This window comes from Vreelandella sp. L-15 (assembly GCF_056857635.1).
Window position 1 is genome coordinate 1 of sequence record NZ_JBSXNN010000068.1, and the last position, 114,922, is coordinate 114,922.

Here is a 114,922-nt window from a genome sequence, read left to right on the forward strand (position 1 = left end):
GTGGCTGGTGGGGGTGCGGCAACTGGCGCGGAACTTTATGTTAGGCATGGCACTGTCTGGGTGAATGGCGATAATGGCTATATTGCCATGCAGGTCAGTGGGTTAGAAGTGCTTCCGGGGGCCGGTCTCACGGATTCAGGTGGACACTTAACGACTGTCTCGGTTGGGTGTAACTCGTCATGTACTGGACAGAGCAACATACTGTATACTTAAACACATACTGATTAAGCCGACATGTAGCTACTGTCTTTTCACTGTTTTGGAGTTTGGTATGTCGCGTCCACTCACAGCACGTCAGCAGCACGTATTTGATTTTATCGTTAAGACCATGGGTGAGCTTGGCTACCCCCCTACCCGCGCCGAAATTGCCAAAGCGCTGGGATTCCGCTCGCCTAACGCAGCAGAAGAGCATTTGCGTGCGCTCGAGCGCAAAGGCGCTATTCGTATAATTCGCAATACATCACGAGGCATCCGCTTACCTAACCAGGAGCCGCAGGAGCTTACTGAAACGCCAGCGGCTGCAGCACCTGCTACTAATGAGCCGCTGCCCAATGGGCTTCCTGTGATTGGTGAGGTCGCCGCTGGCAGCCCTATCCTTGCGGCTGAACATATTGACCGTTACTGCCCGCTGCCCGCTGAGTACTTCACGCCTAAAGCAGATTACCTGCTACGGGTGCGCGGCCTATCCATGAAAGATGTAGGCATTCTTGAAGGCGACCTTCTGGCCGTGCATCGCACTGACCGCGTTCGCGATGGGCAAATTGTCGTGGCACGATTAGAAGACGAAGTAACAGTCAAGCGTTTTAAACGCCAAGGGCATCAAGTAACACTGATTGCCGAGAACGCAGATTTCGCACCAATTGAGATCGACCTACGCACTCAGCAGCTTGATATTGAAGGCGTGGGTGTTGGTGTTATTCGCGGTGGTAATGGGCAAGCGCTTGGCTAGTTGCCCAACCTGTAAGGCAGGCTACTGCAAGTCGATATAGCGGTGGTCATTAAAGGTGGCCACCCAGCTTGGGTGGTACACTAGTAAAATACTCAGCAGCATACCGGTTATAAATGCCTCTGACGGCATCAGTAACGGTAAAAAGCGGGCATACTCTTGGGCGAGATAGACGGCCTCGGGATCAGTGCCCGCTACGATAATCAGCGCAACAGTAGATAGCCCTCCCCCTAAGGTCGCCAAGGCCGTTCCAAAAAAGCCACAAGCAAATAAAAACACCATCAAATTATCAGGCAACCGACGGTCAACGATTCGCCATACAAAACCGGTCACGGTCGCAGGCACAATACCTGTCACCAGCACATTTGCCCCCATTAGCGACCAATCGTTTCTGCCAATAGCCACCATGGCGACATTAATCATCACATTGCTGATCAACGCCAGCGGCATTTTAAAGACTAGCGTCATCAGCACCGTAAACACCAAGTGAAGCGTTAACCAGTCCACCGCTTGCGCACGCAATTGCCACATCAACATGATGGCCAACGTAGCTGCCATCCAGCGGTGCTGAAGCGCTGTATCCTCAAGTAGTGGCCGCCAGGGGCGCAGGCATAAGCACCAGACGATGACACCCAACGATAAAAGCCACGTCATCACGAGTGCCCACGGTGCCAATACGCTTTGTGCAAACGACATAGCGCCCCCTTCTGCCGATTAGCTAAAAACGACCGTTTTGTTGCCGTGAATTAGCACGCGATCTTCTAGGTGCCAACGCAGCCCCCGCGCCAATACCGCTTTTTCCACATCGCGACCAAAACGTACCAAATCAGTAGGCGTGTGACAGTGGCTGACCCGGTGAATGTCCTGCTCAATTATGGGGCCTGCATCCAGCTCTTCTGTCACATAGTGGCAAGTTGCCCCAATCAGTTTCACGCCCCGCTCATAGGCTTGATGATACGGCTTGGCACCCGCAAAGGAAGGCAAGAAGCTGTGATGAATGTTAATCACGCGTCCTGCATACCGTTCGCAAAGCGAAGGCGGCAGAATTTGCATATAGCGTGCCAGCACTATGCAGTCAGCGCGGGCAGCATCAATCTGCTCCTGCACCTGTTCAAAAGCCGTTTGTTTATTAGCCGGGTCAACTGGTACATGATGATAAGGGATGCCATACCATTCAGTCAGCGAGCGCATATCATCGTGATTAGAGATAACGCCGACAATATCGCAATCCAACTCACCTGCCTGCCAGCGGTAGAGAAGGTCCACCAAACAGTGGGATTCCCGAGACACCATCAACACCACACGGCGGCGCTTTTGGGTATCCACCAGCGACCACTGCATATCAAATTCAGCCGCCACCGGCTCAAACGACGTGCGCAGTGCTTCCGCCGACATACCCAGAGAATCCGCCAGAATCTCGTAACGCATAAAAAAGCGGCCAGTCTCTAAGTCAGAGTGCTGGCTGGCTTCGGTAATTGAGCCACCTTGTTGAGCAATGAAACTTGAGACACGCGCCACGATGCCCACTTGATCTGGGCAGGAAACAACTAAACGATAGTAATGAGACATAACAAACACTCTTAACGTATTTAACGGCACGCTCGCCAAGCACCTGCCTACCAGCAGGTAAACCACATTAGCGGCGGTAGTGTACCGTAAGCACGATGAGGAAGCACCGTGGTCAGGTGCCGCGATGATTGTTACCCGCCCCCCGCTTCCCGTATAGTTAAGGAATTACTTTCTAGGCTTTTCATAACTGATGCATCCATCCCGCGTTCAACTTCGTCCCCGTCGTCGCCCGCCCCTGCGCCTACTCCCGCTAGGTGGATGTGGTGAAATTGGAATGAATCTTACGCTGTATGGATACGACGACCAGTGGATCGCCGTAGATTGCGGCATGATGATTCGCCAAGACCTGCCCAACTCGCCGCTGCAAGTACCTAATACCGATACCCTAGAGGCACTGAAGATCACACCTAAGGCGCTGTTTATCACCCATGGTCATGAAGATCATATTGGTGCGGTGGCGTGGCTATGGCCCAAATGGGGTTGCCCTATCTTTGCCACTCCTCTCGCGGCAGGGCTATTGCGTTACAAATTCGCCGAACACCACCTCAGCAGCGCCTCCATTGAAGTGATCGAACCAGGCGATGCGGTGGAGAGCGGGCCATTTACACTACGCTACTTGAGTGTTACCCACTCCATCCCCGAAAGCTGCTCCATCATGATGCAGGCGGGTGATTACCGCATACTGCACACCGGCGACTGGAAACTCGACCCCAACCCACTGATTGGCGCCCCCGTGAACGCTGCCCAGTTTAGAGCACTGGCGCCGGTGGATCTTCTGGTAGGTGACTCGACCAATGCGCCAATGCCAGGGCAGTCGGGCAGCGAGGGGGATGTTGCCAAGGCGCTTTCCACCACATTGAAAGCGTGTAAAGGCCGCGTGGTAGTATCCTGTTTTGCTAGCAACCTAGCGCGCGTACTGGCCATTGGCTTAGCGGCCCAAGCGTGTGGCCGTCGCGTTAGTTTGATGGGCCGCTCAATGGAGCGCATGGTCAGTGTTGCTAGAGGCCTTGGTTATCTGGATAACTTCCCCCCCCTGGTGCCACCCCATGATTTGGGCTATCTACCACCGGAGGAGGTCGTGATTATTGCCACCGGTAGCCAAGGCGAGCCTCGCGCTGCCTTGCAGCGTTTAGCGCAGCGTCGACACCCCTTTGTGGACTTGGAACCCGGCGGTAGCGTGATTTTTTCCGCCAAAACAATTCCAGGCAATGAGCGCCCTATCGAGCAGCTTAAAAAACGTTTACTGCAACTCGGTGTCACGCTGTTCGACGAAATGAACCACCCCGAGCTTCATGCAACCGGCCACCCCGCTCAGGAAGAGCTGAAAAAGCTCTACCAGTGGGTGAGGCCCAAAATGCTACTGCCGGTACATGGTGAAGCGCGCCATCAGGAGGCGCACCAAGCGCTTGCTGAGGAGCTAGGTATCAGAGCGCCGTTAGCACCGGTGAATGGCGATATGATTGTGCTTGACCACCAAGGGCTGCGCTGCGAAACGCGCTACCCACAGCCGCCTTGCATTGTTAACCAAAATAGCGTCGTGCCTCACCCAGGCCTTGAGAGCAGCCATCCCACTACCCGTCGTGGCAGTCTGTTTCTAGCGCTACCGGTAGCAGCAACAGAAACGGGATGGTGTCGTATTGGTCGTCTGATGCTTGACGCCAACGGCGCAAGCCCTATGGATGAAGATAGCTTCAGCGAGTGGCTGGATGAGCAGCTAGAAGAGATTGAGGCAGACACCTTGGCTGATTTGCGCCATGCGCTGCAGCCAAGGCTGGTGCACTGGCTGGCTAACCACTTGCAACATATGCCAGACGTGCACCTGCAGATCATGGCCGCTGAAATGCCGACCATCGAAGAGTTAAACGACGAGCCTTAAACACAGGTGTTACCAGCGTTCAGCATCCTGCTGATCGGTGTGGCGCTCTTTAACCCAGTACGCCCCCTGCTTGGAGTGCTCTTTCTTCCAAAACGGCGCCTGGGTTTTTAAATAATCCATAATGAAATCGCAGGCCTCAAACGCATCGCGGCGGTGCGCGCTTGCCACCAGCACTCTAACGATAGGGTCGCCCGGGGATAAGTCGCCCACCCGATGAATAACACGCACCGCCTGCAGCGCCCAGCGCTGCCAGGCTTGCTCAGCAATTTGCGTTAAGGTGCGCTCGGTCATTCCTGGATAGTGCTCAAGGGTTAACCCCGTTACGTCGGGCGTCTCGTTAAAATCTCGCACTAACCCAGTGAACGTCACAATCGCACCAATGTCGGTGCGCTGGCGCAGCGCGCTCTCATAGCCGTACGCCATTGAAAACGGAGCGGACTGCACTTCTACCGCGATGTCTGGCAATGTCGGCTCGCTAACAGACACGGCTTAGCCTCCCGTTACCGGTGGAAAAAAGGCCACTTCGTCATCATCAGTGATACGAGCGCTATCATTTGCCATCACTTGGTTAATGGCACATAGAGTGCGCTGATCAGCCAGCACGGAAAAGCGTGCATCCTGGGCACTAAGCGCAGCTTTTAGCCCGGCCACATCGCGACTTGGCAGCTTATCAAGCCCAATGGCCAGATCACTCTCACCGACCCGCTCACGCAGCTCTGCCAAAAACTTGACGCGCACACAGGGCGAGGCACAGCGCTCACCTAAGCTTACCTCTCCCACTGCGCCTTCACCGGTGACAATAGGCGTGACCATCTCACGCTCCCGCTGATAGTCACCACGCAATCCGCCTCGCTTGCTGTCGAGCTGCACAGCTTCAATGCGCATCTCTTTATCAACGGCTTTACACATATCGTAAAGCGTCAGGCAAGCAACCGAAACGGCCGTCAACGCTTCCATCTCGACGCCCGTGCGCCCGTTCAAGCGACACATGGCCGATACATTCACCCAGCCATTTGCATGGTCAATATCGAAATCCACCGCTACTTTGGAGAGCGCCAGCGAGTGGCAGAGCGGAATCAGTTCATGAGTTCGCTTCGCTGCTTGAATACCCGCAATACGCGCTGTTGCGAGTACATCCCCTTTGGGCAGCGCCCCATCGCTTAATAGCTGCAGAGTATTGGGCTGCATCACGATTCGCCCAGAGGCAACAGCCTCACGACGGGTCTCGCGCTTATCGCCGACATCAACCATATTCGCTTCGCCGTGCGCGTTCAGGTGGGTTAACTGCATGGTGTCACCTTTTCATCATCAAGCCAGAGTGCGGCGTTGTTGGTCGGCCCACTCACTTACCCAGCGAGCAATCTCTTCACAATTATTTAAATCCAAGCGGGCCACCGATGGCCTAAGAGCCACCGGCGGCTCAGCAGTAAGCGCAGCCGCCTGCACCCACTCATCGCATAAAATAGCCGGATCGCCTATTCCGTCTCGGTAAAGCACCAGCTTGGGAATAGGCCATGCTTTGAAGCCTTCCACAATCACCAGATCAGGGTGATGCGGCGCCATTAGGGTAAGCAAATAGGCTAAATTAGGCTCCTCCTGCCCTGGCGTCTCCTGCATCAGTGCAAAACGTTGGCGCGATGCAATCAGCATAGGAGTGGCCCCGGCGCTACGCAGCTTGTAGCTGTCTTTACCCGGCTGATCCACATCAAACTGGTGGTGGGCATGTTTAATCACCGCTACCGAAAGGTCCTTTTCGCGCAGTAGAGGTAACAGCTGCTCTAGCAGCGTGGTTTTACCGGTCCCACTCCAGGCTGCCACCCCTAATACGGGAAACGAGCATCGTAGGGCATCACTCATAAGTCACCATTCGCGCCACGGGTTACTCATCCTCTTTTTCTGCGGGCAATAACCAGTTTAACGCAATGCCTACCAAAGCGGCTAAGCTAACGCCCTGCAAAGTGAATTGCCCGCCACCAAACTGCATACCACCGATACCAAACACCAAAATAAGTGACACCACCACTAGGTTACGCGCCGCCGTAAGCGACTGACCTGCGCGCACCAGGGTATTCATCCCCACTACGGCAATAGAGCCGAATAGCAGCGTCATAATCCCACCCATGACCGGCCCAGGAATTGTCTGCAGCAGCGCCCCCAATTTGCCAACAAAGGCAAGGATGATGGCAATAACGGCAGCCACAATCATATATTTTGGATTGAATGCCTTGGTTAGCGTCACAGCACCGGTAACTTCTGAATAAGTCGTGTTAGGCGGCCCACCGAACAGGGCTGCTGCCGTCGTTGCCAAGCCATCGCCCAGTAACGTGCGGTGCAAGCCAGGTTTTTCAAGATAGTTTTTACGTGTCACCGAGCCAATCGCCACCATATCGCCAATATGCTCAACGGCGGGAGCGATGGCCACTGGAATCATAAACAGGATGGCCGCCCAGTGAAAACTCGGCGCGGTAAAGTTGGGAATAGAGAGCCAAGCCGCTTCACGCACCGGAGTAAAATCAACCACCCCCATAATCAGCGCCAACGCATACCCCGTTGCAATGCCGCCCATAATCGGCACTAAACGCAGCAGCCCACGGCCAAACACCGCGAGCAATAAGGTTACTAACAGACTGGCCATGGAGAGAAAAATAGCTTGCCCATAGCTAATATTATCGCTGGTTTCACCGGTTGCCATACTGACCGCGACTGGCGCTAGCGCTAAACCGATCACCATAATCACTGGGCCCACCACGACAGCAGGTAGCAAACGATGCAACCAGGCGGTGCCCTTCAAGCGCACCGCCTGGGAAATGGCAACATAGACAAGGCCCGCGGCCATCAGGCCGCCCAGCGTGGCAGAAACACCAAAACTGGCGATTGAGCCTTGAATAGGAGCAATAAATGCAAAGGAAGAAGCTAGAAACACCGGCACCGTTTGTTTGGTCACGCCATGAAACACCAACGTGCCAATCCCGGCGGTAAAGAGTGCCACGCTGGGGTCTAGCCCGGTTAATAGCGGAACCAACACAAGCGCACCAAAGGCCACGAACAGCATTTGCGCGCCGGTAAGCAGCATTTTAGGCCACGACTCTTGACCAGCACTGTTTGTCATCACACCACTCCTGGGGGTCGGTTATTAGTAACGGAGGCAAAAAAATGCCCCCAACGCGAAGCGTAAGGGGCCTTTTGAGGCGGAGCGCTTAACGCGTTCCGAAAATCTTATCGCCGGCATCTCCCAAGCCGGGGACGATGTAGCCATTCTCATCGAGTCGGTCATCCACCGACGCCGTGTAAATCTCTACATCAGGATAAGCATCTTGCACCCGTTTAATCCCTTCAGGGGCAGCAACTAAGACAATCACTTTCATATGTTCACAGCCACGCTCACGCAGCATATCCAACGTGGCCACCATCGAACCACCAGTCGCCAGCATCGGATCAATCACAATCGCCATGCGCTCTTCGATGTCGTTGGCGAATTTAGCGAAGTAAGGTACCGGTTGAAGCGTCTCTTCATCCCGGTAAAGGCCAACAACGCTTACCCGTGCGCTAGGGATTAAATCCGTTACGCCCTCCAACATGCCTAGCCCGGCACGCAGGATCGGCACGATAGTGACTTTCTTACCTTTCAAACGACGGGTCGCAATGGGCTCGCCGTTCCAGCCCTGAATCTCATGGTCTTCCAGCTCCAGACCTTTGGTTGCTTCATAGGTCAAAAGCTTAGCCACTTCACCTGCCAGTTCACGAAAGCTCTTAGTGCTCAAATCAGCTTCGCGCATCAATCCCAGCTTATGTTGAACAAGCGGATGGTTAATGGCGTAGACACTCATGGGGCTTCCTCACTGCAGGGGATTCAGGATAGCGACCTAGGTCGCATCGACATGCTTACAAAATTGCGCGCCATTCTACCCGCAACTGACCATCAGGTTAAGGGGTTTCGGGCAATTGCCACTCAATTGGCGTCCGCCCTTGCTCCTGCAAGAATTGATTCGCCCGCGAAAAGTGGTGATTACCAAAGAAACCACGGTGCGCCGACAGGGGCGACGGGTGTGGTGACTCAAGTACCAAATGGCGAGAGGTATCGATGAGCGCTTTTTTCTGGCGAGCATGGCTACCCCACAGCAAAAAAACGCAGGACTCTGCATGCTGACTCACGGTTTCAATCGCTCGGTCAGTAAAATGCTCCCAACCTTTTCCCCGATGCGACGCGGCGTTGCCCTGTTCAACGGTAAGCGCTGTGTTCAGCAGCAGCACCCCCTGCTTCGCCCACGACTCTAAAAAGCCATGACGCACTGGGGTAAAACCGACATCGCTTGCCAACTCTTTGTAGATATTGACCAGCGACGGCGGCACTTGCACGCCCGGCTGTACCGAAAAACAGAGCCCATGGGCCTGATTAGGCCCGTGGTAAGGATCCTGCCCTAGAATTACCACTTTCACCGAGGAGAGCGGCGTTAATTCAAAGGCGCGAAACCAGTTTGAGGAGTGAGGGTAGATCACTTTCTTAGCCGCTTTCTCTGCGGCCAAAAATGCTTTCAGGGCGGACATATAGTCAGCCTGAAAATCCTGCCCCAGCCACTGGCTCCAGTCTTCGGGTAGCGGGTTAGCCATATTACTTCTTCATTTGGTCAGCGAGAGGCTCTACGTAGGCAATGCCCATATCCCAAGGGAACTGAATCCAGCACTGCTGAGCCACTTCGGTCAGGTATTGATCCACCAAAGGGCGACCCTCTGGCTTAGCGTAAATCGTGACAAAGTGCGCTTTTGGGAGCATTTCGCGTACGGCGCGTGCCGTTTTTCCCGTATCGACGAGGTCATCAACCAGCAGCCAGCCGTCACCGTCGTGATCCACCCCTTTCATAATATCCAGACCACCTTGATCCATATGGTCGTAACTTTTGATGCACACGGTATCAATCAAACGGATATTCAGTTCGCGAGCAATCAGCGCCGCCGGAATCAAGCCACCGCGAGTAATCGCAACAATGCCCTTAAAATCACGTTCGATTAAAAGATGGCAAAGTTGGCGCACGTCGCGGTGAATTTGGTCCCAAGAGACGGTGAAATGTTGATGGTAGCGTTCGCTGCTCATGGGGAGTTACTCGTCTTCGTTAAAGGAACAGACCGCGAATACGCTATAGCCCGCATCGCGAATTTTCTGAGAACCACCCAGCTCAGGTAGATCAATGATAGTGGCTGTTTCCACCACCTGCCCACCGCAGCGCTGAATCAAATTCGCGGCTGCCAGCATCGTGCCACCAGTGGCAATCAAGTCGTCCATTAACAGGATCCGGTCGCCTTCCTGGAACGCATCAGCATGCAGCTCTACTTCTGAATGGCCATACTCCAGCGTGTAGGTTTCGCTGATGGTTTTAAACGGAAGCTTGCCTTTTTTGCGCACCGGCACAAAGCTGCAGCCCAACTCATACGCCAGCGGCGCACCGATAATAAAGCCACGGGCGTCAATGGCCGCGATGGCATCCAAGTTCATCTCCTGGTAGCGGTGCACGAAGCTATCGATCAGCTTGCGAAAGGCAGCGCTGTTTTGCAGCAGCGGAGTGATGTCACGGAAGTTCACTCCTTGCTCTGGCCAGTCAGGAACCGTGCGAATAACGGACTTAATATAATCGCCGTAGATGCTCATCGCGTCTCTCATTGATTAGTCAAAATGCGGGCAGTTAGCCCAGGAACAGGAACTTTGCTGCAAACAGCAGCGCCAGCACGACCACTGCCGGATTCAGGTCGCTGAATCGACCTGACAGGGTCTTGATGGCAACGTAGCTGATAAAGCCCAGGGCAATACCCTCGGCAATCGAGAAGGTCAGCGGCATGGCCAGCGCAGCGATCAGCACCGGCGCGGCGTCTGTGGGGTCTTCCCAGTTGGCATGTGCAAGACTACCCGCCATCAGTACCGCTACATACAGTAGCGCACCCGCCGTTGCATAAGCCGGAATAGAACCTGCCAGCGGCGCGAAAAATAGGCTGATCAAGAACAGTACGCCCACCACAACGGCCGTTAAGCCAGTACGCCCACCAGATACAATACCTGCGGTTGATTCGATATAGCTGGTCGTGGTGGAGGTACCCAGCGCGGCGCCCGCCATCGAAGCGGTACTATCTGCCATCATGGCACGACCAATACGCGGTAGCTTGCCGTCTTCATCCAATAGTTTGCCACGGTGAGCAACACCTACCAGCGTACCGGACGTATCAAACAGATCGACAAACAAAAAAGCGAAGATAACGCTGAGCATGGCTACATCTAGCGCGCCCACCAGATCCATCGCCATGAACGTCGGTGCAATCGAAGGAGGCATCGACATAATGCCACCGTACTGATTGTGACCCAGCACCATGGCCAGCACGGTGACACCAATAATGCCGATCATAACGGCGCCAGTAACACGCAGGTAAGCCAATGCGGTAATCACGAAGAAGCCCAGCAGCGCGTAAAGCGGCGCAGGCTCTGATAGGTCACCAAGGGCAACAAAGGTTGCCGGGTTTGCCACGACAATACCGGCATTCTTCAGTGCAATCATTGCCAGGAAAAGGCCGATACCCGCCGCGATGCCCAAACGTAAAGAGAGCGGAATAGAATTAATGATCCATTCGCGAATTTTAAAAATACTCAGCAGGAAAAAGGTCAAACCAGAGAAGAAGACGGCCCCTAACGCCGCTTCCCAGGTGTAGCCCATACCCAGCACCACGCCGTAGGTAAAGAAGGCATTCAACCCCATACCCGGCGCTTGAGCGATCGGATAATTGGCCCATAGGCCCATCACGAAACAGCCAATCGCCGCGGCCAAACAGGTGGCTACGAACACAGCGCCGTAATCCATTCCCGCTTCCGAGAGAATGCTTGGGTTAACGAAGATGATATACGCCATGGTAAGAAACGTTGTAATCCCAGCGATCACTTCCGTTTTTACATTGGTCTTCTGCTCTGTGAGCTTGAAGTAGTTGTCCAGTGATTTCATTTAGTTTTTATCCTTCGCGCTTACGCTGAATGCGTCCCTTGATGCGAGAAAAGCCGCACATACTACCGAAAGGCACCACGCGATGCGAGCACCTCAAGTGCGGCTAGCTAAGTTGAGGAGAAGCCTCATACCTAATTTATTAGCAAACTTCAGGCCATGAGCTAACCGATTGGTCAACAAAGAGCCAAGATTTTCCACTATTGGCGGCTCGCCAGAACCCGCTCCACCGTCTCAACAATCACTTGAGTCTGCGGGTCAATTTCAATATTGACCCAGTCATTCATCAAACGGCTACCTAACATCGTGCGTGACAATGTTTCAGGGATGAGATTAACACTGAACTCCACCCCTACCCCATCGGCAGATGGGCGTACATCGCCAACGGTGAGGCTGATACCGTCGACACCAATATAGCCTTTTTCAAACACAAACTTGGCCGCTTTATCAGGCAACGCAAACCAGAGCCGACGGTTATTAGGAGCTTCTTCAATAGCTACTACCTTCGCCATACAAATAATGTGGCCTGACATGGAGTGCCCGCCAATTTCATCCCCAAAACGAGCTGCGCGCTCTATATTGACGCATTGGCCTGGCGTAATTGCACCAAGATTGGTCAATCTCAGCGTTTCGCGCATCAGGTCAAAGCTAACGCGCTCACCATCTATCGCCGTTACCGTCAGGCAAACGCCGTTATGTGCCACTGATGCACCAATCTCTAACCCGCTACGCATACTCTCTGGCAGAGCAACCACATGGGTGCGGAACTCCTCTAGTTCATGCACCTCAACGACCTCAGCGATACCTTGAACAATGCCAGTAAACATTGGCCCTTCCTTTCAATCTCAGGTTAGTAGGATGGCGTAGACCATAAAAACTCGCGCAAGCTTACTACTAATGACCCAACCTTGTGCAGCCAGTGGTTAGCAGACGCCTATTGATCATGGCTTTTTTGCTGTTAGCAAGCAGTTCAATCACCTCGAAACAGCAACAAAAACCAAAAACTATCAACTAAAAAGAAAATAAACCTGTATATGAACTTAAAAACATGAAATAGAACGGATTTAATTGACAACCCATTCGCCACTCTTTAGACTTTCGCCGCAAATGTAATGACGCCGATTTGTACCCAGATTGCGGGCGTCCACCTGGCCTTTGGCGGGGTGAAGTGCAGCTAAAAGGGTGTGTCCAGCATTGATGGCCACCCGCAAGGGTGGCCTTTTTTTGTTCCCCGCCCTACGCTTGCCCCCTCGCACTCCGTCTTCGGCCTACCATTAAGGCAGACGCTATGATTGAACTTAGCAACGTTAGTAAAACCTATGGCAGCGGCGACAGCGCCGTCCATGCTCTTCAGAATGTTAATTTAACGATTCCCAAAGGCACGATACACGGCGTGATTGGTCTGTCCGGTGCGGGCAAATCGACGCTCATTCGCTGCGTCAATCTGCTAGAACGCCCCACTAGTGGTAGCGTTTTGGTGGATGGTCAAGAAATGACCGGTCTACGCCGTCGTGAGCTCAACCATGCTCGCCATCGTATTGGTATGATTTTTCAGCACTTTAACCTGCTCACCACGCGGACCGTGTTTGATAATGTCGCCCTTCCCCTGGAGCTGATGGGCGAAAAGCGCAGCGCTATCAAAAATCGTGTTTTACCGCTATTGGAGATGGTGGGCTTAGCCGATAAAGCGAAGCAGTACCCTGCCCAGCTTTCCGGCGGCCAAAAACAGCGCGTGGCCATTGCCCGCGCCCTGGCCAGCAAGCCCAACGTGCTGCTATGCGACGAAGCGACTTCAGCCCTCGACCCGCAAACGACCAGTTCAATCCTTGAACTCCTCAGGGATATCAACCATCAGCTGGGGATTACCATTCTGCTGATTACCCACGAAATGGAAGTGGTGAAATCGATTTGCCATCGGGTAAGCCTGATCTCTGACGGCAAGCTGGTAGAAGACGCGGAAGTCGGCGACTTCTTTACTGCGCCAGCCACCCAGCTTGGCCGCGACTTTTTGAACGACTTTCTACAGCTCAGTCCTCCTAAAGAGCTTTTGGAACGCCTGGAAGAGAGCCCCAGCGAACATACACATCCGGTGGTGCGGCTGACTTTCTCAGGCGATGCCGTCTCCACGCCGCTCATTTCTCGCTTGGCGCGTGAGTGCAGCGTCGATGTCAGCATTTTGCAGGCCAAAGTCGAGTCCATTCAGGACCGCACTCTTGGCCTAATGATTGCCGAATTACTGGGCAGCCATGAGCAAACCCAGCAAGCCATGTCCTATTTAGCAGCGCATCAACTACAGGTGGAGGTACTCGGCCATGTCCAGCGCAATGTTTGATCTTATTTTACAGGCCACGCTGGATACCCTTTATATGGTGGCAGTGTCCGGCGTCATCGCCACACTGCTTGGCCTGCCACTGGGCGTAATGCTTTATGTCACCCGCCCGCGACAAATTCTGGCGATGCCGGTGCTTAACCAAGTGTTGGGTATCATTACCAATATTGGCCGCTCAATTCCCTTCATCATTTTGATGGTGGCCATCATCCCCTTCACCCGCATGCTGGTAGGTACGTCTATCGGCATCAACGCCGCCTCCGTACCGCTGACCATTGCAGCAATTCCGTTTGTGGCTCGCCTCATTGAAGGCGCGCTCAACGAGATTTCTCCAGGGTTAATTGAATCGGCACAATCCATGGGTGCGACGCCTTGGCAAATTATTACCAAGGTGCTGATTCCCGAAGCTCGCGGCGGCATTATTACTGGCCTCACCATTACGCTCGTCACCCTGGTGAGCTACTCAGCCATGGCAGGCGCAGTAGGCGGCGGCGGCCTTGGCGACCTTGGCATTCGCTATGGCTACAACCGCTTCAACCCAACCATTATGCTAATCACTGTGGTGATTCTAGTGGTGCTGGTACAAGGATTCCAAAGCCTAGGCGACTATTTAGTGCGCAAAAGCGACCGTAAATAGTCATAGCCAGCGCCTTTCATCGACACAGCTAAATATAACAAAAACGCATTAGACTTGCGTTTCTTATTCCCCCATCATTGTACCACGATGCATAACGACACTGGAGTAACGCCATGCAAAAAGTCATTATCGGCAGCCTGACCGCGCTTGCACTTGCCATCAACGTTGCCAATGCGGAAACCCGTACCATTAAAATGGGCACCGTAGCTGGTCCTGAAACCGAAGTGATGGAAGTCGCCGCTCGCATTGCCAAAGAAGAGTACGACCTGAACGTCGAAATCATCGAGTTCACTGACTACGTGACGCCGAACGCCGCACTGGCCGATGGCAGCCTAGATGCCAACGCCTACCAGCACGAACCCTACATGCAGGCGATGGTCAATGACCGTGGCTACGACTTTGCCATTGCAGGCTACACCTTCGTGTATCCCATCGGTGCCTACTCAGAAAAGTATGACAGCATTGATGAACTGCCGGACGGCGCGCAAATCGCACTGCCCAACGACCCCTCTAACGAAGGTCGTGCGCTGATTCTGATGCACAATGAAGGCCTGATCACCCTAAACGATCCGACCTTCCTGGAAGCGACGCCGATTGATATCGCCGAAAACCCGCGTAACTTCCGCTTCCGTGAAATCGAAGCAGCCCAGCTTCCCCGCGTGCTTCCCGACGTGGATATGGCCTTCATTAATAACACCTTTGCTCAGCCGGCCGGCTTAAGCCTTGACGACGCGCTGATCAAAGAAGGCCCAGAGTCTCCCTACGTGAACCTGATTGCCGTGCGCGGTGGCGATGAAGAGCGTGAAGAGATTCGCCAACTGGTAGACGCCTACCAGCGTGACGAAGTCATTGAAAAAGCCGAAGAGCTGTTCAAAGGCGCAGCGGTACCGGGCTGGATTGAAGAGTAATCTTCCCCACCGCTCGTTCAAGCACGCTCTTAAGCTAGTACTATCAGGCCAGCCGAGAGGCTGGCCTGATGCGTTTTCACCAAAGGAGAGGGTATGTCGACCACCGATTACACGCTGTTAAACCGCCAGTTAGAGGCTCTACTGGATACCCGCGACTGGCTAACCAATAGCGCTCAAACCTGCGCCTTCATTCAGCAAACGCTAGAAGCGCTGAACTGGGTTGGCTTTTATTTGCAGCGCGAACCGCAGCTACTGTGCCTTGGGCCATTCCAGGGCAAACCCGCCTGCCACCCCATCCCTTTTAGCAAAGGCGTTTGTGGGGCTGCGGCCCGTGAACAGGCAACGCAACGGGTCGATGACGTTCACGCGGTGGCTGACCACATCGCTTGCGACGCCGATTCACGTTCCGAGCTGGTCGTCCCCATCGTACACGACGGTTTCGTATGGGGCGTTCTGGATATCGACAGCCCCCAGCACGCGCGCTTTAGCCAAGAAGACCAGGCTGGCATCGAGGCGCTGGTGGCCACTTTCGTGCGGCAAACAGACCTTCCCCGCTTCGTTTGATGGCGCATTAAACAACAAAAAGCCCCACTCAATGAGCGGGGCTTTTTAGAATCTGGTAGGACCAGGCGGATTTGAACCGCCGACCTCCACGATGTCAACGTGGCGCTCTAACCAACTGAGCTATGGTCCTAGAAAAGTGTGCACACATGAAATGGTAGGACCAGGCGGATTTGAACCGCCGACCTCCACGATGTCAACGTGGCGCTCTAACCAACTGAGCTATGGTCCTGCTGTGCAACGGATGCGTATTCTACGGCTTCATAGCTGAATTGCAAGTAGTTTTTATTCTTCACACCCTTACCAACGAGTACCTTATCGCTGTTTCTATGAATAATGTCGGCACTTATCAAACCTAAGGACTAAGCTGGACATAGATTAATACTGATCGCCCGTGAAATAAGGAGGTAGGTTTTGCTAGGGCCTTTGCTAGGATGCATCGCCGTTTTACTGCTACTTTCCACGTTAATTGCTCGCATAAGATTGCGCTGGTGGTGGATACGCAGTTTTGAGTTTCCACGCCTGCAGATTGCCTTACTCGCTGGGGTATGTGCGCTAGCAAGCTGGATGCTGCTGGAGCCAGGTAAATGGCGAATGGCATCGACAGGCTTATCGCTGCTTACCCTGCTGATACAGCTGCGTTACATCATCCCTTGGACGCGTCTCTGGCCCGTTCAAGTGAAATCGACCCATGAGGCGCCAAGCAATCAAAAAATCACCCTGCTGATCGCCAATGTGCTTACTCCGAATCGCCAGGCGGATAAACTGCTCAGTATGATTGAGCAATACCAGCCCGATATTGTGCTAACGCTGGAGTCAGACCAGTGGTGGCAGGATCAACTAGATCAAGCGTTAGAGGATAAGTGGCCTAATAGCGTCAAAATTCCGCTCGATAATCTTTACGGCATGCATATGTACTCGCGACTAACCCTCAGCGAGACCGAGGTAAAGTGGCTGATTCAGGATGACATCCCCTCTATCCATACCTATGTCACGCTGGAAAGCGGCGACCGAATCCGCCTATATGCTCTTCACCCGCGTCCGCCAGCACCCAGTGAAAGCGAGAAGTCGCTCTGGCGCGATGCTGAACTACTGTTAGTTGGTAAGGAAATTCATCGCCACCCTTCTGCCACTCTGGTCGCTGGCGATCTAAACGATGTTGCTTGGTCGCGCACTACCCGACGCTTCTGCCGCATCAGCGGCATGCTTGACCCTCGTCGTGGCCGGGGCATGTTCAGCACGTTTCACGCTAACTACCCGGTCCTGCGCTGGCCGTTAGATCACGTCTTTGTCAGTGAGCACTTTACGCTGGACAGCATGCAGCGCTTGGATGCTTTTGGGTCTGACCATTTCCCTATTTTGGCCACACTCTGCTATCGCCCTACTCGCCAGAACGAGCATGAAACACCAGAAGCCAGTCAAGAAGAGCGCCAGGAAGCCAGCGAAACCATTGAAAAGGGCAAAGCGGAGACGCAGCAAACTTAACCGTTTTGCCCAATCGCTAGGCGTAGGATGGAATAGGTTACTCGGGCAGACCGCCTTGCGTTAATACAGTGGGATCAAGCAGGCGCTCTAGGGTGGCGCGGTCCAGGTCCGTTTCCTCTTCCGCGACATCGATAATCGGCCGTCCTGCTTGATATGCCTTTTTAGCAATCGCGGCGGCCGCGTTGTAGCCAATCACACTGTTCAGCGCGGTCACCAAAATCGGGTTACGCGCCAGCGGCACCTGCAGGTTATCTTCACGCACTTTGAAAGTTGCGATAGCACGCTCAGCCAACAGCTTGGCGGTATTACTCATCAGAGTAATTGACGTGAGCAGATTAAACGCCACCAGCGGCAGCATAACGTTAAGCTGGAAATTGCCGCTCTGCCCCGCCACTGTGATCGCCGTATCTAACCCCATCACCTGCGCCGCCGCCTGTGCTGCCGACTCGGGAATCACCGGGTTGACTTTGCCCGGCATAATAGAGCTACCCGGCTGCAGCGCTTCAAGCTCAATTTCACCCAGCCCGGCCAGCGGCCCCGAGTTCATCCAACGTAGGTCGTTGGCGATCTTCATCACCACGCAGGCGAAGCCTTTCAGCTGGCCGGATAATTCCACCGCAGCGTCTTGCGAAGCCAAGCTGGCAAAAAAGCTATCGTTAGGAACAAAAGAGAGGCCCGTTTGTTGGCTCAGTTCTTTCGCCATTAAGTCAGCAAAGCCCTCCGGCGCGTTAATCCCCGTACCCACTGCAGTTCCACCCTGGGCAAGGCGGCATAACCGCACCATCGCACTGTCAAACCGCTCAATGGCTTGCCCCACCTGACTAGACCACGCCCCTAACTCTTGATCCATCCGCAAAGGCATAGCGTCCATCAAATGGGTACGCCCGGTTTTAACGACATGGCTGAGTTCGTCAGCACGGCGATCAATGGTCGCTTGTAGCGCGACTAATGCAGGCTTCAGTGACTCATTCACGGCGATAGCGGCGGAGAGGTGGATCGCCGTCGGGATCACATCGTTACTGGATTGGCCCATATTAACGTGATCGTTAGGCGCCACCTCGACTCCTTCACGGCTAGCCAACGTCGCCAGCACCTCATTCACGTTCATATTGGTGGAGGTGCCCGAGCCAGTCTGGAAAACGTCAATGGGGAAATGGTCGTCATGCTGGCCATCAATCACCGCTTGTGCGGCTTTTTCGATAGCCTGCGCGCGCTCGGCATCTAATAGTCCTAGCTGGTGATTGCTACGAGCAGCCGCTAGCTTAATGCGTGCCACGGCATGCACAAATGCCACCGGCATGGGCGTTCCTGAGACGGGAAAATTATTAATGGCACGCTGGGTTTGGGCACCGTAAAGCGCCTTTGCCGGTACCTCAAGCTCTCCCATGCTATCTCGTTCAATACGCGTATCCATTCCACACTCCTGTTAAGTCATCAGCGGCATTTGAACTAACACCACTTCATTGATAACGATTCTCTCTACGCTTCAGCCTAGCCACCCCGCACGGTTTGGTAAACCACCAAGCTGGCTGGGCGCGTTTTCAAGGTTTATTTTGCCCAAATTGTTGCGCTGCACAAAACCGCTTGCTATGCTGCAATGCAAGATAACCCAGATCAGTAACGGTGCATTCCTTAGCTCGCCGTCGCTGATAAACGAATCGTCTTGGGTTTAGCTTAGCAGCCCACAGACCTTAGCAATGGCACAGGAGTGTTGATTATGCGTACCTTTAACACCAATGAAATGACTCAGCAGTTCGATAACCTGTTTATGGCTCCGGCACGTGCCTACATGAGCCTCAGCATCGACTATTCTGAAAAACTGCTAAACGCTCAGCTAGACGCTAACAAAGCCTATGTTGATACTGGCATTGCACAAATGCGCCAGCTGATGAGCGTTAAAGACGCTGAGGGCCTGCGCAGCTACATGGAAAGCCAGCAGAAAGTAGCCAAAGAGTTGGCTGAGCGCGTCAAAGGTGATGCAGACAAAGTGGTATCACTGCAGCAGGACTTCTTGCAGAAGAGCCAAAAGCTGACGGAAGATAACGTTAAGCAGGCACAAGCTACTGCCAGCAAAATGAGCAAAACTGCCTAATGTTGAACTGATCGCGAAAGCGATTCAGCAACTTAAAAGCGGCTAGATGACGCCCTTGCCAGCTCTCTGGCAGGGGCGTTTTACCAATTAAGCGCGGATTTCACGAAAGGAATGGTGAGTTTACGTTTCGCAGAGAGTGACGCTTGATCCAACGTTTCCAGCGCTCGACACAGCTCCCCTAACTCCCTTGGGCCACGATGCATAATGTAGCGCCCAACGTCATCCGGTAGTTGCATCCCGCGGACATTCGCACGCAGCTTTAAGGCGGCCAAGCGATCACTATCATCCATAGGATGTAGGTGAAACGTTACCCCCCAGGCAAGACGCGATGCCAAATCCGGTAGGGCTACTTCCAAGTGGCGTGGAGGCTTATTGGCGGCAATCAGTAATGCTTTGCCCGCATCCCGTAAGCGATTGAAGGCGTGAAATAGCGCTTCCTCCCAGCGCTTACGGCCTATCACATACTCAAGGTCATCAATCGCGACTAAATCAAGACGCTCAATATCCTCTAGCATCAGCGGGGGGAAATGACCTAAATCAGCCAGAGGTAAATAGAGCGCTCGTTTGTCTTGATCAGAGGCCGCATGGCAGGCCGCTTGCAAAAGATGGCTACGGCCACTGCCCGGCGCGCCCCATAGATAAAGAAACGGCTCTGAGCCAGGCATTAGCTGATGGCTTAAGTGGTCTACCAACGAAGCATTGGCACTGGATGCGTAGTAATTATTAAACGTAGCATCGTCACGCAGCCCTACCCCAAGCGGTAGCTGTGCCGGTACTCGGCTCATGATGACTCCCTTTTGTCGTCGCGACCCAGCTCATCATGCTGTGTTTGCTGTTCTAATGGTTCTGACCGTGCATCATACAGCGCACTATTTTTATAACGATCTTTTACTTCTCGCAGCAGCACCATAATCACCGCCGCCGCCGGAAGCGCTAACAACACCCCAGTTAAACCAAAGAGATGCCCACCCGCCAGTACGGCAAAAATAACTGCTACCGGATGCAGACCAATCTTATCGCCTAATAGCTTCGGCTGCAGCACCACGCTTTCAGCCACTTGCCCCAGACCAAACACGGCAATGACGCCTAATAGCGCCCACCACGTATCAAACTGAAACAGTGCCACCACCAGAGCAATTACTAGCCCGACGATAAAACCTAAAAATGGCACGATGCTCACTAGCCCAGAGAGCACACCAATCAGCAGGCCAAAGTTAAGCCCCAACAGGGTTAAACCCACTGCGTAGATAATACCCAAGCAAAGCATGACCAGCAGTTGACCGCGTAAAAACGAGGCTAATACCTCATCACAGCGACGTGCCAAGCGAAACGTATCGTCCACCCACTGGCGGGGTACTAGATTCGCCATATTGTTAAGCATGCGCTCCCAATCCAGCAGCAAATAAAACGTCACCACAGGAATCAGCGCTACATAGGTGACCCAAGAGACAAACGCCATGCCCGAGCGGCCAATCTGGCCTAACGCCTGGGCAACGTAACTACCCGCATCACGCCAGTTTTCAACCAGCGTTTCACGTACATTGCTCAGCTCGGAGGCGAGGTCATAGCCCGTCCACTCTTGCACCTGTGGAGCCAATACGCCTTCAATCCAGTTAAGCACGCCCGGGAGCGCTTCGCCCAGTTGCTTAATCTGTTGTACCACCAGCGGAATAAGAATAAGTAAGCTCAGCGCCAGAACAATCATCAGGACTAAAAACACGCTGCTGACTGCCCAAACACGCTTCATTCCCAGGCGTTGGAAATAATTGGTCAATGGGTCGGCCAAGTACGCCAATATCAACCCAGCAATAAAGGGCATCAGTACTGCATCGAGAAAGTAAACCGTGCCAACCAGCGCGACAAGTAGCGCAATTCCCCACCTTGAGTTTCTCATTCCACGCTCCTTCCTGGATATACGGTCAGCAGTAATGCTTGAATAGTAACAAAAGTTGCCCGCAGCGCACCTGATAACGCGTCACATCGATGCGACTTACGTCGCTGAGTGATACAATCGCACCCCGTTATTGCTCCGGCACTGGCTACTTGCCAGCACAATCGCATTGCAGCTTTGCATAGGCTTCACAGGACCTGTCATGACCGAGACCTCTCCCTCCCAGGCTACTCCCTCTCTCAGCTACAAAGACGCAGGCGTCGATATTGATGCCGGCAACGCCCTTGTTGATCGTATCAAGCACGTTGCCAAGCGCACATCACGCCCTGAAGTGATGGGTGGCCTTGGCGGTTTTGGCGCGCTGTGCGAGCTGCCCGCGGGTTATAAACAGCCGGTACTCGTCTCCGGCACAGACGGGGTGGGCACTAAACTGCGTCTGGCAATGGATCTTGGCAAGCATGACACTATCGGCATCGACCTGGTAGCCATGTGTGTGAATGACTTGATCGTGGCGGGTGCCGAGCCGCTACTTTTCCTGGACTACTATGCCACGGGCAAACTAGATGTGGATATTGCTGCCGACGTAGTGACCGGTATTGGCGCTGGCTGCGAGCTAGCAGGCTGTGCACTGGTAGGTGGTGAAACCGCAGAAATGCCCGGCATGTACGAAGGCAGCGACTACGACCTGGCCGGCTTCTGCGTTGGCGTCGTAGAAAAGTCAGAGATTCTCGACGGCAGCAAGGTGGCCGAAGGCGATGTGCTGCTCGGTCTGGCCTCCTCTGGCCCCCACTCCAATGGCTACTCGCTGATTCGTAAAATTCTTGAAGTCAGCAATGCTTCCCTGGAAGAAACCGTTGACGGCAAGCCACTAGGCGATGCCTTGATGGCCCCTACGCGCATCTATGTAAAATCACTGCTCTCCATGATGCGCGGCACCGACATTCCCGTACATGCCCTTTCGCACATTACTGGCGGCGGCCTGCTGGAAAATATCCCCCGCGTTCTACCAAACACCCTGGCAGCACACATTGACCTCACCAGCTGGCAGCGCCCTGAAGTGTTCAACTGGCTGCAGGCCAAAGGCAACGTCAACGAAACCGAAATGCACCGCGTACTGAACTGCGGTATTGGTATGGTCATCGTGGTGCCCGCAGATCAGGCAGCGAACGCTAAAGCGCACCTTGAGGCCCAGGGCGAGACCGTTTATCAAATCGGTCAGATTATTCATCGCCAGGACGAGGCGGTCGTACTCGACCACGCCCAAGCGAGCCACAACGCATGAGCAGCACCGACTACAGCAGCGACACCCTAAACGGCATGACGCCTGATCCTGTGGGCGCACGCCGCGTGGTGGTACTGATCTCTGGCAGCGGCAGTAATCTACAGGCGCTCATTGATGCTCAGCAGCATGACCGCTTGGGCGGTGAGATCGTTGCAGTGATCTCCAACGAGCCCGATGCCTATGGCTTGAAACGTGCCCATGAAGCTGGCATCGAAGCGGTAGTACTTCCCCATCGTGAATATGATAGCCGCGATGCTTACGATGGCGCGCTGATCAAGGTAATAGAACGCCACGAGCCAGACGTTATCGTTCTAGCGGGCTTTATGCGCATTCTAACACCGCGTTTTGTACAGCGTTTCTTGGGGCGGATGCTTAATATTCACCCCTCACTGCTGCCGGCTTACCAGGGCTTGAACACCCATGCACGCGCATTAGCTGATGGCGCCTCGCACCACGGCTGCAGCGTACACTTTGTCACTGAAGAGCTCGATGGCGGTCCCGTTGTGCTGCAAGCGGAGCTGCAGGTTAACCCAGATGACACGGTGGAGACGCTAAAGGAGAAAGTCCACGCGCGCGAGCACCTGATCTTCTCGATTGCGGTGCAGTGGTTCCTGGAAGGACGCCTGCAGTACAACGCAGAGGGTGCCACCATGGACGGCCACCCGCTTCCGCCGTACGGCATGCGCCTCTCCCATGCGGATGCCGCTGAAGAGCTGGATGAAGAGATCGACGACGCCTAATTTCTCAGAAGAGCCTCCGTTAAAAAAAGCCTTGCCGCAGTGATGCGGCAAGGCTTTTTTAGTAGCACAGAAGGCGTATTAGGTACGCGGCAACGTCACGCCACGTTGGCCCATGTACTTACCACCCCTATCTTTATAAGAGGTTTCACACACCTCATCCGACTCCAGGAAGAGCATCTGGGCGACGCCTTCATGGGCATAGATCTTCGCGGGCAGGTTGGTGGTGTTGGAGAATTCCAGCGTCACGTGTCCTTCCCACTCAGGCTCCAGCGGCGTCACGTTGACGATGATGCCACAGCGCGCGTAGGTGGATTTGCCCAGACAAATGGTCAGCACATTACGCGGGATGCGGAAATACTCCACCGTCCGCGCCAGCGCAAAAGAGTTTGGCGGAATGATGCAAACATCGCCCTTCACATCGACAAAGCTTTTGTCGTCGAAGGCTTTAGGGTCAACAATCGCCGAGTGAATGTTGGTAAATACCTTAAACTCATCGGCGCAGCGTACATCGTAGCCGTAGCTGGAAGTGCCATAGGAGATCACCCGCTGGTCGTTCACATAGCGTACCTGCTCTGCCTCGAAAGGCTCGATCATGGCATCGCTTTGCGCCATCCGGCGAATCCACTTGTCTGATTTAATGCTCATCGGTTACTTCATCACTCGCTAAAAGAAATCGTAGGGCCGCCGCTTTGGCTAGCACTGACGGACTGCGCTACTTGGCTGGCAATCTCGGCAAAGGTACGGCTAACGGCACTGTCTGGCTCGGAAACCACGCTTGGGCGTCCAGAATCTGCCAGCTCGCGAATCGACAGGGTCAGCGGCAAACGTCCCAACACGGTAGTGTCGTACTCCTCTGCAATACGATCGCCACCGCCAGTGCCAAAAATAGCGGCTTCATGGCCGCACTTCTCGCAGTGGTACAGGCTCATGTTCTCCACCACGCCCAGCACTGGCACGTTCACTTTGCGGAACATTTCGATGCCTTTACGGGCATCCAATAGCGCGATGTCCTGTGGTGTCGTGACGATCACAGCACCAGATACCGGCACTTTCTGCGCCAGCGTTAGCTGGATGTCACCCGTGCCCGGCGGCATATCGATCAGCAGAAAATCCAGGTTATCCCACTGAGTTTGGGTCAGCATTTGTTGAAACGCACCCACCACCATCGGGCCACGCCACACCATGGCATCCCGCGTGTTAACCATAAACGCCATCGACATGGCCTGAATACCGTGGGCTTCCAACGGCAGAAACTTATTATCTGCCGCCGCCTGAGGACGCACACCCTCTTCTACACCCAGCATTTGTGCCTGGCTGGGGCCGTAAATATCTGCATCCAAAACGCCTACACGATAGCCCTGTGCAGACAACGCCAGCGCTAAATTGACGGTCACGGTGGATTTACCAACGCCACCTTTGCCGGATGCCACTGCCACAATATGTTTTACACCATCCATCAATGGCACTCCCGTTGTTTGTTTATCGTGAACATGGCGTGAATGATACTCCTCAGCGGTCTATTTCTAAACCAACAAACAAAAGCGGATGTGGGAAACCACCCCACATCCGCTAAAGGAGTTATCAACCCCCGGAAGCCACGGCGCCGTGCTTAGTTGCTGCTTGGCTGGCTCTCTTCAGCCGCTTGGGCATCTTCGCTCTCTGCATTGTTGTCATCACCAGCGCTATCTTCTTGGTCCTGGCCTTCCTGATTTTGCTGATCTTGTTGGTTTTGCTGTTCACCCGTTAGGCTGGGCACCTCACCAGAGGCAGCATCTTCTACGTTTAAACGCTCATCCAGCGCAGAGAGTTCATCGCGCCACTCGCTCAACTGCGCTTCTAAACGTGCTAGCTGCTCTTCACGGGTTTCGATATCGCTCTCGACCTTAGCCACTTCATCGCGACCGATATCCAGTGCCACCATCAGGTCGTCCATTTCAGTGCGAACCTGCTCTAGGCTTTGCTGCTCTTCTTCGCGCAGCTGAGTTAAAGAGTCCACTTCTGATTGCAGCGAGTCACGCTCTTCAACCACGTTATCGCGCTCATCCTGCAAGGTTTGCAGCTCGCTCTCCTGGGCAGCAATTTCCTCTTCAAGCGTCGCTAAGCGCTCATTGGCATCCGTCACTTGGGCTTCAAGATCGCTTAGCTTGGTTTCAGCGGCGCCTAGCTCTTCAACAGCTTGCTGACGCTGCTCTTCAGCTTCCTGACGAGCAGACTCTGCCTGCTGACGAGCGTCCTCGGCACTTTGACGAGCTTCTTCAACCTGCTGAAGCGACGCCTCCGCCTCATCGCGCTCACTTACCACTTGCTCACGCTCTTCACGAAGCGACTGCAACTCGCTTTCGGTGCTAGCAAGCTGCTCTTCCAAAGCAGTGACTTCCTGCTGCAGCGTTTCACGCTGGCTTTCTAACTCTTCAAGACGAGACTGTACGCTGCTGACATCTCCCTGAGCAGACTCAAGGCTGGCGGTTGCCTCTGCTTGCTGCTGCTCTAAAGACGCCATTTCATCGCGCATCGCGGTCAAATCAGTTTCGGCCTGCTCTACTTCCGACAGGCGCTGGCTGAGCTCAGTATTCTCTTGCTCAACGCTGGCGAGCTGCCCTTCAAGCGCCTCTACACGCTCCTGGTGGGTGCCTGAATTGGATTGCGCCATAATGGCCCAGATCACCGCAATGGCTGCAATACCGGCAATACCTTTGACCCGGTTATCCTTAAACAGCGTTTTCATATCCGGCTTGTGGCCTGGCGTGTACTGATCTGAACGGTTTTCTTCTGACATGCTGCGCCCCTCTTTTTGCTTGGCTACTGGCGTTAGCAGCGTTAGTGGCAAGTAGCACGATAAGTGAATGATCGTTTTTTAAAAGTGCTCTTTACTAGCATACACAGACAATTACATAACGCCACCCGGCTTGGCTCTCAAAACGCTCAACCATCTGTTAAACGCGCATGCTTACCCTCTGAAAAACCAACTGCTGTTCCGCTATCAGTCTCAAACCATGAAAGCGTCCGGTGCAGCGATACCACGCTACCAATTATTAACAGCGTGGGTGGCTTAATGTCACCTGCTAAAAAGCCATCCGGCAAATGCTGTAGTGTGCCTATGTGGGTTCGTTGCTGTTGTGTAGTGCCTTGCTCAATCAGTGCAAGAGGTGTTGCTGGGTTTAAACCATGAGCAATCAGCTCCTGACAGATCAACGTGAGATTGCTCAACCCCATATAAAACACCAGCGTTTGGCCAGGCTGAGCTAAGGTGGGCCAATCTAGGGTAAATTCGCCATGCTGAAGATGTCCGGTCACAAACCGCACCGACTGCGCATGGTCGCGATGCGTCAACGGAATGCCCGCATAAGCTGCACATCCGGAAGCGGCGGTAATGCCAGGCACTACCTCAACGGGCACATTAGCGGCGACCAGCGTTTCAAGCTCTTCACCACCGCGCCCAAAAATAAATGGATCACCGCCTTTCAGGCGTACCACCTGCTTTCCTTGCCTAGCCCACTCTACCAGCGATTGATTGATATCCTCCTGCGGGACGCTATGGGAGGAGCGCGCTTTGCCCACGTAGTGGCGCGCGGTCTCTGCGGGTAACAGTGCCAAAATTTCATCGCTAACCAAGCGGTCATACAGCACGACTTCCGCACTCAAAAGTCGTTTGTAAGCCTTTAACGTTAATAAATCAGGGTCTCCTGGGCCAGCCCCTACCAAGCTAACGCGCCCCTGGGAACGCGGCGCCGCTTCAGATGCTGTTGCCGTAACGGCGCCCGTATGTAATTTCTGCGTAACCAAAGCGACCACCAAATAGAATTAAAATATTTTTTAATATTTCAAAAAAAGAATAAAAAGCATAATCCGCCCCAACTTTTGCCATTTTTACGGCAAAACAACAAAAATGGAATAGATGAGAAATTTTTAATTACCAAAAAATATTAAAAAAGATGAATTGTCAGCAAAAGCTTACATATTGTTTACGATTTTACCGCTAATCTTCACGGCTAAATTACAACAGGCATAAAATTGGAGATTCACGCATGCCCGTGAATGATGCACCTGTACCTCCTGTAGCCATACCTCAAAGTGCTGATACCTTAGTTCCACATATCCCTGGGGTGCTTTTTCAATTCTATCGCTCCCATAGCGGCCATATGCACTTCCCTTACCTAGAGGGCGGCGGCATGGCGCTTGCTTATGTTGACAGACAGCAGCTAGCGACCGATGCAAGCCAACTAATCGAGCAGTTAACAGGTAATGATCACCCTAAGGTGATGTCAGCCATTGAGCGCTCTGCGCGCTGGATGCTGCCGTTAAATACGCGTTTCAGGCTGCCCTTTCCTAAAGCAAAACCGCACTGGATCGCCGTTAGCGCTAACCCCGAGCCAATGGAGACGGGGGTACGCTGGAACGGCATTATGCTGGATATTACTGACCAAGTGCTGGAAGAGCTTCGCTTGCGCAAACTAAGCGATACCGACCCGCTGACCGGCCTACCTAATCGGCGCAAACTGATGGGGCAATTAACCCACCTCACATCGCTGAGCACACGCCACGGTACGCCGCTTTCGATCATGATGATCGATATCGACCACTTCAAACGGCTCAACGACCGCTGGGGTCATCTACAAGGTGATAGCGTTCTTGAACAGCTAGCCGATGTGACGCAGTCACTGCTTCGCTGTGAAGATATGGTGGCAAGGCTAGGGGGTGAAGAGTTTATGGTAGTGCTGCCGCTTACCTCGCTGCAGCAATGCCATAAGCTTGCCGACCGTTTACGCCACACCATTGCAGACTACGATTTTGGCATTGGCCAGGGTAACGTCACACTCAGCATTGGCGTGGCTGAATATCGTTGCGGAGAGCCACTGGTGAGCCTGATCGAACGGGCCGATCGAGCGTTATATAGTGCAAAGGATGTTGGTCGTGACTGTGTCTGCCTTCTACCCTGATAGATAAGTCAACCCTGGAGACTAACACTATGACATCTCTTGCTCAGTCGCAGTGCGAACCCTGCAGCGGTAGCGCTATACCGCTCTCTTATGACGCATGCCAAGCGCATCTTAAGGCGCTTCCAGAGTGGCAGATTATCGAGCACGATGGCATCATGAAGCTGACGAGACAATTTACGTTTCGTAATTTTGCTGATGCGCTAGCGTTTAGCCAGCGTGTTGGTGATGTCGCAGAGCAGGCTGGCCATCACCCAGTATTGGTGACCGAGTGGGGCAAAACCACGGTGACGTGGTGGTCCCATAAAATAAACGGCCTGCATCTTAATGACTTCATTCTTGCCGCCAGAACCGACGAGGTAGCCGAATAAATGTTTGAGCAAATTGAGCGAGTCCCTGGAGATGCCATTCTCGGGCTGATCGAAGCTTTCAAAAAAGATACCAACCCGCAGAAAGTGGACCTTGGTGTTGGTGTATACCGCGACGCCGCTGGCAACACGCCGGTCATGCGCGCCGTCAAGGAAGCAGAAGCTCGCCTGCTCAAGAATGAAACCACCAAAACCTACATTGGCTCCCACGGTGCACCCGCTTATGGCGATGTCGTTCTGCCGATGGTATTGGGCGCTGACTCTGCGGTGCTAAAAGCCAACCGCGCCAGCGCTACCCAGTCCCCTGGCGGCACCGGTGCCTTACGTCTGGCAGCCGACTTTATTGCCAGCCAACTGCCAGGTAAAGGCATTTGGGTCAGCGACCCCACTTGGCCGAACCACCACGGTATTTTCACCGCTGCCGGCATTGAACTGCATAAGTACCCCTATGTAGATGCCGACAACCGTTTAGATTTTGATGGTATGTTGGCCGCGCTGAAAAAGATCCCCGAAGGCGATGTAGTGGTATTGCATGCCTGCTGCCACAACCCGACCGGTTTTGATCTTTCTCAACAGCAGTGGCAAGAAGTGCTGGCGGTACTGAAAGAGCGCCATTTGTTGCCACTCGTCGACTTCGCTTACCAAGGTTTCGGTGAAGGCCTTGATGAAGACGCCTATGGCGTTCGCCTGCTAGCTGAAAACCTGGATGAAGTGATCATCACCAGTTCCTGCTCCAAGAACTTTGGTATTTACTGTGAGCGCACGGGCTGCTTGATTCTGGTCGCTAAAGACGCCGAGCAGATGGAGAACGTTCGCTCCCAGGTGGCTATTGTCGCCCGTGAAAACTACTCTAACCCGCCAGCCCACGGCGGTGCGATTGTCAGCGAGATTTTGCATGATGCAGAGCTTTCTGCCATGTGGCGCGAAGAGCTGACCGAAATGCGTGACCGGATCAACACGCTGCGTCGTGACTTCGTTGATGCGCTGAAGCCTTACGGTCTCGATGAGAAGTACGCCTGCGTTGCCGAGCAGCGCGGTATGTTCTCTTACACCGGCCTCACGCCCGAACAGGTAGATCGTCTGCGCGACGAGTTCGGCATATATATGGTGCGCTCTGGCCGCGCGAACGTGGCAGGCTTCTCCCATGAAAATCTGCCCTACCTCGCCAAAGCCATTGCTTCGGTTAACGACTAACCAACGGCATACCCTATCCACGCCCAGGCCAAGCGCCTGGGCGTTTTTGTTGGTAACAACTGGCTATTTCGAAAAGCCATAAGATTATCAACCCCTTGGCAAATGTTGTGTACAATTGCGCGTTCGCCGCCAATTCCGACGAGCAGCCGCGTTTGCTGTGATAGCCGCAGGCTTCTCGTTTGTCGGCTTAATGCATGCGCCCAAACTCGCTTTTAACGCCGCGCCGGAATTTGTGATGGGCTACTTAGCCATGGCCCTGCTGTTTACGTACTTCTCGTTCCAAGAAGCCCCCTATAAACGCTAAGCTAGCCTGACGCTCCCGCCTGCCGATGCGGGCGGGAGAGGATACGCTTCAGCAAGACCCAGGCCGTTAGCCCGGCCAGTAAATTGCCGATAGCTGCACCAGCAGCGAGGCCCGTCCAGCCAAATAGCGCTGCCCCTAGCCATAAACAGGGCAGGTAGCAGATAAACAGCCGCGCACTAGAAAGCAGCATTGCCCTAAGCGGCCACCCCAGCGCATTACCCGCCGATACGACCAGCATGCACACTCCAAGTGCTGCGTAGCTTGGCAGCATAAAGCGAATCAGCAGAGCAAGTTCACTCTGCACCCCTGGATTGCCCGCCAAGGCCATGGCCACCCACGGCGACGCTAACGCCAGCAGCACGCCAAGGCTTAGCTGCCAGATCACGGCCACTTTTAATGCTAGGCGCATAAGCTGCTGAATTTGCCCCCAATCCCCCGCGCCATAACAGCGCCCCAGCCAAGGGGGCAACGACATGGTCATGGCAAGAATCACCATCAGCGATAGCGTCTCAAGGCGACTCGCTAACCCCCACGCCGCTACTTGGGTGTCGCCTAAGCCCGCCACTGCGGCAATGGCAAGCATTGCCGCCAGCGGCGGCATTAACTGGCTGACCATCGCGGGAGCGGCAATGCCTGTAAAAGGCCGCCATGAGCGCACAGCTTCTTGCCCAATATCATCCATTGTCGCCCACTGACAGCGCCGCAATTTAGCCCCTGTTAGCAACAGCCCAACGGAAAACGCCACGGCAGTCGCCCACGCTGCCCCCGGAAGCCCCCAACCTTCCCAGCCACCTACACCAAAAATAAACAGCGGATCGAGCGCTAGGTTGATCAGGCTACTGAGCACCATCATCTTGCCGGGCATGCGTGTATCACCGTGAGCACGAAAAACGCTATACATAAAGTAAAGCAGCGCCCCTAACCAGGCAGAAAATAGCTGAGGCCCCCAGTAGGTACGAATATACGTCAGCGCCGTTTCGTCCGCCCCCAACAGCTGAAAGAGCGGCACCTGAAGCAGCCATAACGCCACTGCCAGTACGGCAATCACCGCCCCACCAGCAATCAGCACTAGACTTGAGAGCCGCTTGGCCCTCGCCTGCTCTCCTGCTCCTAATGCTCTGGAAATCAGCGCGGCGATGGCAATGCCCATTCCCACTTGTATACCAATGATCAAAAACGACAGAGGAAAGGTAAACGACTGAGCCGCCAGCGGCGCAGTGCCTAAACGTGCGATAAACGCACTATCCACAAGCTGAAAACCCAATAGCGCCAGCACACCAATGGCCATCGGCCACGTTTGCCGCCATAGGGTTATCGCCAACTCGCGTTGTTGCATGACAGCTGCCAAAAACTGACTCCTTAACATCATAAATGTAGGAATACTAAACGCAAAAAAACGCCACCACCCGTTAGGGTGGCGGCGTTTTTAAACCGTATCGCTTACTGGCGAATACCTTCAAACGTCACGTACAGCTCAACTTCGTGCATAACTTCCGGGAAATCGCTCATGTTAATACCGAAATCGCCGAGGGTAAGCATCGTGCTGCCTTCAAAACCTGCACGGTAATTGCCCCAGGGGTCTTCACCTTCGCCCATCAGGGTTACCGGCATTTCGATCACTTGAGTCTGACCATGCAGCGTTAGCTCACCGGTCACAACGCCTTCATTGTCGCCGGTAGATTCAAAACCGGTAGAAGTAAACGTCGCCGTGGGGAATTCGCTGGCATTCAGGAAGTCACCACTCAAGATGTGACGGTCACGCTCAGCATGATTACTGGTCAGACTATCAATTTGAACTTCCATTTCGACAGAAGAAGCGTCCAGATCGTCAGCATCGTAAGAGAACTGGCCGTCAAACTCTTCAAAGCTGCCCAGGATGTAGGAGAAGCCCAGGTGGTTAATTTTGAATTGAACGAAGGCGTGCTGGCCTTCCGTATCAATCTGGTAGTCCGCTGCCTGTGCTTGGCTCAAAGGAACCATCGCCGCTGCCGCTACGGCTACTGCCATTACGCTTTTCTTCATCATTATTTCCATCTCCTTTCTTTCCTTTATGGGCACTGTCGGCATTGCCTCTACCTTACCCGACAGCGTTCAAAAATTGTCACCCAGCAATCAGAGGCTGGTTCGGCTATAGCGGGGGTTTACCATCCGACTCAGCGTTGTATGACGATACCGGTAGTGATGTACTAACGCTGCCAGGGCATGACCACCCGCCAACAGCATTAGCGCAATCGCGCTATACCAATGAACCTCCCCCGCAAGGCTTGCCTGATTCGGCAGATCGTACAGCACCGCAGGAATCTCAAACCATCCAAACACGCTAATACCGCGGCCATTCGCTGTGGAAATCAAATAGCCACTGGTCAGCACAAGCAGTAATAGTACATAAAGCGCTATATGGCCCAGGTGAGCAGCAGCTTGCTCTAAGCGGCTGCCTTCTCCCGCAGGCGTGGGCTGAGCAAAACGCCATATTAAGCGGCCTACGGTCGCCAGTAGTAACAAAATACCTATCGAGCGATGAACCCAGGGGCCTTGGTTATACCAAGGATCGTAATAACCCAATCCGGTCATCCACCAGCCCAAAATAAACAACCCAATGATCGCCAGGGCACTGAGCCAGTGAAAAAGAATACTAATGACACCCCAACCGCTGCGTGTGTTCCGCAACATCCTTGATTCCCCATATAAAACTGCCCGCAAGGGTCTGCCCGCTCGTTTCGTAATGAGCATACCGTTTCACCGGCAAAAACTCTGCTGAAAAAAGCAGAATACATCGTTCGTAAAAACCATTGGTTATGTCGCTAATGACTCTGATGCTTCTTCACAAATTCTCCACGACATGTTCCAAGCCTAGCATCTTAGACGAAAGTTTAAAAAATCGAACAAACCCAGCAATTTTAATCAATTTTACTATTTGTTTAGCGCACTTATTATTAGCGCACTTTCTGACACGACACATCACAACGCTTTTAAACGAATCCACTATCTATAGAGAGTATGACCCATGAAAAAATTGACCCTTATTTCCGCTATCGCCCTAACATTGACCTCTACAGCGGCTCTAGCCGAACAAGGCTCTGCTGAGCTCAATGAAATCGTTCAGGCCAGCTCTTCTGTGAACCACAGCACAGAAAGCTTAAACCTGACGCCCGCTGATCTGACGCGTGTAAACGGTGATGCTGCTAAAAACACCGTTATCGAGCCTAGCTCTGAAGCGCGTCACTCAAACAGCAACAATGACCAGATTGCGCAGTCTGACCTGCCGCATCGCAACGCCTCCTAAGACAGGTAAGCGCTGCTGTCCAACGCAGAAACGCTTAGCTCCTTAGATGACAAAAACCCACCTCACGGTGGGTTTTTTATTTAGCTTGAACCAATGTTCCTTACTGGGCGGCTAGTACATCTAGGCCTCGTGCCAAGTCACGCTGAATATCTTCCTGACTTTCAAGCCCAACGGCCACACGAACCAAGCCCGGCGAAATGCCTGCCGCCGCTTTCTGTGCGTCCGAGAGACGGCCATGCGTGGTGGTTGCCGGATGAGTAATAGTGGTTTTTACATCACCTAAGTTCCCGGTAATGGAAAGCATCCGCGTGGCATCAATGACCTGCCAAGCGCCCTCTTGCCCACCTTTCACCTCAAAACCGAGCACCGCACCAAAGCCCTGCTGCTGCTGTTTCGCTAACACATGTTGAGGATGTGCTTCCAGCCCGCTGTAGTAGACGCGATTGACGGCCGGATGCTGATCTAGCCAGAGCGCCAGTGCCAGTGCGTTTTCACAGTGCGCTTTCATACGCAGTGAGAGGGTTTCCAAGCCTTTGGTGAAAATCCACGCATTAAACGGGCTCATGCAAGGTCCACAGGTGCGCACGACACCAAAAACTTCTTCCATCACGTCATGCTTGCCTACCACGGCTCCGCCTACTGCGCGTCCCTGACCATCCAGATATTTCGTGGCAGAGTGAATGACCAAGTCCGCACCTAGCGCGATAGGCTTTTGCAGTGCGGGGGTCAAAAAGCAGTTATCAATGGCGAGCAGTGCACCGCTACGCTTGGCGAGCGCCGCCAGCGCAGGGATATCCGCCACTTCGGAAAGCGGGTTTGAAGGCGTTTCAGCAAACAGCAGCTTAGTCTTAGGGCTGATCGCCTCTTCCCACGCGGCCAAGTTGGAAAGCTCCACATAGCGCGTTGTGATACCGAACTTGCCCAGATACTTATCAAACAGGCTGACCGTGGAGCCAAATAGCGAACGAGACGCCACAATCTCATCGCCTGCCGACAGCAGTGCCAGCGCCGTTGAGAGAATGGCTGACATGCCAGAGCTAGTCGCCACGCAGCGTTCACCACCTTCAAGCGCCGCTAGACGGCGCTCGAAAGTATGTACGGTAGGGTTCGTAAAGCGCGAGTAAACATTGCCTGGCTCTTTACCACCAAACTTGCGTGCCGCCTCGGCAGCACTCTCGTACACAAAGCTTGATGTGGGAAAAATGGGTTCCGAGTGCTCCTGCTCAAACGTGCGGTGGTGGCCCGCGCGAATAGCAAGCGTCTCAAGCGACCACTCATCCTGATGGCTATCTTCGTGCATGGCAGAGCCCCTTATTCCAAACGCGATTTCAAAATGCTAATTATTGCACCACATACACATTTCTCCTGCGGGCCACTTGGGCACCGCAGGTAGCGTGACACTTAATCGTCCAGATCGTCGTCTTGATTATGCATATCGACCAGCGCGTGGTCACCCGCGCTCTGATCTTTTACTGCATCGTTACGGCTGGCTTCCAAGACGGCCAAATACGCATCGTCAATGTCGCCAGTGACGTAGTTACCGTCAAATACTGAACAGTCGAAGGCTTCCATGTCAGGATTTACTTCGCGGCAGGCGTCTTTTAGATCTTCCAGATCCTGATAGAAGATGCGGTCGGCACCGATCAGCTGCCCAACTTCCTCTTCAGTACGACCATGGGCGATCAGCTCAGACGCCGCAGGCATATCAATCCCATAAACGTTGGGGTAGCGAACGGGCGGCGCGGCAGAGGCAAAGTAAACCTTACGCGCACCAGCATCTCGCGCCATCTGAATAATCTGTTTGCAGGTGGTACCTCGTACGATGGAGTCATCCACTAGCAGTACATTCTTGCCTTTGAACTCCACATCAATGGCGTTCAGCTTTTGGCGTACCGATTTTTTACGCTGGGTTTGACCCGGCATAATAAAGGTACGGCCAATGTAGCGGTTCTTCATAAAGCCTTCGCGGTAGGTCACGCCGAGATGCTGAGCCATCTCTAGAGCGGAAGTACGCGAGGTATCGGGAATTGGAATAACCACATCGATATCGTGATCCGGCCACTCGCTCAAGATGCGATCACCCAGCTTACGACCCATCTGCATCCGCGTGCCGTAAACGTAAGCACCGTCCAGGATAGAGTCAGGACGCGCCAGATAAACATGCTCAAAAATGCACGAGCGTAGCTGTGGGCGATCTGCACATACCTGGGTGTGTACTTGCCCCTGCATATCAACAAAAATCGCTTCGCCGGGGCCAAGGTCGCGTTCCAGCTCGAAGCCACCCACGTCCAGGGCCACCGACTCAGAGGCAATCATCACCTCTTGGCCATCAGCATCCTGACGGGTACCAAACACCACCGGACGAATGCCGTGGGGGTCACGGAACGCCACCATACCAAACCCATTAATAATCGCGACCGCCGCGTAGCCGCCTTTGCAGCGCCGGTGCACTCTACGAACCGCATCGAAAATATCCTCAGCTTCCAGGTGCAGTCCCTGTTTGCCCAGTTCGTGGGCGAACACATTCAGCAGCACTTCAGAGTCGGAGCTGGTATTGATGTGGCGAAGATCCGTGGAGAACAGCTCCTGCTTCAACTGCTCTGAGTTGGTCAGGTTACCGTTGTGGGCCAGCGCAATGCCGTAAGGAGAGTTAACGTAGAAAGGCTGTGATTCTGCCTCACTGGAGGAGCCAGCTGTCGGATAGCGAACATGACCAATGCCCAGGTTGCCTTTCAGGCGTGCCATGTGGCGAGTATGGAAGACGTCACGAACTAAGCCGTTACTCTTGCGCAGTAGGAAGCGTCCCTCGTTCCAAGTCATCATTCCGGCAGCGTCTTGGCCCCGATGCTGAAGTACGGTCAGGGCATCGTAGATTCCCTGATTTACTGCCTGCTTGGCCAGAAGGCCCACTATACCGCACATTCCAGTTACCTCGCTTTAATACCATGGCTTACTGACGCAAGCCCGTACGTTCATCAAACTGACAAGCACTGGCGCTGGAAGCAGCACCAGCGGAGAATTTTCTGGCAGTTCCCGTTACTCAACTTCAGGGGCGCTGCTGGAGGGTAGCGTCGGCTGTGGGCGACGCAGTTCAGGTAGCGAAATATCGCGCAGCGACTCAGGCGGTGTCGGCAGCTCCCGCTCCCATTGGTCTAGCTGGCTGACCGCCCAATCGCGAAGCTCAATAAAGGTTGGCCGTAACGATGCTTGCTGCCAAGCCTGGAGCTCAGCCAGCGGCGTTAGGGTAATCAACACAGTAGCCACTAACAGAATCACCGCCCCGCGGGCTATCCCAAAGGCAGCACCTGCAAATCGATTCAACAACCCCATGCCAACCCATTCAACGGCCGCATGCACCACGCGAATAACAATGCCACATAACAGAATGACGGCAAAAATCACCAGAGCAAATGCCAGCACTAAGCGTGCATCAAAGCTCTCAATAAAGCCGCTCATTAACTCTGCAACGGGCTCCGCCAAAACACGTGCGACCATTAACGCAACGACCCAAGCAGCTAAGCCAAGCGACTCGCGCACGAAACCGCGCACAAAGCCCGCCAGCATCGAAAGCCCAAGAACGGCTAAAAACAGCGCATCAATCCAGGTCAATGCCATCGTTAATCTCTTACTCGAACAAGCAAACCCTGCACATTAATACGCTGTTTGATAAGCGCCATCGCTGCCTCACCATCCTCAGACGTGGCGTAAGGGCCTACTAATACAGTAGTCAGATTGTTATCACGGGCGCGCTGAAACACGCTAAAACCTTCACCGCTTAGCTGGTCGCTAATACGCTGGGCATTGGCGGTATCACCAAAGCTGCCCACCTGGACTGCCCACTCACCCTGCTGCTGAGCAGAGGGTGCTACGGAGGCACTGCTATTGCGGCTCTCATTCGCTGCGACCAGCGCGGCAATGGGGTCTTCTTGCGGCGGAGAATCCGGTTCACGGCTGGGCTGCGAAGGCGCTTGTTGGCTAGGCTCGGCAGCAGCAGTTTGCGACGATGAACCTTCATCAGAACTAGAGCTCGCTACTTGATCTGTTTGTGGCGCTCGAGGTATTTCCTCTATCGGCTCATTCAGCGCTTCATCGGTAAGGACAGGTGACGACGGTGCAGGTGTATCAATGGTGTCAGGCATGTCAGGCACGGGCACATCTTGACGCTCCACATCCATAGGCTGTTCGATCACAAAGGTGGGCTGAGGGCGCTCTTCCCGAGGTGCGGGGTCGCTCATCAACCAAGGGACAACGATGGCCAGTAGCGCCAGCAGTATCACGATGCCACTAATGCGTTCCGTTTTACCGTATTTCATATCCCTCTCCATCAAGCTTAGCGTGCCCGCGGCGCTGCTTGCGGCAGTGGCATGGCCAGTAACTCAGCTACCGTGAAGAATGAGCCGGTGGCCAGCACGCGGTCCTCTGGGGCTAGCTGCTTGGCAAGCTTGGCAACCCCCGCTGCGGGGGAGTCGGCGCAATAATACACGTGTCCGCCCAGCGACGTAATACGTTTGGCTAACTCGTCTGCAGAACGGCCACGCTCACCTTCAAGGGTAACGCACACCCAGTCCGTGATACTTGGCAAAAGCGCCTGAATCACACCGTCGGCATCTTTGTCGTTAAGCATACCAATCAACGCCCACTGACGACCCCCTTTGGGTGGTGCGGGCAAACGGCGGGCCACGTAGTGTGCCGCATGAGGGTTATGCCCTACGTCCAAACACCACTGCCCTACCCACTGCATTCGCCCGGAGAGCGTTACCGTACGCAGCGCTTTGCGCACCGTGTTTAACTGCAAAGTGACACCCGCTAAGGCCAGCGCTTGAAGCGCCGTGGCGGCATTATCAAGTGGCAATCCAGGGTCTGGTAAACCATCCAGCGAAAGTGTACTGCCATCGGCATTAAGGCCATGCCAGCACCAGGGGTTGCCTACCGTCTCACCAGCGCTATGACTGAAGGCGGTGCCTAGTGCGTAGCTATGGGCTGCTATCGCTATTGCTGATTCCAACACGCTTGGCGGAAGCGACTGGCTACCTAGCACAGCGGGTTTTAGCGGGCGAAAAATACCCGCCTTTTCTCGCCCGATCTGTTCAAGATCGTTGCCTAGAAAATTCGCGTGATCAAGCGCAATCGTGGTCACGATAGCCACGTCCGCGTCAATAATATTCACCGCGTCTAAACGGCCGCCCAGCCCCACTTCCAGAATCGCAATATCCAATGTGGCATTAGCCAAGCACCACAGCGCACACAACGTGCCAGCTTCGAAATACGTGAGGCTAATTGAAGGCTCTTGTAAACGGGCGTTTTCTACTTGCTGAAAGCCTTCCACCAAACGCTGATCGCTGGCTTCCCGGCCATCCACCGTCACGCGTTCGTTGTAACGCAGCAAGTGCGGAGAGGTATAAGTACCCGCCCGTAACCCGTGGGCACGAGCGACAGCATCTATCATGGCAAGGGTAGAGCCCTTGCCATTGGTACCTGCTACCGTGATGACCTGTTTCGCGATGGGGCGCTCTAGCAACCCCATACGCTTGGCCACCAGAGAAACACGCTCCAGCCCCATATCGATCCCTACGGGATGCAGGGTTTCAAGGTGATGAAGCCATTCGACTAAGGTATTAGGCATTGCGTGAAGCGTCATCGCTCGTCGCGTGACGAGAATCGGCTTGAGCAGATGTCTCTGCCGCTTCCGCTAGCTGCTCTTCATTGGCCACCGGCTCAACCACCTCAGCCTCGGGCAGATCACCTTCAGCCGGGTTAGCGCTTTGATGTGTCAGCTTACGCAGCACGCCACCCACGCGGGCACGCATATCGTGGCGGTGAACAATCATGTCCACCGTGCCGTGCTCTAGCAGGAACTCACTGCGCTGGAAGCCTTCCGGCAGCGTTTCACGCACGGTTTGCTCAATAACACGGGGGCCAGCAAAACCAATTAGCGCGTTGGGCTCGGCAATATTTAGGTCGCCCAACATCGCCAAGGAAGCCGAAACACCACCAAACACGGGGTCAGTCAGCACCGAAATATAGGGCACGCCCGCCTGCTTGAGTTTCTCAAGGGCCGCTGAGGTTTTCGCCATCTGCATCAGCGAGAACAGCGCTTCCTGCATACGCGCACCACCCGAGGCAGCAAAGCAGACCAACGGAATGCCCTCTTCCAGAGCGATGGTGGCGGCACGTACAAATTTCTCACCCACCACAGCGCCCATAGAACCACCCATAAAGGTGAACTCAAACGCCACAGCAACGATCGGCAGGCCATCCAGCTCGCCGCGCATCGCCACCAGCGCGTCTTTCTCGCCAGTCTCTTTTTGCGCTGCGGTCAGGCGGTCTTTGTACTTCTTGGAGTCGCGGAATTTGAGGCGATCATTCGGCTCAATCTCTGCCGCGATCTCTTCGCGCCCCTGTTTATCCAAGAACCAGTCCAAGCGTTTGCGCGCCGTTAAGCGTAAATGATGCTCACACTTGGGGCATACGCTGTGATGTTTCTCTAATTCAGGCAGGTAGAGAACGGCTTCACACTTGGGACATTTACGCCAGAGACCATCGGGCACGCTGGCACGACGGTCTTTACGCTGGATACGCCCCATGGAGGGCACGATCTTGTCTAACCAGCTCATATCAAAAAGGCTTCCGTGTACGTCAAGGCTTGGCAGCGCCAAGCCTGATGAGTGTCGTCAATCAATTCAGTGTAGACGATGAGGGAACGCGCTTAGGCGTCCATCGCGGTGCGCATTTCTGCCAGCACGCTTTTTAACTGCCCGGCGATCGTTTCAGGCACATCGACGCTATCGGCAATACGGTTAACCAGTGCACTGCCCACAATCACGCCGTCGGCAACTTTTGCCACTTCGGCAGCCGTCACACCATCGCGAATACCAAAACCAACGCAAAGCGGTAAATCGGTCATATCCCGCAGCGGCGCAAGGTGCTCGGCCACGTCTTCAGCGTTCAACGTGGCCGCACCGGTGACACCTTTTAGCGAAACATAGTAAAGGTAGCCCTCACCGTGGGCGCATATTGTAGCGGCACGGGCGTGGGAAGTGGTAGGCGCAACGAGGAAAATCGCAGCCAAGTCCCGGGCTTTCAACAGCGGACCGAACTCTTCGGCCTCTTCAGGCGGCATATCCACCACCAGCACGCCATCCACCCCAACGCTTGCGGCCTTGTCGGCAAACATTTCGTAACCGATGCGCTCGATGGGGTTGAGATAGCCCATCAAGACGATGGGCGTCGTGGTGTCGGTCTGGCGGAATTCGGCCACCATGTCCAGCAGATCGACCAAGCGGGTGCCCTGTTTCAGCGCCCGCTCGCAGGCTTTCTGGATCACCGGGCCATCGGCCATGGGATCTGAAAACGGCACGCCAAGCTCAATCACATCAGCGCCCGCGTCTACCAAGGCATGCATAAAGCCAACAGTATACTGCGGTGCCGGGTCGCCTGCGGTGATGTAAGGGATCAGGGCTTTACGCCCCTGCTGCTTTAACTCTGAAAAACGCTGGTCAATACGATTCATGCTAGCCCTTAAAACTCGATGCCGTCGATTTTCGCAACGGTCATGATGTCTTTATCACCACGACCCGAGAGGTTCACCACAATATGCTGATCCGGGCGCATGGTGGGAGCCAGCACCTTGGCATGGGCCAACGCATGGGCAGACTCCAAAGCGGGCATAATGCCCTCCATGTGGGTCAGCTCACGGAAAGCTTCCAGCACCTCTTTATCGTTCGCGGCTACATAGTTAACCCGGCCCACGTCTTTCCACAGCGCGTGTTCGGGGCCAACGCCGGGATAATCTAGGCCTGCAGAAATAGAGTGCGTATCCGACACCTGCCCCGCCTCATCCGACATCAGGTAAGTTCGGTTTCCGTGCAGCACGCCACGCGGCGCGTTAGATGAGAGCGGTGCGGCGTGACGGCCTGTCTCTACCCCATCGCCACCGGCTTCCACGCCGTACATGGCCACTGCGTCATCTTCTACAAACGGGTAGAAAAGCCCCAGTGCGTTGGAGCCACCGCCCACGCAGGCGACCAGCGCATCGGGTAAACGGCCGATTTGCTCTAGTGACTGGCGACGGGCTTCGCGGCCCACCACGGCATTAAAATCACGCACCAACTGCGGATATGGGTGCGGACCCGCCACGGTACCGATGATATAGAAGGTATTATCCACGTTCGTTACCCAGTCGCGCAGGGCTTCGTTCATGGCGTCTTTAAGTGTACGGGTGCCAGACTCCACCGGGATAACCCGGGCACCCAGCAGACGCATGCGGTAAACGTTGAGCTTCTGGCGCTGCACATCGGCAGCCCCCATATAGATATCGCACTCAAGGCCCAAGCGGGCGGCTACAGTGGCTGTGGCAACGCCGTGCTGGCCAGCACCGGTTTCAGCAATCACGCGCGGCTTGCCGGTCTTTTTCGCCAACAGCGCCTGACCAATGGTGTTATTAACCTTATGAGCGCCCGTGTGGTTGAGGTCTTCCCGCTTCAGCCAGATTTGCGCGCCGCCTAACGACTCTGACCAGCGCTTGGCGTGATACAGCGGAGAAGGACGGCCAACGTAGTGAGCCAGGTCACGATCAAACTCGGCCTGAAAATCCGGATCATCACGCAAACTCAGATAAATCTGCTCCAACTCTTCCAGCGCAAAGCTTAAGGTTTCTGACACAAACCGGCCGCCGTAGGGGCCAAAATGACCACGGGCATCCGGCATTCGGGTCAGGTCGCTGAACTTGGTTTCAGTTGCTGAGACAGTCACAGGCATACCTCACAGGATCGCCAGAAAAGGCAAAAATGAATGAACAAACGTCTAGCGCGCCCACGTTCGCGGTGAGCCACGCATCGTAATTCTGAGTGCACGCAGGTGGTAACGCTTAATGCGTATTGGCCTGCGCCACATGACGAACAAAAGCGGCCATTAACTCGGCCTCTTTAACACCGGGGGATGCCTCAATACCGCCTGAAACATCAACCGCATACGGCGCTACCTGAGTCACCGCGGCGGCAATATTATTGGCTGTTAGCCCACCCGCGAGGATAACAGGTTTTTCCAAGGTTGCGGGGATTCTAGACCAATCAAAGGTCTCGCCAGTTCCACCCGGCACGCCCGGGCGGTAGGCATCTAACAGCAGCGCTTGCGCCGCCGCGTACTCTTTTGCCGCCTCGTGTAGGTCGATGTCATCGCGCATGCGCAGCGCTTTAATCCAGGGCCGCCCAAACTGTTGGCAAAACGCCGCCGACTCATCGCCGTGGAACTGAATAAGATCTAAATGCGGCAGACACTGCTCAATCAGCTCGGCAGGCTGGTTCACAAATAGCCCCACGCGGGTCACAAACGCAGGCACCTGTGCGGCAAGTACCCGCAGGGCCTCAGGGGTAATGCTGCGGCTACTTTTCGGCCACATCACAAAACCTAGCGCATCGACACCCAATGCCACCGCTTTGGCGATATCTTCCGGGCGAGTGAGCCCACAAAACTTGATACGCGTGCGTGTCATCAGCTGGCTCATGAGGAAGTCTCCTGCTGCTCGGGTTTCGCTTGCTTGGAGAACGTCAGCCGCCGCCTTGCGGCCACCCGAGGGCTTTCCGGCAATACGCGCTCTCCGGTCCACTCCCCAGTAAAGGCGAGTAGATTCGGGCCTAGCGGCTCTTTGGGTAACTCGAAACGCTCATCGTAGATGGAGTCGACAAAATGCAAGCCGCAGGCAGGCGCCGTCACATCCCCTTTACGGCGGTTTTTCAGCGCCAGCAGGCGCTCAATATGCCCTTCGTCCTGCACGCCGCGCCCAACGCTTGCCAAGGCTCCTGCAATATTGCGAATCATGTGGTGCAAAAAGGCGTTGCCTTGAATATCGATGACCACCAGCGGGCCGTGACGCTTCACTTCCACAAAGTGCATTTGCCGCCAGGGGGTTTTCGACTGACAACCGGCGGCGCGAAAACTACTGAAGTCATGCTCGCCAACCAACGCCTGGGCAGCACGGTGCATGGCATCGGCATCCAGTGGGTCACGGCACCAGGTCACGTTAGCGCGCTCTAACACCGGGCGGCTAATTTGGTTCAAGAAAATATAGCGATAGCGGCGCCCCAGCGCCCCCAGGCGGGAGTGAAAATCGTCGGACACCGGCTTCACCCAACGCACCGCCACGTCTCTGGGTAGATTGGTATTCGCGCCAAAGATCCAGGCCTTTTCGGTGCGCTGTACCGGCGGGTCGAAGTGAATCACTTGGCGCGTGGCGTGTACACCTGAATCTGTGCGCCCACTGGCATGGATACGTACCGGCGCGCCAGCCACCTTGGCTAACGCATCCTCGATGGCCTGCTGGACAGAGGCCGCATGCTTTAAACGCTGGAAGCCGCAAAAGCGTGAGCCATCGTACTCAACGCCCATCGCCAAACGGCCAGCCAGCGGTTGTGTCTCATCAAAGTGGTAGAACAGCGTCATCGAGCCACGTCATTTAGAGGATTTTGAAGGTTAGCTATTATCCCGACGTCGCAGCTCGAATGCCACCTCTTCGATTTCCCACTCCTCTTCAGGCACTCGCCGCGTGTGATTCGCGCTCTTAGACGGGGTCGTCGTGCCACTGTTCAGCCCATCGTTATACGCACCCTCCTCACCCGTTTCCTCTTGTTTTAGCGATGGGGGGTTATAGTCAATGTAGTAATCCAGGGGCTGAGAGCGCTGATCCTCATCAGGCGGCGACACCTCGTCCTCCACGCCCTCCTTCGGGCTTTCCTGCTCATCGGCATGGGATAAATCATCGAGCGCACTGGCTTCCTGTTTCGCCGTCGAAGGCGCTAGCGATACCTGATCTTGGCTATCCGGTTTATGCTGCTGACGCTGTGCCGCTAATCCCGATGCTTGGCTGCGTGTAAACACGTCATCGTCGTCCGCTTCCCACTCTTTTGGTGCTTCGCTGTCACTAACCGTTGGCGGCTCCTCATTTGGCGCAGCCATGCCGGGCTTCATTACCGGCGCTTCATCAAACGCTGCGGTCTCCAGCTCTGGCTCAGCAGCCTGTGATTCAAAAGGGGCAGCATGGGCAGGCTCCGCGACATGCGGCTCCGTGCGCCCTGAGGCTGTCGCAGCAGACGCCGGCGGAGGCGTTACGGAACGTTCGGTTACCGGTGCATCTTCCCACTGACGCTCTCGGCGCTTACGCGACCAGACTAACCCTGCCAACAACAGCACGAGGGCAGCACTGGCTAGCGGCCACCGATACTCAGCTAGCGGCGCTAACACACTGCCCTGATTGGCAGTAGGTTCAGGTGAAGCGCCCTGGCCTTGCTCACGCCCTGCGCCTACCGAAAGCCCCGTTGCGACGGCATTAGCCGCGCGGCTCTCCTGCTGAGAGGCATTCAGCGCCTCGGTTAACGCAGCAACCTCCCGGCGTAGCTCAGCCAGCTCTATACGCAGCTGGGCTCGCTCTTCAAGCACTTGTTGGAGCATGGCTTGGCTTTCGGCCAGCTGCTCTATGACGTCATCTAAAGTAAGGCCAGCCAGCGCACTTTCAGGATTTTGCGCCTGCTCAGCGTCAAGTGGCTCTGCCGCTGACTCCGCGACAGAAGCGCTATCACCGGCGGCCTGATCCAGCTCTTCCTGCGGGATTTCTGCCGCCGCTTCGGCAGGCGGCGATTGACTTGTCCGCCGCATTGCTTGTACCGCACGCGCCGCCTCACCGGGTGAGCGCGCCATCACCTGTTCCCGGCTCGGCACCGTCAACGTTTGGCCAGCGCGCAGGCTATTGATATTGCCAGAGGGAAAAACGCTCGGATTTGCATCCACCAGCGCCACTATCATCTGCTGTACGCTAGCATTATCGGACTTAATCCGGTCGGCCACACTCCACAGCGTATCGCCACTTGCCACATAAGCGGTGTTATTTGCTGTGGAAGTGCTACCGCCGCTTGGCACGCCTGGGGCTGCAGAAGCGGCAGACTGGCGATTGGGTAGAGCAATTTTCTGCTGCTCATGCGATGGACTGCGTGCATTCACCATATTGGGCGGATCAAACAGCAGCATAATCGCTTCCGTACGCCGCCCTTCAGGCGTAGTGATGGTGACCAAGAGATCCAACCATGGCTCGTTCACCGCTTGCTCAGAACGCAGCACCAACTGTGGGCCTCCGGGCATACGCTGTAATTCAGCGCGCACGCTGGCGACCAGCGGCGTCCACTCTAAGCCCAGCGCGTTAAAGGCAGCTTCATTTGCAATTTCCACGCGTACATCGTCTAGCGCCACACCGGCGGCATCGACCAGCGGCACGGTGGCATCTAGCGGCGATTGCAGCGGAGAATTCACGGTGGCTTGCCCAAGCCCAACCGCTAAAGCCAACGGGCTAACAGCGCTCAGTGGCAACCACAACCACCATGCCAGCTTCTTTTTCATGTAGGGCCCCTACTGCCTGCGATTCACTGCCACGATGCAACACCTTCATTCTGTTGCGACGAGATAAGTTAGTTCGTTCTCATCATAGCGTATTTATCATGGCGTTATGTTCAACGCATACATTTGCATGAAGTGACGGATTAGAAACATAAGTCACGGCAAAAAAATGGGAAGCTGCGAACAGCTTCCCATTTTTAGCTAGCGATTAAACGCCGGTGTTTCGCGACCGCTTACTGCTCACGCAGAATTTTCAGCATGCGCTTGAGCGGCTCAGCAGCACCCCACAGCAGCTGGTCACCCACGCTGAACGCTGAAAGGTATTCACCGCCCATTTTCAGCTTACGCAGGCGGCCTACCGGCACTTGCAGCGTGCCAGTGGCAGCCGCAGGCGTTAGGCCCGCAATGGTGGCGTCTTTGTCGTTGGGGATCAGCTTGACCCACTCGTTATGCTTGGCAATACGTTCTTCAATCTCATCCAGCGGCACATCTTGCTTCAGCTTGATGGTGAACGCCTGGCTGTGAGAGCGCATAGCACCAATACGTACGCAGAGGCCATCAATGGGAATCGGGTTGTTCTCAAGACCCAGAATCTTGTTGGTCTCGACGCTACCCTTCCACTCTTCACGGCTCTGGCCGCTATCCAACTTGGTGTCGATCCACGGCAAAAGGCTGCCTGCTAACGGCGCAGCGAAGTTGTCTGTGGGGAAATCACCGCTGCGCATGGCTGCCGTCACTTTGCGGTCGATGTCCAGAATCGCGCTTGCCGGGTCGGCCAGCTCGCTGGAAACGCTGTCGCGCAGCTGGCCCATCTGGTTCAGCAGTTCACGCATGTGCTTGGCACCGGAGCCAGACGCCGCTTGGTAGGTCATGGAGGTCATCCACTCGACCATATCGGCTTCAAACAGGCCGCCTAAGCCCATCAGCATCAAGCTAACGGTACAGTTGCCACCAACGAAGGTTTTGGCTCCATTGGCGAGCTGGGCGTCGATCACCTTACGGTTCACCGGATCGAGGACGATAGTGGCGTCATCTTCCATACGCAGCGTACTGGCGGCATCAATCCAGTAGCCTTTCCAGCCGTCGTTACGCAGGTCGCCGTAGACTTTCTTGGTGTAGTCGCCACCTTGGCAGGTCACGATGACATCCAGAGCTTTTAGATCGTCTAGTGCAAACGCATCTTCCAGCGGAGGCACGTCCACGCCGATATCGGGACCAGGCTGGCCGACTTGAGAAGTGGTGAAAAAGATCGGCTCAATGCCGTTAAAATCACCATCTTCCTGCATGCGCTGCATCAGCACCGAGCCAACCATGCCACGCCATCCCACGAAACCGACTTTCAACATGTGAAGTCCTCCAACTAAGAATGAGACCTATATTATACACAAATATCAGACACGACGTCGGCCACCCCTGAGGGCAGCCGACATGTGCTATTCAAACAAGCATTGAAGCGAATCAAATAGTTAGCAAGCTTTCTTTATCACTAAGTACGCGCAAAGGCAGCGAGTACCGCATCGCCCATCTCCACCGTGGAGACACGGCGGGTGCCTTCCGAAGCGATATCGGCGGTGCGCAGGCCGTCGTCCAGCACGCTGCCTACGGCAGCTTCGATACGCTCAGCCATCGCTGCTTCATTCAGCGAGTAACGCAGCATCATCGCCACGGAGAGCATCATGGCCAGCGGGTTGGCGATGTTTTGGCCCGCGATATCCGGCGCGCTGCCGTGGCAAGGCTCGTACATGCCCTGCCCGCTCTCGTTGAGCGAGGCAGACGGCAGCATGCCAATGGAACCTGTCAGCATGGCAGCGGCATCGGAGAGAATGTCGCCAAACATGTTGCCGGTGACCACCACATCGAACTGCTTCGGCGCGCGCACCAGCTGCATGGCAGCGTTGTCCACGTACATGTGGGACAGCTCGACATCCGGGTACTCCGGCGCCAGCCGCTCCATGACCTCACGCCACAGAATCGTTACTTCCAGCACGTTGGCTTTATCTACTGAGCAGAGCTTTTTGCCCCGCTTCTGGGCCATCTCAAAAGCGACGCGGCCAATGCGCTCAATTTCGCTTTCGGAGTAGACATAGGTGTTGAAACCAACGCGCTCACCGTTGCGCTCTTCGATACCGCGCGGCTGGCCAAAGTAGATGCCGCCGGTGAGTTCACGCACGATCATGATATCCAGCCCCGCTACCAGCTCGGGTTTCAGGCTGGAAGCGCTGGCCAGCTGCGGGTAGAGCATGGCCGGGCGCAGGTTGCCGAACAGGCCGAGATTTTTACGCAGCCCCAACAGGCCCTTTTCAGGGCGCTTGGAGAGGTCTTCGAGTTTATCCCACTTGGGGCCACCCACCGCACCCAGCAGAATGGCGCTGGCGGCTTTGGCTTTTTCCAGTGTTTCAGCGGGCAGCGGCTCGCCGTGGACCTCGTAAGCGGAACCGCCCACCAAGCCCTCTTCTACCTCGATATCCAAGCCCGCCTCTTGGCAGGCTTTCAATAACCGCGCCGCCTGAGCCGCGATTTCCGGGCCGATACCATCACCGGGCAGCAGTAACACTTTATGAGTCATGCTCAATCCTTAGCACTGATAATTTAGATATTCATAGCCCATGGCAACTCTCTGCGAGGGCGCTGTGAACCCCTCCCTGGGCGCTACTTTTGCCATCCATGGAAAAAGACCCTCGCATAGACTTGCCCTTGCCATTACTCGGTGAGTGGACGCTAAGCTGGCTGGCGGAACAGCCACGGGCGCTGCTGGCGATGCTTCTCTTCAAAGCTACGAATAGCGTCTTCGTCTTGCAGGGTGATGCCAATATCGTCCAAGCCATTCAGCAGGCAGTGCTTGCGGAATGCGTCCACCTCAAACTCCAGAATTTCGCCGCTGGGCGTGATCACCCGCTGGTGCTCAAGGTCGATATCTAACTGATAACCCTCGTTGGCCTCTACTTCAGCAAACAGGCGATCCACTTCCTCTTCCGCCAGGGTGATCAGCAGAATGCCGTTCTTGAAGGCGTTGTTGTAGAAAATATCGGCAAAGCTCGGGGCAATCACGACTTTAAAACCGAAATCTTCCAGCGCCCAAGGGGCGTGTTCGCGGGAGCTACCGCAGCCGAAGTTACGGCGCGCCAGCAGTACCTCAGCGCCCTGGTAACGCGGCTGGTTCAATACGAAATCCGGATTCAGCGGGCGCTTCGAGCAGTCTTGCCCCGGCTGGCCTTCATCCAGGTAGCGCAGCTCGTCAAACAGGTTGACGCCAAAGCCCGTGCGCTTGATGGACTTCAAAAACTGCTTGGGAATGATCAGGTCGGTGTCGACATTAGCGCGATCCAGCGGCGCGACGATGCCTTCAAAACGTTCGAACTTTTTCATGACTTAGGCCTCCTGCGCGTGTGTGGCGTCGTTAGCGGGTAAGGTGCGTACATCAACAAAGTGACCGGCAATCGCCGCTGCCGCTGCCATGGCAGGGCTCACCAAGTGAGTACGACCGCCATAACCCTGGCGACCCTCGAAGTTACGGTTAGAGGTAGACGCACAATGCTCGCCTGCGCCCAGCTTATCGGCGTTCATGGCCAAACACATGGAGCAGCCCGGCTCGCGCCATTCAAAGCCCGCCTCAATGAAGATTTTGTCCAGGCCTTCCGCTTCCGCTTGGCGCTTCACCAAGCCAGAACCCGGCACCACCATAGCCAGCTTGATGGAATCGGCCACTTTGTTGCCCTTCGCCACTTTTGCCGCTTCACGCAGGTCTTCAATACGCGAGTTAGTACAGGAGCCGATAAAGACTTTATCCAACTTGATATCGGTGATCTTCTGATTCGCCTGCAAGCCCATGTACTCCAACGCGCGGGCGTGGCTGCGCTGAACGGTTTCGTCATCGGCAGCTTGCGGGTCGGGTACTTGGCCTGAAATACCGGTGACCATTTCCGGGCTGGTGCCCCAGCTCACCTGCGGTTCGATCTCTTCGGCTTTCAGCGTCACCACTTTATCGAAGTGAGCGTCTGCATCCGACACCAGGTTGCGCCAATCGGCTACGGCGGCTTCCCACTGCTCGGCGGTGGGCGCAAAGGGGCGCTCAGCGAGGTAGTCGATGGTGGTATCGTCCACGGCGATCAGGCCCACGCGAGCACCCGCTTCAATCGCCATGTTGCACACCGTCATGCGGCCTTCCATGGAGAGCGACTCGATGGCGCTGCCAGCGAACTCGATGGCGTAGCCTGTGCCGCCTGCGGTGCCAATCTTGCCGATAATCGCCAGCACTACGTCTTTTGCGGTCACGCCCAGGCCCAGCTCGCCTTCGACGCGCACCTGCATGTTTTTCATCTTTTGCGCCAGCAGGCACTGAGTGGCTAATACATGCTCCACTTCTGACGTACCAATACCGTGAGCCAAGGCACCAAATGCGCCGTGGGTGGCGGTGTGGGAGTCGCCGCATACCACGGTCATACCGGGCAATGTAGCGCCCTGCTCGGGGCCTACCACGTGCACGATACCCTGGCGTGGGTCGTTGATTTTGAACTCTTCGATGCCGTACTCGACGCAGTTATCGTCCAGGGTTTGCACCTGAATAAGCGAGACCGGGTCTTTAATGCCGCTATTGCCCTCGGCGCGCTCTTTCACCGTGGTGGGCACGTTGTGGTCCGGCGTTGCCAGGTTGGCATCCAAACGCCAGGGCTTACGGTTGGCCAAACGCAGGCCTTCAAACGCCTGGGGCGAGGTCACTTCGTGGAGCAACTGGCGGTCGATGTAGATCAGCGCCGTACCATCATCGCGCTGTTTCACCAAGTGCTGGTTCCAGAGTTTGTCGTAAAGGGTTTGACCTGACATGTGGCTCTCCTGGGCAGTGCCCTGCTAGTTCGGTATGGCAGCCTCTGCGTGCTGCTTAAATTGCGATGAACAGGAGTGTTACGCGACTCGTGCATAAAAGCAATTCATGTTATTCATACTTTAGATTCCAAATAGGAATAAATGACCAGGAGCCGCCGTGGATACCCAAAGCCTGCAAGCCTTTCTCGCCGTGGCGGAAACCCAGAGCTTCTCCCGCGCTGCCGAGCAGCTCCATCTCACGCAGCCCGCCGTCAGCAAGCGCATCGCCACACTGGAAGACTTGCTGGGCACGCGGCTCTTCGACCGCATTGGACGGCGCATCGCACTCACCGAGGCGGGTAACGTGCTGCTACCCAAAGCTCAGCGCATTCTGTTTACCGTGGAAGACAGCCGCCGCGCGCTGGCGAATCTCTCTGGTCAAGTGGGCGGCAAACTGACGCTCGCCACCAGCCACCATATTGGTTTGCACCGGCTGCCGCCGCTATTAAAGCAGTACACCCAGCGCCACCCAGAAGTCGCGTTAGACCTGCACTTTTTAGATTCCGAACTGGCCTACCAGGGCGTAATGGATGGCACGCTGGAAATGGCCATTGTGACGCTCGCCCCTCACCCCGTTGAACAACTGCAGGTAGTCGAGCTTTGGCGAGACCGGCTGTGTTTTGTCTGCGCCAAAGACCACCCGCTGGCCCAACGCAGCCGTGCTGATGACAAGCCCCTGAGCTTGGCGGAACTGTGTGAAGTGAACTGCATATTGCCGGGAGCCAAAACCTTTACCCGCACGCTGATTGGCCAGCGCTTTGAAGAAGCAGGTCTTAACCTGCCCGTGAGCATGTCCACCAACTACCTTGAAACGCTCAAAATGATGTGTGGCGTTGGTTTAGGATGGAGCCTGTTACCCGAAAAAATGCTCGACAGCGAGCTAGTAGCGCTACCCGTAGACACCGCGCCCATCCATCGTCCGTTGGGCTATCTAGTACATAACAACCGCACGCCCTCTAATGCTGCCCGCAAAATGATTGAGCAATTGGAAGCAAATCGCGAAACATAAAGTTACAAAAAAGCTTACCTTCAGGAACCGCTGATCAATTCGTCTCTAAGCGGCTGAAACGCTCATAATGGCACTTTCACTGCATCAGCGGTCGCTTTCTGATCAGCGAAGGTGGTCTGTTTCCCCTGCCAGCCGGATTAGCCGGCTGGCAGGGCAGATGACAGCTGTGGCGGGATGTGTGCAGCGTTTCCCTTAGCTTAGCCTCCCCACACCGAACACGGTAAGCTTGGCGGCACTCTCGTTGCTGAAGATGCTTTACCCATGACAACCCACTGGATTCTTGGCCCTGGGGCCATTGGCCGTTTATTGGCGCACTCGCTGGCCCCGTTTGTGGAGGTGGCGGTGATTGGCCGCCGTGAATTGCCTACGCGGCAGGTGCTCACCACGCCAGAAGGCGAAGCGCGTGATCAGTACTTAACCTCACTCGCCGCTAAACAGTTGGTGGCTAATGCCCCTAAGCCGCCTGCGTTTGTGCATATCACTACCAAAGCGATGGCTGCCGAGGCGGCGCTTTCGAGTATTGCCAGCCTGCTGCCCCCCTCTACCCCGCTGGTGCTGTGGCAGAACGGTTTTTATACCCAGCCGCGCATTACCCAAACGTGGCCTGGGCCGGTGCTGTGCGCTACCACGACTCAGGGGGCGTACTTAACCGGGGATGATGGCGTGGTACACGCAGGCCGTGGGCCAACGTTTATCGGGGATTTGGATAACCAGCACCCAGGGTTAGCGGAATTCTTAGCGGCGCTGTTGAGTGAGGCTGGGTTTCCCGCTACGGCAGTGGGCGATATTCGTAGCCGCCTGTGGCAGAAGCTAGCGGTCAACGCGGTGATTAACCCCCTGGTGGCGTTGCATGGCGTGCGCAATGGGGAACTTCGTGGTGATGCCTACTCGGGCCGTGTGGTTGCCGTGGTGAAGGAAGTGGCTGCGATTTTAGCGAAGGAAGGCGTTGTGCCGCCGAGTGGTAGCGAGGGTGAAGCCGGGTGGTTGGCGTTGGTATGGCAAGTGGTGGAGAACACCGCGAACAATAAAGCCTCGATGCTGCAGGACATGGAGGCGAAGCGGCCTACCGAGCGCGGGGCGATTTTGGGGCCGTTGATTGAGAGCGCTGAGCGGCATGGGTTGGGGTGTGAGGTGTTAAAGGGGTTAGATCAGGAGTTGGCATTATTGGAGGCTGGGTTTTAGGTGGGCTTGGGTGGCTGAATCGTCGCGCGCTGAAGCGCCCTCCCACATGCGTTCCCAGCAGCACTTTCACAAGCACTTTCACAAGCACTAAATTCAAATGTTGTGATAACAGCCGGTAGCTTAATTAAGTATATAGATAACAGCCCAGGGCAGCGTTGCTGCCCCTCGCGGTTGCCTCGCGTTGCTCGTTATCACGCACTACAAGATGTGTTTAGCTCGTGGGCGTGGTTGCTCGTTGGGTTAGCAATAGCCTTTTAAGTAACGGGAATCATCACTATTTTGCGGTAGGCGGGGCGTTCGGCGAGCTGCTCTACCCAGCGCTGTAGAAGCGGGCGGGGCTGCCAAGTAAGGCCGCTGTTTAAGAGATTGTAGGTGAACGGGGCGATGGCGATATCGGCAAGGCCGAATTCATCACCAGAGAACCAGGACTGCTGGCTTAACGCGGCGTCTAGCTGGGCAAAGAGTTTTTCGCAGGTGGCGATGGCGGGGTCTAGCAGTGTGCTATCGCGCTGTTCCGGTGGGGTGCGTACATAGCCCATCAAAATGGTGCGGTGGGCGGGGGTTAGCAGGCTGGTGGACCAGTCCATCCACTTTTCCATTTGCGCCCGTTTGGCAGGGCTTTCAATCCATAAATGGTTGGGGCCGTACTGCGCCGCTAGGTAGCGGATGATGGTGTTGGACTCCCACAGCACGCTTTGGGTGGCGTCATCTTTAAGCAGCGGCACCAAGCCGTTGGGGTTCATGGCGAGGTATTCTGGCGTGTCGTTTACGCCGTGTTGCAGGCCTGCCATGACCTGCTCGAACGGTAGTTCCAGTTCTTCCAGTACCCAGAGCACTTTTTTGACGTTAGTTGAGTTGTTGCGGCCCCAAAGCGTAATCATGGCAATCCTTGTTGTTGGTTAGTTTTGTGGCGCGACCAGGGCGGCGTTGCCGCCCTTCGCGGGTGCCTCGCGCTGCTCGTTACCACGCGCTACGCCACCCCCTCACGATTTACCACTTACCACTCACTACTCACTCTTATCCTGATACAGCTTGAGCAGGCTGGAGAAGTCGAGTTTGCCGTTGCCGCCTGCTTTGTGCAGGGTGAACAACGAACGGGCGGCGGAGCCCATGGGCACGGGGGATGCGCTTTGCTGGCTCACGTCCATGGCGAGGCCTAAGTCTTTGATCATTAGATCCACCTGGAAGCCGCCCTGGTAGCCTTTCGAGGCGGGGGCGTTTTCCATCACCCCTGGGTAGGGGTTGTAGACGTTCAGCGCCCAGTTGCCGCCGGAGCTTTGCTTCATGATTTCCGACAGCACGGCGGGATCTAGGCCGTTTTTGACGCCCATATTGATCGCTTCGCAGGTGCCCGCCATCAGAATCGAGAGCAGCATGTTGTTGCACACTTTGGCTACCTGCCCTGCGCCGTGGTCACCGGCGTGGAAGATGTTTTTACCCATGGCTTGCAGCACTGGCTGCGCCTGGGCGAACTGAGCCTCCGAGCCGCCGACGATAAAGGTCAGCGTGCCCGCTTGGGCACCGCCTACCCCACCGGAGACCGGCGCATCCACAAAGCCAATGCCCTTCTCTGCCCCAGCGGCGGCTACTTGACGGGCGGTGTCGGCATCGATGGTCGAGCAGTCAATCACCAGCGCGCTTGGCTTGATCACTTCAAACAACGGCGCATCGCCATCAACGTACAGCCCGCGCACGTGCTTGCCTGCGGGCAGCATGGAGATAATGAAGTCGGCATCGGTGGCCGCTTCCGTAGCGGTGGCGGCAATCTCGCAGCCTTGAGATTTAGCGGTTTCCAGCGCTTGGGCGGAAAGGTCGAAAGCGCGCACGGTAAAACCTGCTTTCGCCAAATTGGCGGCCATGGGGCCTCCCATATTGCCTAAACCAATAAACGCAACGGTAGTCATCTTTTTATCCTTATTAGCGTGCTGTAGAGAGTGTGGTGTGCGTTATTTAAGATCTGCCAGCGGGTTGGTGTCCCATGCGGGGGCCAGCAGCTCGTCTATAAAGGAGGGCTCGACCGAGGCCACGTCTGGGTAGGTCCAGCTGGGCTGGCCGTCTTTATCCACCAGCAGAGCACGTACGCCTTCGGGGAACTCCCGGTGGCGGCAGCACTGCACAGAGAGCGAAAGCTCAAACTGAAACACTTCCGCCAGCGACATATGCTTGGCGCGGGCGAGCTGCTCGTGAATCAACTTGACCGAGACGGGGCTGCCGTGGGCCAAGGTTTTTTGCGCTTTGCTGAACCACTTGTCGTCGGTCTCGACTGCCAGCACGGCCTCGACCATCTGCTCGACGGTGTCGTGGTCCATCAGCTCACGAATTAAAGAAGACGACTTGTAAACCGGCGCTTCCATCTCCGCGAACACCTCTTGGGAGGCCTGTTCCAGCTCGCGCAGTACGTGATTCACCACGCCGTGGGCGTCGGTGTGTTCGCCTTCGCCCCAGCTGGCTGCTAGCAGCTTTTCGGCCAGCTCGTCGCGGTAGTGGCTGGCAATGGCGCGGTCGGCAAGGCCCAGGTGAACCGCATCCGGGGCGTTAATTTGCCCACCGGTCATGGCCAGAAACCGCCCGGCGCCGCCCGGTAGGCGGTTAAGGAACCAGCTCGCGCCCACATCCGGATAAAGCCCAATAGTCACTTCCGGCATGGCAAGACGGGAGGTTTCCGTGACGATGCGGTGGCTACTGCCGCTTAACAGGCCCATGCCGCCGCCCATCACGATGCCGTTGCCCCAGCAGATCACCGGTTTGGGGAAGGTGTGCAGCTGGTAATCCAGGCGGTACTCGTTCTCGAAGAAGCGCTCGGGGAAGTCCGCGGCACCTTCACCTTGAATGGCTTTGTAGAGGTTGACCACATCGCCACCGGCGCAGAAGGCTTTTTCGCCTGCGCTATCCAGCAGCACGGCTACGACCCGCTCGTCGCTTTGCCACTGGTTTAGGCGCGGCAGGATCTCTTCGATCATTTCCAGCGTGAGCGCATTTAAAGAGCGCTCGGCGTTCAGGGTAATCTCGCCAATCACATGGCCATCTTGGGTGGTGTGCTCTTCAAATAGTACGCAACTCATGGTTTGTCCTTATATGCTCGGGGCTTGGTGATATGTGCCCTGGCAGCTATAGCTCAGCGGCACCGTCGGCCAGTACGCGGCGGGAAATAATCAGCCGCATAATCTCGTTGGTGCCTTCCAGAATACGGTGCACGCGGGTATCGCGCACGTAGCGCTCCATCGGGTACTCCTTAATGTAGCCATTGCCACCGTAAAGCTGCAGCGCTTCATCGCACACCTTGAAACCCACATCGGTAGCGAACCGCTTGGCCATCGCACAGTAGGTGGTGGCATCCGGGTGGCCCGCATCCAGCTTGGTGGCGGCCATGCGTACCAATTGGCGGGCGGCCACCAGCTCGGTCACCATATCGGCTAGGCGGAACTGCAGCGCTTGGAACTCGGCCAGGCGCTTGCCGAACTGCTTGCGCTCTAGCATATACTCGCGGGCTTTATTGAGCGCCTGCTGAGCGGTGCCGATCGAACACGTCGCAATATTGATGCGCCCGCCGTCCAGGCCCTTCATGGCGATTTTGAAACCGTCGCCCTCGTTGCCCAGCAGGTGGTTAGCGGGTACGCGCACGTCTTCAAAGGTGATCATGCGGGTGGGCTGGCTGTTCCAACCCATTTTTTCCTCTTTGCGGCCGTAACTGATGCCCTCGCTCTTGGCATCCACCGCGAAGGCGGAAACGCCGCTGGGGCCTTCGCCGCCGGTGCGCGCCATCACCACCAGGAAATCGGTGCTACCCGCGCCGGAAATAAACATCTTGCTGCCGTTCAGCACGTAGTGCTCGCCATCGCGCTTGGCGGTGGTTTTCAGCGAGGCCGCATCGGAGCCTGCGTTGGGTTCGGTTAAGCAGTAAGAGCCCAATAGCTCGCCGGTCGCCAGCTTTTCGCCCCACTGCGCCACGGCGTCCGGTGTGCCGAAGTCCGCCAGCATCCAGGTCACCATGTTGTGGATGGTGAGGTACGCGGTGGTGGAGGTGCAGCCCATCGAGAGCTGTTCAAAAATAATGCTGGCATCGAGCCGGGAAAGGCCCAGTCCGCCGACACTTTCCGGGGCGTAGAGCGAACAGAAGCCCAACTCCCCTGCTTTACGAATCACATCGACGGGGAAAAAAGATTCTGCGTCCCACTCGGCGGCGCGGGGCTCCAGCTCGTTCTGGGCGAACGCCCGGGCCATATCGGAAAAAGCGACTTGGTCTTCACTTAGCTCAAAATTCATGGCGTATCTCCACAGTGCGTGGATGCACCGCGCCTAGGCAGGCGGCAGGCAAGTCACGCATTAGCTGTTGTCATTATTAGCAATGTTGACGTTTACGTTAACTTATATTCTTACCCTACCTTGCGCAACCAAATCCCCCACGACCTTTGGCGTAGAAATGGGCTTACGGCCTTATTTCACAAGCAGAAAAAAGGGTGCCCGAAGGCACCCAATCCACGGACAGACGCGGTTAACGGGAATCCATCACTTAAAGTTTTTACGGTACATTTTGGCCAGCTCGCCGATGATGCCGCTACGGAAGCTCAGCACGCACACCACAAAGATGATGCCCAGAATCACGCTTACCCAGTTCCCCAACGGCGACTGCGCCAGCAGATGCTGCAGGCTAACCACTAGCCCCGCCCCCATCAGCGGGCCAAGCAGCGTGCCTACACCGCCCAGCAGCGTCATCAAAATCACCTCACCCGACATATGCCAGTGGGCATCGGTGAGCGAGGCCAGCTGGAACACCACGGTTTTAGTGGAACCTGCCAAACCTGCTAGCGCCGCCGAGAGAACGAAAGCCAACAGCTTGTAGGCATCGACGTTGTAGCCCAGCGACACGGCCCGGGGCTCGTTCTCGCGAATGGCTTTCAGCACTTGCCCAAAGGGTGAATGAACCGTGCGCTGAATCACCGCGAAGCCAAACACGAACACGGCGAAGACGAAGTAATACATCGCCAAGTTGCTGCTCAAATCGATCACGCCAAACAGGTGCCCTCTCGGCACGCCGTGCAGGCCATCCTCCCCACCGGTGAACGACGACTGCACGAACACGAAGAACATCAGCTGTGCCAGCGCCAGTGTGACCATGGCGAAGTAAATGCCCTGGCGGCGAATAGAGAGCACGCCAAACAATACGCCTAGCAGCGTTGCCATTAACGTACCCGCAAGAATGCCTAGCTCTGGCGTTAAGCCTGGGTAGCTGGCCAGCAAGTAGCCGGTCACATAGCCGCCGGTGGCTAGGAAGGCCGCATGGCCAAATGAGAGCAGCCCGGCGTAGCCCAACAGTAGGTTGAAAGCGCAGGCAAACAGCGCAAAACAGAGAATCTTCATCAAGAAGACGGGGTACGCCACAAAGGGAGCAACTAACCCCATCGCCAGCAGCACAAGGTAGAACATATTGCGGCGTAGCTTGGCGCGCCGTTGACGCTCCTGCACCACGGAGGGCAACTGGGTTGCCGAGGTGGTATGCGTTGTTGTCATGGTTATGCCTCCTTACCGAACAGCCCAGCGGGGCGTAACATGAGTACCAGGATCATCACTAGAAAGATCACGGTATTAGAGGCTTCCGGGTAGTACACCTTGGTTAAACCTTCAATAATGCCCATGCCTAAGCCGGTTAAAATGGCGCCTAAAATGGAACCCATACCGCCAATCACCACCACCGCAAACACCACAATCAATAGGCTTGAACCCATGGTGGGCGATACCGGGTAAAGCGGTGCCGCCAGCACGCCTGCAAAGGCGGCAAGCCCGACCCCAAACCCGTAGGTTAAGGTAATCAGCAGCGGTACGTTCACACCGAACGCCTGCATCAGTTGGGAGTTTTCTGTACCGGCGCGCAGGTAGGCACCCAAGCGGGTACGCTCAATCATGAACCAGGTGAATAGACACATGGCCAGCGCCGCCACTAACACCCAAGCACGGTAGGTAGGTAAGAACATAAAGCCCAGATTAAGGCCGCCCTGCAGAATTTCAGGGGTAGCGTAGCGCGCCCCAGAAACGCCGAATAAGTTAATTAATGTGCCTTCGAAAATCAGCGCCAACCCGAAGGTCAGCAGCAGCCCGTAGAGGTGGTCGAGGTGGGCAATGCGACGCAGCAGAAAGCGCTCCATCAGCATGCCGCAACCACCCACCACCAGCGGGACTAAAATCAGTGCTAGCCAATAGTTAATGCCCAGGTAGCGAAAGCCTAGCAGCGCGGCGAAGGCTCCCAGCATGTACTGCGCCCCGTGGGCAAAGTTGACGATCTTCAGTAGGCCGAAGATGACCGCCAGGCCCAAACTAAGCAGTGCGTAAAAGGCACCGTTCACAAGCCCAAGCGTTAGCTGGCCCATGAACACGGCCATTGGCACGCCGAATATCATCGTCATGGTATGACTCTCCTCGCCGCTAAGCGGGCAGCCCTATGGGGCTGCCCCAGCGCGTTGCTTATTGTTAGAAACGCCTTTCATCACGCCTTTACGGCTTGCTTGGCCCAGGCCAAGGCAGCAGATGCCTGAGCCTGGAGCGCGTCAGCAGATCAGTTCTGTACCAGTGAGCACTGGCTTTCAGACAGCGGACGGTAGGCTTCTGCGGCGGGAATGGTGCTAAGGATCTCGTAGAGGTCCCACTCACCGGTAGACTCTTCCGGCGTTTTTACCTGGGCTAGGTACATATCGTGAATCATACGGCCATCTTCACGAATGCTGCCGTTACGGGCGAAGAAGTCGTTGATCGGCTCTTCGGCCATTTTCGCGCGCACGGTTTCGGGGTCATCGGTGCCAGCGGCTTCCACGGCTTTCAGGTAGTGCATAGTGCTGGAGTAGATACCGGCTTGCACCATGGTGGGCATACGGCCGGTTTCTTCAAAGTAGCGCTCAGACCAAGCGCGGGACTCTTCATCCATGTCCCAGTACCAGCCGGTGGTCAGCAGCAGCCCTTGGGTGGCTTCTAGCCCCAGCGCGTGTACGTCGTTGAGGAAGATCAGCAGGCCTGCTAATTGCTGGCCGCTTTGGGTCAGACCAAACTGGCTGGCAGTGGTAATGGCGTTGACCGTGTCGGCACCGGCATTGGCGAGGCCAACGATTTTCGCGCCAGAACCCTGCGCCTGAAGAATGTAGGAGGAGAAGTCGCTGGTGGGGAACGGGTGACGCACGCCGCCGACAATTTCACCGCCATTGGCTTCTACCACGCTAGTCACGTCGGCTTCCAGTGCATGGCCGAAGGCGTAATCCGCAGTGAGCAGAAACCAGCTATCGCCGCCCAGCTCAACGACGGCCTTCGCGGTGCCGTTGGCCAGCGGATAGGTGTCATACACCCAGTGAATATGGTTCGGAGTGCAGTGTTCGTTGGTAATGCTAGACGCCGCCGAGCCGGAGACGATGCCCAGGCCGTTGTTCTCTTGCAACACTTTGGTCACGGCGATAGACACAGACGACGCCACTAAGCCGCCAACCATATCGACGTTACGCTGGTCGATCCACTCGCGCACGGTGTTGGCACCCACGTCAGCACTGTTGCGGTCATCGGCGCTGAAAATCACAATGGGCGAGCCGTTCACGCTGCCGCCAAAATCGGCCACCGCCATTTCCATCGCAGTTTGGCCACCTGGGCCAGCCAAATCACGGTAGGTGCCGGACATATCGGCTAAGTAGCCAATACGCACTTCACCATCGCTGATCTCGGCGTGGGCGGTCGAGATCGCCATGCTGGAGGCAGCGGCAACGGCGATGCTGGCGGCCAGCGTTTTCTTCATATAGGTCATGTTCGTCTCCTGGCCCTCAGGGCCTTTGTTTTTATGATGCGGACGTTCAGTTATAGCGTTTGTGTGTGTGGAGCGCTTGTGTATGGAACGTAAGTGTTGCGTTTGTTGTTCTTTAAGGCCGTGCTTACAGTTTAGATGGTGTGCGATTTATACCCCCAGCATGCTGTTTAAATGTTCCCGCCGGGAAGGCAACTGCTCAGCGGTGATCTCCTCAACAATTTGGCCGTGATCCATCACAAAGTGGCGATCGGCCAGCGGGGCAGCAAAGCGGAAGTTCTGCTCAACCAGCACGATGGTCATGCCGCGCTCTTTTAGCTGCACCAATACCTCGCCGAGCTTTTGCACGATGACCGGCGCCAAGCCTTCGGTGATTTCATCCAGCAGCAGCAAGCGCGCACCGGTACGCAGAATGCGCGCCATGGCCAGCATCTGCTGTTCGCCGCCGGAGAGCCGCGTGCCCTGGCTTTTGCGACGCTCGTAGAGGTTCGGGAACATGCCGTAGATTTCATCCAAGCTCATTCCGCCTGAACGCACAGTGGGTGGCAGCAGCAGGTTTTCGTGAACATCTAAGCTCGCAAAAATACCGCGCTCTTCCGGGCAGTAGCCAATGCCTAACCGGGGAATATGGTGCGGCTTCATGCGCAGGGTTTCATTGCCATTAATGACAATCGAACCGGTGCGCCGCCCCACCATATTCATAATCGCTTTTAGCGTGGTGCTGCGGCCCGCGCCGTTGCGGCCCAGCAGAGTCACCAGCTCGCCACGCTTCACGTCGAAATTCACCCCATGCAGAATGTGCGATTCGCCATAGAAGGCATGCAGGTCTTGCACTCGCAGCATCTCTAGGGTCTGGTGTTCTGGGGCTTCTTGGCTCTCGAATACTTCTGCGGTATTCATACGGCAGCCTCCTCAGCCGCTTCGCTGCCCATATAAGCTTCACGCACTAAGGGGTTGCGGGAAACCGTGTCGTAATCCCCTTCTGCCAGCACCGCGCCCCGCGCCAATACGGTAATACGGTCACACAAGCGGCTGACCACGCTCAGGTTGTGCTCCACCATCAACACCGTGCGGCCTTGGGAAACCCGTTTGATCAGCGCCACGATGCGGTCAACGTCTTCCGCGCCCATGCCCTGGGTCGGCTCGTCTAGCAGCATCATGCTGGGGTCCAGCGCCAGCGTGGTGGCCACTTCTAAGGCGCGCTTGCGGCCATAGGGCATTTCCACAGTGAGCGTATCGGCGTATTCGCGCAGACCCACTTCATCGAGCAGCGCTAGAGCGCGGTCGTTGAGGTGGTCCAGCGTTTTTTCCGATTTCCAGAAGTGGAACGACGTGCCCAGCTGGCGCTGAAGCGCTACGCGCACGTTTTCCAGTGCAGTCATGTGGGCAAACACCGCTGAAATCTGAAACGAACGCACTAAGCCAAGCTGGGCGATCTCGTTGAATTTTTTGCTGGTGATGGGTTGGCCGCGATAGAGAATCTCGCCCCGCGTAGGGGGCAAAAACTTGGTTAACAGGTTAAAGACCGTCGTTTTCCCTGCACCGTTTGGGCCAATCAGGGCATGAATATGCCCCTCCTGCACCTGGAGGTTTACGTTATCCACGGCGGTAAAGCCGCAAAACTCTTTGGTCAGCCCTCGAGTTTCGAGCACTGGCCCCTTGGTCACTTCGTCTGCACGCATGAGGTAGGACGCCTCTTGTTGTTCTTGTACGGTGGGAAGCGAAACTCGTTAGCCAGCAACGCATCCTTACCTGAACGTAAGGTGTAAGTGCAAACTAGCAACCCCACACAGGGTATTACAATTACAACTTTGGTCTACGCACCACTCTGATGCACCAAATTAAAGCTTAAAAGCCTTTATTTATCAGTTATTTTTTAAAATTCAACGGTAACTCACTCATTGCAATCTCAGCTTTACGTTAACGTAAACTTGTTTTAGCCTCATGGTCAGTGTTCCATAGGGACATCCCCCTGTCGACGAGAATAACGATCATGAGCAAAACCTACTCGATCAGCGAACTGGCCAGCGAGTTTGATGTGACCACGCGTAGCATCCGCTTTTATGAAGATCAGGAGCTACTGCATCCCACCCGCCGGGGCCAGACACGTATTTACAGCAGTAAAGATCGCGTACGGCTAAAGCTGACACTGCGCGGCAAACGCCTGGGGTTTTCGCTGACGGAAATCCGCGAGCTGTTTGAGCTGTGGGATGAGACCCGCAGCGGCAGCGAAAAGCAGCTACACCTGATGCTGAGCAAAATCAGCGAGCGTAAAGCCGCGCTGGAACAGCAGATGAAAGACATCACGATGGTGCAGTTGGAGCTTGAAAGCGCTGAGATTCGCTGCCGCCAAGCCCTCGAAGAGCTTAACGAGAAACATCCGGCCACCGCGAAATAAACAACCTCAACGAATAACGACCCGATTAACAACGACAAGGTGATTGACCATGTTTTCCCACTATTCAGAACTAAATTTCGGTCTTGACGATGAACTGAACATGCTGCGTGAGCAGGTCAACGCCTTTGCCGCCAGTGAGATTGCCCCACGCGCCGCCGAGATCGACCACAACAATGAGTTTCCCAACGACCTGTGGAAGAAATTCGGCGATATGGGCCTGCTGGGCATTACCGTACCGGAAGAAGATGGCGGCAGCGGTATGGGCTACTTGGCCCACTGTATCGCCATGGAGGAGATCTCCCGGGCCAGTGCTTCCGTCGGGCTCTCCTACGGCGCGCACTCCAACCTGTGCGTTAACCAGCTCAAGATCAACGCCTCCGCCGAGCAAAAAGCCAAATACCTGCCCAAGCTAATGAGCGGCGACCACGTGGGCGCGCTGGCGATGTCAGAGCCCGGCGCTGGCTCCGATGTGGTCTCCATGCAGCTGCGCGCCAAAGAGGATGGCGACCACTACATTCTCAACGGCAACAAAATGTGGATCACCAACGGTCCCGATGCCGATGTGCTGGTGGTGTACGCCAAAACCGACCCGGATGCCGGCTCCAAAGGCATCACCGCCTTTATTATCGAAAAAGGCATGCCGGGCTTTTCCACCGCCCAGAAGCTCGACAAGCTGGGCATGCGTGGCTCCAACACCTGCGAGCTGGTCTTCCAGGATTGCCGCGTACCCGCCGAGAACGTGCTGGGCGAAGTAGGCAAAGGCGTTCGCGTATTGATGAGCGGCCTGGATTACGAGCGCACCGTTCTGGCCGCTGGCCCCATTGGCATCATGCAAGCCGCCATGGACATCGTCATTCCTTACATCCATGAGCGTAAGCAGTTCAATCAATCCATCGGTGAGTTCCAACTGGTGCAGGGCAAGGTGGCGGATATGTACACCACCCTAAACGCCTGCCGCGCTTATTTATACGCCGTCGCGGCCGCCTGCGACCGTGGCCAAACTTCTCGTAAAGATGCCGCTGGTGTCATCCTCTACTGCGCTGAAAAAGCCACCCAGGTCGCGCTGGATGCCATCCAGCTACTGGGCGGCAACGGTTATATCAACGAGTACCCCACCGGCCGCCTGCTGCGCGACGCGAAGCTTTACGAAATTGGCGCGGGCACCAGCGAGATTCGCCGGATGCTGATTGGCCGCGAACTTTTCACCGAAAGCCTTTAACAAAAATTAGCAGGGGCGCGCCATGAGCACACTCTCCACACAGATCAACCCGCGCAGCGATGTGTTTCAGGCCAACGAGGCCGCCATGCAGAAGGAAGTCAGCAAGCTGCGCGAACTCACCGCCGCCGCTGCCCAAGGCGGCGGTGAGAAAGCCCGCGCCCGCCATGAGAGCCGTGGCAAGCTATTCGTGCGCGACCGCATCGACCACCTGATCGACGAAGGCTCGCCGTTTCTGGAGTTTTCCGCGCTGGCGGCGCATCACGTTTACGACAGTGAGGTACCTGCCGCAGGCGTGATCACCGGGATTGGTCGGGTATCTGGCGTTGAGTGCGTGATTGTGGCCAACGATGCCACGGTAAAAGGCGGCACCTATTTCCCACTTACGGTGAAAAAGCACCTGCGTGCCCAGGAAATTGCCCGCAAGCACCGCCTGCCGTGCATCTACTTGGTGGATTCTGGCGGTGCCTTCCTGCCCCGCCAGGACGAAGTCTTCCCCGACCGCGACCACTTCGGGCGTATTTTCTACAACCAGGCCACGATGTCCGCTGAAGGCATTCCACAGATCGCCGTGGTGATGGGCTCCTGTACCGCAGGGGGTGCATATGTGCCTGCCATGGCGGATGAGTCCATCATTGTTAAAGAGCAAGGCACGATCTTCCTGGGTGGCCCACCGCTGGTAAAAGCCGCCACGGGGGAGAGCATCAGCGCCGAGGACTTGGGCGGTGCGGACGTTCACGCCAAAGTGAGCGGTGTAGCCGACCACTACGCTGAAAATGACGCCCATGCGCTGCAGCTTGCCCGCGCCTGCGTATCGCGTCTGAACTGGCAAAAGCGCGGCCAGCTGGCCATGCAGCCGCCTAGGCCGCCCAAGCTCGACCCTTCAGAGCTTTACGGCATCGTCGGCACCGACCTGAAAAAGCCCTACGACGTACGCGAAGTGATCGGCCGCATCGTCGATGGCTCCGACTTTGACGAGTTCAAACGCTACTACGGCGACACGCTGGTGACCGGTTTTGCCCATATTCACGGCTACCCGGTGGGGATCGTGGCGAATAACGGCGTGCTGTTTTCAGAGAGCGCGGTAAAAGGTGCGCACTTTATTGAGCTGTGCGCCCAGCGAAAAATCCCACTGGTGTTCCTGCAGAACATCACCGGCTTTATGGTTGGCTCCAAGTACGAGCATGAAGGCATTGCCAAGCACGGCGCCAAACTCGTCACCGCCGTGGCCTGCGCCAACGTGCCGAAATACACCGTGCTGATTGGCGGCAGCTTCGGCGCGGGTAACTACGGTATGTGTGGTCGTGCTTACGACCCCAACCTGCTGTTTATGTGGCCCAACGCGCGTATTTCGGTGATGGGCGGCGAACAGGCGGCGGGCGTACTTTCCCAGGTAAAACGCGAGCAGTACGAGCGCGAAGGCCGAGAATGGAGCAAAGAGGACGAAGAAGCGTTCAAAAAGCCCACCCGCGACCAGTACGAGCATCAGGGCCACCCCTACTACGCCAGCGCCCGCCTGTGGGATGACGGCGTGATCGACCCGCTGCAAACCCGCGATGTGCTGGGGCTGTCACTGGCCGCCGCGATGAATGCCGAAGTCAAAGAGACGCGCTTCGGCGTGTTCCGGATGTAAGGGGCGAACATCATGGCTTACTCAACATTAGTCATCGAGGCGGGTATCGCTCGCCTAACCTTAAACCGCCCAGAGGTGCATAACGCCTTTGACGATAGCCTGATTGCCGAGCTAAACGCGCACCTGGAAAAGCTCCACGGCTTGGTAAGTGCAGGCGACGTACGGGTGGTGGTGCTCGGCTCTGAAGGCAAAAGCTTCTCGGCGGGCGCGGACCTGAACTGGATGAAGCGCATGGTCGATTACGACCTGGAAGATAATCTGGCTGATTCCCGTAAACTTGCGGCGCTGATGCACGGCCTGGATACCCTGCCCTGCCCGACCATCTGCCGCGTACAGGGGGCGGCGTTTGGTGGCGCGGTGGGCTTAGCCGCCTGCTGCGATATCGTCGTGGCGTCCGAAAAAGCCAAGTTTTGCCTGTCGGAAGTCAATATTGGCCTGTCGCCTGCGGTGATTAGTCCTTACGTTCAGCGCGCCCTTGGTCAGCGCCAAATGCGCCGCTACGCGCTGACCGCCGAAGTGATGGATGCGCCCACCGCGCTCAGCCTGGGTTTGGCCCATCAGGTAGTGGAGCACGATGCCTTGGATAACGCGGTGGACAGCATGATCGCCACGCTGGTTAAAGGCTCTCCCCAGGCACAGCGGGCTACCAAGGCACTATTAGCCACCGTGGCCCAAGCTCCAGATGCCGATGCTACTCGTGAGCACACCTGCCAAGTGATTGCCAAGCTGCGGGTGAGCCAAGAGGGCCAAGAGGGCCTCGCCAGCTTTTTGGACAAGCGTCGCCCCGCCTGGACATCTCCTGAAGAACACAATAACGCTGCGGAGCCACGCTCATGACGTTTACCCCGACCAAATTCGATACGCTCCTGGTGGCCAACCGCGGCGAAATCGCCTGCCGCGTGATGCGCACCGCCCTCCGCATGGGGTTAAAAACCGTGGCGGTTTATTCCGATGCCGACGCCACCTCCCGCCACGTGCGTGAAGCCGATGAAGCCGTGCGCCTCGGCCCTGCCGCCGCCCGGGAAAGCTACTTAAACGTTGACGCGGTGATTGAGGCCGCCCAACGCACCGGCACCGGCGCGATTCACCCCGGCTATGGCTTCCTGTCTGAAAACGGCACCTTTGTTAAAGCGCTAGAGCAAGCGGGCATTACTTTTGTTGGCCCGCCCGCTTCCGCCATTGCCGCCATGGGCGACAAGTCTGCCGCCAAAGCGCGTATGGCGAATGCGGGCGTGCCGCTGGTGCCCGGCTACCACGGCGACGATCAAGGCGATGCCCTGCTGCGTTCCGAGGCCGATAAGATCGGCTACCCCGTCATGCTAAAAGCCAGCGCCGGTGGCGGCGGTAAAGGCATGCGCGTGGTAGAGAGCGGTGAAGGCTTCCAGGCCGCGCTGGACGGCTGCCGCCGGGAGTCTAAAGCCGCGTTTGGCGATGACCGCATGCTGATCGAGAAGTATCTAGTACAGCCCCGCCATGTGGAAGTACAGGTATTCTGCGACCGTTACGGCAACGGCGTGTATCTGTTCGAGCGGGACTGCAGCGTGCAGCGCCGACATCAAAAAGTGATTGAAGAAGCCCCCGCCCCCGGCATGACGACTGAACTGCGCGCCGCCATGGGCGATGCCGCCGTTCGCGCCGCCCAGGAGATTGGCTACGTGGGTGCGGGCACGGTGGAGTTTCTGCTGGACTCTTCACCAGGTCAGGACGGCGCTTTCTATTTCATGGAGATGAACACCCGCCTGCAGGTCGAGCATCCCGTTACCGAGATGATTACCGGTCAAGACCTGGTGGAGTGGCAACTAAGAGTCGCTATGGGCGAGCCGCTGCCCTGCCGCCAGGACGAGCTGACCATTACCGGCCACAGTTTCGAAGCACGCATTTACGCCGAAGACCCGGAGCAGGACTTCTTGCCCGCCACTGGCCTGCTCACCCGCTTCGCGCTGGACTTGGAAGGCGCAGGGCTAGGCGCTGATCAAGTGCGATTGGATAGCGGCGTGGAGAGCGGCGATACGGTGTCGATGCACTACGACCCGATGCTCGCCAAGCTGATTGTGCATGGCGTTGACCGCGACGCTGCGCTAGCCACCCTCAACCGGGCGCTGGCGGCGCTGGATGTACAGGGCGTGGTCACCAACCGCGCCTTCTTGCAGCGCTTAGCCAATCACCCTGGCTTTAAGAACGTCGAGCTGGATACCCGCTTTATCGAGCGCAACGAAGCTACCCTGTTTGCTCCGCGTCCGTTTTCTACAGAAAACTATGCCAGCGCCGCGCTGATTGGTTTGCATCAATTAGCCCAGGAGTGCAAAAGCGACTCCCCTTGGGACCGCCACGATGGTTTCCGACTGAACGCGCCGCACACCATTCGCATTGCGCTGTGTGACCCGGCAAGCGCTCAAGCCGCGGATAATGACAGCGCAGTGGTCGTGGTAGAGGGCAAGCGTGCCACCTTGGATACCCGGTGGCAGCTCACCATTGGCAACAGCACACTGACTGCCAGCCTACAGCCGCTGGAAGGCGATGCTGTGGCCATCACGCTGAATGGCCACCGTCGCCGCCTACAGGCATATAAAGATGGTCATGTCGTGGTGATGGCCGAACCCAGCGGTGAAACCCGCCTGTTCTGGCGGCGCATCGATGCCATCGACCACGGCCACCACGAAGCGGAATCCACCCTCACCGCTCCGATGAACGGCACGGTAGTGGCGCTGCTGGTGGAGCCCGGTGCTCAGGTTGAAAAAGGCATGCCGCTGATGGTGATGGAAGCCATGAAGATGGAGCACACCATGACCGCTCCCGCCGATGGTAGCGTAGAAACCTTCCACTTCCAGGCAGGCGATACGGTAAGCCAGGGCGCTGTACTCCTCGACTTTGCCCCCAGCGAATAGGAGCACCACCATGGCACTGCCTACGTCTATCAAGCTATTTGAAATGGCCCCCCGCGACGGGCTGCAGAACGAGCCGGGCACCCTGGTGCCCACCGCCACCAAAATCGAGCTGATCGAGCGGCTGGCGAATGCGGGTATTCACCATATCGAAGCAGCCAGCTTTGTCTCGCCCAAGTGGGTGCCGCAAATGGGCGATGCCGCTGAGGTGATGCGCGGCATTCAGCGCCAGCACGGCGTGGTGTATTCCGCGCTGACGCCAAACCTAAAGGGGTTGGAAAGCGCCCTGGAGGCAGGTGTTGAGGAAGTCGCGGTATTCGGTGCGGCATCGGAAGCGTTCTCCCAGAAGAACATCAACTGCTCAATTGCCGAGTCGCTGGCGCGCTTTGAGCCGGTGCTTGCCCGCGCCAACGAGGCAGGCGTGCGGGTGCGGGGCTACGTCTCCTGCGTGCTGGGCTGCCCTTATGAGGGCGACATTGCCCCCCATAAAGTGGCTGACGTCGCCAAAGCGCTGTATGAGATGGGCTGCTATGAAGTTTCCCTGGGCGACACCATTGGCGTGGGTACGCCGCTGGCCGCTAAGCGAATGATCGAAGCCACTCGCCAACAGGTGCCGATTGAGAAACTGGCCGCTCACTTCCACGACACTTACGGCATGGCGATTGCCAACCTGTACGCCGTGCTGGAAGAAGGCGTGAGCGTGATCGATGCCGCCACGGCAGGCCTGGGTGGCTGCCCCTACGCTAAGGGCGCATCGGGCAATGTGGCCACCGAAGACGTGCTCTATTTATTGGAAGGGCTGGGTATCGATACCGGCATCGACCTGCAGGCAGTGATCGATACCGGCTACTGGATCACTCAGCAGCTTGGCCGTAAACCCAGTGCCAAAGTGGCACTCGCCAAAGGGTGTGCCAAAAGCAGCAAAGCATAACGCCACCCAAACAACCTAATAATTAAAAATGCGTCACTTCCCGTTCAGATAAGAAAAAGACATCGGAGACTCACCATGGCATCACCTGCAACCTTGCCCAGCTACACCAGCAGCACCGCAGAAAAGCCGCTGTTGGGCATGACCATTGGCGATAAATTCGACCAAATTGCCGCCCAGTATCCGGATAACGACGCGCTGATTGCGCTACACCAGAATATTCACTGGAGCTACCGCGAGCTTCAGCAGGAAGTGAACCGCTGCGCCCGCGCCCTGCTCGCGATTGGTGTACAAAAAGGCGACCGCGTGGGCATTTGGGCACCCAACTGCAGCGAATGGACGTTGACCCAGTTTGCCACCGCTAAAATTGGCGCGATCCTGGTGAACATCAATCCCTCTTACCGAACCCACGAGCTGGAGTACGCGCTGAACCAGTCCGGCGCGCGCTTTTTAGTCACCGCCAACCAATTCAAAAGCTCCGACTACACGGCGATGCTGTTCGAGCTGGCGCCAGAGCTCAACAGCTGCGCGGAAGGCAAGCTAACATCACAAAAGCTGCCGGACCTTGAGTGTGTGATTAATTTAAGCGCCGACAAGCACAGCGGCATGTGGCGCTGGGCAGATTTCATCGCCGAAGCCGACAAGGTGAGCCAAACCGACGTGGACGACCTACAGGCCACGCTGCAGTTCGATGATCCGATCAATATCCAGTACACCTCTGGCACCACCGGCTTTCCCAAAGGGGCCACGCTCTCTCACCACAACATTCTTAACAACGGCTTTTTTGTGGCCGAAAGCATGGGCTTTACCAGCGAAGACCGCTTGGTGATTCCCGTACCGCTCTACCACTGCTTTGGCATGGTAATGGGCAACCTGGGCTGCGTGACCCACGGCGCGGCGATGATCTACCCAGATGAAGGCTTCGACCCCGGTAAAGTGCTGAAAGCCGTTCATGAGCAGAAAGCCACTGCGTTGTATGGTGTTCCTACCATGTTCATCGCCGAGCTTGAGCACCCGGATTTCGCCAGCACCGATTTTTCGACGCTGCGCACCGGCATTATGGCGGGCTCCATTTGCCCGGCAGAGATCATGAAGCAGGTCATCAACAAGATGAACATGAAGGGCGTGCAAATCGCCTACGGCATGACCGAAACCAGCCCGGTCTCCACGCAAACCGGCGCGAACGACACCATTGAAAAGCGCGTTTCCACCGTGGGCCGCACCCAGCCCCACCTGGAGAGCAAGATTGTCGACCCCGGCAACGGCGGTATTCTACCCCGTGGCGAAATCGGCGAGCTGTGTACCCGTGGCTACAGCGTGATGCTGAAGTATTGGAACAACGACAAAGCCACTGCTGAGGCCATCGACGAGACAGGCTGGATGCACACCGGCGACTTGGCCACCATGGATGACGAGGGCTACATCCAGATCGTCGGTCGCATCAAAGACATGGTGATTCGCGGCGGCGAAAACGTCTACCCGAAAGAGATCGAAGAGTTCTTGTACGCTCACCCGGCGATTTCCGAAGTACAGGTCACCGGCGTGCCAGATAAAAAGTACGGCGAAGAGCTGATTGCCTGGGTGAAGCTCAACAGCACGGCGGGCGAAATTACCGGGGAAGACCTGCGCGAATACTGCAAAGGCAAAATCACCCACTTCAAGATCCCGCGCTACTTCAAGTTCGTGGATGAGTTCCCGATGACCGTGACCGGCAAAATTCAGAAATTCAAAATACGCGAAATCTCGATTAAAGAGCTGGGGCTGGAAGACCAAAAGTAAAAGGGATCGAAGCTGTTACAACGATCAACTGTCGATCAGAACAACCCGTAGCGGCGGCCTTCGCCAGGGTTGTTCTGATCCTGAGACGCTAGCCCCAACCGAGGCTCCCCATGCCCACTTCCCTCGCCCACCACTACCATCAAGCGCTGCGCGACCAGGATATCCTTAACCAACTGAGCTCCCACTACCCCGATGGCCCCACGCTGCATCAATTAGCACCGCTCGACCAGCTGCATATTGGCGGTATCGCCGCATCAAAAAGGCTCTTGGATTTGCTCGATCAGAGCGCCCCTATGGCGCTGGATATTGGCGCAGGGCTGGGGGGATTGATGCGCCAGGGGGCCGCATTGGGTTTTCATCTCACCGGACTGGATATTACCCACCGCTTTAACGTGCTGAATCAAGCCATCAGCGAACTGGCAATGACACAGCCTCCTAACGATTCATCAGCGGGCACTCTGCGCTGTGTGACGGGAGATGCCTGCGCACTGCCGTTTAGTGATGCCAGCTTCGATGCTGTGCTGTTCCAACACAGCCTGATGAATATGCCCGATCCTGCACGCGTACTGGCCGAGTGCCGCCGCGTGCTGCGCCCCGGCGGGCAGCTGGTGATGCATGAGGTGGTCAGCGGCCCTCACTGCGAGGCACTGCGTTTTCCGGTGCCCTGGGCAGAAGGGCCGACACACTCGCATTTGCTGACGTTGGCGGCATTGACACAGCGACTGCAAACGGCGGGCTTCGATATTCGACACTGCGAAGACTGGAGCCACACCGCGCTTAAATGGCGCCAGCGCCAGCGTCAAAAAGAGCAGGCCCCGCGTACCGGTGTGCTCTCCCCGCAGTGGGTGTTTGGCGAACGGTTTATGTGCATGGGTAAACATTTATTGGAAAACTTGGCGAATGGTGCAATTAACGTGGTGGAAATCAGCGCCCGTTGCTAGTCTGTTAGGGATAACGTCAACAAGAAAGGACAAGAGGAACGCCAATGAACCGCTTGGCAAGCACCCTGCTCTTGAGTCTGTTCGGCACGCTCCTACCCCTAGAAGCCACCTTGGCCGATGATGACGCTCCTGCTCTCTCCTATGCAGCCCCCAATAGCGAATGGATGCGCCTCGATAACGGTGTGGTGCTGGAAGGCAGCGACCTGAGCAGCCTGGACACCAACACCACCGGCTTTCGGCTGACCGCGGGATTCAGCCCCGAACAGCTGCCCCGGCTGGATATCGGTGCCGAGATCGCCTATCGCGAAAGTGAAGAAGTCCCCATTACTTCCCAGATGAACCCGCTGCTCATGGACACCCTGAGCCTGGGTGGCGCCTTGGTGGCAGGCGTGCGCATGGGCGCCGTCAGCATTTATGCCAAGTCCGGCTTCACCGAGTGGCGTGGTGAAGCGTACCAGCCCCAGGCCGATGATGGCGGCACGGCGCTACTGCAAGGCTTCGGCGCCACCATGACCATCAACCGGTTGATCAGCCGTTTCGAGTACGAGCGTATCGATGCAGCCACGCTCAGCCACCTCAATATGCTCAGCGCTTCGCTACACCTGCCGTTTTAATCCCAGTTTTCGATGCTGCCAGCCGAGATGTCTCTTGACTCGGCGTTTATCCGTGTTAATGTACTATCGTACTAGTACATTAACACGGATTACATCGACCGCTGGTGACTCACTCATGCCCCTCTCTCCGTCACACTATCAGACTGAGCTGGTACGCCATCTGGTGGCCATCGAGACCCCCGAGGCCATGGACGCTGCGCTGGCAAGCCTTCTGACACCAGCAGAGTACCAAGAAATCAGCAAACGCCTACAGATTTTTAAGCTGCTGCGCGATGGCGTGCCCCACCGCAAAATTGCCGAAACCCTAGGCGTGGGTATTGCGACCGTGTCACGCGGATCACGCGCGCTGACGATGTTAGCCTCTTCACGGAATGATCACTTATGAGCACTACCGATACGGCCGCTGCGGCAGGCCCACAGCCGTTTACCCTGCCCCGCAAGCCCCACTACGTTACCCTGGCGGCGGACTGCGACTTCTTTGCCCTATTTCAAAAAATCGAGCGGCACTTCGATACCTGCTACATGCTGGAGTCGCTGGGCGAAGATAGCCACATGGCGCGCCACTCGATCATTGGTTTCGACCCCGAGTACACGCTCTACGCCAATGGCACCACGCTGACCATTGAAAACCGCGACGGCGATGCCAAGCATTACCAGAGCGACAATCCCTACGAGCTGCTGCGCAGCCTGATCCCGCAAAATATTATTTCACGCAAATACGCGGGCGGATTAAGCGGTTACCTGGGCTACGACGCCATGCAGTACTTCGAGCCGTCGCTGACGCTGAAAGCCAGCGACGACTTCGATACGTTCCGCTTTGGGCTGTATAAAGACGGCTTGATCCTCGACAAGATGACCGGGGAAGTCACCTACTTCTACTACGACAATAGCCGCTACGAGTTTCTGCAGACGCTGATCGACGCCGACGACGAACCCGCAGGCCCGCTGCACATTACAGCGCTGGGCGACACCATGAGCAAAGCCGAGCACGCCGAAGCGGTCGCCAAGGTGAAGCAGGACATCATCGACGGCAAAGTTTTTCAGTGCGAAGTGGGCTTTAAAAAGCGTTTTCGCATTCAGGGCGACACCCTGGCGCTTTACGAGCAGCTGCGTACCATCAACCCCTCGCCGCAGATGTACTACGTGAAGTTTGGCGAACAGAAGCTGATTGGCGCGAGCCCCGAGCTGCTGTTCCGCCTGCGCCAGGGCGAGATGGAGACGTTCCCGCTGGCAGGCACTACCCTGCGCGGCCAAACGCCCCAGGAAGATACCCAGCTTGCCCGCGCGCTGCTCAACGACCCCAAAGAGATCGCCGAGCACAATATGATTGTGGACCTGCACCGCAACGATATTGGCCGAGTGGCCCAGTTTGGCACGGTGAAAGTACGCAGCCTAATGGATATCAAGCGCTTCAGCCACGTTCAGCATATCTCTAGTGAGATCGTCGGAATCATTGCCGAAGGCGAAGACATGTTCACCGCGCTGGCCAGCAACTTCCCGGCGGGCACGCTAACCGGCGCACCTAAAATCGAAGCGATGAAAATCATCGATGACCTAGAAACCGATGGGCGCGGCCCCTACGGCGGCGCGGTGGGCCAGTTCTCTTTCAACGGCGACTGCACCTTTGCGATCCCGATCCGTACGGTGTTTGTCAACGGCGAGCGCGCCTACGTACAAACCTGCGGCGGCAACGTGTACGACAGCAACGCCGAGGATGAATACGAAGAGATTCGCCGCAAATTCGCCGGCACTCGCAAGGCCTTGGCCCCCTTTATGGATACGGAAACGGAGAGCCCCGCATGAAGGTGCTGATCATCGATAACTACGACTCCTTCACCTATAACCTTTACCAGTTTATTGGTGAGATTCTGACCACGGAGAAGAATCGCGGCGAGCTGCCTCATTTTGAGATCATGGTGAAGCGCAATAACCAGATTGATTTTAAAGCGATTGAAGCCATGGCGCCGGATCGCATTATTATCTCGCCTGGCCCAGGCTCGCCGGATGACCCGCGCTACTTTGGCGTATGTGCCGAGGTGATTGAGAAGCTGGGCAAAACCACGCCACTGCTGGGGGTTTGCTTAGGCATGCAAGGGATTGTGCATGTGTTTGGCGGCAAGGTGGTCAAAGCGCCGCTGCCAATGCACGGTAAAATCAGCCCCATTAATCACAATAACCAATCGGTATTCAACGGCGTGCCCGACCAGCTTGAAGTGATGCGCTACCACTCACTGATTGCCGATGCGGCGACACTTCCAGAGTGCCTAGAAGTGACCGCCACAGTAGGTGCACTCACCGCCGACAACTTTGCTGAGCGCGGCCGCTGGCAGGCAGCGGGTGAATTTGAGCTGATGGGCGTAAAGCACCGTGACTACCCAATTCACGGCATTCAGTTTCACCCGGAGTCGTTTGCCACCGAGGGCGGCAAAGAGCTCATCGCTAACTTCCTATTTGCCCCTAACGCAGTGGCATAACCGCGACAAGACCACCTAACACTGCAATATTGAGCAGCACCGTGGCCCAATAAACGCGTCGAAAGCTGGTTTTTTGGGTCTTGTGGCGCAGCTGCTGCTGCGCGCACCATGCCCCCGGCCAACCGCCTAGCAGCGCCAGCCAGTGCAGCGTTTTCTCACTCACCCGCTGGCGCTGTTTAATCGCGGCCCGCTTATCCCACGCATAGAGAACGTAGGTAATCACGCTGGCCGTCGCATACCACGCCAGTAGGTAACTCATATAAGTTGGCATCTCTGTCATGGAGAACTACTTGCGCCGGGAAGGCGGCTTACCGGAGGCAGCTTTACCCCCGCTGGGGCGTCCGCCCTTTATCGCGCCCTTACGCGCGCCCGGTTTGCCGCTAGAGTGGCTCCCGGGCCTCCCCTTTCCTTTAGTGGCCGGTCTTCCCGCTGACACTGCTCCTTTGCCGCCTGACTTACCAGCAGCGGCCCCTTTTGCCTTGGGATCCTTGCGGGCTTTGTTACCCGCGCCGGCACCTGAAGAGGCCCGTTTTGCTGCCGTCTTTTTATCCTGCGCGCTACTTCTACCGCCGCTGTAGTTGGGTCGGGCGATTTTTTTCTTCTCAGGTGCTTTCTTCTCAGATGTTTTCTTCTCAGGCGCTACATCTGAGGTTTCGGTGAGGGCAACAATGGTCTCGATCTCTTTGGGCGTCAGGTCACGCCAATCCCCCAGCGCCAGCCCTTTCAGCGAGACGTTCATGATGCGCGTACGTACCAGTTGCGTCACTTCGTAGCCAAAGTATTCGCACATACGGCGAATTTGGCGGTTGAGCCCCTGCACTAGCGTGATATTGAACACAAAGGTGGACTCTTTAACCACCTGACACTTTTTGGTCATCTGCCCAAGGATCGGCACGCCGCCCTGTATACCGGCAATAAACTCGTTGGTGATCGGTTTATCGACCGTCACCACGTACTCTTTTTCGTGGTTGTTGTTGGCGCGCAGGATTTTGTTGACCAAGTCGCCGTTGTTGGTGAGAAAGATCAACCCCTGGGAGTCTTTATCTAAGCGCCCAATGGGGAAAATACGCGTGCCGTGCTTCACAAACTCAACGATATTGTCTTTTTCTGCCGACTCCGTGGTGCTGACAATCCCCACCGGTTTGTTGAGCGCGATCAGTACTAAATCCTCCTCTTCCTGCGGCTCAATCTCCTGGCCGTTGACCTTTACCCGATCCCCCGCGACCACTTGGTCACCAGTGGTTGCCCGGCGGCCGTTGATCCACACATTGCCCTGCTCGACAAAGCGGTCCGCCTCCCGGCGGGAGCAGAGGCCGCTTTCGCTGATGTATTTATTGATACGGGTAGATTTTCGTAACGACATAAATCGCCATATAGCCTAAATAAACGTTAAAAAGAGGAGCCGGGCTGCTTGAGGAACTCGACCTCTTCCGGAGTCGAGGCTCTGCCCAAGACCGCATTGCGATGCGGGTAGCGCCCAAAGCGATCGATAATCTGTTGGTCGATTTGGGCATCTTTCTTAAACCACTGGGCTGGCGACAACTCCTGAAACCAGAATGCCAGCACGGCCTGAGCGTCTGTGGTCATGTTTCTGCCTCCAACACTGGACATAAAGAAAAGCGCCGCCACCCATCGGTAGCGGCGCTGGTGGGCTGTCTTCAGCTTAGCCGGTGTTACGCAGGCCAGCCGCAATACCCGCCATGGTGACCATTAACGCGCGGGAGAGATCTGGGCTAATCGCCCCATCAGCATCCCGGTTACGCTGCAAAAGCTCGGCTTGCAGGCCATGCAGCGGGTCGATGTAGGGGTTGCGCACGTCAATCGCCTGACGAATCAGTGGCGTGTTCTCCAGCAGTTTCTCCTGCTGCAGGATATCTAACACCACGTCTTCCAGACGCTCGAAGCGCTCACGGAGTTTTTTGCCCAGCGCTTTTAGCGACGGCTCGTCCACCAAGCGGTGCTCGTAGTAGGCGGCAATCGCCACGTCTGCTTTGGCTAGCAGCATCTCTAACATATCCAGGTAGGTGCCAAAGAAGGGCCACTGGGTGCGCATTTCTTGCAGCACTTCACGGCCGCCGGGCTGCTCCAGACGGCGGGAGAAGGCTTCGCCACTGCCAAGCCAAGCGGGCAGCATCAGGCGGATCTGCGTCCAGGCAAAAATCCAGGGGATCGCCCGCAGGGTTTCTACGCCACCATCCTGACGGCGCTTGGTGGGCCGCGAGCCTAGCGGCAGCCTACCCAGCGCGCCCTCCGGCGTCACCGCACGGAAATAGGGGACGAAGTCGGGATCTTCCCGTACAACACCCACGTAAGCCGCATGGGCCACCTTGGCCAGTTGATCCATCTCTTCGCGCCAGTGGGGTTCCGGCGCGGGCGGTGGCAATAGCGTGGCTTCCAGCACCGCACAGGCGTAGATCTCCATGGAACGCAGCGCGATATCCGGCTGGCCGAACTTAAAGCGAATCATCTCGCCCTGCTCGGTCACCCGCAGGCTGCCGTTCACGGAGCCAGGCGGCTGAGACAGAATCGCCGCGTGAGCCGGGCCGCCACCACGGCCAACGGTGCCGCCACGGCCGTGGAACAGCGTTAGGTCCACACCATGTTTCTCACACACGTTCACCAGCGCTTCCTGGGCGCGGTACTGTGCCCAAGCGGCGGCGAGCTGACCGGCATCTTTGGCGGAGTCGGAGTAGCCGATCATCACTTCTTGGCGGTCTTTCGTCAGGGCGCGGTAGCCCGGCAGCGCCAGCAGCTGATCAACCACATCCCCCGCGTGGTCCAGGTCGTTGAGGGTCTCGAACAGCGGCGCGATGGGCAGCGTTACTTGCCCACCCACTTCCTTCATCAACAGTGCCACGGTGAGCACATCAGAGGGCTCGGCGGCCATGGAGATAATGTAAGTACCCAGCGCTTCCGCGTGCTCCTGGGCGATCACCTTGAAGGTATCGATGACTTCCCGGGACTCTGCCGAACACTCCCAGCGGCGGGGAATCAGCGGGCGGCGAGACTCAAGCTCCGCCAGCAAAAACTCCTGACGCTGGGTTTCGCTCCACTCCTGGTAATGGCCTAGCCCCAGGGAGCTGGTGAGTTCTTCCATTACTTGGGCGTGGCGGCTGGCTTCCTGGCGAAGGTCGAGCTTGGTCAGCGTGACGCCGAACACGGCCACGCGGCGCAGGGTATCCAGCAGCGCACCGTTGGCAATGGTATCCAGCCCCACGTCGCACAGCGAGCGGTAGCAGGCCAGCAGCGGCGCGTAAATTTGGTCGCGGGTTTCAATAATCGGCCCGCCATCGTAGTTGCGGCCATCCAGCTGCGCTTTTGCCCAGTCGCGGGTGGCTTCCATTTTGGTTAGTAACCGTTTGAGCAGCTCCCGGTAGGGTTCCGCCACATCGCCCACTTCGGCTTTTAGGGCGCTGTTGGCTTTCCACATGGAGAGCTCGGTTTTGAGCTGTTCTAAATCGCGCAGATAGAGATCCGCTGCCATCCAGCGGCCTAGCAGCAGCACTTCCTGGGTGACTTTGGCGGTGACATTCGGGTTGCCGTCGCGGTCGCCACCCATCCAGGAGGCGTAGCGAATCGGCGCGGCATCCAGCGGCAGGCGCTCGCCCGCAGTGTCCAGCAGCAGGTTATCCAGGTCGCGGTGGAAATCCGGCACCGCCTGCCACAGCGAGTTCTCGATCACCGCAAAGCCCCACTTCGCCTCATCCACCGGCGTTGGGCGTTCGTGACGAATCTCGTCGGTATGCCACGCCTGACTAATCAGCTCTTCCAAGCGGCCTTGGGCGCGGGCGCCGCGTTCGGGGTAATCTTCCGAACTCTCAATCGCGGTCAAGCACTCATCAATGGCGTCGTACTTCTGAATCAGCGTGCGGCGGATAACTTCGGTGGGGTGGGCGGTCAATACCAGCTCGACGCGCATATTGGCTAGAGTTTCCACCAGTTTACGGGGCGAGTTACCGACCTGCTGAGCACGTGCTAACAACTCTCCTAGCGCTGGCTGCGAGCCGGGTTTGTAGTCCTCGACCCGGCGAAACCGCGCCCGATAGTGCTGCTCGGCAATGTTAGCCAGGTTCAAAAACTGGTTAAAGGCGCGGGTAACGGGTAAGAGGTCGCGCTCGGGAAGCTGGCGCAGGTACTCTATCAACTGGCGCTGCTGCAGTGAGTCGCCCTGGCGACCCCGCTTGGCATGGGCACGAATGGTTTCGATTTTATCGACAAACGACTGGCCTAAATCGTCGGCAATGGTTCTTCCCAGGCTATCGCCTAGGATACGCACGTTGTCGCGCAGGGATTCGTGTAAATCATGACTCATGGGCGTGGCCTCCTTGCGGGGTCGCGTTGATGATTTTGAAATTAGCGTTGTTCTTGGGCTTTAGCGGCTTGCCAGTGGCCTTCCATTTCGTCCAGCGAGGCCTCGCTTAGCGGGCGCTCTGCCTCGGCAAGCGCGCGTTCCACATAGCGAAAGCGGCGCTCAAATTTTGTATTGGTGTTACGCAGGCACTGTTCGGGGTCGGCCCCGAGGGTGCGGGCTAAATTGGTGACGGCAAACAGCAGGTCGCCGACCTCCTCCTGGGCGTGCTGACGATCCCCCGCCGCCAGCGCCTCTTCGACCTCCTCCAGTTCCTCGCGAATTTTGGCCAGTACGCCCTCGGCATTCGACCAATCAAAGCCTACGCGGGCGGCCCGCTTCGAGAGCTTGGCGGCGCGGCTTAACGCAGGCAGCGTTCGGGGCACATCGTCCAGCACCGAAGGAGGTTGCGTAGCACGCTTGGCGCGTTCGTCGGCTTTGAGCGCTTCCCAGCGGCTATTCACCTGCTGGGTCTTTACTTCATCGGCACTCACGCCGGTCGGGCGACGGGACGCCAGCGTTCCGTCTGGGAACACATGGGGATGACGGCGCAGCATCTTGGCGGTCAGCGTATCGACGATATCGTGAAAATCGAAGCGCTGCTCTTCTGCGCCAAATTGGGCGTAATAGACCACTTGAAAAAGCAGGTCGCCGAGCTCGCCGGGCAGTTCATCGAAGGCGCGACGCTCGATGGCGTCGGCCACTTCGTAAGCCTCTTCCAGGGTGTGGGGCACGATGCTGTCCCAATCCTGCTGGATATCCCACGGGCAGCCCTGCTCCCGGTCGCGCAATACGGCCATTAGGGTGAGCAAATCATCCAGGGTGTGGCGCATCAGGCCCCTCCTTTGCGGGCACTTTTTTCGGGGTCGGCATTACGCAGGCGGCGCACTTCGGTCACGTTGGGTAGCTGCTGGATGCGCGAGAACAGCCTGCCGAGAGATTCCAGACCGTCCACTTCCAGGGTAATCCTCAGGCGGGCAATGCCTTCGTCAGTGTCGGTTAAGGTATTCACCGCCAGCACGTTGACCTTCTCGTTGCCCAGCAAGCCCGTCACATCGCGTAGCAGGCCCGAGCGGTCCCAGGCTTGAATCTCGATGGTCACCGGGTAACGGGTGTGGGCCCGCTCGCCCCACTCCACCTCGATAATGCGCTGGGGCTCTTCCATGCGCAATTGGAGAATGTTGGGACAGTCCTGGCGATGAACGGTCACGCCGCGCCCTTGGGTAATAAAGCCGACAATCGGCTCGCCGGGTACCGGGCGGCAGCAGTTGGCCATGCTGGTTTTCAGGTTGCCCACGCCCAGCACGGTGATGTCGCTTTGGGTCGCCTTGCTGGGCTGGCGGCGGGGTTTGGCTAGCAGGCGATCGAGCTGCTCTTGGTCGTCGGTTTCACCAAACAGTTGCTGGGCCTGGTGCAGCACTTGACCAATTCGCAGGTCGCCCGCCCCCAGCGCCGCGTACATATCGTCGGCGTTTTGGTAGTTGACGGCTTTGGCGAGCTTAGCAAGGTCCAGCCCTTCCACATCCAGGCGGCGCATTTCACGCTCAAACAGCGTGCGCCCTTCGTCCAGGTTCTGGTCGCGGGCCTGATGCTTAAACCACGCCTGAATTTTTGCCCGGGCGCGGGAGGTGCGCACGTAACCTAAGCTGGGGTTGAGCCAGTCACGGCTGGGGCCGCCTTTGGTGGCAGTAAGAATCTCGATCTGCTGGCCGGTTTTGAGCTTGTAGGTCAGCGGTACGATACGGCCGTTAACCTTGGCTCCCCTGCAAAGGTGGCCAATTTCGGTATGCACCCGGTAAGCAAAATCGATCGGCGTGGCGATACGCGGCAGGTCGATGACGTGCCCATCGGGGGTAAAAACGTAGATGCGGTCTGGGGCGACATCGCTGGAGAGGCCTTCGCGCAGGTCGCCAAAGCCGCCCACTTCGTCCTGCCACTCCAATACTTGGCGCAGCCAGGCGATTTTCTCTTCGTAGCTGCGGCTCTTGGCGTTGGTATCGTGGCCTTTATAGCGCCAGTGGGCACACACCCCAAGCTCTGCCTCGTCGTGCATGGCAAAAGTGCGGATCTGAATCTCCAGCACCTTGTTTTCCGGCCCGAGTACCGCCGTATGCAGCGACTGGTAGCCGTTTTTCTTGGGGTTGGCAATGTAGTCGTCAAACTCGTTGGGAACGTGGTGCCAGCGGGAGTGGACAATCCCCAGTACGGTGTAGCAGTCGGTGACTTCCGGCACCAGAATACGCACGGCGCGTACATCGTGCACTTGCGAGAAGTCGATCCGTTTGCGTTTCATTTTGCGCCAGATGGAGTAGATGTGCTTGGCTCGACCACTCACGTCGTAACGGTGAATGTGTTGCGCTTCCATCAGGCTTTTGAGGGTTTCGACGACGTCGTGAATATAGCGGTCGCGATCAAGGCGCTTCTCCGCCAATAGCTTGGCGATGGCCTTGTACTCATCCTCGTGCAGGTAGCGAAACGAGAGGTCTTCTAGCTCCCAATTGATCTGGCCAATGCCCAGGCGGTGGGCCAGCGGTGCGTAGATATCCGCTACTTCCCTGGCGACCTGTAAGCATTTCTCACGGGGAGCGTCTTTGACTTGGCGCAGCGCACAGGTGCGCTCGGCAATTTTGATCAGGGCAACGCGCACGTCGCCCACCATATTCACCAGCATTTTGCGCAGGTTTTCCTGCTGGTTGTGCTGGCTCATGCCATGGTTGGGTGCCAACGGGTAGCTAATGGCGGCCATTTGCAGAACGCCATCGATGAGCTTGGCGACTTCATCCCCAAAGCGTTTGGTCACCGCCTCCAGGCTCAGCAGCCCTTCCCGCACGGCGCGGTAAAGCACGGCCGCCTCTAGCGCTGGCTGGTCGAGCTTCAGGTCGGCGAGGATGTCCGCCATCTCAAGCCCCATGCGGAAGCTGGAGCCGGGCGACAGCCACACGCGATGGGTTCGAGGCGCTTCCCGATCTAACTGCTCGGCAAGCTCGCAGGCTTCCTGCAAACGCTCGGGTTCACGTAGGCGCACATCTTCTTGAAGGCGCGTTAACCATTGTTGTATGTCCACCTTTCCGCTTTCTGTTAGCGGCTGGTCTTCACGCACTTTCACCATGACTATGACTCTTCCTTTCAGGGTGGCAGCGTTACCTACCGCTACCACCAAGGCTCGCTGCAAAGGGCAAACTAGCCCGCGTATTCAAACAGCATTAACGTTTCCATGTGGGCAGTGTGCAGAAACATATCCGCTACTGCGACTTGCTTAACACGATATCCCGCATGCACAAGGTGTGCCGCATCCCGGGCTAGCGTGGCCGGGTCGCAGGAAACATAGGCCACCTTGGGTATCCGGTGGCGGCCAACCGCTTGGCAGATAGCTTCCGCCCCGCTGCGTGGGGGATCTAATACCAACGCATCCACCGAACGCTCGCGAAGCAGTGTTTTTACCGCTATTGCATCGTTTAGATCTGCCTGTTGAACGCTCACATTGAGCTGGTTCAGCGCTGCGTTAGTGCCAAGGCGCTCTACCATGGCGGTGTTACCTTCTACCGCGTGCACGCTGGCGCCTGCAGCGGCCAGAGGAAGGCTGAAGTTCCCCATCCCGGCAAACAGGTCGAGTAGCTGCATCCCAGGTGCTGGCGTTAACCATGCTACCACCTGAGACACCATCTTTTGATTGACCTCGGCATTTACCTGTAAAAAATCACCTGGCGCAAACTGCAGCACCAACTCAGACTCAGCGCTTTCTTGGTGGGGCGACACACCAAGCGCACTCAGCGAAAAGCGCTCTTCCAGCGCAGGCTCTGCACCATGCCAGTGCAAGGACGGTGACTCACGCCCTAACCATGCGCCTAATCTCACTTGGTGCTGGTCAGCAAACCCTTGCCAGCGCTGCCAATCCTGCGGCTGCTCTTTTAACTGCCTGACCAGCACCACCGTAGCCTGGGGCGTCGCCAGCAGTTCAATATGCCCTACCGCGCGGGGTGCATCCAGTTCAGTAAGCAGTTGCTTTAGTGGGGCTATCAGTGCTTGAAGGGCAGGTACCAATACATGGCAGTGGTCGATATCCACCAGCCGGTGGCTGTTGGCGGCACGAAAACCTAGCCGAACACTTCCCTGAGCGTCGACTTTAACACCTAGCCGCGCCCGTCGGCGGTAACCTTCCTGGTGCCCAGAAATCGCCGCCACCTCGCCAAGCGGTATGCCTTGGCGCGCCATTAATTCGCTAACGACTTCACGCTTGTGGGCGCGCTGGGCATCCACCGCCAGATGCTGCAAATCACACCCGCCGCAGTGTCCGAAGTGGCTGCAAGGCGGCGTCACCCGCTGGGGCGAGGTAGTCATCAGCGCTTTCACATGCGCTTCATCAAAGCGCTTGCGGGTGATGTGCACCGCCACCTCAACCTGTTCGCCCGGTAGCGCTTGGTCGACAAACACGGTTTTACCCGCCGGGTTATGGCTAACGCCACGGCCATCGTGGGCTAACCGTTCAATCACCAGCGGCGCCGAGAAGTCGCTAGTGGTAGCCGCACTCTTGGCCGCCTTGCCGTTGCCGCTTGGCTGGCGCGCCAGCCCGGAGTGGCCGGAGGCGGGACGCGGCGGCCGCCGCTTACCCAACATAGCCATCTATACCTCCGGGGCAAATAAGCCCGTGGAGAGGTAGCGGTCACCACGGTCACAGACAATAAACACGATGACCGCATTTTCGGTTTGTTCAGCAATGCGCAGCGCACCCGCCAGGCTTCCGCCAGATGAAACGCCTGCCAGAATGCCCTCTTCTCGGGCCAGGCGGCGCATATGCGTTTCCGCTTCTTGCTGGCCGATATCCAGGGTGACATCTACACGCGGCGCTTCGAAAATCGCCGGCAGATACTCTTTGGGCCAACGGCGAATACCGGGGATACTCGCCCCGTCAGCGGGCTGCAGGCCTACGATCTGAATGGCGTCGTTCTGCTCTTTAAGATAGCGCGATACGCCCATAATGGTACCGGTGGTACCCATGGAGCTGACAAAGTGGGTGACTTCGCCACCCGTTTGCCGCCATATTTCCGGGCCGGTGGTGCGGTAGTGGGCCAGCGGGTTATCCGGATTGGCAAACTGGTTGAGCGGCTTGCCTTCACCCCGGGCAATCATGGCATCTGCGATATCGCGGGCCTCTTCCATGCCGCCTTCTTTACTGGCCGTAATCAGCTTAGCGCCGTAGGCCGCCATGGCCTGCTTGCGCTCGGCGGAAGCATTTTCCGGCATAATCAGGGTCATGTTGTACCCTTTTAGAGCCGCCGCCATAGCAAGCGCAATGCCGGTATTGCCGGAAGTCGCCTCAATTAACGTATCCCCTGGGGAAATTTCCCCACGAGCTTCCGCTTCACTCAGCATAGAGAGCGCGGGACGATCTTTCACCGAGCCCGCGGGGTTATTGCCTTCGAGTTTGGCAAGCAGCGTATTGTTCTTCCCAGCGGTAATTCGCTTCAAGCGAACCAAGGGCGTATTGCCGACCACATCTTCAAGCGTGGGATAATTCATCGAACATTCCTTATCGTAACCGTTATGCTGCATTATATCGGTGCTGCCTGTGACTGGACAGGCAACCTACTAGATTCAACGAGCTTCTTTCATGTCATTAAACACGCGCCTGCTGTTTGCTCTGCTTGGTTTCCCACTGTTGGTCTACGCCGTTATGGCAATATTGCTTGTTATCCAGAGCGACCTGGGAGGACGCGACGAGCTTAAAGAGCGCTTAATCAGCGCTGGTGAGTTGATGGCTCCCAGCTTAGGCGATGCCATGGCCGACGGGGATTTACAGCGCCTTGAAAAGCTCGCTAGGCAGCTGTTGGAGCATCGCGGGCTGCGAGCCGTGACGCTGTTTGATGAACAGGGCAACCGTCTGCTGGTGCTAGGTAGCTCTATGCCACCGCCTAGACTGGATGCGCCAATGGCAACGGCCATCACCATGGAAGAGGACGCCTGGCGGCTGCGGGTGCCGCTGGGCAGCAGCGACACCCTGCGCATGACGAACGGGTGGTTAGAGGCTGAGATGGATACCCGCACCCTAACGCTTGAGCGCTATAAGCTTATTGCAAGCCTGAGCCTTGGCGGTATGTTGCTGGGGTTACTGCTATTTTTAATCGCATTTGCCATTAGCCGCTATGCTACCCGTCCAATCGAAGAGGCTAACCAGGCACTTTATCGCCTGTCGCGTGGCGACTACAGCTTGCTAATATCATCGGCCAAGCCCACCGAGCTAAAGCAGCTGGCCGATCATATCAACCGTTTAGCCGAACATTTCCAGCAGGCCCAGCGGGATATGCAGAGCCAGATTGAGCAGGCCACCAGTGAGCTGCAGGAGTCGATGGAAACCATCGAAGAGCAGAATATCAAGCTAGACCTTGCTCACCGCAGCGCGCTGCGCGCCAATGCTGTTAAATCCGAATTTCTGGCCAATATGAGCCACGAGATCCGCACACCGCTCAACGGCATTATTGGTTTTTGCCGCTTGCTGGGCCGTTCATCCCTCGACACCCGGCAAGAAGAGTGGCTGGAGCACGTTCGCCGCGCCTGCGATAACCTACTGATGCTGGTGAATGATGTCTTGGACTTCTCCAAACTGGAAGCCGACCGGCTGACTCTGGAAGAGGTCGATGTCGATATTGTTGCCCTGGTTGACGAAATTATTGGCTTGCACGCCCCTGAAGCACAGCGCAAGCAGCTGCACTTGGTCGCCATGGTATATGACGATGTGCCGACTCCCTTATGCGGCGACCCGTTACGCATTCATCAAGTGTTGAACAATCTGCTAGGCAACGCACTAAAATTTACCAACGAAGGCGAGATCATCATTCGCGTTATGCTGGATAGCCAAGAGGGTCAGCATGTCATACTGCATATTAGCGTGAGCGATACCGGCATTGGTTTAAGCGATGAGCACCAGCAGCAGCTCTTTAGCGCGTTCTCACAAGCCGAACCGAGTCACTCTCGCCAGTTCGGCGGCAGCGGTTTAGGGCTGACCATTTGCCGCCAGCTTATTCAGCGGATGGGTGGGGAGATTACGGTAGAAAGCGAACTGGGTAAGGGGTCGACTTTCTCATTTACCCTGCCTCTTCTGGCACACCAGGCGGCTGAGCGCCCGCCGGAGCTGACGCTAGATAACCCCACTATTCGCCTTCACGAAACGCACCCACCCACTCGCCATGTGCTAGAGCATTTACTAGTACGCTGGGGCGCGCGCCCAGTCTCGTTTATTAATGCCGGCAATGAATCGCTGCTGATGCTATGTCTGGCGCAGAGTGACTTTGAAGGTGATCGCAAAGCGTACTGGCAGTCCGTGATTGCGCAAACTCCCTGCCCGGTCATTATTCTGGCGAATACTACTAGCTTTGACCTACCCACGTGGGAATTTCCCTACGGCGGCGAAATGCTGTGCAAACCGTTTACTCGGACGCAGCTTGTGACCACCCTGCGTCAGTTGCTGCAACTGCAACCACTCCCCCTTGCCAGTGAAGCAGTCAGCAAACCGCCGCTTGCCCCTCGCCTAACAATTTTGATTGTCGACGATAACTCGTCAAACCGTGAACTGTTAAAAGCGATGCTGGAGAGCGATACGCTACACATTGTGCTAGCAGAAAGCGGCCAAGAAGCACTGGAGTTTGCGCGCCACCAAATTGCCGATATGGTATTGATGGATATCCGCATGCCGGGGATGGACGGCATACAGGCCACACAAGCGCTGCGGCGTATCAATAATAGCTGGGCGCGCTGCCCTATTATTGCCGTGACGGCCCATGTACTGAGCACTGAACGACAGCAGTGGCTGGCCGAAGGGCTGGATGATGTGCTGATCAAACCCATCGACGATGCCCAGCTACAACAGCTGTTGCAGCGCTTTTTAGGAATTGCACCACGAAAAGCAGCCCCTACTGAAGCAGCTTCCACTCGTCAGTCACAGGTTCCCACCGCTCCCCCTAGCTCGCTGCCAGCGGTCGATTTGATGCTAGGTGCACGCTTGGCAGGAGGCAGGGAGACCTTAGCCAAGCAGCAACTGGTACGGCTCATTGACAGCCTGCCGGAGAGCGAGCAGCAGATACGCGACGCCTTTCAGGCAGGCGATCTAACGGCACTACTGGACTGGGTGCATGGACTAAACGGAGCCAGCCGCTACTGCGGCGCACCAGAACTAGCCCTGCTGGTGGAAACCCTAGAAACGCGCCTGCGTACCAGTGGCCTACGCCATGTAGAGGCACTGCTTGACGAGCTATACGCCGCCATGACGCGCCTTAGCCAAGAGCGCGACTCACTGGTGAGCCGATAACTGCCCAGTATGAGGCATATTATCAGCTCTCTAAAATAACAAAGGCGACGGCGTAGTCGGCTTCATCACTCAGCGTAATATGCGCGGCGGTCGCCCCGCTGGCGGTGAACCGCCGCTGCGCTTCACCGCTCAGTTTAAGGCTGGGCTTCCCCAGGGCATCATTGAGTACCTGAATATCGCCCCACTGCATCCCCTGGCGAAGCCCAAGGCCCAGGGCTTTCACAAAAGCCTCTTTCGCCGCAAAGCGCTTGGCAAGATAGGCGACTGCTTGTCCCTTCTCCTGCCACACCGCCTGTTCGTCGGGCCCTAAGATACGCTGAGCAAAGCGCGGGCCGTGACGCGTCACGGCCTGGCGAAAACGCTCAACTCGGGCAATGTCCGAGCCAATTCCCACAATCATGTTAATGGCCGCAGCAGTGGTGACTGTCGCCGTGATCGTGGTCATGTTCGTGCTCGTGGGCATCAAGCGCAGCCATTAAGCCCGCTTCTTGCCCGGCAATGATTAGTCGTTTCATCTCTTGCACGGCTTCTTTCAAGCCGACAAACAGCGCACGGGCAATGATCGCGTGGCCAATGTTCAGTTCATTAACACCGGGTAGCGCCGCAATGGCTTCCACATTGTGGTAGTGCAACCCGTGACCAGCATTGACCACCAAGCCCAGAGATACGGCGTGTACCGCCGCCGCGCTGAGGCGGTCATACTCGGCGTTGGCCTCGGCACTCCCCGGTTTTGCCTCTGCATAGGCTCCGGTGTGTAACTCGATGGTAGGCGCGCCTGCGCGCTTGGCCGCATCAATTTGTGCTTCATCCGGGTCGATAAACAGCGATACATCGCAGCCAATCGCAGCGAGACGCTGGCAAGCACTGGCGATATGATCGAAACCGCCGACGATATCCAACCCGCCCTCGGTGGTCAGCTCTTCGCGCTTCTCGGGCACCAAGCACACATGGGCCGGGCGCACTTCTTCTGCCAGCGCCAGCATCTCTTCGGTGACCGCCATTTCAAGATTCATGCGCGTATTGAGCACCTCCGCCAGCAGGCGCACGTCACGAGGCTGAATATGGCGGCGGTCTTCGCGTAGGTGGACGGTAATCCCATCGGCTCCAGCTTCTTCCGCCAACAGCGCTGCCTGAACCGGATCAGGGTAACGAGTGCCACGGGCCTGACGCAGCGTGGCAATATGGTCGATGTTAACGCCGAGTAATATCCGTGGGGGATGCATAGCGGGTCTCCAATCAATAAGCAGCGATAGGTCGTTATCGCGATCAATAGTAACGGTGGTTCACTAACGATGACGGCGGCGGGCTAAATCTAGCATCAGCTCGCGAGAACGTAATGCCGTTGGGCCAAGATGGGGGGCCAACGCTGCCCGCATGACCGCTTTCAGAGCGCTCGCTAAGCCCGTAGGCTGCCAGTCGCCTTGCTCTATGTAGCGTAAGGTGCGACCTTCAATACCCTGTTCCGCTGCCACAAAAGCACGGCTGTCAGCATCAAAGCGATAGCGTTGGTGCGGGTCCAGCGCTCCGCCTTCAAGGGTACAAAAACGCGGCGTGGCCTCAAGCACCTCCAATAGCGCCCACTCATAGCGTCTAAGCGCCAAGCCCCTCTCCGCAGGTACCGGCAGCGCATCTAGCAAAGCACTATAAAAAGCAAAGACATCGGTGGCGGCCAGTTCAAGCGGGAGTAAGCGAGTAGCAATTTCATTGGCGTAGAGACCACACAGCAGGCCTTCGCCTGCCAGCAGCGCGGTGTGACCTCGCGATTCCATCAACGTTAACCGTTTTAACTCTCGCTCTCCCCGCCATGACACAAATAGCGGGGTGAACGGCTGCAGCCGCTGGCGAGATTTAGAACCGGGCCGCTGGCCGCCGTGGGCAACCGCCCGGATGCGGCCATGGTTGAGCGTTAATAAGTCGACCAGCGCGCTGGTTTCACGATATGCCCGACGGTGCAGCAGAAACGCAGGCTCGGCGGTCATGGCGGTGCTCAATCGAGATCGTAACCCAGGCTCTTCAGTGCCCGCTCGTCATCCGACCAGCCGCGCTTCACCTTCACCCACATATTCAGCATGACCTTAGTACCCAGCGCACGCTCCATATCCAGGCGCGCTTCACGGCCAATACTCTTGATCCGGTCGCCGTTCTCGCCGATCAAAATCACTTTCTGACCTTGGCGCTCCACCAAAATCAGCGCACTGATGTGCGTGACGCGCTCGGTCTCGCGGAACTCTTCGATCTCGACCGTCATCTGGTAAGGCAGTTCGTCACCTAGCTGGCGCATGACTTTCTCACGCACCAGTTCGGCCGCCATAAAGCGCAGGCTCTTGTCGGTGATTTGATCTTCTGGGAAGAAGTGGATGCTCTCCGGCAAGTGCTTGGCGACTTCCTCCTCCAGGGTCTCTACCTGAGTGCCGTGCTTGGCGGAGATGGGCACAACGGCAGCAAACTCACGGCGTGCGCCTACCTCGGCCAGCCAAGGCAGCAGGTCGGCTTTATCCTGGAGACGATCGACCTTATTGACCGCTAGAATTACCGGCGCTTTCACATGCTCTAAACGCTTTAATACGGACTGGTCTTCGTCGGTCCAGCGAGTGCGGTCGATGATGAACACCACGCAGTCCACATCGCGAAGCGCCTGGGTCGCCGCCTGGTTCATGAAGCGGTTGATGGCCTTGTTGCGATCTTTGGACATGATATGCATGCCCGGCGTGTCGACGTAGATAAACTGCGTCTCTTCAACGGTTTTAATGCCCATCACTTGGTGGCGGGTGGTTTGTGGCCGCCGCGAGGTAATCGAAATTTTCTGCCCCAGAATCCGGTTCATGAGGGTTGATTTGCCTACGTTGGGACGGCCAACGATGGCCACGAATCCGCAGGTTTGGCTCATGATTTGTCTCCAGGGGGTTGTTCGAGATAGGACAGTGCTTCTTCCGCAGCCTGCTGTTCAGCGTGGCGGCGGCTGGGGCCTTTACCAGTGGTATGCTCGCTTAGTAGCTCGATGTAGCACTCCACGGTAAAGGTCTGGGCATGCGCCTCTCCCTTTACAGAGACCACTTCATAGCGCGGCAGCGCCGCTTGGCGCGACTGCAAAAACTCTTGTAAGCGTGTTTTGGGGTCTTTTTGGGTATCTTGCAGCGAAATATTTTCTAGACGCTCGGCATACCACGCCAGCACGCGCTCGCGTACCGCATCCATACCGGCATCCAGGTAAATCGCGCCTATCACGGCTTCCACGGCGTCTGCGAGAATTGACTCGCGGCGGTGGCCGCCACTCTTCATCTCACCGGAGCCTAAACGTAAACACTCACCGAACGCCATTTCCCGCGCCAGTTCGGCGAGGGTTTGGCCTTTTACCAAGCGGGCACGCAGGCGGGAAAGCTGTCCTTCCCGCGCCTGGGGAAAGCGCTGAAACAACGCTTCGGCAATCACGAAATTGACGATAGAGTCACCTAGAAATTCCAGGCGCTCATTGTTACGACCACCGTAGCTGCGATGGGTCATGGCCAGTTCCAAAAGCGTTGGGTCGCCAAAGGTATGGCCGATTCGTCGGCAAAAAGCGGTTAAGGAATTACTCACAGTGCTCCTACGTCATTGACGTTAACTAAGATAACCACACTAACGGTTTGTAAATTATGCTGCTTCATTCAATACGCCGTACGCTGGTGAAGCTGGGCAGGCCGCCATCCCAGTGCATCCAAACAGCAAACGCGCGGCCCACAATGTTATCTTCGGGCACAAAGCCCCAGTAGCGGCTGTCATTGGAATGGTCGCGGTTATCCCCCATAGTGAAGTAGTGGCCTTCAGGCACGACGACTTCGCTCATTTGCGGGCCTGGGTCACGGGGGTTGTTATAAATAAAGTGGCTGACTTCGCCTAACTGCTCTTCCAGCAGTAGCTGTTGGGGAGAGAGCTCCGGGCCCTCTTCAATCAGTACTTTGGTAACCGGCTCGCCGTTGATATAGAGCTGCTTGCCCTCATAGCGAATACGGTCGCCGGGCAGGCCCACCACGCGCTTAATAAAGTTCACCGATGGTTCTTCGGGGAAGCGGAACACCATCACATCGCCCCGCTCAGGGTCGTCTACCTCCAAAAAGCGGTTATGGACAACAGGCAGCCGAAGCCCATAGGCAAATTTATTCACTAGAATAAAGTCACCGATTTCCAGGGTAGGCTTCATGGAACCAGAGGGAATCTGAAACGGCTCTACGATAAAGCTACGCACCACCAACACGACGAGTAGCACCGGAAAAAACGAACGCGCGTAATCGACTGGCCACGGTTCTTTTAGGAGCTTTTCCCGAGTTGGCGCATCCAGGCCTTCCATGGTGGCCGTTTCAGCTTTGGCCACACGCTCACGGCGCTTTGGCCGAAGCACCAGCACATCCAGCAGATAAATGGCTCCAGAGAGTGCAACGGCGAGTACCAGTAATAGTGAAAAATCCATGTGGGGTTCGTATCCCTAGTCGTTTACCTTGAGCACAGCAAGGAAGGCATCTTGGGGAATTTCAACACGCCCCACCTGTTTCATCCGTTTCTTACCGGCTTTCTGTTTCTCTAGCAGCTTTTTCTTACGGCTGACGTCGCCGCCGTAACACTTAGCCGTGACGTTTTTACGTAGAGCCTTCACCGTAGAACGAGCAACCACCTGACCACCAATCGCTGCCTGAATCGCTACGTCAAACATCTGACGCGGAATCAGCTCTTTCATCTTTTCCACCAGCAAACGGCCGCGGGAGTGAGCATGGTCGCGGTGGATAATGACCGCCAGGGCGTCGACTTTATCACCGTTAATCAATACATCGAGACGCACCAGTTTCGCCGCTTCAAAGCGCTCGAAGTTGTACTCTAGCGAGGCATAACCGCGAGAGATGGATTTTAAACGGTCAAAGAAGTCCATGACCACTTCCGACATGGGCAGCTCATAGGTCAGCTGAATCTGGTTACCTAAAAACTGCATGTCCAACTGGGTGCCACGACGCTGCTCGCACTCGGCGATGACGTTACCTACAAACTCCTGAGGTACCAGAATGCTGGCACGCACGATGGGCTCGCGCATCTGCTCTACATCGGCCATATCAGGCAGCTTGGAGGGGTTGGAGACGTACTGGATGTCGCCGTTCTTCATGGCGAGTTCATAGACAACCGTTGGCGCGGTGGTCAGCAGATCCAGATCGTACTCACGCTCCAAGCGCTCTTGGATGATCTCCATATGCAGCGTGCCGAGGAAGCCTACGCGGAAACCAAAGCCCAGTGCATCGGAGTTTTCCGGCTCGTACTCAAGAGAAGCATCGTTAAGGGCGAGTTTTTCCAGGGCATCGCGGAAATCTTCATAATCGTCCGCACTCACTGGGAACATACCAGCGTAAACCTGCGGCTTCACTTTCTGGAAACCTGGCAGACGCGGCACGTCTGGGGTCTTGGTGTGGGTGATGGTATCGCCCACGGGTGCCCCATGAATCTCTTTGATACCGGCCACGATAAAGCCGACTTCACCGGCACGGAGGATATTGGTCTCTTTGCGCAGCGGGGTAAAAATACCCACTTCCGTGGCGTTCCAGTCGCGACCAGTCGACTTGATGCGAATTTTGTCGCCCTTACGCAGCGTGCCGTCAAACAGGCGCACCAGCGAGACAACGCCCAGGTAGTTATCGAACCAGGAGTCGACAATCAGCGCTTGGAGAGGTGCATCGGGGTCACCCTTGGGCGGCGGAATATCGCGCACTAGGCGCTCTAGCAGCGCGTCAATGCCGATACCGCTTTTCGCTGATACCTGGCAGGCATCGGTCGCATCTAAGCCGATAATCTCCTCTACTTCCTGGGCGACCCGGTCGGGGTCGGCCTGGGGCAGATCGATTTTGTTGAGTACCGGCAGGACTTCCAGCCCTTGCTCAATAGCGGTATAGCAGTTGGCCACCGATTGCGCTTCGACCCCTTGGGCGGCATCAACCACCAGCAGCGCCCCTTCACAGGCGTACAGCGAGCGCGAGACTTCATAGGAGAAATCAACGTGCCCTGGGGTATCGATAAAGTTGAGCTGGTAGACCTGTCCATCGGCAGCGGTATAGTCCAGCGTTACCGACTGCGCCTTAATAGTAATGCCCCGCTCACGCTCGATATCCATGGAGTCGAGCACTTGCTCCTTCAGCTCACGTTCCGTCAAACCGCCACAGGTTTGAATCAGACGATCAGAGAGCGTCGATTTACCGTGGTCGATATGCGCGATGATGGAGAAATTGCGAATATGCTTGAGCTTTCCGCTGGAAACGTCATGAGACATCGAGTGTGTTCTGCCTTATTGGTACGCAAGCGTGGGGGTGCGGCGCTAGGCCGAAGGGCAAAAAATCGAGGACCGCACCACTGCATTGCCAAAGTTCGTCAAAAGATAAGTGCTATTGTAGCGATATGCGGGGGATAGGAACAGCAGTCCGGCGAGAACCGCCGGACTGGAGTAAAGACAAGGAGGGGTTATTCGAGTCTTAATGCCACAAACAACGAACGACCATCACGGTATAGCCGCACAGGAATAGCACGGTCATTGGGCAGCTCTTCTACAATGCGCATTAGCTCGTCTGCCGACGCCACGCTGCGGTGATCAATACTCACCAGAATATCGCCAGCGCGCAGGCCCGCCTGGGCAGCCACACTATTAGGCTCTACCTGACTGACTACAACGCCGCCATTGATGTTCAGCCGCTCCCGCATTGCTTGATCCACTTCAGCAACTGCGACACCTAGGCGTACTTGGCTATCGCTATTGGCTGCCGATGTTGCTTCGTTCATATCGGGCCAGCTGCCCAGCTCTACCGTTTCTGAGACTTGCTCGCCATCACGCATTAGCGTTAGTTCGACATCATTGCCAGGTGCTACACGACCAATTAAGCGAGGCAGCGTGCTTGAACGGTCAACCTCTTCGCCATTCACTTCGATAATGACATCTCCCGCTTGCAGGCCACCCTGGGCCGCAGGGCCTTCTGGATCAAGGTCGGCGATCAGTGCGCCAATGGCTTTGCTCATGCCAAAAGACTCAGCCAGATCTTGAGATACCGGCTGGATCATGACACCCAGCCAACCACGATTAACGTGGCCATCTTCACGAAGCTGATCGGCGACATCCATAGCAACGTTAATCGGAATAGCGAACGAAAGCCCCATAAAGCCACCGCTGCGGGTAAAGATCTGCGAGTTAATACCCACGACCTCCCCCTGTAAATTAAACAGCGGTCCACCGGAGTTGCCAGGGTTAATCGCTACATCGGTTTGAATAAACGGTACGTAGGCATCACGGGGTAGCGTGCGGTTAATCGCGCTAACGATGCCTGCCGTCACCGAGTGATCAAACCCAAACGGTGAACCAATGGCAGCGACCCACTCGCCTACTTTCAGTTCGTCAGAGTCGCCAAGATTAAGCACTGGCAGATTGTTAGCATCAATTTTCAGGAGTGCCACATCAGTTTGAGTATCGCTACCGATCAGCTCAGCCGACAATTCGCGCCGGTCGTTCAAGCGCACCAGGATTTCGTCGGCATCCTGCACCACATGGGCGTTTGTCATGACATAGCCATCAGCGCTGATAATAAAGCCAGAGCCTAACGATTGGCGCTCCTCACTGCCTCCCCCGCTACTGCCTGGGGGTGTCGGAAAACTATCGCCAAAGAAGTGACGGAAGATTTCAGGGATTTCCTGGCCGCCAAACCCTTGAATGGCCGGGCTACGCTGAACCGTTCGACTGGTGGAGATATTCACAACGCCCGGTGCAGCATCTTCCACCAATTCGGTGAAATCGGGCAGCGTTTGCGCATAGGCGTTCTGGCCTATAAAAAACATCGCGACTAAGCATAGCCATAGTGTCGAGGGAAGAACCAAGCGCTTCATGCAACAGCTCCTAGTAAAGCAGATACGAAACGAAGGGAGTGCAACTCTTAGCGAGCTACGGAACAACTAACTGACCAAGCGCGGCCGGAAGCGTTCCATCCGCCCACGCATTAGATATTTAAGGACAATAACACCGCATATCAATGCACTAAAGAAAAGCGCTGCGCTTAACCATTCATTAATGCCTAGCAGCGAGGCGCCTCCAGAGACTAACAACGCCGCCAAGAGTGGCAACGCGTAAACCAGAAGCGCTAAATAGCTGATATCGTGTTTAGGTAGTGCAATGGTAACTTGGCTACCAAGAGGGTAAGCAGACGCACCGCTAGCGACGCGCGCCTTAGGATACACAGTGATGTGCTGCTGTTGGCGCCGCGCTAACAGCCCCATACCACAACCACGCCCTTCAGCACACTGCTGGCAGGCAGCGTTAAGCGACACATCAACGGTCAATCCATCACCCGTATAGCCAACGACGATACCCGTTCTTAAAAGCGATGCGCAGGCGGCATAAGGGGTAGACATGGCTATGGCTCAATACGAACAGATTGCACAATACGCTGCAGCATATCCGAAGGAAGCTCCCCAATGGCTATCAATTGCCAGCGTTGATCACCCTCAGACACCAGCGCCACTGCTGCTGTTGAAACACCTAGCGGGTGAACGCCTTCTTTCAACACGCTCTGCTCAATAGGGTTAACGAAAAGGCTGACTGCGGCCAACCCATCGCTATATACCCGCTGGTTGCTGACAGGCTGCCCTGGATCTTGCGGCTGAGCAACAAACCCCTCTGGCAACCACTGTGCGTGCCAAGAGTGATCGGCTTGTTCGGCGCTCACGTCATCGGCGACGCCGCCATCATAAAGTTTAGGAGAGTGAAGCTGGGTAATTTGAAAGGTTTCCAGCACACGTTCTTGCCGGTCACTCATAACATGCTTAAGTAACAGCCCGGTCTCTTTATCAACCCACCATGCATGATAGTAGCGCTGCTGATCCCGGGGTGAAAAACGCAGTTGCACTGCATCGCGCCCTGCTACTCGGGCATCTTCTTGAAGGGAAATATCGTAATAGGAAGCCACATGTTGCGCCCAAGCTTCAGAGGCTTTTAAGCCACTGTTCACTTCTGGCGTAAAGCGCGCCATATAGCCAGCAATAGAGCGTCGCTCGATACTTACCGATGGCCCATCAAGATGTTGTACGACCTGCTGGCGAACACCATCACGAATGCGGTGGGAAAGTGCAAGCGTACGTACACCCAAGGCATCGATAGCGACTGCCCGGGCCTGAAAGTCATAACAGTGGCCCGCAACCAGTGCTAACTCAAGCCATGCTTGCGTGGTTGCTGGTGTTTGCTGTTCAGCAACCTCGGCACAGGAGAGCACCGTAGGGGTATCAGCAGTAACAAACGAGGAATGCAGGCTGGCACTCAACAGGCTTAACGTTAATGCAAGCCGGCCTCCCCATAAAGCACATCTGGCAGTCACCATACCAATCTATCAGCCCCTTACTCAGCGATCACGTTGTCCGGCGACCCGCCTTGCTTAACGCTGACCCAGTGGTTCTGTCACTGCTGAGCGCATCAGCGGCATCCAGCTGTCACCACCGCCCGTTGCAGCACCCTGCGCATGTTGCTCTAGGTAGGACTGAAGCATGCGCAATTGATCAACATCAATCGTCGTCGCTTGCTGTGCCATCATGCCTTGCGGAGCAACGGGGGCAGAAAACCCAGCTTCGCTAATATTCATTAAGCCGCTGTTGCCCGACTGACCATTAATGCGAAATGGTGTAGGTTCAAACATAGGCATGTCAGAAGCCGTCATAGCGGCAGGTTGTGATGCTGCCAAATTTACCGGCTGCACCTGAGCTCCAGCGCTATTCTGCGAAGCCACTGTATTACTCGCGGGCTGAGCACCACCGGTAGAAGCGTTACCATTAAAGAATTGAACGCCCGTAATGACCATCAACGACACCGCAGCAGCGACACCGGCACCACGAGCAAACGATATTCCACCTGCCCGTACAGGTGAGGCTGCGCTATCGCCACCCATAACAGGCGCTGGTTCTTCACGCAGGCGAGCCATAATGCCAGCAGAAAGGTCTACGCTAACGTCCACCCCACGCTCACGCTGCATCATACTGCGCGCTAAGTGATAGCGACGCCACGTTTCTGCCGCGTCGGCATCATCGGGCAGAGATTTCAACACCCGGCGCAATTCAAGCTCGTCACTCTCACTGTCCATTAATGCTGAAAGTGATTCCCGTGTGCTTTGACTCATACTTCACACCCTCACACTGTGTTAGAAGAAGCTCAGCGGCCACACGGCTAGCGCGTGCTTTAACCGCAAAACCTCGCAGGCCAAGACCCTATTACAAATTACCGTTTGCATAATGCTAATCACTGACAGACAGATAGCATTACGGTAGCTGTCGGCGGCTCAACTCGTTAAAGCTAGATAACCTGTATGACGCCTCACTTGCCAGACAGTTCACAAAAAAAGCAAAAACGTAAATGACTGTGACCAAAGCACTACTTTGATTAGTCAGCGGCTTAGTCATCGCGGCTGTTACGCGCCGTAGTGACTAGCGGACGAATATGCTCATCAACCGCTTCCCGAGCGCGAAAAATTCGCGAGCGGACGGTGCCCACCGGACACTGCATCACTTGGGCAATATCCTCGTAGGCTAAGCCGTCCAGCTCACGCAGCATAATAGCGGTGCGTAAATCATCTGGCAGTTTCTCAATCGCTTCATATACCGCCGCCTCAAGTTGATCCCGAGCAATAGATGCTTCTGGCGACTCTGAGTCCGCCAAGCGACCGCTCTGATCAAGAATTTCAGCGTCGACAATATCTAAATCGCTACCTGGCGGCCGACGTCCACGAGATACCAAGTGGTTTTTCGCCGTGTTAATCGCAATGCGATACATCCAGGTGTAAAACGCGCTCTCTGCGCGAAATTTACCCAGCGCACGGTACGCCTTGATAAAAGCTTCCTGCGCTACGTCCTGCACTTCTGCATGGTCGTGGACGTAGCGTCCAATCAAGCCAATGATTTTATGCTGATATTTTTTCACCAGCAGATCAAAAGCGCGTGTATCGCCTTTCTGAGCACGTTCAACCAGCTGTTGGTCTGTTTCACGAGTGCCCATTCACACGCTCCTTCTGCTCGAACGTTTTACGTCGAGCTTTGTGTCTTTTTCGTCCTGTAAGCCGGACCTTCACAGCAAGCAGCATAGCGTCCCTTGGGCATAAGTTAATCATCATGGAGGAAATTAACAGGCAAAGCTCCACCTGCCCCCTTGGTTATGTTGCACGCGTTGAATTGCTAAACACCAATATCGTCTAGTGTTACGCGTTCTTAGCAGCGCATCAAGCGCTTGCCCCCTCTAGTTAAAACCCTGAGGCTGACATTTTTCCTTAATGCAAAGTTCCGTAACAATTGATTTTTACCACCGTGACGCGCCATAGTAGTGGCCACTTTTAGCCCATCGCGAACGCACAGGTAGCAAGATGTCAGATCAACAGGTTAGTAACCTTAACGTCCTTGCACAGGATGTTCTTACCACCCCAGAAGCACTGAAAAACGCTATCCCCTTAACGGAAAGCGCCGAGCGTTCGGTTATCGAAGGCCGTCAGACCATCCAAAACATTCTAGATGGCAAAGATCCGCGTTTGCTCGTGGTCGTTGGCCCCTGCTCTATTCACGACGTTGAAGCAGCGCTTGATTATGCCCGCCGCCTGCGCACTCTGGCTGATCAAGTGAGCGACAGCCTCTATATCGTGATGCGTGTCTATTTCGAAAAGCCGCGGACGACCGTGGGCTGGAAAGGGTTAATTAACGACCCGCACCTGAACGACTCTTTCGAAATTGACGAAGGCCTGCACATTGCCCGCAAACTGCTGGTCGATTTAGCCGAAATGGGTCTGCCGCTAGCTACTGAAGCGCTTGACCCCATCTCTCCGCAGTACCTGCAGGACTGCATTAGTTGGTCAGCCATTGGTGCCCGCACCACCGAGTCACAGACTCACCGTGAAATGGCCTCCGGCCTCTCCTGCCCGGTTGGCTTTAAAAACGGCACCGATGGTAGTCTGGATGTGGCGATTAACGCACTGCAATCTGTCGCTAACCCGCACAACTTCCTGGGCATCAACCAGGCAGGCCAAGTGGCGATTATCCGCACCCGCGGCAACGCCTATGGCCACGTGGTCCTGCGCGGCGGCAATGGTAAGCCCAACTATGATAGCGTGAGTGTTGCCCTGGCAGAGAAAGAGCTTAAAAAATCTAATCTCTCTGCCAACATCATGATCGACTGCTCACACGCAAACTCGAATAAAGATGCCGCGCTGCAGCCACTGGTACTGGAAAACGTGACCAACCAGATTCTCGAAGGCAATACCTCGATTATCGGCCTGATGGTGGAATCCAACATTGGCTGGGGCAATCAAAAAGTGCCTGCAGACTTAAGCCAGCTGCAGTACGGCGTATCGATCACCGATGCCTGCATCGACTGGGACACCACAGTGGAAACGTTCACCCGTATGAACGAGAAACTAGCATCGGTACTGGCGAAACGCATCGCGTAACGAGCCACCGCTCTCAAAAACGTCCCGCTGAGCGCTGCTTAGCGGGCGTTTTTTATTGCCAGAACCTAACGCCCCTATCACCTATGCCTGTATATCGCGCCTGAAAGGCGGCAACGCATCTAATAGCGCCTGGCCATAGCGGCGCGTAATCACCCGCCGATCCAGCAGCGTAATGACTCCCCGATCGTTCTCTTTACGGATTAAACGACCACACGCCTGCACCAGTTTAATCGAAGCATCCGGTACGCTAATGCGCATAAACGGGTTACCGCCCTGGCTCTCGATCCATTCGGCAAGCGTTGCCCCAACAGGGTCATCCGGCACCGCAAACGGCAGCCGGGTAATCACCACGTGGGTGAGATAATCCCCCGGCAAATCGATACCCTCGGCAAAGCTAGCTAAGCCGAAAATCACGCTGCCCTTACCGCTATCCACCGCCGCTCTGTGTCGCTCGATGAGTTCTCGTTTGGGCAGCGCGTCTTGCGCCAAGATGCGCTCTTTTGCCGCAGCAGGCAGAGCCTTTTCCACCGCACGTAGCTGAGCGCGAGAGGAAAACAGCACCAGTACCGCCTCCTCCTCACCTAGCTGCGACACAAAGCGCACAATGGCGTTCTCATGGGCATCCCGGTCACTGGGGTCCGTTGCCTCTGCGGGCACCCGCAGAACCGCATTGGCGTAATCAAACGGGCTAGGAAGCGCCTGATAACGGTAGCGGTTAGCTAAACCAGCCCGCTCCTGCAGGCGCTCAAAACGGCCAAGCGCCGTGAGCGTTGCCGAAGTGACAACCGCCCCGTGGCAGCGCCCCCATAGGTGCTTGGCAAGCGTGTGCGCTGCAGAAACCGGGCTTGCTGAGAACTCAATCTCTGGTTCGCCCGCCACACGACTGAGCGTTATCCACCGTGCGCTGGGTGGCGCATTGGCGGCATCCTGTTCACTAAACGCTTGCCACAGCGCATGAGCCTCCAGGGCGCGACCATGGAGCAACGCTATTAGAGGCAGCCACGTTTCCGCCTGGTCACGGTCCAGGCCGGTCTGTTTATCCGGGTCCAGGCTTTCGCGCAGAATATCGCTAATGCTTTCTAGACTTCTCGACAGGGTGGCAAACATGACTAGCAGCTGCTGCGCCTGTTCGCGCAGCGCCTCGGGCACTTGGCCTTTTTCAAAACGCTGCTGATGGGTCGCCTCTTCATCTGCCAGACCATTTTCACGCCCTGCCAGCTGATGCCCCATGCTAAACACGTCACCCAGCGCAGGCTCCAAGCTATGCAGCAGCTCAGGCAGCCCTGCCAGTAAGCGAGCAATGGTGGGCTGTACCGCCAGGCCCTGGTTCAAATCCGTCAAACTACTTTTCAGGGTTTTTAGCCAGCGCAGACAGCCGTGCACCGCAAAGCGGTGGGCGAAATGGGACAGCGCCTTATCCGGCAGGTGGTGACCTTCATCGAAAATAAAGATGCAGTCGGCAGGATCTGGCAGAATCGCACCACCCCCAAGGGCAAGATCCGCCAGCACGAGGTCGTGGTTAGCAACGATAACATCCGCATTTTCCAACTCTCGACGAGAGCGGAAAAAGGCGCAGGCACCAAAATGCCCGCAACGGCGACCGGTGCACTGGCGATGATCCACCGTCAGCTGACGCCAGTGGCTGTCTTCGATAGACACCGGCCAGGTATCGCGATCGCCTTCCCACTCGCCTTTACCGTAGGCCTCCGCCATATCGGTGGCCAGTACGTTAAAGTCGCTGCTATCAGCTTGAAGGGATTGCTCGAACAGCGAAAGGGTTGGGTTGGGCTCACTACCCTCCAGCGCTTGATCCAGCCGCGCCACGCAGACGTAACGGCCGCGACCTTTCGCTAGCGCATAGCGAAAGGCAACACCGCTATGGCTAGCCAGCGACGGCAGGTCTTGATTCAACACTTGCTCTTGAAGGGCAACGGTGGCCGTGGAGACAATGAGCCGTTTGCCTTGTGCCTTGGCTATAGGCAGCCCCGCAATGAGATAAGCCAGCGTCTTGCCCGTGCCGGTACCGGCTTCCAGCACGCAAACGTGGCTATCGCTAACGCGCTTTCCCTCGCTGTCGCACTCGATATCACCTAGGGTGCGGGCGATTTCAGCAATCATTAAGCGCTGCCCGTAGCGTGGTGTCAGCCCTAGCTTTTCCACCACGTTACGGTAGGCTTGCTGAATATCGTTTTTAAGCGCGTTATCCAGCATGCCCGTTACAGCATGCCTTCCGGCGGATGTTCGCAGGGCAGCTTACCGTTAATGTAGCGCTCAATCTCTGGCAGTGAGAAGGCGTCTTCTTCACCAACAAAGCTGATGGAGACCCCTTTGGCGCCCGCGCGGCCAGTACGGCCAATACGGTGGACGTAATCTTCAGGGTCTTCTGGCAGCGTGTAGTTGATAACGTGACTGACGTCTTCAATATGGATACCGCGACCCGCGACATCGGTGGCGACCAGCACCTGAATCTCTCCCTCGCGGAAGCTTTCCAGCGTTTTAATACGCTGGTTTTGAGGCACATCGCCGGACAGCATAGCCGCGCTGACACCCGCTTTTTTCAGCAGATCGTCAAGCTTGCGCACCAAATCACGGCGGTTACCGAAGACCATGACGCGCTCAAAGCTCTCCTGCTCCAGTAGCTTCACCAGCAGCCGCTGCTTATCGTCATCGGAGACAAGATAGACACGCTGGTCGATATCCGCCTGATTCTCAACGGTCACTTCGATCTCGACATGCGCCGGATCAAGCGTCCATTGGCTCGCCAGATTGAGAATATCGTCGGTGAAAGTGGCCGAGAACAGGAACGTTTGGCGCTCCTCTTTTTTCGGCGTGTAGCGAACAATGCGCTTCACGTCGGGGATGAACCCCATGGAGAGCATACGATCCGCTTCGTCGAGCACCAGCACTTCGGTTTCAGAGAGGTCGATATCACGCTTCTGATGGAAGTCCAGCAGGCGTCCAGGCGTGGCGACCAGGATATCGATCTTCTTGCTCAGGCTATCGCGCTGTTTTTGATAATCCATGCCGCCGACGACACTGGCGACATTAAGCTGAGTAAAGCGCGCAAGCGCCTTGGCGTCTTTCTCGATTTGCAGCGCCAGCTCACGGGTCGGCGCGATGATCAGCGCGCGGGGAGCCCCCGGCTTTTGGCCCTCCGGTGTGGGCTCTTCGAGAAAATAGGCCAACACGGAGATCAAAAAGGCGGCGGTTTTCCCGGTGCCCGTTTGCGCTTTACCGACAATATCGCCACCTAACAGCGTGTGGCGCAGTGCTTCCGCCTGAATGGGCGTGCAGTACTCAAACCCTTGGGCATGAATAGCGCGCATCAAGGGCAGCGGCAGATCAAAGTCATGGAAGCGCCACTTGCCGGCAACGGCGGGCACCTGAAACTGACGAAGATCCCAGTTCGACTGACGACGACGCGGTTTCCGACGACGACGTTTAGGCTTGCGGTTCTGGGCCGATGCTGTGGTCTGTTCCGACTCGCTCATAGGCTGTGTATCTGTCCATTGCTGTGGAGGTTAGGCATCACGAAGTGCGCATTGTACCAGGGGTTGGCGATAAGAGCGCGCCCTGCTGTCGAAGGAGCACGCTTGCCTGTTAGAATGAGGCATACATTAACCCAAGGAGCGCGACATGACGCGTAAGAAAAAGACTCGTTCATTAGCGGATAAAGTGACTATCCGCACTGGTCGCCGCAAAGATTATAAAAAGTGGCGCCATGAGAACCCTGAGCAGGTGACCTCATCGCGCCGCTTTGTGGCTAAAAAGCAGCAGCAGCGCAAACTACAAGCCGTGCGTAAACTAGCGCGCCAGCAAAGCGGTCAGCCGATTGCGATTCACCCTGACAAAGGGGGCGACAACTCATCAGGAGACCCTTCGTAATGCGTTTGGTGTCGTTTAATATCAATGGCATTCGGGCACGGCTACATCAGCTTCAAGCGCTGATCGACACTCAACAACCTGATGTCATTGGCCTACAAGAAACCAAAGTGCAGGATAGTGAATTCCCCGTGGCTGACGTAGAAGCCATGGGCTATCACGTCTTCTATTATGGCCAGAAAGGGCATTACGGCGTTGCGTTACTGTGCCGCCAACAGCCGCAGGCGGTGTTTTACGGCTTTCCTGATGATGAAGAGGATGCGCAGCGCCGCATGATTGGCGTCAAGCTTCTCGCCGACGATGGCGAAGCGGTCACTGTGTGGAACGGCTACTTTCCGCAAGGCGAGAGCATTGATCACCCCACCAAGTTTCCGCACAAAGCACGCTTTTATCAACAGCTCGCACACCTGCTTAATACCCAGCATGCTCCTGAAGAGCGGCTGGCGGTCATGGGTGATTTTAATATCTCACCGGAAGACCAGGATATAGGCATTGGCGAAGCCAACCGTAAACGCTGGCTACGCGAAGGTAAAACCAGCTTCCAGCCCATTGAGCGTGAGTGGCTGGAAGGCATTAAAGCGTGGGGGCTTAGCGACAGCTACCGGCTGTGCCACCCTAATAACAGCGAGTGGTTCAGTTGGTTTGACTACCGTTCTAAAGGGTTTGATCGAGAGCCAAAGCGCGGCCTGCGTATCGACTACATTCTCGTCTCAAAGCCTTTGGCCGAGTGTGTGACAGGCGCAGGCATCGATTACCCGCTACGCGGTATGGAGCGCCCCTCCGACCACGCCCCAACCTGGAGCGACTTTACATTAACGCTCCCTGTTACTCAGTAGTATGTGAAGCAATTAGCAAGAAAATTCAGTAACAAGAAAACAGCCTGCCCCTTGTTTAGCGAAGGGGCTTTTCTTATCAACGAAAATTGGCCAGCCACTCTTCCGCTTGGCTATCCCCAAGATTAGCAGCGGTTGTAAGCGCCGCCTCTGCTTGCTCATTTCTCCCCCACCCATAAGCAAGTTGACCCAGCAGGCGCCAGTCATCGGCTGATTGCGTTACTTCAGCGAGCGCTTGCCAAGCGCCCAAGGCATTATCAATATGTTTCGCCTGCTGCCAGGCCGTCGCTCGCAAGCGCAACGTCTCTTCGTTGCTAGGAAGCTCGCCTGCCTCAAGCGCTGCCTCTAAATGCTCCGCGGCACGAGCGGGGGTCCCGCCTGCTAGATGAAGCTGGATAAGAGTAAGGCGCTCATCTGGGGTCGAGAGCTTGCCTAACTGCCACGCCGCCTCCCAGACGGCGGCTGCTACGCCCAACTGGCCTGCCTGCTGGGCAAGCCCGGCTGCCTGACGCCATGCATCGGCTTCGCTCTCGGCGCTTAAGCCCTTCAACAGCCAACTTAGCGCCTGCTCATTCTCTCCTGTGTGACGTAGCACAACATTCGTGAGCGTTTGTTGTTCAGCGCTGAGATCCCCTTGCTCTAGCAGCGGCACCAGCCACTCTAACGCAGCCTCCCAGCGCTCCTCTTCGGCCAGCATTCGCACCAACAGCCACGCCGTTTCTGCGTAACGCTCATTGCCCGAGGACTCTGACAACCACTGTTCGAACAGAGCAATGGCCTCATCACGCTCTCCGGCTGCACGGCGCAGCAACGCCTCATCGCGCAGCCAGCGGCGTACCTGGCTATCGGGAACGCTCGGGCGTTGGCGAGCGCTGGCCAATTCATCGGCGGCCGCAAGGTTTTCCCCCTGGCGCACAAGGGCGCTTGCCGCTAACTGGTGATAAAGCGCGCTGGCCCACTGGTCAGCTCGGTTACCGCCAGCCAGCCGCTCAGACTGGGAACGCGCATGGCTAATAATACGGCTTAACACCTCTGGATCTGCCGAACCGCTTGCTTGGCTTGCTAACTGGCTTTGCAACCCGTTCAGGTCTTGAATAATGTCACCGGGCAGCGGCTCATTGGCCACGGCAGTAGCGCTCATAGCGCTCAGTAACATGATGGCGACCCAACGCTGCATCCCCTTCCCCCGGCTAATATCGTTCACTGGCCTGCTTGGCGATTTTTCTCTACGAGACATGTCACCGCTACCTTAACTGGAACTCAATACGCTGGGTGGCGCGACGTAGCTGCTGGCTGGGTTCGAACTGCCAACGCGCAATCGCTTCGCGGGCGGCGTCTTCGAAGACCCGACGAGGCTGGGCATTGGTCACCCGAATAGAGCTACCGTCGACACTACCGTTACGCTGAATGACGAACTCCACCTCCACAAACCCCTCCATGCCACGACGCTGAGCACGGGGTGGATACGACGGATTAACGCGATTCGTCGGCGCCACCTGCCCAACGCTCACCGGTTCATTGGAGGGCGCAGGCTCAGCGGCCGGTGCTGCGTCGCGCTGGGCAGCGGCGGGCTCAGGGGATGGCGCTGCCGTTTCTGCTGGCTCGGGCGAGGGTTCCGGCGCAGGTTCAGGAGCTGGCTGTGGCCGCGGTGTGGGTTTGGGCTGAGCCTCGGTCAGCTCGGGCAGCTCGCTTTCCAACTCGACGGGCTCTACCGGCGCGTCAGGCAGCTCTACCTCGGGTAACGCAATCGTACTGGTGGCCACTGGTGCAGGCGCGGGAGTCGGCATGGGCGGAGGCGCGGGTGCTGCTTGCGCAGGCGCGGGAGGCGGTGCCTCCTGTTCGGGCGCCACCTCCGGTGCTTCCACCATGGTCATGGACATCGTCATAATGGGCTCATCGACTTGCTGTTCAGGTGGTGCCACCAGCAGCGCCAGCATCCAGAAGAGTCCAACGGCCAGGGCAATACCGCCTAGCATCGACAACGCATGACGCATCATGGCGCGCTCCGGCTCGCTGCCACGGCGACCTGCTCGACCCCTGCCTGCTGGAGACGATCCATAACCTCAATCAGCACACCCGTGGCGGACTCTCGATCGGCTTGAATAACCACCGACCCTTCACCACTGAGCATTCCGGCCACCTGCTGGCCAACACGATGTAGATCTACCGGCTGGCCATCTACCCATACCGCTCCTTCCGGCGTGACAGCAATCAGCACCTGAGCATCGGGGCGGGGTGTGGCCGCCGACGCTTCGGGGCGGTCAATCTCCACCCCGCTCTCCTTGATAAAGCTGGTCGTGACGATAAAGAAGATCAGCATAATGAACACCACATCCAGCATCGGCGTTAAGTTCACCTCATTGCTGTCGTCGGCAGCCTCTATAGAACGGCGTCTACGCATCACTCTCCTCCAAGGCACGCGCTAAGCGGTCATGCAAACGCTGGTCTTCGCGACGGATAACGTGCTCTAAACGGCTAATAAACAGCATACCCACTACCGCAATGGCCATTCCCGTTAAGGTAGGCAGCGTTGCCCGGGCAACGCCATCGGCCATGGCCCTGGCTTGGTGGGTATCACTCATCGAAAGGCTATCAAAAACGGCGATCATACCGGTGACGGTGCCCAACAGCCCCAATAGCGGACAGAGCACCACCAGCAGTTTGATCCAGGGCAGTGGGCGGCGAAGCTTGGCTACCAAGGCCGCACTCCATACATGACGTAGCGTACGCGCACTCCAACTGCGGTGGTCGCTTCGGGCTGCCCAGCGACGAACCAGTTCATGGCGCGCGCGCCGCCAACTGATACGGTAGTACCACCAGCGCTCAATCGCCATGGCGAACACCACCACCGCCACCAGCGCAAGCACGACTAGCACAGCGCCGCCCGCCTCTAACAGCCGCTCTACTGGCTCTAGCCAAAGGGGTAAGGTCGGCATGCTAGTTCACCGTTTGCCCAGAAAGAGTGAACTGCGCTTCCAGATGGTCGGCCAACGTGGCGCTGGCTTCGCCTTCAATCACCTGAGTAATAAAACGGCTGCGACTAGAGAGTGCCGTTTGGGCAAACAGCAGCGGCACAGCGGTTACCAAGCCCAGTACAGTGGTCACCAACGCCTGGCTGATACCGCCAGCCATTAGCTGCGGGTCGCCGGTACCAAATACCGTAATGGCTTGGAAGGTCACGATCATGCCTGTCACGGTACCCAGTAGCCCCAGCAGAGGTGCAATGGCGGCCAGTAATTTAACGATAGGCTGACCACGCTCAATCTTCGGCAACTCGGCCAGCACCGCCTCATCTAGCCTCGCTTCGAGCGCTTCTGGCGTTTGGTGCTTATCCATCTCTTTAAAGCGTTCTAACACGCGGCCAAGCGGATTATCTTTGCTTGGCTGATCCAAGTTTTGGCGCTGGCGGCGCACACGCGCACTCACCGTCAGTAGGTAAATATACTGAGCTAACGCCACCAGCAGCCCGATACCACCGAGCACGACAACGACGTAACCGACGTAGCCCCCTTGCTGAAAGCGCTCCCAGAGCGTGGGCTGTTGCGCCAACGCTTCCAGAACACTGCCTTGCGTGGGGTCAATGGCAAATTCACGGCTCTCGCCCTGGTGGTAAGCCGCTAACAGGTCGCTGACCGCTGTTGGCGTGCGCGGCACTTCGGCGAGGCTGCTCTCTTCGTCTTGCCCCTTTCTAAGCAGCGCAGACTCGGTAAAGGCAGCAAAATCACCCAGCCGCACGACGCTATGTGACTCTATGTCGCCGCTTGCATCCGCCACCGGCAGCTCGAGACGCTCGGCACGACCGGTATTCACAGTGAGCGTTGCCAGGCTATCTACCACGGCCTCAATTTGTGAGCGCTCCAGAACGTCGACATCATTAAGGCGCGGCGGCAGCGCATCTGCCTCTAGCGTTAGCCAGCTATCGCCGCCTAGCTCATTGCGAATTTCTTCACTGTGACGGGCAAGATCTGCTAGCAATGAGGTTAACGCTTCTCCCTGCTCCTCTTGCCGCTGGGCAAGCGCTTGGGCCTGCTCGCTTTGCTCATCCTGCTGCGCTTCAAGGGCTGCCTGCTCTTCTTCAGCCGCCTCATGGGCAGCGCGTGCTTCCTCCAAGGCGGCTTCCAGGCCATCTTGATCTTCTAAGAATGACTGCAGCCGCGCCTGATCACGCGCTTGGGCAGCCTCTCGGGCCTCCCTTAGCGACCCAAGTTCATCGCTTTGGGCCATGGCAGCGCTGCTCGTTAATGTGCCAACCAGTAACGTTAGGCAAAGCCATGCTTTTGGGCGAGAGAATAGACTCATGGCTGGCCCCCTTGGTCATTGGCAGTAATAGAAAGTGGTAGTTGCAGAAGCTCCGGCGTGCGCTGATCATTAACGATGCGCAGGCCGTTGCGTACCTGACGGCGAGCGGGTTCGTCTAACGCCAGCCATTCACCGCTCTCTTTATCCCATACGCCACCTTCGCGACCATCGGGCGTCAGGTAGTAAAAGCCAATACGGCCAATGCGCAGGTACTCCACCTCTCTTGGCGACGCTCCCTCCATCACCAACCGGCCTCGCCAACTATCCACTTCACGGCCATAGGCCAGCTCAGCGCGCCAGGCTTCGAGCAAGCTGGCAATGCGTTCAGCGCTGCCTGCCTCGGGATTACCGGCGGATTCCACCCGGGCGAGGCGTTCATCGGTTAAGAAAGGTAGATCTGACTCGATCCAACGGGTTAGCTGCTCGGCCATGTCCTGCTCAATCATGGGCAGCGCATCACGGGTATCGCTTAACGTATCAAGCGCTTGGCTTAATCGCTGCTGGCGCTCGGCTTCGCTAGCCAGGCGGCTACTGAGCGTTGCGTTAGTAGTTTCCATCTGGCGGGTTTCCCGCTCTAGGCGGCGCAGCTCTTCAATGGCGGAACGCGTAGCTTCATCCGCGCTGTCAATTTGCTGCTGCAGTTCAGACTGGGTTTGCTGGGCCTCGACACTTTGGGCCGCTTGATCCATTGTCTCATCACTTGCCATTAGCGTACCGCTGACCAGCACTCCTGCTAGCCAACACCCACGCAAGGCAAAGAAAGGCCTTTTCAGCACGTTATGTCTCCGTCACTGCTTAACGCGCCCTCACGAACGGCGCGCTAAAACTCATTAGGTATAAGAACGATTTGCGTTTAACGCGTGCAGTGCATAGCGTAACACTAATAGAATAAATGACAATATTTATCATTAACATCCACCAACAGTCTGGCGGGAGTTGCGCGCATAAAAAACGGGAGCCATAAGCTCCCGTAGAGAACGTAACGACAGCAGTGCTTAAAACGCCCAGTCGTCGTCTTCTGTGGCGACCGCTTTACCAATGACATAGGAAGAGCCAGACCCTGAGAAGAAGTCGTGGTTCTCATCCGCGCTGGGTGACAGTGCGGCCATGATCGTCGGGTCAACGTCCGTCACGCTGCTGGGGAACAGCGGCTCAAAGCCCAAGTTCATCAGGGCTTTGTTGGCGTTGTAGTGAAGGAATTTCTTCACATCTTCCGACAGACCCACTTCATCATACAGCGACTCGGTGTAGCGAACTTCGTTGTCGTAAAGCTCCAGCAGCAGCTCGTAAGCGTAATCTTTGACTTCCTGCTGTCGCTCGGGCGTCTCTTCTGCCAGCGCCTGCTGGAATTTGTAGCCCACGTAGTAACCATGCACCGCTTCATCGCGAATGATCAAACGAATCAGGTCGGCCGTGTTGGTCAGCTTGGCATGACTGGACCAGTACATGGGCAAGTAGAAGCCGGAGTAGAACAGGAACGACTCCAGGAAAACGCTCGCCACCTTGCGCATCAGCGGATCGTCGGAGCGGTAGCGCTTCAGGATGAGCTCCGACTTCATCTGTAGCGTCGGATTCTCCTCACTCCAGCGGAACGCGTCGTCTACATCACGCGTTGCACACAGCGTCGAGAAAATCGAGCTGTAGGAGCGCGCATGCACAGATTCCATAAAGGCGATATTGGTGTATACCGCTTCTTCATGAGGAGTGCGGGCATCTTCCATCAGCACAGGCGCACCCACGCTGCTTTGAATGGTGTCCAGCAGCGTCAGACCCGTAAATACGCGGATAGTAAGCTGCTTCTCTTGCTGCGTCAGCGTGTTCCACGACTGAATATCATTAGAGAGCGGCACTTTTTCCGGCAACCAGAAGTTACTGGTCAGACGGTTCCATACCTCAAGGTCTTTATCGTCTTGAAGGCGGTTCCAGTTAATCGCATTCACTCGCGACAAACGTTGCATCATCGTCATCAGAGTTCTCTCACAAACATCTTCTTAAAAGCGTATCCGAGGTTACAGCGTACAGGAGACGCAACCCTCTACCTCGGTGCCCTCAAGCGCACTTTGGCGTAAGCGAATGTAGTAAAGCGTCTTAATACCTTTACGCCATGCGTAAATTTGCGCCTTGTTGATATCCCGCGTGGTGGCTGTATCCGGGAAGAACAGCGTCAACGAGAGGCCTTGGTCAACGTGCTTGGACGCCTCCGCGTAGGTATCGATAATTTTTTCAGGACCGATTTCGTAAGCATCCTGGAAGTAATCGAAATTCGCTTCGTTCAAGAATGGCGCTGGGTAGTAAACGCGACCCAGCTTGCCCTCTTTACGGATCTCGATCTTCGCCGCCACCGGGTGAATGCTGGAGGTGGAGTGGTTGATGTACGAGATAGAACCAGTCGGCGGTACCGCTTGAAGGTTACGGTTGTATAGGCCGTGCGCCATCACCGAGGCTTTCAGCGCTTGCCAATCGTCTTGCGTGGGCAATGCAATACCGCTGCGCTCGAAAAGCTGACGGACTTTCTCGGTACGCGGCAGCCACGCCTGGTCGGTGTACTTATCGAAGAACGTACCCGATGCATAGGTAGAGTCTGCGAACCCGGCAAAGGTCTCACCGTGTTCGATGGCCAACTGGTTCGACGCACGAATGGCATGGAAGGCAACGCAGTAGAAGTACAGGTTCGTGAAGTCCAACCCTTCTTCTGAGCCGTAATAAATATGCTCGCGAGCCAGGAAGCCATGCAGGTTCATCTGGCCAAGACCGATGGCGCGCGATTTGGCATTACCCTCGGCGATGGAGGGAACGCTGCGCAGATTACTCATTTCAGACACGGCGGTCAGACCGCGAATGGCGATCTCGACGCTGGTGCCGATATCACCGGAATCCATCACCTTGGCGATGTTCATCGAGCCGAGGTTACAAGAGATATCTTGTCCTACCTGACGGTAGCCCAAGTCGTCGTCGTACTCGGTCGGCGTGTTGACCTGCAGAATCTCGGAGCACAGGTTACTCATGTTGATACGGCCTGCAATCGGGTTGGCGCGGTTGACCGTATCTTCGAACATGATATACGGGTAGCCAGACTCGAACTGCAGCTCGGCCAGGGTTTGGAAGAAGGCGCGAGCATTGATCTTGTGCTTGCGAATACGCGCGTCGGCCACCATTTCATGGTACTTCTCGGTCACACTGATATCGCCAAACGGCACGCCGTAGACGCGCTCGACATCGTAGGGCGAGAAGAGGTACATGTCGTCGTTGCGCTTGGCCAGCTCGAACGTGATATCGGGAATGGTCACGCCCAGCGACAGCGTTTTGATGCGGATTTTTTCGTCCGCGTTTTCACGCTTGGTGTCCAAAAAGCGCAGAATGTCCGGGTGGTGGGCGTTGAGATAGACCGCTCCGGCACCTTGACGCGCACCTAGCTGATTGGCGTAGGAGAACGCGTCTTCCAGCAGTTTCATGATCGGAATGATGCCCGACGACTGGTTCTCGATACGCTTGATCGGCGCGCCGGATTCGCGAATGTTGCTGAGCAGGAAGGCCACGCCGCCGCCACGCTTGGAGAGCTGCAGCGCGGAGTTGATGGAACGCCCGATGGACTCCATATTGTCTTCGATACGCAGCAAGAAGCAAGAGACCAGCTCGCCTCGCTGGCGCTTACCACAGTTTAGGAAGGTGGGCGTCGCAGGCTGGAAACGGCCGCTGATGATCTCGTCGACTAGCGACTTGGCCAACGCTTCATCGCCACGCGCTAGCGTGAGCGCCACCATGCAAACCCGGTCTTCATACCGCTCGAGATAACGTTTGCCGTCGAAGGTTTTGAGCGTGTAGCTGGTGTAGTACTTGAACGCACCCAAGAAGCTCGGGAAGCGGAATTTGTACGCATACGCCTGCTCGAACAGCGCTTTGACAAACGTAAAGCTGTACTGCGCCAGCACGTCGGCTTCGTAGTACTGCTCTTCCACCAGGTAGTCCAACTTCTCTTCCAAGGAGTGGAAGAACACGGTGTTCTGATTGACGTGCTGCAAGAAGTACTGGCGCGCCGCTTCGCGGTCTTTATCCAACTGCAGTTCGCCGTTGGCACCGTACAGGTTCAACATCGCATTCAGCGCATGGTAATCCAGCGTGCGCGCCTCGGTGGCTCCCGCAGCAGGGCGTTGATCTGCCGAGTTTTTTGCAGCTACGTTCTTAGAGACTGAGCTTGACGTTTCCAAAACTCTTCTACTCCTTTGCGGACCTTGGCGACATCGTCATCGGTACCAAACAATTCAAAACGATAAAGCAGCGGCACTTGGCACTTTTGGGCAATGATTCGCCCCGCCAAAGCGTATGCGTCACCAAAATTAGTATTACCAGCAGCAATGACACCTCGTAAGAGGTGTCGGTTGTGCTCGTCATTTAAAAACCGAATAACCTGCTTTGGCACAGCCCCATTGGCCGAGCCACCTCCGTAGGTGGGGGTAACCAATATGTAGGGCTGCTCAATGCGTAGCGTCGGGGCTTCACGATGTAACGGCAGCCGCTGTGCACTTAAACCAAGCTTTTCAATAAAGCGATGGGTGTTGCCTGACTTGGTGGAAAAATAGACCAGCGTACCTGCCTGCTCGGCTTCCACGTCAGCAGCGTGCATGGGTGACGATTACGCCAACGCTTGGATGCGGTCCGGACGGAAGCCCGACCAGTGCTCTTCACCGACGACCACGACAGGCAGCTGGCGGTAACCCAGCGCTTCGACTTCTGCTTGAGCACCCGTTTCGGCGGTAATGTCGATGACGGTGTACTCAAGGCCTTGCTTATCCAGCGCGCGATAGGTGGCAGTACACTGTACACAGGCAGGCTTGCTATAAATTTGGATTTCCATGGCTATTTCCCCTTTTCATAGCGGCAATTTTCAGGTAGTGCGCAGTGCTTGCTCTACCCCTCTAAAAGTCACCACGCATACTATATATAGACTAAGAGAAAATCAATTTCAGCATATATGGTATTTTTTCATCCACAGGTTATGGACAGCTCATGCCCAGCGCTATACCCAGAGACAAAAAAAACCGCTCCCTGATAGGGAGCGGTTTTCCAGCGGTGTCAGTAGCTGACACCGCCCTCACAGGGCGTGAGTATTAGGCGATGGCGGCTTGGTAACGGCGCTCGACATCTTCCCAGTTCACCACGTTGAAGAAAGCATCCACGTAGTCTGGACGCTTGTTCTGGAACTTCAGGTAGTAAGCGTGCTCCCAAACATCCAGACCGAGTACGGGCGTGTTGCCGTGCATCAACGGGCTATCTTGGTTGAGGGTATTTTCGACGACCAGCTTTTTCTCAGGCGTGACGGACAACCACGCCCAGCCGCTGCCGAAACGGCCCAGCGCGGCTTTTTTGAAGGCGTCTTTGA

At 56.3% G+C, this 114,922-nt stretch carries 110 protein-coding genes, 2 tRNA genes and 2 pseudogenes (1 of these 114 cut by a window edge); 33 read left to right on the forward strand and 81 right to left on the reverse strand.

The window, feature by feature from the left end; translation table 11 throughout:
• Positions 1-271: 271 nt before the first annotated feature.
• Positions 272-949: a transcriptional repressor LexA gene (gene lexA, locus AC13CY_RS10090; protein WP_044628293.1), complete on the forward strand. Its 678-nt coding sequence runs from the start codon at positions 272-274 to the stop codon at positions 947-949.
• A 21-nt stretch (positions 950-970) separates the two neighbouring features.
• Here the strand turns inward: lexA and AC13CY_RS10095 are convergent, their stop codons facing one another.
• Both AC13CY_RS10095 and purU read right to left on the reverse strand, forming a co-directional pair.
• Positions 971-1,642 (reverse strand): energy-coupling factor ABC transporter permease, encoded by a 672-nt coding sequence (locus AC13CY_RS10095; protein ID WP_172514543.1) that lies wholly within the window; start codon positions 1,640-1,642, stop codon positions 971-973.
• An 18-nt stretch (positions 1,643-1,660) separates the two neighbouring features.
• On the reverse strand, positions 1,661-2,515 hold the full coding sequence (gene purU, locus AC13CY_RS10100; RefSeq protein ID WP_044628295.1) for a formyltetrahydrofolate deformylase: 855 nt from the start codon (positions 2,513-2,515) through the stop codon (positions 1,661-1,663).
• 274 nt (positions 2,516-2,789) lie between these two features.
• On the opposite strand from purU, the gene AC13CY_RS10105 reads away from it, so the two are divergent.
• Positions 2,790-4,391 (forward strand): ribonuclease J, encoded by a 1,602-nt coding sequence (locus tag AC13CY_RS10105; protein WP_172514544.1) that lies wholly within the window; start codon positions 2,790-2,792, stop codon positions 4,389-4,391.
• 9 nt (positions 4,392-4,400) lie between these two features.
• Here the strand turns inward: AC13CY_RS10105 and moaE are convergent, their stop codons facing one another.
• The 10 genes from moaE to AC13CY_RS10155 all read right to left on the reverse strand — a co-directional run bounded on the left by moaE (position 4,401) and on the right by AC13CY_RS10155 (position 12,189).
• Positions 4,401-4,877: a molybdopterin synthase catalytic subunit MoaE gene (moaE, locus tag AC13CY_RS10110; RefSeq protein WP_074210515.1), complete on the reverse strand. Its 477-nt coding sequence runs from the start codon at positions 4,875-4,877 to the stop codon at positions 4,401-4,403.
• A gap of 3 nt (positions 4,878-4,880) precedes the next feature.
• Positions 4,881-5,681, reverse strand: a complete 801-nt coding sequence (gene moaC, locus AC13CY_RS10115) for a cyclic pyranopterin monophosphate synthase MoaC (RefSeq protein ID WP_062360390.1) — start codon at positions 5,679-5,681, stop codon at positions 4,881-4,883.
• A gap of 18 nt (positions 5,682-5,699) precedes the next feature.
• Positions 5,700-6,248, reverse strand: coding sequence for a molybdopterin-guanine dinucleotide biosynthesis protein B (gene mobB / locus AC13CY_RS10120; protein WP_172514545.1), 549 nt, complete (start codon positions 6,246-6,248; stop codon positions 5,700-5,702).
• A gap of 22 nt (positions 6,249-6,270) precedes the next feature.
• The gene (locus AC13CY_RS10125) at positions 6,271-7,500 is read right to left on the reverse strand and encodes a uracil-xanthine permease family protein (protein ID WP_054640846.1); all 1,230 of its coding nucleotides are present in this window, start codon (positions 7,498-7,500) and stop codon (positions 6,271-6,273) included.
• An 88-nt stretch (positions 7,501-7,588) separates the two neighbouring features.
• Entirely contained in the window at positions 7,589-8,218 is a 630-nt protein-coding gene (gene upp, locus AC13CY_RS10130; RefSeq protein ID WP_044628300.1) for a uracil phosphoribosyltransferase, read from the reverse strand.
• 97 nt (positions 8,219-8,315) lie between these two features.
• Positions 8,316-8,999: a uracil-DNA glycosylase gene (gene ung / locus AC13CY_RS10135; protein WP_044628301.1), complete on the reverse strand. Its 684-nt coding sequence runs from the start codon at positions 8,997-8,999 to the stop codon at positions 8,316-8,318.
• Position 9,000: 1 nt separating this feature from the next.
• Positions 9,001-9,480: a xanthine phosphoribosyltransferase gene (gene gpt, locus AC13CY_RS10140; RefSeq protein ID WP_044628302.1), complete on the reverse strand. Its 480-nt coding sequence runs from the start codon at positions 9,478-9,480 to the stop codon at positions 9,001-9,003.
• A 6-nt stretch (positions 9,481-9,486) separates the two neighbouring features.
• Complete coding sequence (locus AC13CY_RS10145; RefSeq protein ID WP_044628303.1) at positions 9,487-10,032, reverse strand: adenine phosphoribosyltransferase; 546 nt, start codon at positions 10,030-10,032, stop codon at positions 9,487-9,489.
• Positions 10,033-10,066: 34 nt separating this feature from the next.
• Complete coding sequence (locus tag AC13CY_RS10150) at positions 10,067-11,365, reverse strand: NCS2 family permease (RefSeq protein WP_054640844.1); 1,299 nt, start codon at positions 11,363-11,365, stop codon at positions 10,067-10,069.
• A 197-nt stretch (positions 11,366-11,562) separates the two neighbouring features.
• On the reverse strand, positions 11,563-12,189 hold the full coding sequence (locus AC13CY_RS10155) for a riboflavin synthase (protein WP_054640843.1): 627 nt from the start codon (positions 12,187-12,189) through the stop codon (positions 11,563-11,565).
• Positions 12,190-12,650: 461 nt separating this feature from the next.
• On the opposite strand from AC13CY_RS10155, the gene AC13CY_RS10160 reads away from it, so the two are divergent.
• From AC13CY_RS10160 to AC13CY_RS10175, 4 genes are all read left to right on the forward strand, one after another.
• Positions 12,651-13,694: a methionine ABC transporter ATP-binding protein gene (locus tag AC13CY_RS10160; protein WP_062360398.1), complete on the forward strand. Its 1,044-nt coding sequence runs from the start codon at positions 12,651-12,653 to the stop codon at positions 13,692-13,694.
• The gene (locus AC13CY_RS10165) at positions 13,675-14,328 is read left to right on the forward strand and encodes a methionine ABC transporter permease (protein WP_044628308.1); all 654 of its coding nucleotides are present in this window, start codon (positions 13,675-13,677) and stop codon (positions 14,326-14,328) included. The genes AC13CY_RS10160 and AC13CY_RS10165 overlap by 20 nt, the downstream gene beginning before the upstream one ends.
• Positions 14,329-14,441: 113 nt before the next feature.
• Positions 14,442-15,236, forward strand: coding sequence for a MetQ/NlpA family ABC transporter substrate-binding protein (locus tag AC13CY_RS10170; protein ID WP_172514546.1), 795 nt, complete (start codon positions 14,442-14,444; stop codon positions 15,234-15,236).
• 93 nt (positions 15,237-15,329) lie between these two features.
• Positions 15,330-15,800, forward strand: a complete 471-nt coding sequence (locus AC13CY_RS10175; protein ID WP_054640840.1) for a GAF domain-containing protein — start codon at positions 15,330-15,332, stop codon at positions 15,798-15,800.
• Between the two features lie 53 nt (positions 15,801-15,853).
• Here the strand turns inward: AC13CY_RS10175 and AC13CY_RS10180 are convergent.
• Together AC13CY_RS10180 and AC13CY_RS10185 are read right to left on the reverse strand one after the other, a co-directional pair.
• A tRNA-Val gene (locus tag AC13CY_RS10180) sits at positions 15,854-15,930 on the reverse strand.
• Positions 15,931-15,952: 22 nt separating this feature from the next.
• A tRNA-Val gene (locus AC13CY_RS10185) sits at positions 15,953-16,029 on the reverse strand.
• A gap of 182 nt (positions 16,030-16,211) precedes the next feature.
• Between AC13CY_RS10185 and AC13CY_RS10190 the strand changes: the two genes are divergently transcribed.
• Positions 16,212-17,282, forward strand: a complete 1,071-nt coding sequence (locus AC13CY_RS10190; protein ID WP_054640839.1) for an endonuclease/exonuclease/phosphatase family protein — start codon at positions 16,212-16,214, stop codon at positions 17,280-17,282.
• A 37-nt stretch (positions 17,283-17,319) separates the two neighbouring features.
• On the opposite strand, the gene AC13CY_RS10195 is transcribed toward AC13CY_RS10190, so the two are convergent.
• The gene (locus AC13CY_RS10195; protein ID WP_172514547.1) at positions 17,320-18,696 is read right to left on the reverse strand and encodes a class II fumarate hydratase; all 1,377 of its coding nucleotides are present in this window, start codon (positions 18,694-18,696) and stop codon (positions 17,320-17,322) included.
• Positions 18,697-18,999: 303 nt separating this feature from the next.
• On the opposite strand from AC13CY_RS10195, the gene AC13CY_RS10200 reads away from it, so the two are divergent.
• Positions 19,000-19,374 (forward strand): phasin family protein, encoded by a 375-nt coding sequence (locus AC13CY_RS10200; RefSeq protein WP_089674507.1) that lies wholly within the window; start codon positions 19,000-19,002, stop codon positions 19,372-19,374.
• Between the two features lie 80 nt (positions 19,375-19,454).
• On the opposite strand, the gene hda is transcribed toward AC13CY_RS10200, so the two are convergent.
• Positions 19,455-20,159 carry a DnaA regulatory inactivator Hda gene (gene hda / locus AC13CY_RS10205; RefSeq protein WP_044628313.1) on the reverse strand — a complete coding sequence of 235 codons (705 nt, stop codon included), beginning with the start codon at positions 20,157-20,159 and terminating at the stop codon, positions 19,455-19,457.
• Complete coding sequence (locus tag AC13CY_RS10210) at positions 20,156-21,268, reverse strand: AI-2E family transporter (protein ID WP_044628314.1); 1,113 nt, start codon at positions 21,266-21,268, stop codon at positions 20,156-20,158. Before AC13CY_RS10210 ends, hda begins: the two co-directional genes overlap by 4 nt.
• Positions 21,269-21,467: 199 nt before the next feature.
• On the opposite strand from AC13CY_RS10210, the gene purM reads away from it, so the two are divergent.
• Complete coding sequence (purM, locus tag AC13CY_RS10215; protein ID WP_172514548.1) at positions 21,468-22,547, forward strand: phosphoribosylformylglycinamidine cyclo-ligase; 1,080 nt, start codon at positions 21,468-21,470, stop codon at positions 22,545-22,547.
• Positions 22,544-23,287, forward strand: a complete 744-nt coding sequence (gene purN, locus AC13CY_RS10220) for a phosphoribosylglycinamide formyltransferase (protein ID WP_172514549.1) — start codon at positions 22,544-22,546, stop codon at positions 23,285-23,287. Before purM ends, purN begins: the two co-directional genes overlap by 4 nt.
• 78 nt (positions 23,288-23,365) lie before the next feature.
• On the opposite strand, the gene dcd is transcribed toward purN, so the two are convergent.
• The 4 genes from dcd to cobA all read right to left on the reverse strand — a co-directional run bounded on the left by dcd (position 23,366) and on the right by cobA (position 27,070).
• The gene (gene dcd / locus AC13CY_RS10225) at positions 23,366-23,932 is read right to left on the reverse strand and encodes a dCTP deaminase (protein WP_044628317.1); all 567 of its coding nucleotides are present in this window, start codon (positions 23,930-23,932) and stop codon (positions 23,366-23,368) included.
• Positions 23,933-23,943: 11 nt separating this feature from the next.
• Positions 23,944-24,744 carry an iron-sulfur cluster carrier protein ApbC gene (gene apbC, locus AC13CY_RS10230; protein WP_052509914.1) on the reverse strand — a complete coding sequence of 267 codons (801 nt, stop codon included), beginning with the start codon at positions 24,742-24,744 and terminating at the stop codon, positions 23,944-23,946.
• A gap of 152 nt (positions 24,745-24,896) precedes the next feature.
• Entirely contained in the window at positions 24,897-26,063 is a 1,167-nt protein-coding gene (locus AC13CY_RS10235) for a coiled-coil domain-containing protein (protein ID WP_044628318.1), read from the reverse strand.
• A gap of 146 nt (positions 26,064-26,209) precedes the next feature.
• Positions 26,210-27,070: a uroporphyrinogen-III C-methyltransferase gene (gene cobA, locus AC13CY_RS10240; protein WP_089674513.1), complete on the reverse strand. Its 861-nt coding sequence runs from the start codon at positions 27,068-27,070 to the stop codon at positions 26,210-26,212.
• Positions 27,071-27,312: 242 nt separating this feature from the next.
• Between cobA and AC13CY_RS10245 the strand changes: the two genes are divergently transcribed.
• The 4 genes and pseudogenes from AC13CY_RS10245 to AC13CY_RS10260 form a co-directional block, all read left to right on the forward strand.
• Positions 27,313-28,224 carry a GGDEF domain-containing protein gene (locus tag AC13CY_RS10245; protein ID WP_137093326.1) on the forward strand — a complete coding sequence of 304 codons (912 nt, stop codon included), beginning with the start codon at positions 27,313-27,315 and terminating at the stop codon, positions 28,222-28,224.
• 29 nt (positions 28,225-28,253) lie between these two features.
• Entirely contained in the window at positions 28,254-28,592 is a 339-nt protein-coding gene (locus AC13CY_RS10250; RefSeq protein WP_044628320.1) for a 4a-hydroxytetrahydrobiopterin dehydratase, read from the forward strand.
• Positions 28,593-29,783, forward strand: coding sequence for an amino acid aminotransferase (locus tag AC13CY_RS10255; RefSeq protein WP_054644959.1), 1,191 nt, complete (start codon positions 28,593-28,595; stop codon positions 29,781-29,783).
• 121 nt (positions 29,784-29,904) lie between these two features.
• Positions 29,905-30,087: pseudogene (locus AC13CY_RS10260) on the forward strand (NCS2 family permease); the annotation flags it as partial.
• 1 nt (position 30,088) lies between these two features.
• Here the strand turns inward: AC13CY_RS10260 and AC13CY_RS10265 are convergent.
• From AC13CY_RS10265 to AC13CY_RS10275, 3 genes are all read right to left on the reverse strand, one after another.
• On the reverse strand, positions 30,089-31,423 hold the full coding sequence (locus tag AC13CY_RS10265; RefSeq protein ID WP_044628322.1) for an MATE family efflux transporter: 1,335 nt from the start codon (positions 31,421-31,423) through the stop codon (positions 30,089-30,091).
• Positions 31,424-31,527: 104 nt separating this feature from the next.
• Positions 31,528-32,112 carry a YceI family protein gene (locus tag AC13CY_RS10270; protein ID WP_044628323.1) on the reverse strand — a complete coding sequence of 195 codons (585 nt, stop codon included), beginning with the start codon at positions 32,110-32,112 and terminating at the stop codon, positions 31,528-31,530.
• Between the two features lie 87 nt (positions 32,113-32,199).
• Positions 32,200-32,757: a cytochrome b gene (locus AC13CY_RS10275; RefSeq protein WP_062360409.1), complete on the reverse strand. Its 558-nt coding sequence runs from the start codon at positions 32,755-32,757 to the stop codon at positions 32,200-32,202.
• Between the two features lie 334 nt (positions 32,758-33,091).
• Here AC13CY_RS10275 and AC13CY_RS10280 point away from each other — a divergent pair, with 334 nt between their 5' ends.
• Complete coding sequence (locus tag AC13CY_RS10280) at positions 33,092-33,370, forward strand: LolA-like protein (RefSeq protein ID WP_044628325.1); 279 nt, start codon at positions 33,092-33,094, stop codon at positions 33,368-33,370.
• A 100-nt stretch (positions 33,371-33,470) separates the two neighbouring features.
• Here the strand turns inward: AC13CY_RS10280 and AC13CY_RS10285 are convergent, their stop codons facing one another.
• The 15 genes from AC13CY_RS10285 to leuC form a co-directional block, all read right to left on the reverse strand.
• The gene (locus AC13CY_RS10285) at positions 33,471-34,670 is read right to left on the reverse strand and encodes an O-succinylhomoserine sulfhydrylase (RefSeq protein ID WP_062360411.1); all 1,200 of its coding nucleotides are present in this window, start codon (positions 34,668-34,670) and stop codon (positions 33,471-33,473) included.
• A gap of 101 nt (positions 34,671-34,771) precedes the next feature.
• Positions 34,772-36,292 carry an amidophosphoribosyltransferase gene (purF, locus tag AC13CY_RS10290; RefSeq protein ID WP_044628327.1) on the reverse strand — a complete coding sequence of 507 codons (1,521 nt, stop codon included), beginning with the start codon at positions 36,290-36,292 and terminating at the stop codon, positions 34,772-34,774.
• Positions 36,293-36,406: 114 nt separating this feature from the next.
• Positions 36,407-36,985, reverse strand: coding sequence for a CvpA family protein (locus AC13CY_RS10295; RefSeq protein WP_044628328.1), 579 nt, complete (start codon positions 36,983-36,985; stop codon positions 36,407-36,409).
• Positions 36,986-36,987: 2 nt separating this feature from the next.
• On the reverse strand, positions 36,988-37,683 hold the full coding sequence (locus AC13CY_RS10300) for an SPOR domain-containing protein (protein WP_172514551.1): 696 nt from the start codon (positions 37,681-37,683) through the stop codon (positions 36,988-36,990).
• A gap of 17 nt (positions 37,684-37,700) precedes the next feature.
• On the reverse strand, positions 37,701-39,008 hold the full coding sequence (gene folC, locus AC13CY_RS10305) for a bifunctional tetrahydrofolate synthase/dihydrofolate synthase (protein WP_232068245.1): 1,308 nt from the start codon (positions 39,006-39,008) through the stop codon (positions 37,701-37,703).
• A complete protein-coding gene (accD, locus tag AC13CY_RS10310) occupies positions 38,986-39,984 on the reverse strand; it encodes an acetyl-CoA carboxylase, carboxyltransferase subunit beta (RefSeq protein ID WP_044628331.1) in 999 nt (332 codons plus the stop codon). The genes folC and accD overlap by 23 nt, the downstream gene beginning before the upstream one ends.
• Before the next feature lie 92 nt (positions 39,985-40,076).
• On the reverse strand, positions 40,077-40,880 hold the full coding sequence (gene trpA / locus AC13CY_RS10315; RefSeq protein WP_483052494.1) for a tryptophan synthase subunit alpha: 804 nt from the start codon (positions 40,878-40,880) through the stop codon (positions 40,077-40,079).
• An 8-nt stretch (positions 40,881-40,888) separates the two neighbouring features.
• Positions 40,889-42,127 carry a tryptophan synthase subunit beta gene (gene trpB / locus AC13CY_RS10320; protein ID WP_044628333.1) on the reverse strand — a complete coding sequence of 413 codons (1,239 nt, stop codon included), beginning with the start codon at positions 42,125-42,127 and terminating at the stop codon, positions 40,889-40,891.
• A 109-nt stretch (positions 42,128-42,236) separates the two neighbouring features.
• Positions 42,237-42,872: a phosphoribosylanthranilate isomerase gene (locus tag AC13CY_RS10325; protein ID WP_044628334.1), complete on the reverse strand. Its 636-nt coding sequence runs from the start codon at positions 42,870-42,872 to the stop codon at positions 42,237-42,239.
• On the reverse strand, positions 42,869-43,807 hold the full coding sequence (gene truA / locus AC13CY_RS10330) for a tRNA pseudouridine(38-40) synthase TruA (RefSeq protein ID WP_062360413.1): 939 nt from the start codon (positions 43,805-43,807) through the stop codon (positions 42,869-42,871). The genes AC13CY_RS10325 and truA overlap by 4 nt, the downstream gene beginning before the upstream one ends.
• Positions 43,808-43,837: 30 nt before the next feature.
• Positions 43,838-45,751, reverse strand: coding sequence for a FimV/HubP family polar landmark protein (locus AC13CY_RS10335; protein ID WP_054640832.1), 1,914 nt, complete (start codon positions 45,749-45,751; stop codon positions 43,838-43,840).
• A 230-nt stretch (positions 45,752-45,981) separates the two neighbouring features.
• The gene (asd, locus tag AC13CY_RS10340) at positions 45,982-47,094 is read right to left on the reverse strand and encodes an aspartate-semialdehyde dehydrogenase (protein ID WP_172514554.1); all 1,113 of its coding nucleotides are present in this window, start codon (positions 47,092-47,094) and stop codon (positions 45,982-45,984) included.
• Between the two features lie 140 nt (positions 47,095-47,234).
• The gene (leuB, locus tag AC13CY_RS10345) at positions 47,235-48,314 is read right to left on the reverse strand and encodes a 3-isopropylmalate dehydrogenase (protein ID WP_172514555.1); all 1,080 of its coding nucleotides are present in this window, start codon (positions 48,312-48,314) and stop codon (positions 47,235-47,237) included.
• A gap of 152 nt (positions 48,315-48,466) precedes the next feature.
• The gene (gene leuD, locus AC13CY_RS10350) at positions 48,467-49,114 is read right to left on the reverse strand and encodes a 3-isopropylmalate dehydratase small subunit (RefSeq protein ID WP_289124339.1); all 648 of its coding nucleotides are present in this window, start codon (positions 49,112-49,114) and stop codon (positions 48,467-48,469) included.
• A 3-nt stretch (positions 49,115-49,117) separates the two neighbouring features.
• Positions 49,118-50,569: a 3-isopropylmalate dehydratase large subunit gene (gene leuC, locus AC13CY_RS10355; protein WP_044628340.1), complete on the reverse strand. Its 1,452-nt coding sequence runs from the start codon at positions 50,567-50,569 to the stop codon at positions 49,118-49,120.
• 157 nt (positions 50,570-50,726) lie between these two features.
• On the opposite strand from leuC, the gene AC13CY_RS10360 reads away from it, so the two are divergent.
• Both AC13CY_RS10360 and AC13CY_RS10365 read left to right on the forward strand, forming a co-directional pair.
• Positions 50,727-51,617 (forward strand): LysR family transcriptional regulator, encoded by an 891-nt coding sequence (locus AC13CY_RS10360; RefSeq protein ID WP_058578072.1) that lies wholly within the window; start codon positions 50,727-50,729, stop codon positions 51,615-51,617.
• Positions 51,618-51,878: 261 nt separating this feature from the next.
• Positions 51,879-52,799, forward strand: a complete 921-nt coding sequence (locus AC13CY_RS10365; protein ID WP_288102479.1) for a ketopantoate reductase family protein — start codon at positions 51,879-51,881, stop codon at positions 52,797-52,799.
• A 254-nt stretch (positions 52,800-53,053) separates the two neighbouring features.
• Here AC13CY_RS10365 and AC13CY_RS10370 read toward each other — a convergent pair whose 3' ends face one another.
• The 9 genes from AC13CY_RS10370 to AC13CY_RS10410 all read right to left on the reverse strand — a co-directional run bounded on the left by AC13CY_RS10370 (position 53,054) and on the right by AC13CY_RS10410 (position 62,249).
• A complete protein-coding gene (locus tag AC13CY_RS10370) occupies positions 53,054-53,680 on the reverse strand; it encodes a glutathione S-transferase family protein (RefSeq protein WP_213261939.1) in 627 nt (208 codons plus the stop codon).
• Positions 53,681-53,806: 126 nt separating this feature from the next.
• A complete protein-coding gene (mmsB, locus tag AC13CY_RS10375) occupies positions 53,807-54,703 on the reverse strand; it encodes a 3-hydroxyisobutyrate dehydrogenase (protein WP_213261938.1) in 897 nt (298 codons plus the stop codon).
• 42 nt (positions 54,704-54,745) lie between these two features.
• Positions 54,746-55,861: an enoyl-CoA hydratase/isomerase family protein gene (locus AC13CY_RS10380; RefSeq protein WP_213261937.1), complete on the reverse strand. Its 1,116-nt coding sequence runs from the start codon at positions 55,859-55,861 to the stop codon at positions 54,746-54,748.
• A 46-nt stretch (positions 55,862-55,907) separates the two neighbouring features.
• Positions 55,908-57,062: an acyl-CoA dehydrogenase family protein gene (locus tag AC13CY_RS10385; RefSeq protein WP_089674545.1), complete on the reverse strand. Its 1,155-nt coding sequence runs from the start codon at positions 57,060-57,062 to the stop codon at positions 55,908-55,910.
• A gap of 243 nt (positions 57,063-57,305) precedes the next feature.
• Positions 57,306-58,307, reverse strand: a complete 1,002-nt coding sequence (locus tag AC13CY_RS10390; protein WP_044628347.1) for a branched-chain amino acid ABC transporter permease — start codon at positions 58,305-58,307, stop codon at positions 57,306-57,308.
• A 2-nt stretch (positions 58,308-58,309) separates the two neighbouring features.
• Positions 58,310-59,197: a branched-chain amino acid ABC transporter permease gene (locus AC13CY_RS10395; protein WP_253027558.1), complete on the reverse strand. Its 888-nt coding sequence runs from the start codon at positions 59,195-59,197 to the stop codon at positions 58,310-58,312.
• 149 nt (positions 59,198-59,346) lie between these two features.
• Entirely contained in the window at positions 59,347-60,570 is a 1,224-nt protein-coding gene (locus AC13CY_RS10400) for an ABC transporter substrate-binding protein (protein WP_287837578.1), read from the reverse strand.
• A 147-nt stretch (positions 60,571-60,717) separates the two neighbouring features.
• Entirely contained in the window at positions 60,718-61,467 is a 750-nt protein-coding gene (locus AC13CY_RS10405; RefSeq protein WP_044628350.1) for an ABC transporter ATP-binding protein, read from the reverse strand.
• Positions 61,464-62,249 carry an ABC transporter ATP-binding protein gene (locus AC13CY_RS10410; protein ID WP_273422136.1) on the reverse strand — a complete coding sequence of 262 codons (786 nt, stop codon included), beginning with the start codon at positions 62,247-62,249 and terminating at the stop codon, positions 61,464-61,466. The genes AC13CY_RS10405 and AC13CY_RS10410 overlap by 4 nt, the downstream gene beginning before the upstream one ends.
• Before the next feature lie 311 nt (positions 62,250-62,560).
• Here AC13CY_RS10410 and AC13CY_RS10415 point away from each other — a divergent pair, with 311 nt between their 5' ends.
• The 12 genes from AC13CY_RS10415 to AC13CY_RS10470 all read left to right on the forward strand — a co-directional run bounded on the left by AC13CY_RS10415 (position 62,561) and on the right by AC13CY_RS10470 (position 75,432).
• Positions 62,561-62,965 (forward strand): MerR family transcriptional regulator, encoded by a 405-nt coding sequence (locus AC13CY_RS10415; protein WP_273422138.1) that lies wholly within the window; start codon positions 62,561-62,563, stop codon positions 62,963-62,965.
• Between the two features lie 49 nt (positions 62,966-63,014).
• Positions 63,015-64,184, forward strand: coding sequence for an isovaleryl-CoA dehydrogenase (locus AC13CY_RS10420; RefSeq protein ID WP_054640826.1), 1,170 nt, complete (start codon positions 63,015-63,017; stop codon positions 64,182-64,184).
• Positions 64,185-64,206: 22 nt separating this feature from the next.
• Positions 64,207-65,814, forward strand: coding sequence for a carboxyl transferase domain-containing protein (locus AC13CY_RS10425; RefSeq protein WP_253557103.1), 1,608 nt, complete (start codon positions 64,207-64,209; stop codon positions 65,812-65,814).
• Positions 65,815-65,826: 12 nt separating this feature from the next.
• The gene (locus tag AC13CY_RS10430) at positions 65,827-66,651 is read left to right on the forward strand and encodes an enoyl-CoA hydratase/isomerase family protein (RefSeq protein ID WP_062375097.1); all 825 of its coding nucleotides are present in this window, start codon (positions 65,827-65,829) and stop codon (positions 66,649-66,651) included.
• Positions 66,648-68,699, forward strand: a complete 2,052-nt coding sequence (locus tag AC13CY_RS10435; RefSeq protein WP_475554233.1) for an acetyl/propionyl/methylcrotonyl-CoA carboxylase subunit alpha — start codon at positions 66,648-66,650, stop codon at positions 68,697-68,699. The genes AC13CY_RS10430 and AC13CY_RS10435 overlap by 4 nt, the downstream gene beginning before the upstream one ends.
• Positions 68,700-68,709: 10 nt before the next feature.
• A complete protein-coding gene (locus tag AC13CY_RS10440) occupies positions 68,710-69,627 on the forward strand; it encodes a hydroxymethylglutaryl-CoA lyase (protein ID WP_213261931.1) in 918 nt (305 codons plus the stop codon).
• Positions 69,628-69,702: 75 nt separating this feature from the next.
• On the forward strand, positions 69,703-71,403 hold the full coding sequence (locus AC13CY_RS10445) for an AMP-binding protein (protein WP_062361123.1): 1,701 nt from the start codon (positions 69,703-69,705) through the stop codon (positions 71,401-71,403).
• Between the two features lie 110 nt (positions 71,404-71,513).
• Entirely contained in the window at positions 71,514-72,344 is an 831-nt protein-coding gene (locus AC13CY_RS10450) for a class I SAM-dependent methyltransferase (protein WP_058578063.1), read from the forward strand.
• 44 nt (positions 72,345-72,388) lie between these two features.
• Entirely contained in the window at positions 72,389-72,958 is a 570-nt protein-coding gene (locus AC13CY_RS10455) for a hypothetical protein (protein WP_058578062.1), read from the forward strand.
• Positions 72,959-73,073: 115 nt separating this feature from the next.
• Positions 73,074-73,343, forward strand: a complete 270-nt coding sequence (locus AC13CY_RS10460; protein WP_062375105.1) for a Trp family transcriptional regulator — start codon at positions 73,074-73,076, stop codon at positions 73,341-73,343.
• Positions 73,340-74,761: an anthranilate synthase component I family protein gene (locus AC13CY_RS10465; RefSeq protein WP_062375106.1), complete on the forward strand. Its 1,422-nt coding sequence runs from the start codon at positions 73,340-73,342 to the stop codon at positions 74,759-74,761. Before AC13CY_RS10460 ends, AC13CY_RS10465 begins: the two co-directional genes overlap by 4 nt.
• Positions 74,758-75,432: an anthranilate synthase component II gene (locus tag AC13CY_RS10470; RefSeq protein ID WP_054640824.1), complete on the forward strand. Its 675-nt coding sequence runs from the start codon at positions 74,758-74,760 to the stop codon at positions 75,430-75,432. Before AC13CY_RS10465 ends, AC13CY_RS10470 begins: the two co-directional genes overlap by 4 nt.
• Here the strand turns inward: AC13CY_RS10470 and AC13CY_RS10475 are convergent.
• The 8 genes and pseudogenes from AC13CY_RS10475 to cysM form a co-directional block, all read right to left on the reverse strand.
• On the reverse strand, positions 75,416-75,712 hold the full coding sequence (locus AC13CY_RS10475) for a DUF1294 domain-containing protein (RefSeq protein ID WP_228219151.1): 297 nt from the start codon (positions 75,710-75,712) through the stop codon (positions 75,416-75,418). The genes AC13CY_RS10470 and AC13CY_RS10475 overlap by 17 nt on opposite strands.
• Before the next feature lie 6 nt (positions 75,713-75,718).
• Complete coding sequence (gene rluF, locus AC13CY_RS10480) at positions 75,719-76,795, reverse strand: 23S rRNA pseudouridine(2604) synthase RluF (RefSeq protein WP_062375108.1); 1,077 nt, start codon at positions 76,793-76,795, stop codon at positions 75,719-75,721.
• A gap of 26 nt (positions 76,796-76,821) precedes the next feature.
• Positions 76,822-76,926, reverse strand: a pseudogene (locus AC13CY_RS10485) (DUF924 family protein); the annotation flags it as partial.
• Positions 76,927-77,095: 169 nt separating this feature from the next.
• Positions 77,096-79,744, reverse strand: coding sequence for a phosphoenolpyruvate carboxylase (gene ppc, locus AC13CY_RS10490; protein ID WP_172514566.1), 2,649 nt, complete (start codon positions 79,742-79,744; stop codon positions 77,096-77,098).
• 41 nt (positions 79,745-79,785) lie between these two features.
• A complete protein-coding gene (gene mazG, locus AC13CY_RS10495; protein ID WP_172514567.1) occupies positions 79,786-80,613 on the reverse strand; it encodes a nucleoside triphosphate pyrophosphohydrolase in 828 nt (275 codons plus the stop codon).
• A complete protein-coding gene (gene relA / locus AC13CY_RS10500) occupies positions 80,613-82,889 on the reverse strand; it encodes a GTP diphosphokinase (RefSeq protein ID WP_172514568.1) in 2,277 nt (758 codons plus the stop codon). Before relA ends, mazG begins: the two co-directional genes overlap by 1 nt.
• A 71-nt stretch (positions 82,890-82,960) precedes the next feature.
• Entirely contained in the window at positions 82,961-84,400 is a 1,440-nt protein-coding gene (rlmD, locus tag AC13CY_RS10505; protein ID WP_172514569.1) for a 23S rRNA (uracil(1939)-C(5))-methyltransferase RlmD, read from the reverse strand.
• Positions 84,401-85,297 (reverse strand): cysteine synthase CysM, encoded by an 897-nt coding sequence (cysM, locus tag AC13CY_RS10510; RefSeq protein WP_172514570.1) that lies wholly within the window; start codon positions 85,295-85,297, stop codon positions 84,401-84,403. It lies immediately after the preceding gene.
• A gap of 91 nt (positions 85,298-85,388) precedes the next feature.
• Between cysM and AC13CY_RS10515 the strand changes: the two genes are divergently transcribed.
• The gene (locus AC13CY_RS10515; protein WP_044628371.1) at positions 85,389-88,079 is read left to right on the forward strand and encodes an ATP-binding protein; all 2,691 of its coding nucleotides are present in this window, start codon (positions 85,389-85,391) and stop codon (positions 88,077-88,079) included.
• Between the two features lie 22 nt (positions 88,080-88,101).
• Here the strand turns inward: AC13CY_RS10515 and acpS are convergent, their stop codons facing one another.
• The 12 genes from acpS to rpoE all read right to left on the reverse strand — a co-directional run bounded on the left by acpS (position 88,102) and on the right by rpoE (position 99,096).
• Positions 88,102-88,479, reverse strand: a complete 378-nt coding sequence (acpS, locus tag AC13CY_RS10520) for a holo-ACP synthase (RefSeq protein WP_044628401.1) — start codon at positions 88,477-88,479, stop codon at positions 88,102-88,104.
• A gap of 1 nt (position 88,480) precedes the next feature.
• Positions 88,481-89,302 carry a pyridoxine 5'-phosphate synthase gene (gene pdxJ, locus AC13CY_RS10525; RefSeq protein ID WP_044628372.1) on the reverse strand — a complete coding sequence of 274 codons (822 nt, stop codon included), beginning with the start codon at positions 89,300-89,302 and terminating at the stop codon, positions 88,481-88,483.
• 63 nt (positions 89,303-89,365) lie between these two features.
• A complete protein-coding gene (gene recO, locus AC13CY_RS10530; protein ID WP_074210493.1) occupies positions 89,366-90,058 on the reverse strand; it encodes a DNA repair protein RecO in 693 nt (230 codons plus the stop codon).
• An 8-nt stretch (positions 90,059-90,066) separates the two neighbouring features.
• A complete protein-coding gene (gene era / locus AC13CY_RS10535; RefSeq protein ID WP_044628374.1) occupies positions 90,067-90,966 on the reverse strand; it encodes a GTPase Era in 900 nt (299 codons plus the stop codon).
• On the reverse strand, positions 90,963-91,655 hold the full coding sequence (gene rnc, locus AC13CY_RS10540; protein WP_044628375.1) for a ribonuclease III: 693 nt from the start codon (positions 91,653-91,655) through the stop codon (positions 90,963-90,965). The genes era and rnc overlap by 4 nt, the downstream gene beginning before the upstream one ends.
• Before the next feature lie 64 nt (positions 91,656-91,719).
• The gene (gene lepB, locus AC13CY_RS10545; RefSeq protein WP_058578049.1) at positions 91,720-92,523 is read right to left on the reverse strand and encodes a signal peptidase I; all 804 of its coding nucleotides are present in this window, start codon (positions 92,521-92,523) and stop codon (positions 91,720-91,722) included.
• A 15-nt stretch (positions 92,524-92,538) separates the two neighbouring features.
• On the reverse strand, positions 92,539-94,356 hold the full coding sequence (gene lepA, locus AC13CY_RS10550; RefSeq protein ID WP_044628377.1) for a translation elongation factor 4: 1,818 nt from the start codon (positions 94,354-94,356) through the stop codon (positions 92,539-92,541).
• 188 nt (positions 94,357-94,544) lie between these two features.
• Positions 94,545-95,951, reverse strand: coding sequence for a DegQ family serine endoprotease (locus AC13CY_RS10555; protein WP_089674567.1), 1,407 nt, complete (start codon positions 95,949-95,951; stop codon positions 94,545-94,547).
• Between the two features lie 66 nt (positions 95,952-96,017).
• A complete protein-coding gene (locus tag AC13CY_RS10560; protein ID WP_044628379.1) occupies positions 96,018-96,473 on the reverse strand; it encodes a SoxR reducing system RseC family protein in 456 nt (151 codons plus the stop codon).
• 2 nt (positions 96,474-96,475) lie between these two features.
• Complete coding sequence (locus tag AC13CY_RS10565; protein WP_244154875.1) at positions 96,476-97,378, reverse strand: MucB/RseB C-terminal domain-containing protein; 903 nt, start codon at positions 97,376-97,378, stop codon at positions 96,476-96,478.
• 111 nt (positions 97,379-97,489) lie between these two features.
• Positions 97,490-98,224, reverse strand: a complete 735-nt coding sequence (locus AC13CY_RS10570; RefSeq protein ID WP_054640820.1) for a sigma-E factor negative regulatory protein — start codon at positions 98,222-98,224, stop codon at positions 97,490-97,492.
• Between the two features lie 272 nt (positions 98,225-98,496).
• Entirely contained in the window at positions 98,497-99,096 is a 600-nt protein-coding gene (gene rpoE, locus AC13CY_RS10575) for an RNA polymerase sigma factor RpoE (protein WP_089674571.1), read from the reverse strand.
• A 361-nt stretch (positions 99,097-99,457) separates the two neighbouring features.
• Between rpoE and AC13CY_RS10580 the strand changes: the two genes are divergently transcribed.
• On the forward strand, positions 99,458-100,531 hold the full coding sequence (locus AC13CY_RS10580) for a 3-deoxy-7-phosphoheptulonate synthase (RefSeq protein WP_044628383.1): 1,074 nt from the start codon (positions 99,458-99,460) through the stop codon (positions 100,529-100,531).
• 81 nt (positions 100,532-100,612) lie between these two features.
• Here the strand turns inward: AC13CY_RS10580 and dinG are convergent, their stop codons facing one another.
• Together dinG and rhlB are read right to left on the reverse strand one after the other, a co-directional pair.
• Complete coding sequence (gene dinG / locus AC13CY_RS10585) at positions 100,613-102,742, reverse strand: ATP-dependent DNA helicase DinG (protein ID WP_089674573.1); 2,130 nt, start codon at positions 102,740-102,742, stop codon at positions 100,613-100,615.
• A gap of 5 nt (positions 102,743-102,747) precedes the next feature.
• On the reverse strand, positions 102,748-104,022 hold the full coding sequence (gene rhlB / locus AC13CY_RS10590; protein ID WP_044628385.1) for an ATP-dependent RNA helicase RhlB: 1,275 nt from the start codon (positions 104,020-104,022) through the stop codon (positions 102,748-102,750).
• A 145-nt stretch (positions 104,023-104,167) separates the two neighbouring features.
• Here rhlB and AC13CY_RS10595 point away from each other — a divergent pair, with 145 nt between their 5' ends.
• Both AC13CY_RS10595 and xthA read left to right on the forward strand, forming a co-directional pair.
• Entirely contained in the window at positions 104,168-104,416 is a 249-nt protein-coding gene (locus AC13CY_RS10595) for a hypothetical protein (RefSeq protein ID WP_044628386.1), read from the forward strand.
• Positions 104,416-105,249 (forward strand): exodeoxyribonuclease III, encoded by an 834-nt coding sequence (gene xthA / locus AC13CY_RS10600; RefSeq protein WP_054644951.1) that lies wholly within the window; start codon positions 104,416-104,418, stop codon positions 105,247-105,249. Before AC13CY_RS10595 ends, xthA begins: the two co-directional genes overlap by 1 nt.
• Before the next feature lie 76 nt (positions 105,250-105,325).
• Here xthA and AC13CY_RS10605 read toward each other — a convergent pair whose 3' ends face one another.
• The 11 genes from AC13CY_RS10605 to AC13CY_RS10655 form a co-directional block, all read right to left on the reverse strand.
• Positions 105,326-106,483 (reverse strand): hypothetical protein, encoded by a 1,158-nt coding sequence (locus AC13CY_RS10605; RefSeq protein ID WP_353848595.1) that lies wholly within the window; start codon positions 106,481-106,483, stop codon positions 105,326-105,328.
• Positions 106,484-106,490: 7 nt separating this feature from the next.
• Entirely contained in the window at positions 106,491-107,243 is a 753-nt protein-coding gene (locus AC13CY_RS10610) for an energy transducer TonB (protein WP_062375136.1), read from the reverse strand.
• The gene (locus AC13CY_RS10615) at positions 107,240-107,647 is read right to left on the reverse strand and encodes an ExbD/TolR family protein (protein ID WP_286701842.1); all 408 of its coding nucleotides are present in this window, start codon (positions 107,645-107,647) and stop codon (positions 107,240-107,242) included. The genes AC13CY_RS10610 and AC13CY_RS10615 overlap by 4 nt, the downstream gene beginning before the upstream one ends.
• Positions 107,640-108,182 (reverse strand): MotA/TolQ/ExbB proton channel family protein, encoded by a 543-nt coding sequence (locus AC13CY_RS10620; protein WP_044628391.1) that lies wholly within the window; start codon positions 108,180-108,182, stop codon positions 107,640-107,642. The genes AC13CY_RS10615 and AC13CY_RS10620 overlap by 8 nt, the downstream gene beginning before the upstream one ends.
• Position 108,183: 1 nt before the next feature.
• The gene (locus AC13CY_RS10625) at positions 108,184-109,545 is read right to left on the reverse strand and encodes a MotA/TolQ/ExbB proton channel family protein (protein WP_054644950.1); all 1,362 of its coding nucleotides are present in this window, start codon (positions 109,543-109,545) and stop codon (positions 108,184-108,186) included.
• Entirely contained in the window at positions 109,542-110,321 is a 780-nt protein-coding gene (locus AC13CY_RS10630) for a DUF3450 domain-containing protein (RefSeq protein WP_054641773.1), read from the reverse strand. The genes AC13CY_RS10625 and AC13CY_RS10630 overlap by 4 nt, the downstream gene beginning before the upstream one ends.
• Positions 110,322-110,540: 219 nt before the next feature.
• Complete coding sequence (gene nrdF, locus AC13CY_RS10635) at positions 110,541-111,512, reverse strand: class 1b ribonucleoside-diphosphate reductase subunit beta (protein ID WP_044630793.1); 972 nt, start codon at positions 111,510-111,512, stop codon at positions 110,541-110,543.
• Between the two features lie 42 nt (positions 111,513-111,554).
• Positions 111,555-113,750 (reverse strand): class 1b ribonucleoside-diphosphate reductase subunit alpha, encoded by a 2,196-nt coding sequence (nrdE, locus tag AC13CY_RS10640; RefSeq protein WP_074210486.1) that lies wholly within the window; start codon positions 113,748-113,750, stop codon positions 111,555-111,557.
• On the reverse strand, positions 113,717-114,166 hold the full coding sequence (gene nrdI, locus AC13CY_RS10645) for a class Ib ribonucleoside-diphosphate reductase assembly flavoprotein NrdI (protein WP_044630794.1): 450 nt from the start codon (positions 114,164-114,166) through the stop codon (positions 113,717-113,719). The genes nrdE and nrdI overlap by 34 nt, the downstream gene beginning before the upstream one ends.
• Positions 114,167-114,175: 9 nt before the next feature.
• Positions 114,176-114,397 (reverse strand): glutaredoxin-like protein NrdH, encoded by a 222-nt coding sequence (gene nrdH / locus AC13CY_RS10650; protein WP_044630795.1) that lies wholly within the window; start codon positions 114,395-114,397, stop codon positions 114,176-114,178.
• 253 nt (positions 114,398-114,650) lie between these two features.
• Positions 114,651-114,922: the 3' portion of a superoxide dismutase gene (locus AC13CY_RS10655; protein WP_044630796.1), read on the reverse strand. 340 nt of this gene lie beyond the right edge of the window; only the last 272 of its 612 coding nucleotides appear in the window; the start codon falls outside the window, past its right edge; its stop codon occupies positions 114,651-114,653.

Bases quoted from the DNA above. Each gene is read 5' to 3' on its own strand.
- lexA (WP_044628293.1), top strand. From the start codon at position 272: ATGTCGCGTCCACTCACAGCACGTCAGCAGCACGTATTTGATTTTATC.
- AC13CY_RS10095 (WP_172514543.1), bottom strand. From the start codon at position 1,642: ATGTCGTTTGCACAAAGCGTATTGGCACCGTGGGCACTCGTGATGACG.
- purU (WP_044628295.1), bottom strand. From the start codon at position 2,515: ATGTCTCATTACTATCGTTTAGTTGTTTCCTGCCCAGATCAAGTGGGC.
- AC13CY_RS10105 (WP_172514544.1), top strand. From the start codon at position 2,790: ATGAATCTTACGCTGTATGGATACGACGACCAGTGGATCGCCGTAGAT.
- moaC (WP_062360390.1), bottom strand. From the start codon at position 5,681: ATGCAGTTAACCCACCTGAACGCGCACGGCGAAGCGAATATGGTTGAT.
- mobB (WP_172514545.1), bottom strand. From the start codon at position 6,248: ATGAGTGATGCCCTACGATGCTCGTTTCCCGTATTAGGGGTGGCAGCC.
- AC13CY_RS10125 (WP_054640846.1), bottom strand. From the start codon at position 7,500: ATGACAAACAGTGCTGGTCAAGAGTCGTGGCCTAAAATGCTGCTTACC.
- upp (WP_044628300.1), bottom strand. From the start codon at position 8,218: ATGAGTGTCTACGCCATTAACCATCCGCTTGTTCAACATAAGCTGGGA.
- ung (WP_044628301.1), bottom strand. From the start codon at position 8,999: ATGGCTAACCCGCTACCCGAAGACTGGAGCCAGTGGCTGGGGCAGGAT.
- gpt (WP_044628302.1), bottom strand. From the start codon at position 9,480: ATGAGCAGCGAACGCTACCATCAACATTTCACCGTCTCTTGGGACCAA.
- AC13CY_RS10145 (WP_044628303.1), bottom strand. From the start codon at position 10,032: ATGAGCATCTACGGCGATTATATTAAGTCCGTTATTCGCACGGTTCCT.
- AC13CY_RS10150 (WP_054640844.1), bottom strand. From the start codon at position 11,365: ATGAAATCACTGGACAACTACTTCAAGCTCACAGAGCAGAAGACCAAT.
- AC13CY_RS10155 (WP_054640843.1), bottom strand. From the start codon at position 12,189: ATGTTTACTGGCATTGTTCAAGGTATCGCTGAGGTCGTTGAGGTGCAT.
- AC13CY_RS10160 (WP_062360398.1), top strand. From the start codon at position 12,651: ATGATTGAACTTAGCAACGTTAGTAAAACCTATGGCAGCGGCGACAGC.
- AC13CY_RS10165 (WP_044628308.1), top strand. From the start codon at position 13,675: ATGTCCAGCGCAATGTTTGATCTTATTTTACAGGCCACGCTGGATACC.
- AC13CY_RS10170 (WP_172514546.1), top strand. From the start codon at position 14,442: ATGCAAAAAGTCATTATCGGCAGCCTGACCGCGCTTGCACTTGCCATC.
- AC13CY_RS10175 (WP_054640840.1), top strand. From the start codon at position 15,330: ATGTCGACCACCGATTACACGCTGTTAAACCGCCAGTTAGAGGCTCTA.
- AC13CY_RS10195 (WP_172514547.1), bottom strand. From the start codon at position 18,696: ATGGATACGCGTATTGAACGAGATAGCATGGGAGAGCTTGAGGTACCG.
- AC13CY_RS10200 (WP_089674507.1), top strand. From the start codon at position 19,000: ATGCGTACCTTTAACACCAATGAAATGACTCAGCAGTTCGATAACCTG.
- hda (WP_044628313.1), bottom strand. From the start codon at position 20,159: ATGAGCCGAGTACCGGCACAGCTACCGCTTGGGGTAGGGCTGCGTGAC.
- AC13CY_RS10210 (WP_044628314.1), bottom strand. From the start codon at position 21,268: ATGAGAAACTCAAGGTGGGGAATTGCGCTACTTGTCGCGCTGGTTGGC.
- purM (WP_172514548.1), top strand. From the start codon at position 21,468: ATGACCGAGACCTCTCCCTCCCAGGCTACTCCCTCTCTCAGCTACAAA.
- purN (WP_172514549.1), top strand. From the start codon at position 22,544: ATGAGCAGCACCGACTACAGCAGCGACACCCTAAACGGCATGACGCCT.
- dcd (WP_044628317.1), bottom strand. From the start codon at position 23,932: ATGAGCATTAAATCAGACAAGTGGATTCGCCGGATGGCGCAAAGCGAT.
- apbC (WP_052509914.1), bottom strand. From the start codon at position 24,744: ATGGATGGTGTAAAACATATTGTGGCAGTGGCATCCGGCAAAGGTGGC.
- AC13CY_RS10235 (WP_044628318.1), bottom strand. From the start codon at position 26,063: ATGTCAGAAGAAAACCGTTCAGATCAGTACACGCCAGGCCACAAGCCG.
- AC13CY_RS10245 (WP_137093326.1), top strand. From the start codon at position 27,313: ATGCCCGTGAATGATGCACCTGTACCTCCTGTAGCCATACCTCAAAGT.
- AC13CY_RS10250 (WP_044628320.1), top strand. From the start codon at position 28,254: ATGACATCTCTTGCTCAGTCGCAGTGCGAACCCTGCAGCGGTAGCGCT.
- AC13CY_RS10255 (WP_054644959.1), top strand. From the start codon at position 28,593: ATGTTTGAGCAAATTGAGCGAGTCCCTGGAGATGCCATTCTCGGGCTG.
- AC13CY_RS10265 (WP_044628322.1), bottom strand. From the start codon at position 31,423: ATGCAACAACGCGAGTTGGCGATAACCCTATGGCGGCAAACGTGGCCG.
- AC13CY_RS10270 (WP_044628323.1), bottom strand. From the start codon at position 32,112: ATGATGAAGAAAAGCGTAATGGCAGTAGCCGTAGCGGCAGCGGCGATG.
- AC13CY_RS10275 (WP_062360409.1), bottom strand. From the start codon at position 32,757: ATGTTGCGGAACACACGCAGCGGTTGGGGTGTCATTAGTATTCTTTTT.
- AC13CY_RS10280 (WP_044628325.1), top strand. From the start codon at position 33,092: ATGAAAAAATTGACCCTTATTTCCGCTATCGCCCTAACATTGACCTCT.
- AC13CY_RS10285 (WP_062360411.1), bottom strand. From the start codon at position 34,670: ATGCACGAAGATAGCCATCAGGATGAGTGGTCGCTTGAGACGCTTGCT.
- purF (WP_044628327.1), bottom strand. From the start codon at position 36,292: ATGTGCGGTATAGTGGGCCTTCTGGCCAAGCAGGCAGTAAATCAGGGA.
- AC13CY_RS10295 (WP_044628328.1), bottom strand. From the start codon at position 36,985: ATGGCATTGACCTGGATTGATGCGCTGTTTTTAGCCGTTCTTGGGCTT.
- AC13CY_RS10300 (WP_172514551.1), bottom strand. From the start codon at position 37,683: ATGAAATACGGTAAAACGGAACGCATTAGTGGCATCGTGATACTGCTG.
- folC (WP_232068245.1), bottom strand. From the start codon at position 39,008: ATGACGCTTCACGCAATGCCTAATACCTTAGTCGAATGGCTTCATCAC.
- accD (WP_044628331.1), bottom strand. From the start codon at position 39,984: ATGAGCTGGTTAGACAAGATCGTGCCCTCCATGGGGCGTATCCAGCGT.
- trpA (WP_483052494.1), bottom strand. From the start codon at position 40,880: ATGAATCGTATTGACCAGCGTTTTTCAGAGTTAAAGCAGCAGGGGCGT.
- trpB (WP_044628333.1), bottom strand. From the start codon at position 42,127: ATGCCTGTGACTGTCTCAGCAACTGAAACCAAGTTCAGCGACCTGACC.
- AC13CY_RS10325 (WP_044628334.1), bottom strand. From the start codon at position 42,872: ATGAGCCAGCTGATGACACGCACGCGTATCAAGTTTTGTGGGCTCACT.
- truA (WP_062360413.1), bottom strand. From the start codon at position 43,807: ATGACGCTGTTCTACCACTTTGATGAGACACAACCGCTGGCTGGCCGT.
- AC13CY_RS10335 (WP_054640832.1), bottom strand. From the start codon at position 45,751: ATGAAAAAGAAGCTGGCATGGTGGTTGTGGTTGCCACTGAGCGCTGTT.
- asd (WP_172514554.1), bottom strand. From the start codon at position 47,094: ATGTTGAAAGTCGGTTTCGTGGGATGGCGTGGCATGGTTGGCTCGGTG.
- leuB (WP_172514555.1), bottom strand. From the start codon at position 48,314: ATGACTCATAAAGTGTTACTGCTGCCCGGTGATGGTATCGGCCCGGAA.
- leuD (WP_289124339.1), bottom strand. From the start codon at position 49,114: ATGAAAAAGTTCGAACGTTTTGAAGGCATCGTCGCGCCGCTGGATCGC.
- leuC (WP_044628340.1), bottom strand. From the start codon at position 50,569: ATGTCAGGTCAAACCCTTTACGACAAACTCTGGAACCAGCACTTGGTG.
- AC13CY_RS10365 (WP_288102479.1), top strand. From the start codon at position 51,879: ATGACAACCCACTGGATTCTTGGCCCTGGGGCCATTGGCCGTTTATTG.
- AC13CY_RS10370 (WP_213261939.1), bottom strand. From the start codon at position 53,680: ATGATTACGCTTTGGGGCCGCAACAACTCAACTAACGTCAAAAAAGTG.
- mmsB (WP_213261938.1), bottom strand. From the start codon at position 54,703: ATGACTACCGTTGCGTTTATTGGTTTAGGCAATATGGGAGGCCCCATG.
- AC13CY_RS10380 (WP_213261937.1), bottom strand. From the start codon at position 55,861: ATGAGTTGCGTACTATTTGAAGAGCACACCACCCAAGATGGCCATGTG.
- AC13CY_RS10385 (WP_089674545.1), bottom strand. From the start codon at position 57,062: ATGAATTTTGAGCTAAGTGAAGACCAAGTCGCTTTTTCCGATATGGCC.
- AC13CY_RS10390 (WP_044628347.1), bottom strand. From the start codon at position 58,307: ATGACAACAACGCATACCACCTCGGCAACCCAGTTGCCCTCCGTGGTG.
- AC13CY_RS10395 (WP_253027558.1), bottom strand. From the start codon at position 59,197: ATGACGATGATATTCGGCGTGCCAATGGCCGTGTTCATGGGCCAGCTA.
- AC13CY_RS10400 (WP_287837578.1), bottom strand. From the start codon at position 60,570: ATGACCTATATGAAGAAAACGCTGGCCGCCAGCATCGCCGTTGCCGCT.
- AC13CY_RS10405 (WP_044628350.1), bottom strand. From the start codon at position 61,467: ATGAATACCGCAGAAGTATTCGAGAGCCAAGAAGCCCCAGAACACCAG.
- AC13CY_RS10410 (WP_273422136.1), bottom strand. From the start codon at position 62,249: ATGCGTGCAGACGAAGTGACCAAGGGGCCAGTGCTCGAAACTCGAGGG.
- AC13CY_RS10415 (WP_273422138.1), top strand. From the start codon at position 62,561: ATGAGCAAAACCTACTCGATCAGCGAACTGGCCAGCGAGTTTGATGTG.
- AC13CY_RS10420 (WP_054640826.1), top strand. From the start codon at position 63,015: ATGTTTTCCCACTATTCAGAACTAAATTTCGGTCTTGACGATGAACTG.
- AC13CY_RS10425 (WP_253557103.1), top strand. From the start codon at position 64,207: ATGAGCACACTCTCCACACAGATCAACCCGCGCAGCGATGTGTTTCAG.
- AC13CY_RS10430 (WP_062375097.1), top strand. From the start codon at position 65,827: ATGGCTTACTCAACATTAGTCATCGAGGCGGGTATCGCTCGCCTAACC.
- AC13CY_RS10435 (WP_475554233.1), top strand. From the start codon at position 66,648: ATGACGTTTACCCCGACCAAATTCGATACGCTCCTGGTGGCCAACCGC.
- AC13CY_RS10440 (WP_213261931.1), top strand. From the start codon at position 68,710: ATGGCACTGCCTACGTCTATCAAGCTATTTGAAATGGCCCCCCGCGAC.
- AC13CY_RS10445 (WP_062361123.1), top strand. From the start codon at position 69,703: ATGGCATCACCTGCAACCTTGCCCAGCTACACCAGCAGCACCGCAGAA.
- AC13CY_RS10450 (WP_058578063.1), top strand. From the start codon at position 71,514: ATGCCCACTTCCCTCGCCCACCACTACCATCAAGCGCTGCGCGACCAG.
- AC13CY_RS10455 (WP_058578062.1), top strand. From the start codon at position 72,389: ATGAACCGCTTGGCAAGCACCCTGCTCTTGAGTCTGTTCGGCACGCTC.
- AC13CY_RS10460 (WP_062375105.1), top strand. From the start codon at position 73,074: ATGCCCCTCTCTCCGTCACACTATCAGACTGAGCTGGTACGCCATCTG.
- AC13CY_RS10465 (WP_062375106.1), top strand. From the start codon at position 73,340: ATGAGCACTACCGATACGGCCGCTGCGGCAGGCCCACAGCCGTTTACC.
- AC13CY_RS10470 (WP_054640824.1), top strand. From the start codon at position 74,758: ATGAAGGTGCTGATCATCGATAACTACGACTCCTTCACCTATAACCTT.
- AC13CY_RS10475 (WP_228219151.1), bottom strand. From the start codon at position 75,712: ATGACAGAGATGCCAACTTATATGAGTTACCTACTGGCGTGGTATGCG.
- rluF (WP_062375108.1), bottom strand. From the start codon at position 76,795: ATGTCGTTACGAAAATCTACCCGTATCAATAAATACATCAGCGAAAGC.
- ppc (WP_172514566.1), bottom strand. From the start codon at position 79,744: ATGAGTCATGATTTACACGAATCCCTGCGCGACAACGTGCGTATCCTA.
- mazG (WP_172514567.1), bottom strand. From the start codon at position 80,613: ATGCGCCACACCCTGGATGATTTGCTCACCCTAATGGCCGTATTGCGC.
- relA (WP_172514568.1), bottom strand. From the start codon at position 82,889: ATGGTGAAAGTGCGTGAAGACCAGCCGCTAACAGAAAGCGGAAAGGTG.
- rlmD (WP_172514569.1), bottom strand. From the start codon at position 84,400: ATGGCTATGTTGGGTAAGCGGCGGCCGCCGCGTCCCGCCTCCGGCCAC.
- cysM (WP_172514570.1), bottom strand. From the start codon at position 85,297: ATGAATTATCCCACGCTTGAAGATGTGGTCGGCAATACGCCCTTGGTT.
- AC13CY_RS10515 (WP_044628371.1), top strand. From the start codon at position 85,389: ATGTCATTAAACACGCGCCTGCTGTTTGCTCTGCTTGGTTTCCCACTG.
- acpS (WP_044628401.1), bottom strand. From the start codon at position 88,479: ATGATTGTGGGAATTGGCTCGGACATTGCCCGAGTTGAGCGTTTTCGC.
- pdxJ (WP_044628372.1), bottom strand. From the start codon at position 89,302: ATGCATCCCCCACGGATATTACTCGGCGTTAACATCGACCATATTGCC.
- recO (WP_074210493.1), bottom strand. From the start codon at position 90,058: ATGACCGCCGAGCCTGCGTTTCTGCTGCACCGTCGGGCATATCGTGAA.
- era (WP_044628374.1), bottom strand. From the start codon at position 90,966: ATGAGCCAAACCTGCGGATTCGTGGCCATCGTTGGCCGTCCCAACGTA.
- lepB (WP_058578049.1), bottom strand. From the start codon at position 92,523: ATGGATTTTTCACTATTACTGGTACTCGCCGTTGCACTCTCTGGAGCC.
- lepA (WP_044628377.1), bottom strand. From the start codon at position 94,356: ATGTCTCATGACGTTTCCAGCGGAAAGCTCAAGCATATTCGCAATTTC.
- AC13CY_RS10555 (WP_089674567.1), bottom strand. From the start codon at position 95,951: ATGAAGCGCTTGGTTCTTCCCTCGACACTATGGCTATGCTTAGTCGCG.
- AC13CY_RS10560 (WP_044628379.1), bottom strand. From the start codon at position 96,473: ATGTCTACCCCTTATGCCGCCTGCGCATCGCTTTTAAGAACGGGTATC.
- AC13CY_RS10570 (WP_054640820.1), bottom strand. From the start codon at position 98,224: ATGAGTCAAAGCACACGGGAATCACTTTCAGCATTAATGGACAGTGAG.
- rpoE (WP_089674571.1), bottom strand. From the start codon at position 99,096: ATGGGCACTCGTGAAACAGACCAACAGCTGGTTGAACGTGCTCAGAAA.
- AC13CY_RS10580 (WP_044628383.1), top strand. From the start codon at position 99,458: ATGTCAGATCAACAGGTTAGTAACCTTAACGTCCTTGCACAGGATGTT.
- dinG (WP_089674573.1), bottom strand. From the start codon at position 102,742: ATGCTGGATAACGCGCTTAAAAACGATATTCAGCAAGCCTACCGTAAC.
- rhlB (WP_044628385.1), bottom strand. From the start codon at position 104,022: ATGAGCGAGTCGGAACAGACCACAGCATCGGCCCAGAACCGCAAGCCT.
- AC13CY_RS10595 (WP_044628386.1), top strand. From the start codon at position 104,168: ATGACGCGTAAGAAAAAGACTCGTTCATTAGCGGATAAAGTGACTATC.
- xthA (WP_054644951.1), top strand. From the start codon at position 104,416: ATGCGTTTGGTGTCGTTTAATATCAATGGCATTCGGGCACGGCTACAT.
- AC13CY_RS10605 (WP_353848595.1), bottom strand. From the start codon at position 106,483: ATGTCTCGTAGAGAAAAATCGCCAAGCAGGCCAGTGAACGATATTAGC.
- AC13CY_RS10610 (WP_062375136.1), bottom strand. From the start codon at position 107,243: ATGATGCGTCATGCGTTGTCGATGCTAGGCGGTATTGCCCTGGCCGTT.
- AC13CY_RS10615 (WP_286701842.1), bottom strand. From the start codon at position 107,647: ATGCGTAGACGCCGTTCTATAGAGGCTGCCGACGACAGCAATGAGGTG.
- AC13CY_RS10620 (WP_044628391.1), bottom strand. From the start codon at position 108,182: ATGCCGACCTTACCCCTTTGGCTAGAGCCAGTAGAGCGGCTGTTAGAG.
- AC13CY_RS10625 (WP_054644950.1), bottom strand. From the start codon at position 109,545: ATGAGTCTATTCTCTCGCCCAAAAGCATGGCTTTGCCTAACGTTACTG.
- nrdF (WP_044630793.1), bottom strand. From the start codon at position 111,512: ATGACGATGATGCAACGTTTGTCGCGAGTGAATGCGATTAACTGGAAC.
- nrdI (WP_044630794.1), bottom strand. From the start codon at position 114,166: ATGCACGCTGCTGACGTGGAAGCCGAGCAGGCAGGTACGCTGGTCTAT.
- nrdH (WP_044630795.1), bottom strand. From the start codon at position 114,397: ATGGAAATCCAAATTTATAGCAAGCCTGCCTGTGTACAGTGTACTGCC.